The sequence below is a fragment of the Streptomyces sp. NPDC058284 genome, assembly GCF_042881135.1.
Classification (GTDB): Bacteria; Actinomycetota; Actinomycetes; order Streptomycetales; family Streptomycetaceae; genus Streptomyces.
The window spans coordinates 123,006-234,408 of the sequence record NZ_JBHVYE010000010.1 but is presented as its reverse complement, the minus strand read 5'-3'; the positions used below and the strand labels follow the sequence as shown (position 1 = coordinate 234,408).

The window sequence follows — 111,403 nt, the reverse complement described above, 5'->3', positions numbered from 1 at the left end:
GCGGCCGATGGCTGCTCCTCTTCCCCACTCGCATCATCCGCCCCTAGTCTGGGGAGTGAGCGCATAGCGACGAAGAGTCACCGGAAGGGGAAGCCGGTGCCCGTCATGTGCGGAAGGTTCAGGTGGGGTGTCATGGCTGAGAACCAGAGGCCGCTGAACGAGGTTCAGTTTCTGACCGTGGCGGAAGTCGCCTCGGTGATGCGAGTGTCCAAGATGACCGTGTACCGCTTGGTGCACAGCGGTCATCTGCCCGCCATCCGGGTCGGGAGGTCCTTCCGCGTACCGGAGCAGGCGGTTCACGAGTACCTCCGCGAGTCCTATGTGGGGGTCGAAGCAGGTTGAGCGAGGGGCCTCGCGGGCTCTCGCGGCAGGGGTCATGGCCCCTCGATTACGTCCCTCACGCGGGGGCGGGTAGGCTAGGCCGACGTAGGTCGTGTGGGCCCAGTCTGCTGCCCCGCACCGAGTGAAGAGAAGTGAGCGAGGGTAGTCGTGGGCTCTGTTATCAAGAAGCGGCGTAAGCGGATGGCCAAGAAGAAGCACCGCAAGCTGCTGAAGCGCACTCGCGTTCAGCGTCGCAACAAGAAGTAAGCGGCCGCTGCACAGCGAATTCCGAAGCCCTCCCGTCATCCGACGGGAGGGCTTCGGTGTTTTCGGCCGTCTCCGGGCCCACGGACATCACCCCGCAACGTCCACCCGATAGCGTGGTCGCAGCACAGCGGACGGTAGCGCGGTGAGGCTTTGGGGAAAGGCAGGCGCTGATCTTGGGCAAGGTCGTGCTCGTGACCGGAGTGGCCCGACAGCTGGGCGGGCGGTTCGTCCGGCGTATCCAGCGTGACCCGGACGTCGACCGGGTGGTCGCCGTCGACGCGGTCCCGCCAGAGCACCATCTCGGCGGCGCCGACTTCGTCCGGGCCGACATCCGCCAGCCCACCATCGCCCGCGTGCTCGCCGAGCACGGCGTGGACACGGTCGTCCACATGGACGTCACGGCGACCGCCCTGGGCCGGGGCGGCAGGGGCAGCCGCGGCTCGGTCAAGGAGACCAACGTCATCGGCACCATGCAGCTCCTCGGGGCCATCCAGAAGTCGCCGACGGTGCAGCGGCTCGTGGTGAAGTCGAGCACCAGTGTGTACGGCTCGGCGCCCAAGGATCCCGCGGTCTTCACGGAGAGCACCCCGCCCAAATCGCTGCCCAGCGGTGGCTTCGCCAAGGACGCCGTCGAGGTCGAGGGCTATGTGCGCGGCTTCGCGCGGCGCCGCCCGGACGTCGCGGTGTGCGTACTGCGCTTCGCCAACATCCTCGGGCCCGCCGCCGACTCCCCGCTCGCCGAGTACTTCTCGCTGCCGGTCCTGCCGACCGTGTTCGGCTACGACCCCCGCCTGCAGTTCGTCCACGAGGACGACGCGGTCGAGGTGCTGCGGCTCGGCTCGCACGAACCGGCGCGCGGCACGCTCAACAGCGGCACGTTCAACATCGCGGGCGAGGGGCAGCTGCTGCTCTCGCAGTGCTCGCGGCGGCTCGGCCGCCCCACCGTCCCGGTGTTCCTGCCGGCCGTCACCTGGGTCGGCTCGGCGCTGCGCACGCTCGGCATGACGGACTTCTCGCCCGAGCAGATCAGACTGCTCACGCACGGCAGGGTCGTGGCCATCCGGCAGATGCGCGAGACACTGGGGTTCAGGCCGAAGTACACGACGGCGGAGACCTTCGCGGACTTCGTACGCAGCCGGGGCCCCGGGCTGCTGCCGCCAAGTGCCCTCGCGGGGGCAGTCGACCGGATCGCCGCGCTGCCCCTCGCGGGCGGCCACCAGAGCGCCAACTGAGGAGAGCGTCAACGATGGCGGACGCCAAGGTCATTCCGTTCGACGACGACCGGTCGCGCGGCGGCGCACAGCGCGCGGCGCGCCGCAGGCCTGCGCCCCGGCGCCCGGGCGATCCCGTGGCCGGGGTGAAGGCGCTGCCCGGGCAGCAGGAGGGACCGCAGCCGGAAGGGCCGCGGGCCGAGGAGGCGCGGGCGACCGCCCCCGGGCCGGCCGGACGGGCCCCGGAGCCGCGCGGTGGCGGCTGGGACCGGCGCATCGCGGGCGGCCTTGCCTTTCTGCGGCGGCGGCTGACCGGCGAGTACGAGGTCGACGACTTCGGTTACGACGAGGAGCTCACCGACCAGGTCCTGATGTCGCTGCTCCGCCCGTTCTACGAGAAGTACTTCCGGGTGGAGGTGAAGGGCATCGAGAACATCCCCGCCGACGGCGGGGCGCTGATCGTCGCCAACCACTCCGGCACGCTGCCGCTGGACGGCCTGATGATGCAGGTCGCGGTGCACGACAACCACCCGCAGGGCCGGCATCTGCGGCTCCTCGCCGCCGACCTGGTCTTCATGCTGCCGGTCGTCAATGAGCTGGCCCGCAAGGCCGGGCACACCCTGGCCTGCGCCGAGGACGCCGAGCGGCTGCTCGGACGGGGTGAGCTGGTCGGTGTGATGCCGGAGGGCTTCAAGGGCATCGGCAAGCCGTTCAGCGAGCGCTACAAGCTGCAGCGGTTCGGCCGCGGCGGCTTCGTCTCGACGGCGCTGCGCACGGGCTCGCCGATCGTGCCGTGCTCGATCGTCGGGGCGGAGGAGATCTACCCGATGATCGGCAACGCGAAGACGCTGGCGCGGGTGCTCGGGATCCCGTACTTCCCGATCACGCCCACGTTCCCGTGGCTGGGGCCGCTGGGCGCGGTGCCGCTGCCGACGAAGTGGACGATCCAGTTCGGGGAGCCGATCCCGACGGACGGCTATCCGCCGGAGGCGGCGGAGGATCCGATGCTGATGTTCAACCTGACGGATCAGGTGCGGGAGCAGATCCAGCATTCGCTGTACAAGCTGCTTGTGCAGCGGCGGTCGGTGTTCTTCTAGGCCGTGTTCTTGTAGGCCGTGTTCTTGTAGGCCGTGTTCCCCCGGACCGTGTTCTTTCAGGCCGTGTTCTTTCAGACCATTCGGCCGCATGACTGATCGGGGGCGCTCTCCTCGCCAGGAGGGCGCCCCCGATCACGTACCGCCTGCGACTACTTCGCGTCCTCTCCCTTGACGCCCAGCTCCGGGAGCAGGCCGGGCAGGAGCGGGGGCAGGGTGACGTCGGGCTTGGCCGGGGACGCGTCCTGACCGGGCTTGCTCTTGCCCTTGCCCTTGCCGTCCGACGGGGTCGGGGACGTCTTCTCGGCCGGTGGGTCGAGGAGGCCGCCCGTGGTCCCGCCGAGGAGGCCGTCGTCCTTGCTGTGCGACGTGCTCGGCCTGGGCTTGCTGTCGTGGCTGGTGCCGCCGCTGTGCGAACCGCCACCGCCCGAGGGATGGGAGGGGCGCCGGTCGGAGTCGCCGGAGCCGCTGGGGCTCCGGGGCGTCCGGCCGGTCGCGCTGCCCCGCTCCGGGGGGTGGGGCAGCCTGGCGCGCAGCGGGTCGACCTCGTCGTCTATGGCGTCGAAGACGGAACTCACCTGCTGGCCCACGTCACCCAGCTGGACGGGGAGGCGGCCCTGGAGGTCGCTCCACGCCTCGCGGTGCGATCGGGAGAACGAGGACAGCGCCTGGATGGGGCCGAGGGAGCCGTCACGCTCGTAGGCCTCGAGGAGCAGGCGGCGGCCCTCGGTGGCATCGTGCCGCATGCCGGAGAGGGCGCGTCTGACCTCGCCGAGGGACTCGTGGTCGAGGGTGCCGGAGCGGCCCCGTTCCATGAGCCTGCGTGCCTCGCTGAGCCGGGTGGACGCGTGGTCGAGGTAGATCTGGCCGCGGTCGGTGTCGTCGTCGGCCAGGCCCAGTTTGAAGTCCTCCATGCCGCGTTTGAGGCCGTAGAGCGAGTCGCCGGGCAGCGCGTCGGAACTGGCGGCCGCAACTCCGCCGAACGCGCCCGCGGCGACGCCGACGGTGAGGCCGCCCGCCGCGATTCCCTTGGACAGACGGGAGCGCGGCCGCAGCTTCCGCAGGGCGCCCGCTCGGTGCGCGCCCTTGCGGGAGCGCTGCTCGGGCACCGATGGACTGTTGCCCTCGAGAAGCATGGCTTCCATCGCGGCCACGAGCTGGGCGCGCTGGACGACCTTGACCTCGGGGTCGAGGGCGGGTTTGGGCAGCGCGTCGAGACCTTCCGCCAGGGCCAGCAGGTGGCTCTGCTCGGTCGGTTCGGAACGGGCCGCGGTGGTTTCGGCGGACTCCACGGATGCGGCCGCGGGTGCGGATGTGGGCGCGGAGTCCTCGGACTGCTCGGCCGCCGGACCCTGGTCGGAATGCTCCTCCAGGGCCTGGGCGAAGGCGTTCGCCCGCCGGTGGGCCGATACGTTCGCGATCACTGGCGGCACCTCCTCTCGTCAAGACGGTCGACTCCCCAGGGGGTCCTGAGGGTTGCATGTCCTGACCATTTCCACACGATCGTGTGAGCGGAGCCGGGCAGGTAGCGACCACAGGGAGCCTGCATCCCGCACAACGAGCGTCGCGGCACTTGGGTTACGGACGAAAGATGATCGGACCGCGACAAGTCCGCAGCGGCCATCTGACCGCCACGGAAGGTGAGTTGGAGGTTACGGAGCATTACGGCGGCGGTGGTTTCCGTGGGTGGAGGGGTTGGGGGGCGGGCGGGGCTAGCGGACGTCGTCGGGCAGGAGGCGGGCGAGCGTGCGTACCGCGCGGTACTGGAGGGTTTTGATCGCGCCCTCGTTCTTGCCCATGACCCGCGCGGTCTCGGCGACGGAGAGGCCCTGGAGGAAGCGCAGGGTCACGCACTCCTGCTGCTGGGGGTTGAGGCGGCGGACGGCTTCGAGCAGCGCCGCGTTCGAGAGGGACTCCAGGACGGAGTCCTCGGGGCTGCGCTCGACCTCGTTGGCGTCGAGCATTTCACCGGTGGTCACTTCGAGGCGGAACCGGCTCGATTTGAAGTGATCCGCGACCAGGTTGCGGGCGATCGTGACCAGCCAGGCGCCGAAGTCGCGGCCCTGCCAGGTGAAGGTGCCGATGCGGCGCAGCGCGCGCAGGAAGGTCTCGCTGGTGAGGTCCTCGGCGGTCGCCTTGCCGCCCACGCGGTAGTAGATGTAGCGGTAGACCGTGTCGCTGTACTGGTCGTAGAGGCGGCCGAAGGCGTCGGACTCGCCGGCCTGGGCGCGCTCGACGAGTTCCATCATGCGGGCGCTGTCGCTGTCCGCGGCGGGACGGCGGGGGGTGGGGGCGGAGGTGGCGGCAGCGGCGCCGGAGCGGGACCGTCTGCTGACAGCCCGTCCGTCTCCCGACCGCCGCCCCTCAAGGACGGCACTGCGTGCCGGCACCTCTTCGATGCCGTTCGCCAGGGCGTAGCACGGCCCGGCGGGTGCGGGGACGGCGAGGGCGGGGACGGCGGGGACGGCGTACGCGGTGGGGACGAAGCCGCGCAAGCGGTCGATGACCGTTGCGCGCAGCGTAGCCAGGCCCGAGGCGTCAACCCCGACGTGTGGGTACACGGGACTCCCAGAGGCAGAGCTTCCATCACGTGCAGTACAGGACCGTTCACTCGTCGTAGCGACGTGCGGGGTCCCTTATGCGTCTGAGGAGAATAACGCTTCGTACAGGCAGCACTACACCCAGTTGCTAAAATCATCGATTACGTCGCTTCCGTAACCGACTGACGCCTGTTCAAGTACCGGAGAGTGACCGATTGTTGATCGAATCAGTTCACATTCCGTGTCGGGGTGAGGCGTGTTGTGGTCGAGTGCTACCGCCGTGACTGGCCGGAGCCGGGCCGGGGTAGGAGCGTCGGAATGCCGGGCCGGGCAGCGCGGGAACGCGCGTGCCCTGGCGGACGGGGTGTCAGTGACGGCGGCGGTGCAGGGCGATGGCCGCGGCGGCGCCGCCCGCGAGCGCGCCGACGCCCGCGGCGGCCGGGATGCCGACCTTCGCCGCCTTGCGGCCCGTGCGGTAGTCCCGCAGCCGCCACTCCCGCTCCCGCGCGTGCTTGCGCAGTTTGGCGTCGGGGTTGATCGCGTAGGGATGCCCGACGAGCGAAAGCATCGGGATGTCGTTGTGCGAGTCGCTGTACGCGGCGCAACGGGTGAGGTCCAGGCCCTCGGCGGCGGCCAGGGCGCGGACGGCCTCGGCCTTGGCGGGGCCGTGCAGGGGCTCGCCGACGAGCTTGCCGGTGTAGACGCCGCCGACGGACTCGGCGACGGTGCCGAGCGCGCCGGTCAGGCCGAGGCGGCGGGCGATGACCGTGGCGATCTCCACCGGGGCGGCGGTGACCAGCCAGACCTTCTGGCCCGCGTCGAGGTGGGCCTGGGCCAGGGCGCGGGTGCCCGGCCAGATGCGCTCCGCCATGTACTCGTCGTAGATCTCCTCGCCGATGGACATCAGCTCGGCGACGCGGTGGCCCTTGACGATGGAGAGGGCGCTGTCGCGGGCGTCCTGCATGTGCTCGGGGTCCTCGACCCCGGCGAGCCTGAACCACGCCTGCTGCCAGGCGAACCGGAACAGTTCCTGGCGCTCGAAGAACTTCCGCTTGTACAGGCCGCGGCCGAAGTGGAAGATCGCGGCGCCCTGCATCACGGTGTTGTCGAGGTCGAAGAAGGCGGCGGCCTTGACGTCGCCGACGACGGGGAACTCCGGTTCCTTCGGCTCCTCGCCGGCCGCGGTCCGCGCCGCCAGGCCTTCGAGCTCCTCCAGCTCCTGGGAGGACTTGCGGGCGGCCTCGGCGGAGGCCTCGCCTGCCAACACGCTCCGCGCCGTGGCGGAGCGCCTACGGGGGGTGAGCCATCCGAGAGCGGCCATGCCGTGAGCATAGCCAGTCGGTCCGGTGGTTCCGGAGTCGGGAGGATTCGGGCCTGTGAACTCTCCGCGTCCATGCCGTTAAGGGGTCCGCGCCGGTGGGGTGAGAATGGCGGCCATGAGCCCGATTTTTCGTCGTAGTGGCGGTCGTACGAAGAAGAAGCCGCAGGAGCGGCTTGTCACCCTGATCGGCAAGCCGGGGTGCCATCTGTGCGACGACGCACAGTCGGTGATCGAGAAGGTCTGCGGGGAGGTGGGCACGCCCTGGGAGAAGAAGGACATCACGCAGGACGAGGAGTTGCACCGGGCCTACTGGGAGCAGATCCCGGTGGTGCTCGTGGACGGGGAGCAGCACACCTTCTGGCGGGTGGACGAGAACCGGCTGCGGCGGGAATTGACCGGGTAGCTCCGGCACCTACTGACCGACCAGTCCAAAGGGTGCGCGATTTCGTTTACGCTTTGGGGCGGTTTTGGTCTCGGGGGCGATGATCGTGAGGAGTGTGTGCGGTTTTGCCCCCGGTAGATGAGCAACGACGCGGCCCGCGCGCCGGTTCCACGATGGTGCGCCGGGGGCGCGTGACCCCGGTCACGTTGGCCGGGCAAATCGGACACCATCTTTGTGCACGCGTTCACAAAGACATAGCCTGCATTCGACGGGGCGGTCTGGGGACGAGTGACCGCCTGCAGCCCCGCTCTACCCGCAGGAGCACCGTGGCAACTGGCCGAACTCACCGACCGGCGACCCGCAGCCGAGGGATTCCCGAGGCCACCGTCGCCAGGCTTCCGCTGTACCTCCGAGCCCTCACCGCACTGTCGGAGCGCTCGGTGCCCACGGTCTCCTCCGAGGAGCTCGCGGCCGCCGCGGGAGTCAACTCCGCGAAGCTGCGCAAGGACTTCTCGTACCTCGGCAGCTACGGAACGCGCGGCGTCGGCTACGACGTCGAGTACCTCGTCTACCAGATCTCCCGCGAACTCGGGCTGACCCAGGACTGGCCGGTCGTCATCGTCGGCATCGGCAACCTCGGCGCGGCCCTCGCCAACTACGGCGGGTTCGCCTCCCGAGGCTTCCGCGTCGCCGCGCTGATCGACGCCGACCCGGCCATGGCGGGCACGCCCGTCGCGGGCATGCCGGTGCAGCACAGCGACGACCTCGAGAAGATCATCGAGGAGAACGGCGTCTCGATCGGCGTCATCTCGACCCCGGCGGGCGCCGCCCAGCAGGTCTGCGAGCGGCTCGTCGCCGCCGGTGTGACCTCCATCCTGAACTTCGCTCCGACGGTCCTCTCCGTGCCGGACGGTGTCGACGTGCGCAAGGTCGACCTCTCCATCGAGCTGCAGATCCTCGCCTTCCACGAGCAGCGCAAGGCCGGTGAGGACGCGGCCACCGAGGGGCCCGTGCCGCCCGTCGCCGCCAAGCAGCAGCGGAAGGGACCCGACGGGGACGTACCCGCCGTGATGCCGGCATGAGTCTCCTGGTCGTGGGGCTGAGCCACCGCAGCGCCCCCGTGAGCGTCCTCGAGCGGGCCGCGCTGTCCGCCGACGCGCAGGCCAAGCTCCTGCAGGACACCCTCGCCGCCGAGCCCGCCACCGAGGCGTCCGTGCTCGCCACGTGCAACCGCATCGAGCTCTACGCCGACGTGGACAAGTTCCACGCGGGCGTCGCCGAGCTGTCCACCCTGCTCGCGCAGCACAGCGGCGTCGGCCTGGAGGAGCTCACCCCCTATCTGTACGTCCACTACGAGGACCGCGCCGTCCACCACCTCTTCTCGGTGGCCTGCGGGCTCGACTCGATGGTCGTCGGCGAGGGACAGATCCTCGGGCAGATCAAGGACGCCCTCGCGCGCTCCCAGGAGCTGCACACCGCGGGCAAGCTCCTCAACGACCTCTTCCAGCAGGCCCTGCGGGTCGGCAAGCGCGCGCACTCCGAGACCGGCATCGACCGGGCCGGGCAGTCGCTCGTGACCTTCGGCCTCGAACAGCTCGCCGGGCGCGAGCCGGTCGACGCCTGGGCGGCGGGCAAGCGCGCCGTGATCATCGGTGCCGGGTCCATGTCCTCGCTGGCCGCGGCGACGCTCGCGCGCGCCGGCATGGCGGAGATCGTGGTCGCCAACCGCACGCTGGAGCGTGCGGAGCGGCTCGCGGAGATCCTCGGCGAGTCCGCTGGTGACCGCGGCCTGCGCGCCCGCGCCGTTCCCATGGACGCCGTCGCGGAAGAACTGACACGTGCCGACGTCGCCGTCTCCTGCACCGGCGCGACCGGCCTGGTGCTGACCGCGGACGCCGTCGTCGCCGCCGTCGAGGGGCGCGTACCCGCCTCGGACGGCCGGACCGGCGAGGCGCCCCCGCAGGCCGGGAACGGCCCGGCGGACCAGGGCACCCGGACGGCCACCGTGGCCGACGAGGGCTGCCCGGTCGACCTGTCCGCGCCGCGCGGCTTCTCCGTCGCAGGTGAGGCGGCCGTCGCCGGAATGGACGCGGCGGCCCTGGAACAGCACGCGGCCTGGATGGACAACGCCCCGGCCGAGCGGCGCGAGGAGCAGGCCCCGGACCCGCGGGCCGAGGCCGAGGCGATCGCCGCGCTCGCGGCCGCCGCCCGCGTCACGGGCCGGCTCCCGGAGCGGCGCAACCCGGCGTCGTCGTCGGCCGGCGCTGCCCGCCCGGCCGTGCTCGCCCTCCTCGACCTCGCCATGCCCCGCGACATCGACGCCGCCGCGCACCGCGTCCCCGGCGTGCGGCTCGTCGACATCGAGTCGCTCGCGGAGGCCTCCGCCGACGCACCCATGGCCAACGACGTCGAGCAGGTGCGCGGCATCGTCTCCGACGAGGTCGCCGCGTTCGGCGCCGCGCAGCGGGCCGCGCACATCACGCCGACCGTGGTCGCCCTGCGCACCATGGCCGCCGATGTGGTGGCCGGTGAGATGGCGCGGCTCGAAGGACGGCTGCCCGGCCTGGAGGACAAGCAGCGCGCGGAGATCACCCAGACCGTGCGCCGCGTCGTCGACAAGCTGCTGCACGCGCCGACGGTGCGGGTCAAGCAGCTGGCGAGCGAGCCCGGCGGCGCCGGATACGCGGACGCGCTGCGCACCCTCTTCGACCTCGACCCGCAGACGGTCGCGGCGGTCAGCCGTGCTGACCACATGAACAACGAGAACGACGACCCGAATCGAGGCCGGGCATGAACGAGAAGGCCCTCAGGCTCGGGACCAGGCGCAGCAAACTGGCCATGGCCCAGTCCGGCCAGGTGGCCGCTGCCGTCACGGAACTCACGGGGCGACCCGTCGAGCTGGTGGAGATCACGACGTACGGCGACACCTCGCGCGAGCACCTCGCGCAGATCGGTGGCACCGGCGTCTTCGTCGCCGCCCTGCGCGAGGCCCTGTCCCGCGACGAGGTGGACTTCGCCGTCCACTCGCTCAAGGACCTGCCCACCGCGCAGCCCGCAGAGCTCACCCTCGCCGCGGTGCCCCCGCGCGAGGACCCGCGCGACGCGCTGATCGCACGCGACGGACGCACCTTCGCCGAGCTCCCCGACGGAGCTCGCGTCGGCACCGGCTCGCCGCGCCGCATGGCGCAGCTGAACGCCTACGCGCGCAGCCACGGCATGACCATCCAGACCGTGCCGATCCGCGGGAACGTCGACACCCGCATCGGATACGTGCACAAGGGGGAGCTCGACGCCGTCGTGCTCGCCGCCGCCGGACTCAACCGCGTCGGCAGGTCCGACGAGGTGACCGAGCTCCTGTCGGTCGACACCGTTCTGCCCGCCCCCGGCCAGGGGGCACTGGCGATCGAGTGTGCCGCGCACAACGCGTCACTCGCCGCCGCGCTCGCCGAGCTCGACGACCCGCTCACCCGGGCCGCCGTCACCGCCGAGCGGTCCCTGCTCGCCGCCCTGGAGGCCGGTTGCAGCGCACCTGTGGGTGCGCTGGCCGACGTCCTGGCCGACGGGCAGATTGTCAAGGAAATGCGCCTGCGAGGCGTCGTCGGTACGACCGACGGCTCGACGCTGGTGCAGCTGTCCACCACCGGTCCCGTGCCTGAGACGGAGACCCAAGCCATGGCGCTGGGCCGCGAACTCGCGGCCGAGATGCTCGCCAAGGGCGCGGCCGGTCTGATGGGGGAGCGAGCACTTTGAGCCCCACCTCGAACCTTCCCGGCCTTCCCGCACACGGGCACGTCACCTTTCTCGGTGCCGGACCCGGAGATCCGGGACTGCTGACCCTGCGCGCCGTCGAGGCGCTGGCCCGAGCGGATGTGCTGATCGCCGAGCCCGATGTGCTCGACGTCGTCCGCGTGCATGCCAGGGGAGGTGTGGACACACCCCGGCCGACAGCTGACGACACGTCAATGACCGCCGACGCGACGCCGTTCCGAGCTGCCGCCAATCTTGTCATGGAGGCCGCGAAGGGCGGCAGGCGGGTCGTGCGTGCGGTGAGCGGCGACCCGGGCCTCGACTCGTACGCGGCGGGCGAGATGCTCGCCTGCGCGGCCGAGGGCATCCCCTTCGAGGTCGTGCCGGGCGTCGCGGCGGCCGTCGGCGTGCCCGCGTACGCCGGTGTGCCGCTGCGCGACGCGCAGGGCGCGGACGTCCGCTTCGTCGACGCCCGTACCGCCTCCGACCGCTGCTGGAGCGAGGTCGGCGCGTCCGACGGGACCGTCGTCGTCTCGACGGCGCTCGACTCGGTGGCCGCGGCCGCCGGTGAGCTGGTGGCCGCGGGCCGCAAGCCGGACACCCCGATGACCCTGACCGTGGCCGGTACGACGACGCGCCAGCGCACCTGGACCGCGACGCTCGGCACCATCGCGCAGGTCCTCAAGCAGGCGAAGGTGCTGCCCTCGCCGGACGGGGGCCAGCCCGTCATAGCCGTGGTCGGCGAGCGTTCCTCCGCCGCGCAGCGCGACCAGCTGTCGTGGTTCGAGTCGAAGCCGCTCTTCGGGTGGCGCGTGCTCGTGCCGCGCACGAAGGAGCAGGCGGCCTCGCTCTCCGACCAGCTGCGCTCCTACGGCGCCGTGCCGCACGAGGTCCCGACCATCGCGGTGGAGCCGCCGCGCACGCCCCAGCAGATGGAGCGCGCGGTCAAGGGCCTGGTGACCGGGCGTTACGAGTGGATCGCCTTCACCTCCGTCAACGCCGTCAAGGCGGTGCGGGAGAAGTTCGAGGAGTACGGGCTCGACGCGCGTGCCTTCGCCGGGATCAAGGTCGCGGCCGTCGGTGAGCAGACCGCCAACGCGCTGATCGCCTTCGGTGTGAAGCCGGACCTGGTGCCGAGCGGTGAGCAGTCGGCCGCCGGGCTCCTGGAGGACTGGCCGCCGTACGACCCGGTCTTCGACCCGATCGACCGGGTGTTCCTGCCGCGGGCCGACATCGCCACGGAGACGCTGGTCGCCGGGCTCATCGACCTCGGGTGGGAGGTCGACGACGTGACCGCCTACCGGACGGTGCGGGCGTCGCCGCCGCCCGCGGACACGCGTGAGGCGATCAAGGGCGGCGGCTTTGACGCGGTGCTCTTCACGTCGTCCTCGACCGTGCGCAATCTCGTCGGGATCGCCGGGAAGCCGCACAACGTGACCGTGATCGCGTGTATCGGCCCCGCCACCGCGAAGACCGCGGAGGAGCACGGGCTGCGGGTGGACGTGATGGCTCCGGAGCCTTCGGTCCACAAGCTGGCGGAGGCGTTGGCGCAGTTCGGTACGGCGCGGCGTGCCGCCGCGCTGGAGGCGGGCGATCCTGTCACCCGGCCCAGCGAGCGTCGGCCGGGGTCCCGTCGGAGGCGTACGGCGCCCTGAGCGGTCCGGCACCGTTGATCACCGGCTTCGCCGAGTCCGTCCTCGAACGCCGGACGGGCTGAATTCCCCTGGTCCCGGCTGAGAACCTTCAGCCGGGACCAGAACCTTTCGTGAGGTGAGAGAGACAGTGACCAAGTACGGATCGTTCCCCGGGGCACGGCCCCGCAGGCTGCGGACCACCCCCGCCATGCGGCGCATGGTCGCCGAGACGCGGCTGCACCCGGCCGATCTGATCCTGCCCGCGTTCGTGCGCGAGGGGATCAGTGCTCCGGTGGAGATCGGGGCCATGCCCGGCGTCTTCCAGCACACCCGCGACAGCCTGAAGAAGGCCGCCGTCGACGCGCTGGAGGCCGGGGTCGCCGGGATCATGCTGTTCGGCGTGCCGGAGGAGTCGAAGAAGGACGCCGTGGGCACGCCGGGCACCGACCCGGACGGCATCCTCCAGGTGGCGCTCCGCGACGTGCGGGCCGAGGTCGGCGACGACCTCATCGTCATGTCGGACCTGTGCCTCGACGAGACGACCGATCACGGGCACTGCGGTGTCCTGGACGCCGAGGGCCGCGTCGACAACGACGCGACTCTTGAGCGGTACGCGGAGATGGCGCAGGTGCAGGCCGACGCGGGCGCCCATGTGGTGGGCCCCAGCGGCATGATGGACGGTCAGATCGGCGTCATCCGTGACGCGTTGGACCAGGTCGGCCACGAGGACGTGTCCATCCTCGCGTACACCGTGAAGTACTCCTCGGCCTTCTTCGGCCCCTTCCGCGAGGCCGTCGGCTCGTCCCTCAAGGGCGACCGCAAGACCTACCAGCAGGACCCCGCCAACACCCGGGAGTCCATGCGGGAGCTGGCGCTGGACCTCGAGGAGGGCGCCGACATGGTGATGGTGAAGCCGGCGGGCCCCTACCTCGACATCCTCGCGAGGGTCGCCGACGAGGTGGACGTGCCGGTGGCGGCGTACCAGATCAGCGGCGAGTACTCGATGATCGAGGCCGCCGCGGAGCGGGGCTGGATCGACCGGGACAAGGCGATCATGGAGTCCCTGACGGGGATCAAGCGCGCGGGCGCCAACATGATCCTGACGTACTGGGCGACCGAGGTCGCGCGACAGCTCTGAGGGGCCTGTGTCAGGACGAACCCTACCGGCCGCGGGCGGGCGCTTCGGCGCCTTGCCCGCGGCCGGGCCGGTTTGGGGGTTCAGGGGCGGGCGTCCATGACGTGCCCCTGTGCGTCGTCGGTGCCGCACGGCACCCCTTCGCCCTCACCAGCTCAGGGCGAGCTCCCGCGACGTCTGCCAGTAGGTGGTCGTGGCCGTGCTGTCCACGTACACGCCGGCCGCGGGCAGCTTGACCGCCTTCTCCCTGCCGACGCCGCCGTCCATCGCCCGGTTGGCGAACAGGACGCCGAGGCGGTGGGCGGTGTACCCGTCGCTTCCGCTGCCGTCGGCCGCCGAGGTCAGGACGCCCGCGTACGCCGACTCGCCGGGCTCCAGGGTGACCACGGCCTGCGGGACGGAGTCCCTGTTGACGGCGGTGGAGGACTGGGCGTCGTCGAAGCGGAGGTAGGGGGCGCCGTAGGCGTAGCAGGGGGTGGTGCCGGTGTTGGTGGCGGTGATCAGGAGATGGTTCGCGGGGCGGGCGACCTCGGTCACCTTCAGCTTGGTGGTGGCTCCCGAGCAGGTGACCGGATTCGCGGCCTCCGCGGTGCGCCGGTTGGCGGTGGGCTGCGACGCCGTGCTGTGGTTGGCAGCGGTCTGCGCCGTGAACGTCGCCGCACCCTCGTCGCGGGTGCCGGTGCCGTCCGCGCAGGCCGCGAGAGACAGGGTTCCAACGGTGATCGCGGCGGCGGCGAAGGCGCGGAGAGCGAGGTTGGGCCGGGTGTTCGTAACGGTACTGGTGCGGAACATGGCTGGTCCTTCGTGACGGGTGCCGTGAACGGCATGCTTGGATGACGAAAGCTTGTGCGGTACTTCGTCCCAGCCGCCACAAGCGCGGGGGAGTTGGGGACGCTGGAACGTTCGTACCGGCCCTGACCAGGGCGGACGACATCACCCTGGAACGATGGACTGGGATGGGGGAGGACGGAGATGGCGTCGCTCGCGGAGCTGCTGCGGGAGCTCAAGGAGCGGTCGGGGCACAGCTATGGAGTGCTGGCCAAGCGGCTTCACATGAGTACGTCGACGTTGCACCGGTACTGCAACGGGGACGCGGTGCCCACCGAGTTCGCGCCGGTGGAGCGGTTCGCCCGCCTCTGCAAGGCGACGCCGGAAGAGCTGGTGGAGGTCCACCGGCGGTGGATCCTGGCGGACGCGGACCGGGGGCGGAAGACGGAGCCGCCGACCGCTCGCAAGGCGGCGCGGGAGACCGGGTCCGGTGCTCCGGCAGAGCAGCCGTCGGGCCCGGAGCCGGAGCCGCCGTCGGACCCGGAGCCAGAGCAGCCGTCGGACCCGGAGCCGGAGCCGTCCGGGCCGGGTGACGCGCCCGGGTCCTCGCGCAGACGCCGGACCCTCGTCCTCGCGGCCGCCGTCGCCGCGGTCGTCGGGGTCGGCTCCGTCGCCCTCGCCATGAACGGCGACGAGGGCGGCGGGCACAAGCGGAACGCCGGGCCCGCCGCATCGTCGGGCCCGAGCGCGGCCTCGCCCGAATCCCCCGGCGAGGTCAGCGGCAAGGGCGAGGCCCAGGACAAGAGCAAGGGCGAGGGCGAGGGCAAAGGCAAGGACGGCGGCAAGGAGAAGCAGGGCGCCCCCTCCGCGACGCCGTCCCACAAGGGCAACGTGGCACCCGATTCCACCCGGGGCGACAAGGGGCCCGCGGCCGGCGGCGCGCAGGGTGACCTCGACGTGGTGACCACCCGCACCAAGCCGTACGCCTACGACGAGCCCTGCGGCAGGGACTTCCTGGTCAACCGCAAGCCGGGTGAGGTGCCGCAGCCGCCGGCCGCGCCGCAGGACACCCCCAGCTGGGTCGGCGACCTCGGCGCGGTCGCGTCCGGCGGCCAGTACATCGAGGTCACCGTGCAGGGCCTCAGCAGGGAAACCGTCGTCCTGGAAGGCATGGACGTCCGTGTGCAGAGCACCAGCGCGCCGCTGACCTGGAACAACTACCAGATGGCGACCGGCTGCGGCGGCGACGTGTTCACCAAGTCCTTCAACGTCGACCTCGACGACGCGGCGCCGCGCGTCACGACCAAGCGGGGCCAGCGTGACTTCCCGTACAAGGTCAGCGAGAGCGACCCCGAGGTCTTCTACATCAACGCCGACGTCGCGTCGCACGACGTCCGCTGGTACCTCGAACTGCGGTGGTCCAGCGGCAAACGGCACGGCGTGGCCCGCATCGACGACCAGGGCAAGCCGTTCCGCACCAGCGGTGCGTCGGGGCGCCCCACGTACGGCTGGCCCCCCGGCAACACGAAGTGGGAGAGGCAGTTGCAGGACGGCTGAGGGCGGGAGGGGGCGGTTGGCCTCGGAGTGGGGCGGCTGGGCCCGGAGCGGGGCGGTTGGCTCCGGAGCGGGACGGCGGGCCGTGGGCCGAAGTGAGTGTCTCCGGTACGGCCCTGCCCACCGCGCCCGCATCCCCGTCCGCATCCCCGTCCGCATCCCCCGTCCGCATCCCGGAATGGCCGGTGTAGGGGCCACCCACGTGCTTAGGGTGCGGGCAAGCCGAGCCGTCCGAGCCGTCCGAGGAGCCCCGCCGTGACCGTCACCGAGCCCGCACCCACCGCCGCCCCGGCCCCCGCCCCCATGCCGCCGTTCGCCACGCGCGCCGCCGCGGTCGGCGGTTCCCCGGTGCGGGACATCCTCGCGGTCACCGCGCGGCCCGAAGTCATCAACTTCGCGGGCGGGTTGCCCGCCCCCGACCTCTTCGACGGCGACGGCATCGCGGCCGCCTTCCGCGCCGTGCTCGCCGAGACGCCCGAGCGGGCGCTCCAGTACTCGACGACCGAGGGCGAACCCGCGCTGCGTACCGCCATAGCCGCACGGACGGCCGCCCGCGGACTGCCGACCGGCGCCGACGACGTACTCGTCACCACCGGATCGCAGCAGGCGCTCTCGCTGCTCGCCACCGCGCTGATCGAGCCCGGCGACACCGTCCTCGTCGAGAACCCCTGCTATCTGGCGGCACTTCAGGCCTTCGGCTTCGCGGGCGCGCGCGTCGTGCCCGTGCCCTGCGACGCGTCGGGCATCGACCCGACCGCCCTCGATGAACTCGTCGCCCTGCACCGCCCCAAGCTGCTCTACACCGTGCCCACCTTCCAGAACCCGACCGGCCGCACCCTGCCCACCCACCGGCGCGCGGCCGTCGCCCGGGTCGCCGAGGAGCGCGGCCTGTGGATCGTCGAGGACGACCCGTACGGCGAGCTGCGCTTCGAGGGTGAGCGCGCGCCGTGGATCGCCACGTACCCCGGTGCCGAGGACCGCACCGTCCTGCTCGGCAGCTTCTCCAAGGTCATGGCGCCCGGCCTGCGGATCGGCTGGCTGCGCGCGCCCGCCGCGCTGCTGCGCGCCTGCGCTGTCGCCAAGCAGGCCGCCGACCTGCACACCCCGACCGTCAACCAGCTCGCCGCCGCCCGCTACCTGACCGACCGGGACCTGGACGCGCACGTCGCCCGCGTCGCGGCGATCTACCGCGACCGCCGCGACGCGATGCTCGCGGGGCTCGGCGATGCGCTGCCGCGGGGCTCCAGCTGGATCCGGCCCGAGGGCGGCATGTTCGTGTGGGCGAAGCTCCCCGATGGCTACGACACGTCGGAACTGCTGCGGACCGTCATCGCGCACGACGTGGCCTACGTGCCGGGTGCGCCGTTCTTCGCCGGTGAGCCGGACCGGTCGACCCTGCGCATGTGCTTCGTGACGCAGTCGCCGAAGGAGATCGCGGAGGGGCTGCGGCGTCTCGCCCGTGGCCTTGGTGAAGACTGAACGAACTCACGGGATTTCGGAGGAAGTTGCCGACTCCCGAGCCTAGGGTGACCCCTGTTGAGCGTGCGTCCGCCCGGGGAGTGCGGACGCACCGGACAGAGGGGATCACCCATGCGCAGTTCAACCCTGCCCGCCAAGAGATTCCGGCGTGCCCTGACCGGCGTCGCGGTGGCCGGCGGCCTGCTCGCCGTCGCCGCCCCCGCGCAGGCAGCCACCTCCGCGCAGGCAGCCGCCCCCGCGCAGGCCGCCCCCGGTGACCCGGTCGCCGTCAGCTCGTACGCGTACACGAGCGCCGAGGGCGACTACATCGGTCAGGGCAAGTCGGGCACGTACAAGGATCCGCAGATCCCGGTGCGGATCAGCGGGACCGCGGAGTACCTGACGGTGTCGCTGCCCGACGCGGAGTGGAGCATCGTCATCGCGGCGCCGCGGGGCGAGAAGCTGCGCCCCGGCGTCTACCGGGGCGCAGAGCGTGCCGCGTTCCGCACCGGCCGCTCGCCCGGTCTCGACGTCAGCGGCGGCAGCCGGGGCTGCAACGAGGTGTACGGGCAGTTCTCGGTCAACCAGATCGAGACGGACGCGGAAGGCAAGGTCACCCTCCTGGACGCGGCGTTCACCCAGAACTGCGAGGATGCCGCGGCTCCTGCCCTCAAGGGCGCCGTCAAGTTCCGGGCCTACCCGCTCTCGTACCGCTTCCAGAGCGACCCCGGCGACTACATCGGCGGCGGCCGGACCGTCGGCTACACCGGCTCCACCAGCACCTTCAGGGCGAGCGGGGACGCCTCGGGGGTGCGGTACTCGGTCTCGGGGAAGCGCGACGAGTGGTGGGCCGACATCGGCGCGCCGAAGGGGCAGACCCTGGAGGTCGGCAAGACCTACCAGGCCAACCGGTTCGGCGACGACGGCCTCGCGGAACTCGACGTCTACGGCGACGGGCGTGGCTGCAACACCACGTCGGGGGAGTTCAAGGTCACCAAGCTCGCCCTCGACGAGACCGGCAAACTCAAGGCGTTCGCCGCGACGTTCAAGCAGCGCTGCGAAAGCGACGGCACGGCCGCGCTGAACGGCACGATTCACTACTACGCCTGACCGCCCCGTACCCCGTCAGGACCGCCCGGGCGCAAGAGACGCTCGGGCGGTCAAAGACAGGCTCTCCGGGGCGCTCGGGCGGTCAGAGGCGTCGCTCGGGCGGTCAGAGGCGCTCGGGCGTCCTGATGCCCAGCAGCTCCATGCCCTTGTGCAGCGTCCGCGCCGTGATGTCGCACAGGAACAGGCGGTTCTCGACCTGCGCCGGGGAGTCCGCCTTCAGGACCGGGCACTTGTCGTAGAACGAGGTGTACAGCGACGCCAGCTGGTACAGGTACGCGGCCAGCTTGTGCGGGGCGTACTCCGCGGCGGCCTCCGCGACCGTGTCGCCGAACGCGTCCGCGTGCAGGCCGAGCGCCCGCTCGGCCGGGGCGAGTGCGAGCTCGGGGTGCGCGACCGGCTTCGTCTCGCCCGCCTTGCGCAGGATCGACTGGATCCGGGCGTACGCGTACTGCAGGTAGACCGACGTGTCGCCGTTCAGGGACACCATCTGGTCGAGGTCGAATTTGTAGTCGCGGTTCGCCGACGTCGACAGGTCCGCGTACTTCACGGCGCCGATGCCGACCTGGAAGGCCCGCTCCTGGATCTCCTCCTCGGTGAGGTCCCGCGCCTTCTCCCGCACGACCTCGGCCGCGCGCTGCACCGCCTCGTCGAGCAGGTCCTCAAGGCGCACCGTCTCGCCCTCACGCGTCTTGAACGGCTTGCCGTCCGCGCCGAGCACCGTGCCGTAGCCCATGTTGTGGGCCGTGACCTCGTCGTTCAGCCAGCCCATCCGGCGGGCCGCCTCGAAGACCATCCTGAAGTGCAGCGACTGGCGCACGTCCACCACGTACAGCAGGGTCGTGGCGTGCAGGCCGAGGACGCGGTCACGGATCGCGGAGAGGTCGGACGCCGCGTAACCGAAGCCGCCGTCCGCCTTCTGCACGATCAGCGGGACCGGCTGGTCGTCCTTGCCGCGGATCTCGTCGAAGAAGACCACGAGCGCGCCCTCGGAGCGGACGGCGACGCCAGACTCCTCCAGGAGGCGGGCCGTCTCAGGCATCATGTCGTTGTACGCGGACTCGCCGACGATCTCCTCGTCGCGGACCTCCATGTCCAGCTTCTCGAAGACCGAGTAGAAGTAGACCTTCGACTCGTCGACGAAGCGCTGCCAGAGCTCCAGGGTCTCCTTGTCGCCGGACTGCAGGGCGACGACCCGCTTGCGGGCCCGCTCCTTGAACCCCTCATCCGTGTCGAAGACCGCCCGCGACGCCTTGTAGACGCGGTTCAGGTTGCTCATCGCCTGCTCGCCGTCGACCTCGTCGGCCGGGGCCAACTGGCCGGGGTTCTCGATCAGGTACTGGATGAGCATGCCGAACTGGGTGCCCCAGTCGCCGATGTGGTGGCGGCCGACCGTCTTCTCGCCCGTGAAGTCCAGCATGTGGCACAGCGCGTCGCCGATGACGGCGGAGCGCAGGTGGCCGACGTGCATCTCCTTCGCCACGTTCGGCTGGGCGTAGTCGATGACCGTCGTGCCCGCGGCCGGGTTCAGCGGCACGCCGAGCCGGTCGCCGTCGGCGGCGCGGGCCGCGAGGGTGTCCACGATGGCCTTGTCGGTGACCGTCACGTTCAGGAAGCCGGGGCCCGAGACCTCGACGTCGGCGAGCAGGTCGCCGCTCTCGATCCTGCCCACGACCTGCGCCGCCAGCTCCCGGGGGTTGCCCTTGAGCTTCTTGGCCAGCGCGAGGATGCCGTTGGCCTGGAAGTCCGCCCGCTCGCTACGTCGCAGCAGCGGGTCCGCGGCGCCGGCGTCCGGCAGGGCAGCCGAGAGGGCGTCCGCGAGGCGCTGGTGGACGGAGGCGGTGAGGGACGTGACCGGGGCCATGAGCTTCCGTTCTCGTAAGTGCTGGAAAATGAGGTGCGTCGTGGTGAGCGTCAAGTGTCCCATGAGCGGGGATACCACCTCCCCCTGATTTCCCCCCGATCAAACGCCGACCCCGGACCGGGCCCTTCCGTCTGGGACAATGGCCTACGCCAGCTTTCAGGAACCCCGAGGAAACAAGAGGACGTGCCGATCGTGGCTGCTCAGAGCACCGATACCGCCGACTGGGTCGCCCGCTACGCGGACGAGGTCATCGCCGAGTCGGAGCGCCGTGCCCCGGGCAAACCCGTAGTGGTCGCGTCCGGACTCTCCCCCTCCGGCCCGATCCACCTCGGCAACCTCCGCGAGGTCATGACCCCGCACCTGGTCGCCGACGAGATCCGCCGCCGCGGGTACGAGGTCCGCCACCTCATCTCCTGGGACGACTACGACCGCTACCGCAAGGTGCCGGCCGGGGTCCCCGGCATCGACGAGTCCTGGGCCGAGCACATCGGCAAGCCGCTGACCTCCGTCCCGGCCCCGGCCGGCTCCGCGTACCCGAACTGGGCCGAGCACTTCAAGGCCGCCATGGCCGAGGCGCTCGCCGAGCTCGGCGTGGAGTACGACGGGATCAGCCAGACCGAGCAGTACACGTCGGGCGTCTACCGCGAGCAGATCCTGCACGCGATGAAGCACCGCGGCGACATCGACGCGATCCTCGACCAGTACCGCACCAAGAAGGACTCCTCCAAGGGCGGCAAGGGCGGCGGTGCGAAGAAGCAGCAGCAGAAGCCCGTCGACGAGGCCGAGCTGGAGGCCGCCGAGGGCTCCGGTGCGGCGAGTGAGGACGACGGCAGCGGCGGCGCCAGCGGCTACTTTCCGTACAAGCCGTACTGCGGCCGGTGCGAGAAGGACCTGACGACCGTCGTCTCCTACGACGACGAGTCCACCGAGCTCGTCTACACCTGCACGGCGTGCGGGTTCGGCGAGAGCGTCCTGCTCAGCGAGTTCAACCGCGGCAAGCTGGTCTGGAAGGTCGACTGGCCGATGCGCTGGGCGTACGAGGGCGTCGTCTTCGAGCCGTCCGGCGTCGACCACTCGTCCCCCGGCTCGTCCTTCGTCGTCGGCGGCCAGATCGTGCGGCAGATCTTCGACGGCGTACAGCCCATCGGTCCCATGTACGCCTTCGTGGGCATCTCCGGTATGGCGAAGATGTCGTCCTCCAAGGGCGGTGTGCCGACCCCGGCCGACGCCCTGAAGATCATGGAGGCGCCGCTCCTTCGCTGGCTGTACGCGCGCCGCAGGCCCAACCAGTCCTTCAAGATCGCCTTCGACCAGGAGATCCAGCGGCTCTACGACGAGTGGGACAAGCTGGAGTCCAAGGTCGCCGAGGGATCGGCGCTGCCCGCCGACGTGGCCGCGCACTCCCGCGCCGTGCGCACCGCGGCCGGTGAGCTGCCGCGCACCCCGCGCCCGCTGCCGTACCGCACGCTGGCCTCCGTCGCCGACATCACCGCGGGCGCCGAGGACCAGACGCTCCGCATCCTGCGCGACCTCGACCCGGCCGACCCGATCACGTCCCTGGACGAGACCCGGCCGCGCCTCGACCGCGCCGAGAACTGGATCACCACCCAGGTCCCGGCCGAGGCCCGCACCATCGTCCGCGCCGAACCGGACGAGGAGCTCCTGTCCTCGCTCGACGAGGCGGGCCGCGAATCGCTGCGCCTGCTCCTGGACGGCCTCGACTCGCACTGGTCCCTGGACGGCCTGACCCACCTCGTGTACGGCGTGCCCAAGGTCCAGGCGGGCTTCTCCCCGGACGCCACGGCCAAGGAGCTGCCTGCGGAGATCAAGGGAGCGCAGCGCTCGTTCTTCGCGCTCCTGTACCGCCTCCTCGTCACCCGGGAGACCGGCCCGCGCCTGCCCACGCTGCTGCTGGCCGTGGGCGCGGACCGGGTGCGCAAGCTGCTGGGTTCGTAGCGTTCTCGGCGGTACGCGCAGGTGTACCTGTGATGTACCTGTAGGTGTACGCGGCCGGGGCCCCGTTCCGATGGGAACGGGGCCCCGGTGCGTTCCCGGGTGCATCCTTCGGACTACCGGGAATTCGACCGGAGGCAGGACGCGGGCCCGTCGCGGGGCGCCGAGCATGAACGTATGAGAGAAATCATCGCCATCGTGGGCTGGACGCGGGCCTGACCGGTCCAGGGCGGCCGGGCCGCCGCTACGCGATGTGGTCTTCCATCAGCTCGTTCTCCAGGCGGGCGATGAACTCGTCCATGTAGTGGTTCACCTCGCGCGCCTGGAGACGCAGGCCGTAGGCCGCCTCGACGTTGGCCGCGAAGGCGCCCGGAGTGGGCATGCCCTCACCCTCTATCGAGTGACGGAACACCTGGTACAGGTCGTCCTCGGAGGGGCCGGGGGCGGGCGCGGGGCCGTGCTCGGGCCGGGGCTCGGGCTCGGGCTGGGGCTGGGGCTGGAGGTCCTCCTGGAACTGCTGGTTCTGGGGACCTGCCTGGTTCCGCTGCTCCTGTTCCGCGTACCACTCGTCGTACGGGGCCACGGGCTCGTACGAGGCGTTGTGCGCCGCGAACCAGGGGCTCGCGTGGTTCGCCACGGGGAGGGTTTCCGCCTGGGGCGGCGGGACCGGGGCCGAGGCCGGGTCCTCGACGAACTCGGGCTCGGGGTCGGGGGCGGGCTCGGGTTCGGCGGCGGTGGGCGGTGCGGCCGTCAGCTGGGGCTGGTGGGGCTGGTTGGCCTCATGGGGGTTCTTCGGGCCGCCCGAGGACGTGGGGTTCGTCGTCGGGAGCGCCGGGGCCGGCGGAAGGAGCACCGGCTCGATGCCCGCCGCGGCGAGACCGGCGGGGGCGGTCTCCGCGAGCGGGACGCCGAAGCGGGCGAGACGCAGCGGCATCAGCGACTCGACCGGGGCCTTGCGGCGCCAGGCGCGGCCGAACCGGGCCTGCAGACGGGCCTGGTAGACCAGGCGCTCCTGTTCGAGCTTGATGACCTGCTCGTAACTGCGCAGCTCCCACAGCTTCATGCGGCGCCACAGCTTGAACGTGGGCACGGGGGACAGCAGCCAGCGGGTGAGGCGCACGCCCTCCATGTGCTTGTCGGCGGTGATGTCCGCGATCCGGCCCACCGCGTGCCGGGCGGCCTCGACCGCGACCACGAAGAGGACCGGGATCACCGCGTGCATGGCGACGCCGAGCGGATCGCCCCAGCTGGACGCCGCGTTGAAGAGGATCGTGCCCGCCGTGAGCAGCCACGCCGTCTGACGCAGCAGCGGGAAGGGGATGCGCAGCCAGGTCAGCAGGAGGTCGAGGGCGAGCAGGACGCAGATGCCCGCGTCGACGCCGATGGGGAAGACCGCCGAGAAGCTGCCGAAGCCCTTCTTCTCGGCGAGTTCGCGGACGGCCGCGTACGATCCCGCGAAACCGATTCCGGCGATGACGACCGCTCCGGCGACGACCACGCCGATGAGTATCCGGTGCGTGCGTGTCAGCTGCATCGCGGCCACCCGCGATCCCCTCCCTGTTCAAGGCCTGTGTCGGCTTGTTGCGAGCGACAGCCTGGCACACGCGTGCGAGGAGCCGTGGGCCGGTACGCCGGGAGCCCGGCCCCTCGCGGGCCGGGCTCCGTCAACTTGCCCGCCGGGGGCGCCTGTTGGCGCCGGACGCGGCGTGTGCCGTCAGGACTTGCCGGCGCCGTCCTTCGACTTGTCGTCGCCCTTCGGCGCGCTGCCCTTGGCGTCCTTGCCGTCCTTGCTGCTCTTGTCGTCCTTGGCGCCCTTGCTGTCACCGGACTTGGGCGCGTCGCTCTTCGACGGCTCGCCCGCGCCGGACGCCTTGCCGCCGCCCTTGTTGGCCGCGATGACCGCGTCCACGGCCTCCTTCGCCGCCTTCTGAGCGTCCTTCGACAGCTTGCCGGCGTCGGGGGCCTTGTCGCCCGCGAGGCCCGCGCCGTTGTAGTCGACGGTGATGACGGCGTTCTCCGTGCGCGTCACGAACGTCTGCTGCTTGAAGGTGTCCTTGTCCTTCTTCAGGTCGTACCGCACGAGCGTCGCCTGCTCGCCGACGCCCTGCACCGGCTCCGTCTTGACGCCCTTGGCGTCCTTGGTCGCCTTGGCGTCCTCGACCTGCTTGGCGAAGCTGTCCTGCGCGCGCTTCGCACCGCTGCCGAGGGAGGCGTCCGACTCGAACCGCAGCAGCGAGACGCGCAGCCAGCGGAACTGGGAACCGTTCACGCCGTTGTTGTCGAGGCTGTCCCAGGAGCAGCTGCCGCGCAGCGCCGTGTCGCTGGACGTGCCGGCCTTGCCCGACTTGTCCTTCGCCTTCGGCACCAGCTCGCCGAGCGTCTTCTCCGTCACGACGTCGCAGGGCTCGGGGAGCTTGGCGTACGCCGCCTTCTCCACGCTCGCCTTCTTGTCGTCGCCCTTGGCCGGCGCCGAGGCCTTCGCGCCCGAGTCCTTCTTGGCCCCGTCGGAACCGGAGCCGGAGTCGGAGTCGGAGGAGCAGCCGGCGACGAGGATCACCGGTACGGCGGCCGCGCAGACGAGGAGGCGGCTGCGGAGCTGTCGCTTTCGCTGTGCAGGTCGGTGCATGGTTCCTTCACTCTGTTCGTCTCGTGACGTCCAGATCGTCTCGTGACGTCGTCGGGTCCGAGGGGCCACGGTACGCGTACGGGGTGGCGGGCGACTCCGCTTCGGGGAGCCGGCCGGCCGTCCGTACCCGCTCGGGACGGCCGCTACTCGTCGAACTCGCCGGCCAGGCTGTCGGCCAGTTCCTGCGCTTTGTCCTGCATTTCCTTGCTGTCGGGGACGTCTGTGCGGCGGCCCGGCTGCTCGTCGTACTCGATGGTGACGATGACGTTCGACGTGCGGAACACCACAGTCACGGTGCGGTGACGGGAGGCGGATCCCGCGCTGGCGAGGGCGTCGTCGAGGAAGGCCTCGTCGCCGAGGTCGGTGAGGGAGCGGGGCTCCAGGCCGGGGGGCGGGGTGGCGGGGTGCGAGCCGGAGGCGTCCTGCGCGCCCTCGTCCTTCTCCTCGCCGCTCCCGGCGTCCTTGCCCTTGCCCTTGCCTTTGCCCTTGTCGTCGTCGCTCGTGCCCTTCTTGCCGCCCTGGGCCTTGTCGCCGGGCTCGTCCGTGGACTCGGCGTCCGGCCCTTCGCCGTCGCCCGGGGTCGAGGTCCCGGCGGGCCGGGACAGCCCCGCCTCCCGCAGCTTCGTCGCGTAGACCTCCGCGGCGCGGGCGTCGTCGCTGACCGTGCCGTCGAACGAGACGACCCGCTCGAAGTCGACGAGGAGGTGGTGGGAGGCGCCGGAGGACTCGATCTTCCAGTTGCAGCCCACGCGCCGGTCGGTGTCGTACGTCGCCGCGGGCGTGCCCTCGTACGCCTTCTCGCGCTGGTCGGCGTCCTCGATCTCCACGATGCCGGGCAGCATCGCGTCGAGGGCGCCGTGGCCGACCGCGCCGCAGGGCTCGGGGAGCGTGCGGTACTTGCCGGGCTGCGCCGGGGCTGCGGAGCTGCCGTTGTCGCCCGGTTTGGCGTCGTCGCCCCCGTCGTCGCCGGACCCGCCGGTGCAGCCGGTCAGGATCACCGCGAGCAGTGCGGCGACTCCCGGGACGATTCCCGGGACACGGGCCCTGCCGTTCCGCTGCACCGTGATGGCTCCTCTCACCTGGCTCTGCCTGGATATTGGGTTGCCGCTGGTGGGCGGCCGGTGGAGACAATGTGTATCGCACGCGCTGCCGTGGATGCCGGTCCGTCACCCCTTTCGTTGACCTTGGCTCCGGTATTTGCGCTTCTTGGCTTGTAGGCGATCACGGGGGAAAGAGGACGAAATGTCGTACGTAGAGGTTCCGGGCGCGAAGGTACCGATCCGGATGTGGACGGATCCGCGGTCGGTCGAGGACTCGGCGATGCAGCAGCTGCAGAACGTGGCGACGCTGCCGTGGATCAAGGGCCTGGCCGTCATGCCGGACGTCCACTACGGCAAGGGCGCGACGGTCGGCTCGGTGATCGCCATGCAGGGTGCGGTGTGCCCGGCGGCGGTCGGCGTCGATATCGGCTGCGGCATGTCGGCGGTCAGGACGTCGCTGACCGCGAACGATCTTCCGGGTGACCTTTCCCGCCTGCGGTCGAAGATCGAGCAGGCGATTCCGGTGGGGCGGGGCATGCACGATGACCCCGTCGGGCCGGGGCGCTTCCATGGGATGGCGACGGCCGGGTGGGACGATTTTTGGGGGCGGTTCGAGGGGATCGCGGAGGCGGTGAAGTTCCGCGAGGAGCGGGCGGTCAAGCAGATGGGAACGCTTGGAGCCGGCAACCACTTTGTTGAGCTTTGCGTGGATGTATCCGATTCGGTCTGGCTCATGCTCCACTCCGGCTCCCGCAACATCGGCAAGGAACTCGCCGACCACCACATGGGCGTAGCGCAGAAGCTCTCGCACAACCAGGGCCTGGTCGATCGCGACCTCGCGGTCTTCATCGCGGACACTCCGCAGATGGCGGCGTACCGCAATGACCTGTTCTGGGCCCAGGAGTACGCGAAGTACAACCGCGCGATCATGATGGCCCTCTTCAAGGACGTGATCCGCAAGGAGTTCAAGAAGGCCAAGCCGACGTTCGAGCAGGAGATCTCCTGCCACCACAACTACGTCAGCGAGGAACGCTACGACGGCGTGGAGCTGCTGGTCACCCGGAAGGGCGCGATCCGTGCCGGCAGCGGGGACTACGGCATCATCCCGGGCTCCATGGGCACCGGCTCGTACATCGTGAAGGGTCTCGGCAACGAGGCGTCCTTCAACTCGGCCTCGCACGGCGCGGGCCGGCGGATGAGCCGGGGCGCGGCCAAGCGCCGCTTCTCGACGAAGGACCTGGAGGAGCAGACGCGGGGCGTCGAGTGCCGCAAGGACTCGGGCGTCGTGGACGAGATCCCGGGCGCGTACAAGCCGATCGAGCAGGTCATCGACCAGCAGCGGGACCTCGTCCAGGTCGTCGCGAAGCTGAAGCAGGTCGTCTGCGTGAAGGGCTGACGCGCTACTTCGCGTGGGTGACCGCGTAGATCATGATGAACGCGACGATGTGGATGCCGAAGAGGAAGTACGCGAGGTACCACCACACCAGGCGTTCGTTCTTCTGCTCCTCGGCGAGGCGGCGGGTCTCGTGCTCGTGGGTGAGGCGTTCGAGCGGGTCGGGGGAGTCCGCGGAGTAGGCGGGTCCGCCCGGGTCGTCGCCGGGGAGCGTCATCGTCACGACTCCCTGTGGACCTTCGTGTTGGAGGCCTGGGCGCGCGGGCGGACCACCAGGAGGTCGATGTTGACGTGCGGCGGGCGGGTGATCGCCCAGGTGATCGTGTCCGCCACGTCGTCCGCGGTGAGCGGTTCGGCGACGCCCGCGTAGACCTTCGCGGCCTTGTCGGCGTCGCCGCCGAAGCGGGTCAGCGCGAACTCGTCCGTCTTGACCATGCCGGGGGCGACCTCGATGACGCGGACCGGGGTGCCGACGATCTCCAGGCGGAGGGTCTCGGCGAGGACGTGCTCGGCGTGCTTGGCGGCGACGTAACCGCCGCCTCCCTCGTACGTTCCGTGGCCCGCCGTGGAGGAGAGCACCACGATCGTGCCGTCGCCGCTCGCGGTGAGCGCGGGCAGCAGCGCCTGCGTGACGTTGAGCGTGCCGATGACGTTCGTCTCGTACATCTGGCGCCAGTCGGCCGGTTCGCTGGTCGCGACGGGGTCCGCGCCGAGCGCGCCGCCCGCGTTGTTCACCAGGACCGCGATCTCGCGGAAGGCGGTGGCGAACTCGTCCACGGCCGCGCGGTCGGTGACGTCGAGCGCGTACGCGACCGCGTCGTGCCCGGCGTCGGTGAGCTCGGCGGCGAGCGTCTCGATGCGGTCCTTGCGGCGCGCGGTGAGGACGACGCGGTAACCGGCGGCGGCGAGCCCGCGGGCGGTGGCGGCACCGATACCGCTGCTCGCGCCGGTGACGATCGCGATGCGGTGGGCGGCGGCGGTCATGGGCACTCCTCGGGTCGGGCGTGGGTGCGGCGGGTGGAGCCGGGGCGGCCGGGCCGCCGGGCTCCGTCCGGTCTCACGTCAGGATATGCGTGCGGGTCAGTCGCCCCGCGGGGCGTACATGATCACGGCCATACCGGCGAGGCAGACCAGGGCGCCGGCCACGTCCCACCGGTCGGGGCGGTAACCGTCCGCGACCACGCCCCAGGCGAGGGAGCCCGCGACGAAGACGCCGCCGTACGCGGCGAGGATGCGGCCGAACTCGGCGTCGGGCTGGAGCGTCGCCACGAAGCCGTAGACGCCGAGCGCGATGACACCCGCGCCGATCCAGGCCCAGCCCCGGTGCTCGCGCACGCCTTGCCAGACGAGCCAGGCGCCGCCGATCTCGAAGAGCGCGGCGAGTACGAAGAGGGCGGCGGAGCGGGCGATGAGCATGGTCGACAGGGTGGCATGCGGGGTGCGGGGTGGCATGCGGGGCGGCACGACGGCGCGGCTCGTGGGCCCCTCACTCCCCGCCCAAGGCGACCCGCCAGTCATTGCACGGGTGCCAATTACCCTTCGGGTACTCGATGGACGCCTCGCCCCGCAGCGTGAAACCGGCCCTGCGGCAGACGCCGTTCGACGCGGGGTGGTCCGTCGCAGGGAAGGCGTGGAGGTAGGCGTGGCGGCCCGTCGCCCTCGCCGCCTCGATCACCAGGCGTGCCGCGCCCGCCGCGACGCCCCGGCCCTGGAACTCGGGCAGCACGCCCCAGCCCGTCTCCCAGACCGTCCCGCCCTGCCAGGTCGTCTCCCAGTACCCGATCGAGCCCGCCGTCCGGCCGTCCAGCGTGATGCGGAACATCTGGCCCTTGCCGTCGCGGCCGTCGAGGGCGAGATAGCGGCGGTGGCGGTCCGCGAGCTTCCCCTCCGTCTCGGGGCCGCCCAAGTGATCCGTCATCTCGGGGGCGTTGAGGCGCAGGAGCAGCGCGCGGCCCTCGTCCTCCGGCCATGGTTCGAGCCGCATCGCCGATGGCTGAGGTGGCTGTGGTGGCTTGGTTGTTGATCGAGAGGGCTGAGACGGTCGCGGTGGCTGTGATCGCTCCATGAACGCACGGTAGAGGGAGGGTCTGACAACGGCCCGGTCACCGAGCCATCAACGCGGCCCGTACGCCGTCGGCGGCACACCCACCGTCGCCGTGAAGTCCCGTACGAGATGGGCCTGGTCGGCGTAGCCGAGGGTGGCCGCCAGACCGGCCCAGTCCACGTCGTCCCGCGACTCGGCCCGCTCCAGGGCCTCGTGGATGCGGTACCGCAGGATGATCCACTTCGGGCCCACGCCCACGTACGCGGCGAAGAGCCGTTGCAGTGCCCGCACCGACATGCCCTCCGCGCGCGCGAACGCGTCCACGCGCCGGATCGAGCGGTCCCGGCGGATCCGCTCGACGAGGCCCGTCGCGAGGTCGGCGTGCGGGTCCGGCGCGGGGCCGAGGCTCAGCAGGAAGGTGTCGAGTGCCGCCACGCGCGCGTGCTCGTCGTCGGGGGCGAGGATTGCCGCCGCGGTGTGCGCCGCGTCTTCGGGGGTGCGCGGGAAGACCTGTTCCAGCGGGAGCCCGCGGCCCGTCCAGGCCGACACCGGGCGGTCCGGCGCGAACGGGCGGAAGGCGCCAGGCCGGAACTGCACCCCGCACACCCGCCCGCGACCCTCCAGCTTCTTGCTGAAGAGGTCGAGTCCGACGCCCGCGACCTCTCCGAAGCGGTGCGCCGCGTACGACTGGAAGACCACGTTCACCGACGGGTGCGGCACCACGTGGGTGGCGTAGGGCTCGGGCTGGTCCCAGTCGATCAGCCAGTAGTGCTCCAGGTAGGGGCGCAGCGCCTCGGCGGGCGCGTGGCGGCGGAAGCGGACCTTGGCGAAGAGTCCGGCCGCGTCCACGATGCCCCGGGTGTCACGGCGCGGAGCGGAGGCGTCTGACATGGCTGGATCGTAGGTCCCGGGGTGCGTATCCGGGGTGCGCGGTCGTGGCGCGCCTGCCCGTGGGTGCCCGCGGAGTGTCGCGTTTCTTCAAGCCGCGGGCCCACCCGTCCTCGTACGGTCGCCCCATGGACACTTCACGCACCTCGGACATCGGGATCAGTGAGCTGCTCGCTCTGGCCGTCGAGCGCGCCGCACCCGTCGTCCGCGCCGTTCCGGACGATCGCCTCGGCGATCCCACCCCGTGCGCCGACTACGACGTGCGCGCGCTGGTCAACCACCTCTTCCACGTCGTGGTCCAGTTCCAGGAGCTGGCCGCCAAGCGGAACGCGGACTTCTCGGAGTCCCCCGACTACATCGGCGAGGGCGGCGAGGGCGGTGAGGGTGCCGCAGGCGGTGACTGGCGCGAGCGCCTTCTCGCCGAGGCGGAGAAGCTCGTCCGCGCCTGGGGCGAGCCCGGCGCCGAAGAGGGGACCACGGGAGCGATGGACATGCCGGCCGGGACCGTCGGCTGCATGGTCCTGCTCGATCTGACCGTGCACGCGTGGGACCTGGCCCGGGCCACGGGGCAGGAGTACCGGCCGGACGCCGGGAGCGGCGCGCTCGTCGCGCGGCTGCGGGAGGCGGTCGCCGGGCTCGGTCCCACCGCACGCAAGATGGGCGTCTTCGGTGAGCCGGTGACGGTGCCGGAGGCGGTGCCCGGCCAGGCCCGTGACTTCGAGTTGTTGCTCGCCGAGACGGGACGCGACCCACGCTGGGGCCGCGACTGAGGAGAAGGGGAGCGGAGGAAGGGAATGGGGGGAGGGGAGAGGGAAGGGGGAGCCAGCCGAAGACGGAGAGAGGCTGTCAGGGCCACACCAAGCAGTACGCCTGGTGCCCCGCATCGTGCAGCCGATGCGAGAAGTCCTGCCACTCGTGCAGGAGTTGGTAGACGTTGAACGCGTCGCGCGGGCCGCCGCGGTCCGGGACCGTGGACCATATGAACGCCGCGGCGCCCACCGACTCCTCGCCGACGCCGCGCAGCGGGTCGACGACGGTCATGGGGAGCTTCACCACGGCGTAGTCGGGGTGGAGGACGACCAGTTCCAGCGGGGGGACCTTGTGCAGGGGTATGCCCTCGATGCCGGTGAGGACCATCGCGGCCATCGTCTCCGGCTTGATCTTCGTGAACATGCCGCCCATGCCGAGCTCGTCGCCGCCGAGTTCCTCGGGCCGCATGGAGATGGGCACTCGGGCGGCGGTCGCGCCGTCCGGGGCGCCGAAGTATTTGTAGGTCACCCCCACCCCGCCACTCCTGCTGCTCACCCGGTCCCGCCGGAACCCGCCGGAGCCGCCGAGCGCCTGGTCGGGCGCTTGTGCCGGTTCCGCTTCCGCCTCGCGTCGGTGCTTGCCCCGCCGGGCACGCCGCGGGCCCAGGCCGTCGGTCCCCTCGCCCAGTCCGCCACCGCGATGCATATCTCCACCCGACTGCTTTGCCAGGGCGGCACGGCCCTGTCTTTTCTAGGCCTCGCGGCCCCCGCCACGCAACCCGATCATCGTGTCAGTGACCTCCCCCACGTTCACCCGCTAAAACGTGGAGTGAAACACCTGTCCGCAGGATGTCCGGACCCTCTGACACCATGGCTCGTGTGAGCTTCCCGTATAGCGCCCCAGTTTCGCAGACTCTTTTCGACCGTGCGGCGGCCGTGACGCCCGGCGGTGTGAACTCTCCCGTGCGCGCGTTCCGCGCTGTGGGTGGTACGCCCCGTTTCATGGTGTCCGGTACCGGTCCGTACCTGACTGACGCCGACGGCCGCGAGTACGTAGACCTCGTGTGCTCTTGGGGTCCGATGATCCTCGGGCACTCCCACCCCGAGGTGATCGCCGCCGTGCAGGAGGCCGTCGCCCGCGGCACCTCCTTCGGTACGCCGGGTGAGGGCGAGGTCGCGCTCGCCGAGGAGATCGTCGACCGCATCGACCCCGTCGAGCAGGTGCGGCTCGTCTCCAGCGGCACCGAGGCGACCATGTCCGCCATCCGTCTGGCGCGCGGCTTCACCGGCCGCGCCAAGGTGATCAAGTTCGCCGGGTGCTACCACGGCCACGTGGACGCGCTGCTCGCGTCGGCGGGCTCCGGCGTGGCGACGTTCGGGCTTCCCGACACGCCCGGCGTCACCGGCGCCCAGGCGGGCGACACCATCGTCGTGCCGTACAACGACCTCGAAGCGGTCCACGAGGCCTTCCACACGTACCCCGGTGAGATCGCCTGCGTGATCACCGAGGCGTCGCCCGGCAACATGGGCATCGTGCCGCCGCGCCCCGGCTTCAACGAGGGGCTCAAGAACGCCTGCGCCAAGAACGGCGCGCTCTACATCTCCGACGAGGTGATGACCGGCTTCCGTACGTCGAAGGCCGGCTGGTACGGCGTCGACGGCGTGACGCCCGACCTGATGACCTTCGGCAAGGTCATGGGCGGCGGCTTCCCCGCGGCGGCGTTCGGCGGCCGTGCCGACGTCATGGCGCACCTCGCCCCGGCGGGCCCCGTCTACCAGGCGGGCACGCTCTCCGGCAACCCGGTCGCGACGGCCGCGGGCATCGCCCAGCTGCGGCTCCTCGACGACGCGGCGTACGACAAGATCGACGTCGTGTCGGGGCAGCTGCGCGCCCTGGTCTCCGACGCGCTCACCAAGGAGGGCGTCGCCCACCGGGTGCAGAACGCGTCGAACATGTTCTCCGTGTTCTTCACCGACCGCGAGGTGCGCAACTACGAGGACGCGAAGGCGCAGGAGTCGTTCCGCTTCACCGCCTTCTTCCACTCGATGCTGGCGCAGGGCGTCTACCTGCCGCCGTCGGCGTTCGAGTCCTGGTTCGTGTCCACCGCCCACGACGAGCAGGCCGTCGAGCGCATCGCCGCCGCCCTGCCGGGTGCCGCGCGTGCGGCCGCGGAAGCGACGGAGGCCACCGCATGAGCGGCACGGCAGCGGGCGACGAGCTGACGGTCGTCCACTTGATGCGCCACGGCGAGGTGCACAACCCCGACGGGATCCTGTACGGGCGGCTGCCCGACTACCACCTCTCCGAGCTCGGCCGGCAGATGGCCGACCGCGTCGCCGAGCACCTCTCCCGGCGCGACGTCACGCATGTCGTGGCCTCGCCGCTCGACCGCGCCCAGGAGACGGCCACGCCGATCGCCAAGGCGCACGGCCTGGACCTGAACACCGACGAGCGGCTCATCGAGGCGGACAACGTCTTCCAGGGCAAGACCTTCGGGGTGGGCGACGGCGCGCTGAAGAACCCCGAGAACTGGAAGCACCTCGTCAACCCCTTCAAGCCGTCCTGGGGTGAGCCGTACATCGAGCAGGTCGTACGGATGATGGGCGCCCTTGAGGCGGCCAAGGACGCGGCCCGCGGCCACGAGGCGGTGTGCGTGAGCCACCAGCTGCCGATCTGGATCGTGCGCAGCTTCGTGGAGAAGCGGCGGCTGTGGCACGACCCGCGCAAGCGGCAGTGCACGCTGGCGTCGCTGACGACGTTCACTTATCGCGGCGACAAGATCGTTTCGGTGGGTTACAGCGAACCGGCCCGGGATCTCGTGCCCGCACATCTTCTCGCCGGCGCCAAGCCGGGGAAGGGCAAGAATAAGGGCAACGGCAAGGCATTCGGGGCCTGATAAAACGGCCCCTCGATCAACCGCGTGTAATCGCGCGGCAACTGTATGTCCTTCTCGGTAAATCGCCATAAATAAATGCGGCTTGGCCGGAACCATGGTGTTCGTCGCGCCCTCTAACTGGTTGTCCTCTTGCATGGCAGATACAGCAGGATCGGACCCAAGGGCGCGACGAATGGGGATGGAATGCGCGACATCAGCCGCAGGGGAATGCTCGGGATCGGAGCCGGCACGGCCGCCGCTTTCGGGCTCGCGGCGTGCGGCTCGGGCGGTGGAGGCGATTCCTCCGGGTCCGCGGGGAAAGCCGGTGAGGGCCGGGACGGCGCCGAGAAGCGGCCGGCCAAGCCGATCGGTGACGGCTCGACCGCCTATACCGGTAAGCAGCCCCGCCAGCCTGCCAAGCCCGTACCGCTGCAGCCCGGCGAGACGCCCCCGCAGTTCGTGATCTTCTCCTGGGACGGTGCGGGCGAGGTCGGGAACGGACTGTTCCCGCGTTTCCTGAAGCTCGCCGAGGACCACGACGCGCACATGACGTTCTTCCTCTCCGGGCTTTATCTGCTGCCGGAATCGAAGAAGCGCCTGTATCGGCCGCCGAACAACAAGGTGGGCGCCTCCGACATCGGTTATCTCACCGACGGTCACATCAAGGACACACTGAAGTACGTACGCCAGGCCTGGCTCGAGGGCCATGAAATCGGCACGCACTTCAACGGGCACTTCTGCGCCGGCACGGGAACGGTCGCCAACTGGACGTCCGCGCAATGGCAGGACGAGATCGACCAGGCCAAGTCCTTTGTGAAGAAGTGGCGTACGAACACCGGCTGGACCGATCTGCCGTCGTTGCCCTTCGACTACGACAAGGAACTCGTCGGCGGCCGCACGCCCTGTCTGCTCGGCCAGGAGAACCTGCTGCCGACCGCGAAGAAGCTCGGCTGGCGCTACGACGCGTCCTCGCCCGGCGGCCGCCAGAAGTGGCCGCAGAAGAAGATGGGCATCTGGGACCTGCCGCTGCAGGGCATCCCCTTCCCCGGGCACTCCTTCGAGGTCCTGTCGATGGACTACAACATCCTCGCCAACCAGTCGAAGAACTCCACGAAGGCGCCGCCGGCCAACTACCCGGGCTGGCGCAAGCAGGCCACCGAGGCCTACATAGCCGGCTTCAAGCGCGCCTACGAGTCCAACCGCGCGCCGTTCTTCATCGGCAACCACTTCGAGGAGTGGAACGGCGGCATCTACATGGATGCCGTCGAGGAGGCGCTGAAGCACATCGCGGGCAAGAAGGACGTCCGTCTGGTCTCCTTCCGCCAGTTCGTCGACTGGCTCGACGTGCAGGACCCGAAGGTGCTCGCCAAGCTCCAGGGCCTTGAGGTCGGCCAGCAGCCGGCCGGCGGCTGGAAGAGCCTCTGAGAGGGGCCCCCGGTCCGCTCTGAAGAGGGGACTTCGTTCGGTGGAGGGGGTGCGGAAGATCCACGAAATGGACATGCGAAACTTTTCACATGAGTGTCGCCTGCCGCGCCCCACACCGCACCGATAGCAGCAACCACCGCCGCAGCCGCGCCGCCCTGCTCGCCGCAGGTGCCGTCGTCGCCGCGCTGACACTGTCCGCTTGCGGCTCCGGCGGCACGTCGGGGGGTTCGGGCAACACCAACTTCGTCGCCGGGTCCGACGGCATCGCTACGGTCAAGAAGGCGGACCGCAAGGCGAACCCGTCGCTCGAAGGTGAGACCCTCGACGGCAAGAAGCTCGACATCGCCGAGGACTACAAGGGCAAGGTCGTCGTCATCAACGTCTGGGGATCCTGGTGCGCGCCGTGCCGGGCCGAGGCACCGAACTTCGTGAAGGTCGCCGAGGAGACGAAGTCCAAGGGCGTCGAGTTCGTCGGCATCAACACGCGTGACCCCGGGCGCGGCCCGGCGATCCAGTTCGAGAAGCAGCACGGGATTCCCTACCCGAGTCTGCACGACCCGATGGGCAAGCTGATGCTGCGCTTCCCCAAGGGCTCGCTCAACCCGAACGCCATCCCCTCCACGCTCGTCGTCGACCGGGACGGGAAGATCGCGGCCCGCGCGCAGCAGCCGCTGAACGAGGAGAAGCTGCGGAAGATGATCGACCCCGTGCTCGCGGAGAAGTGATGTCGACGCTCGCGGCCGTCAGCGGTACGAACCAGACCGTCATGAGCGGGGCCCTGCTCCTCGCGATCCCGGTCGCCCTGCTCGGCGGGCTGGTGTCCTTCTTCTCGCCGTGTGTCCTGCCGCTGGTGCCCGGCTATCTGTCGTACGTCACCGGGGTCGGCGGGCAGGACCTCGGGGAGGCGCGGCGCGGCCGGATGGCCGCCGGGGCCGGTCTCTTCGTGGCCGGCTTCACCGTCGTCTTCGTCTCCGCGACCGTCTTCTTCGGTGCCTTCGGGCGAACGCTCAAGGAGCACCAGAGCACCATCAACACGACGCTCGGCGTGGTGATGATCGTGCTCGGGCTCTTCTTCATGGGGCTCATGCCCTGGCTCACGCAGCGCGAGTTCCGCTTCCACAAGCGGCCGGCCGTGGGCCTGGCCGGCGCGCCGGTCGTGGGCGCTCTCTTCGCCGTCGGCTGGACGCCGTGCATCGGCCCGACCCTCGCCTCGGTCATGGCCCTCTCCCTCGACGGGGCCAACCCGCAGCGCGGCGCGATCCTCGGTGTCGCGTACTCTCTGGGGCTCGGTATTCCGTTCATCCTCGCGGCCGTCGCCTTCCGCAAGGCGCTCGGCGCCTTCGGCTGGGTGAAGCGGCACTACGCCTGGGTGATGCGCGTCGGCGGCATCATGATGATCGCGACCGGCCTGCTCCTCGTCACCGGTGTGTGGGACAGCATCGTGCAGGACATGCAGGTCTGGACCAGCAGCTACTCGGTGGGGATCTGATCCATGAGTAAGACCGAAGCTCCTGAAGGCAAGACCGAAACCCCTGACGAGCAGGGTGATTTCGGTGCCGCCGGTGCCAGTATGTCCACCGCCCCGCGGGACCGGGACCGGGAGGACACCGCCCCCAACCTGCCCCGGCTCGGCGTCATCGGCTGGATCCGCTGGTTCTGGCGGCAGCTGACCTCGATGCGGGTCGCCCTCATCCTGCTCCTGCTGCTCTCGCTCGGCGCGATCCCCGGCTCGCTGATCCCGCAGAACAACGTCGACGAGCTCAAGGTCCAGGACTTCATGGACCGGCACACCACGCTCGGCCCGGTCTACGACAAGCTGCAGCTCTTCGACGTCTACAGCTCGGTGTGGTTCTCCGCGATCTACATCCTGCTCTTCGTCTCCCTCATCGGCTGCATCGTGCCCCGCAGCTGGCAGTTCGTCGGCCAGCTGCGCGGGCGCCCGCCGGGTGCCCCCAGGAAGCTGACGCGGCTGCCCGCGTACACGACGTGGCGCACCGACGCCGAGCCCGAGCAGGTGCACGAGGCGGCGCTCGCGATGCTCAAGCAGCGCCGCTTCCGCGCGCACACGGCGGGCTCCGGCGCGGGCACCTCGGTCGCCGCCGAGAAGGGGTACCTGCGCGAGGCAGGCAACCTCATGTTCCACATCGCGCTGATCGTGATGCTGATCGCCTTCGCCGCCGGACAGCTCCTCAAGTCCGAGGGCGGCAAGCTGGTCATGGAGGGCGACGGGTTCGCCAACACCCTCAGCCAGTACGACGACTTCAAGTCCGGCAGCCTCTTCGACACCGAGGACCTGGCGCCGTTCAGCTTCAAGCTCGACAAGTTCGTCGGTACGTACGAGAAGTCCGGCCCCAACCGCGGCACGGCCCGCACCTACCGGGCGGACGTCACCTACTCCGAGGGCCCCGACGGCGCCGAGAAGAAGAAGTCGATCGAGGTCAACAAGCCGCTGGAGGTCGACGGCTCGAAGGTCTACCTCATCGGCCACGGCTTCGCCCCCGCCGTCACCGTCCGCGACGGCAAGGGCAAGGTCGTCTACCAGGCGTCCGTGCCGGTGCTGCCCATCGACCAGAACGGCACGGCCACCGGCGCCATCAAGGTCATGGACGGCTACCGCGACAAGAACGGCAGGCCGGACCAGCTCGGCTTCAACGCCTTCTTCGTGCCGACCTTCGCGGGTGTGGGCAAGGGGCAGATGTTCTCGCAGTTCCCCGCCGCCGAGTACCCCGTGCTCGCGCTCTCCGCGTACCACGGCAGCCTCGGTGTCGACGCCGGTGTCCCGCAGAACGTGTACCAGCTGGACACCCGCAAGATGACGAAGTTCAAGGACGCCGACGGCGAGTTGCTCAAGCAGCGGCTGCGCCCCGGCGAGACCATGAAGCTGCCGAACGGCGCCGGGTCCATCACCTTCGAGAAGAACCTCAAGGAGTGGGCGACCTTCCAGATCTCCCAGCAGCCCGGCACCGGCTGGGCGCTCGGCGGCGCGATCGCCGCCGTCGCCGGACTCGCGGGGTCGCTGTTCATCCAGCGCCGCCGTGTGTGGGTGCGGGCGGTCAGGGGCGCCGACGGCGTCACCGTCGTCGAGATGGCGGGCCTCGGCCGCAGCGAGTCCGCCAAGGTGCCCGAGGAGCTCGCCCAGCTCGCCGCCCAGCTGCACGACAAGGCGCCGACGGCGCCCGAGCCAGACCCGGACGCGGAAGCCGTTTCCGACGCCGACCCCGATGTTGTTCCTGCCGAAGGGGCTGAGAAGTGAATCTCGCCGCCACCCTGGCCGCCGAGCCCAACGAGAACCTCGCGCACATCAGCAACGTGCTGATCTACTCCGCGATGGCCGTCTACCTCCTGGCCTTCTTCGCGCACATGGCGGAGTGGCTCTTCGGCAGCCGCAGCAAGGTCGCCCGCACCGCGGCGGCGCTCACGCCGAGCAAGGCCGTACAGGCCGCCGCGCCCGCCGTCACCGTCAAGGCGAAGGAGGGCGGCACCGCGACGCTGGAGCGGCCCCAGGTCGTCACCCGGTCCGTGAGCGGCACGCGCGACGTGCCGGACGGCCCCGGCGCATCGGCGGGCGACGAGAAGGGCGACCTCTACGGCCGCATCGCCGTGTCGCTCACCGTCCTCGCCTTCCTCCTGGAGTTCGGCGGTGTGCTCACCCGCGCCCTGTCGGTGCAGCGGGCGCCGTGGGGCAACATGTACGAGTTCAGCATCACCTTCTCCACGGTCGCCGTCGCCGTGTACCTGGTGCTGCTCGCGCTGAAGAAGAACATCGCCTGGCTCGGCCTTCCGCTGGTCACGACGGTCCTGCTCGACCTCGGTCTCGCCGTCACCGTCCTGTACACCTCCAGCGACCAGCTGGTCCCCGCCCTGCACTCGTACTGGCTGTGGATCCACGTCTCCACCGCGATCTTCTGCGGCGCCGTCTTCTACGTCGGCGGCGTCGGCACGCTGCTCTACCTCTTCCGGGACAGCTACGAGACGAAGCTGGTGAACGGCGGGCAGCCCGGCAAGTTCGCCACCTCCGTCCTGGAGCGGCTGCCCTCGGCGGCCACGCTCGACAAGTTCTCGTACCGCCTGAACGCGGCGATCTTCCCGCTGTGGACGTTCACGATCATCGCGGGCGCGATCTGGGCGGGCGACGCGTGGGGCCGCTACTGGGGCTGGGACCCCAAGGAGGTCTGGTCCTTCATCACCTGGGTCGCCTACGCCTGCTACCTGCACGCCCGCGCGACGGCAGGCTGGAAGGGCCGCAAGGCCGCCTACCTGGCCCTGATCGCCTTCGGCTGCTGGCTGTTCAACTACTACGGAGTGAACATCTTCGTCACCGGCAAGCACTCGTACGCCGGAGTCTGACCGCGCGTACGCGGTTACTGCTCCACCGTGATCGCGTCCAGCCGGCCCCGCAGGTACGCGTGGGAGTCGATGCCCCGGACGTCCGTGCCCGGGTCGCACTCGTAGAAGTAGACGAGCGACATCAGCTCCTCCGCGGGCAGGGCGGCCGGTGGGGGCAGGACGCGGTGGCGGCCCGACTGCCAGCGGTTGCCGGTCCAGCGTGCCATCAGGTCGCCGATGTTGACCGTGAGGGCCGCCGGGTCGAACGGCGCGTCCTGCCAGCCGTCCTCGTCCGTGAAGACCTGGAGCCCGCCCCGCCCCGCCTCCCGGTCGAGGACCGTCACCGTACCGAAGTCGGTGTGCGGGCCCGCCGACCTACACCGCGTAGGGCCGCTTCGCCCGCTCGGGCAGGTGGAAGAAGGCACGGGCCGACGAGCGGATCGCCGCGCGCAGGTCCGGGTCGACGCCGTGCCCGGTGACCAGGAGGAACCCGGCCGTGCGCAGGGCCTCGTCGACGGTCCGTGCCGTCCGCGCGCGGGCCTCGGGGGCGCCGGAAAGCCACGGCCGCAGATCGACCGTCGGAATGCGGGATGCGCTGCTCATGCCTGTCATCGTGCCCGTGCGAGCCCGCGGTCAGCCCTCGTCGCCCTGGTCCCGCCGCTTCTTGTCCGGGTCCTCGTCCCGCAGGGACTTCAGGAACTCGGGATTGTCGTCGGGCGCCACCCACCGCGTGCTGCCCCCGCGGCCCCGTCCCGCGATGCCGCCGCCCGCGCCGGGCGCATGCCGCACCTTGCCCGTGACGAGCCAGGCGATGGGGCCGAGCAGCACTTCGCCGAAGAGCAGCACGATGATGACCCACACCACCTTGGGCAGGTGTCTGACTTCCTTCTCGGGGGTGTTCAGGACATCGATGAAGGCATAGATCCACACCGCCAGGACCAGCAGGAACGGCAGATACCTGAGCATGGTGGCGCGATCCCCCAAGCGGTGGCGGCGGGAGCTGTGCGTGCCCCCCGGTGACGGGGCCAGGGTAGCCGGTGCCGGATACTGGAACGCATGGCTTACGACGATCTTCGCTCCCTGCTCCGGGCACTGGACCGCGAGGGCGATCTCAAGCGCATCAAGGCCGAGGTCGACCCGTATCTGGAGGTCGGCGAGATCACCGACCGGGTCCAGAAGGCCGGCGGCCCCGCGCTCCTCTTCGAGAACGTCAAGGGCTCGGCGATGCCCCTCGCCATGAACGTGTACGGGACGGACCGCCGCCTGCTCAAGGCGCTCGGCCTGAAGTCGTACGGCGAGATCAGCGACAAGATCGGCGGTCTGCTCAAGCCGGAGCTGCCGCACGGGTTCGTCGGCGTGCGCGAGGCGTTCGGCAAGCTCGGCGCGATGACGCACGTACCGCCGAAGAAGGTCAAGTCGGAGAGCGCCCCCGTGCAGGAGGTGGTCCTCACCGGTGACGACGTGGACCTGGAGCAGCTGCCCGCGCTCTTCACCTGGCCCGAGGATGGCGGCTCCTTCTTCAACCTGGGTCTGACGCACACCAAGGACCCCGACACGGGCGTCCGCAACCTCGGCCTGTACCGGCTGCAGCGTCACGACAAGCGCACCATCGGCATGCACTGGCAGATCCACAAGGACAGCCGCAACCACTATCAGGTGGCCGCCCGCAGGGGCGAGAAGCTCCCCGTCGCCATCGCGTTCGGCTGCCCGCCCGCCGTGACGTACGCGTCCACGGCGCCGCTCCCCGGTGACATGGACGAGTACATGCTGGCCGGGTTCATCCAGGGCAAGCGCGTGGAGATGGTCGACTGCAAGACGGTCCCGCTCCAGGTGCCCGCGCACGCCGAGGTCGTCATCGAGGGCTGGCTGGAGCCGGGCGAGATGCTGCCCGAGGGCCCCTTCGGCGACCACACGGGCTTCTACACGCCGCAGGAACCGTTCCCCGCGCTGAAGATCGACTGCGTGACGATGCGGAAGCGGCCGCTGCTCCAGTCCATCGTGGTCGGCCGCCCGCCGACCGAGGACGGCCCGCTGGGCCGTGCCACGGAGCGCTTCTTCCTGCCCCTCCTCAAGGTGATCGTCCCGGACATCGTCGACTACCACCTGCCGGAGTCGGGCGGCTTCCACAACTGCGCGATCGTCTCGATCGACAAGAAGTACCCCAAGCACGCCCAGAAGGTCATGCACGCCATCTGGGGCGCCCACATGATGTCGCTGACCAAGCTGATCGTCGTCGTCGACAAGGACTGCGACGTCCATGACCTGCACGAGGTCTCCTGGCGCGCGCTCGGCAACACCGACTACGCCCGTGACCTGACCGTCGTCGAAGGCCCGGTCGACCACCTCGACCACGCCTCCTACCAGCAGTTCTGGGGCGGCAAGGCGGGCATCGACGCCACGAAGAAGCTGCCCGAGGAGGGCTACACCCGGGACGGGGGCTGGCCGGACATGGTCGAGTCCGACCCGGACACGGCGGCGAAGGTCGACCGTCGCTGGAAGGAGTACGGACTCTCGTGAGTTCAGCATCAGCCGCGCTCCCGCAGCCGGGACGCACCAAGGCCTTCCTGCGCCTCGTCATGATCGAGCACTCGGTGTTCGCGCTGCCCTTCGCCTACATCGCCGCGCTGACCGCGATGTTCCGCCTCGACGAGAACATCCACTGGGGGCGGCTGCTCCTGGTCACCGTCTGCATGGTGGGCCTGCGGACCTTCGCCATGGCCGCGAACCGGATCATCGACCGCGAGATCGACGCCCGCAACCCCCGCACCGCCCACCGCGAACTCGTCACGGGCGCGGTGACGGTGAAGTCCGCGTGGACCGGCGCGCTGATCGCGCTCGTCGTCTTCCTCGGCTCCGCGGCCCTGCTCAACCCGCTCTGCCTGGCGCTCGCCCCCGTCGCGGTGATCCCGATGGTGGTCTATCCGTACGGCAAGCGGTTCACGAACTTCCCGCAGGCCATCCTCGGCCTCGCCCAGGCGATCGGCCCGATCGGCGCCTGGCTCGCCGTCACCGGCGAGTGGTCCTGGCAGGCCGTGATCCTCGGCCTCGCGGTCGGCATCTGGATCGGCGGCTTCGACCTGATATACGCCTGTCAGGACGTGGAGACGGACCGCGAGGTCGGCGTGCTGTCGGTGCCCGCGCGCTTCGGCATCCCGGCGGCGATCCGCGGCGCCCGCGCCTGCCACTTCGTGACGACGGCGCTCCTCGTCTGGTACGCGGCGGCCACCGACGCCGGCGCGTTCTTCTGGCTCGGCCTCGCGGTCGTCGCCGGTGCCTTCGTCTACGAGCACTCGATCGTGAAGCCGCACGACCTGTCCCGCCTCAACCGCGCCTTCTTCCAGGTGAACGGTTTCATCGGGATAGCCCTGTTCGCCTGCGCGCTGCTCGATCTGCTCGTACGCGGACTCAGCGTCTGAAACACCGACGGATAGGCTGCAGAGCGTGAACCCAGGAGATACGCCGCGTAGGCCTTGGATCGTGGGGGTGTCGGGTGCCTCGGGCACTCCGTACGCCGCCGCTGTGCTGCGTGCGCTGCTCGCGGCGGGGGAGAGCGTGGACCTCGTCGTGTCCCGGGCGTCGCGACTGACGCTGCTGGATGAGACGGGTATCGCGTTCCGGGACGCGCACTGGCGGGACGATCTGCGGCAGTGGCTGGGGCGCGGCGCGGACGGCAAGCCGGGGGTGTTCGACGCGGACGTGTCCGACGTGCGGTACTGGGCCGCCGGTGACCTGGCGGCGGGGCCGTCCTCGGGCTCATACGCGACGAAGGGGATGCTGATCGTGCCGGCGTCCACGGCGTGCGTGGCCGGGGTGGCGCTCGGGCTCTCGAAGGACCTGCTGCAGCGGTCGGCGAGCGTGACGCTGAAGGAAGGCCGACGGCTCGTGGTCTGCGTACGCGAGACGCCGCTGAACGGGCAGACGCTGAAGCACTTGGTGAGCCTGGACGAGGCGGGCGCGATCGTGCTGCCCGCCTCTCCGGCGTTCTACGCGGGGGCGACGCACATCCAGGATCTGGTGGACTTCGTCGCCGGGCGGGTGCTCGACGCGGCACGGGTGCCGCACAGCCTGTACCGCCGGTGGGAGGGAGAGCTCGGTTCCGGATCCGGAGGTGGCTCTGGCTCCCGGGGGGATTAGCGCTTCTTGGCGGCGCGCTTCCTGAGCAGGCCGCCCTTCGGCGCGGAGGTGGGCTTGTGGGCACGCGAGCGGTTGGCCAGGTCCTGAAGCTCGCGCATCCGGGCGTAGGCCATCTCGATCGAGTACACGGGTGACTCACTCCTGAGTGATCGTCTGAAGGATCATCGCTGATCGGCTGAGTTCGAGAAAGATTTGCGGGGTGCAAACCCTGTTGCGCCTTAGATTCTACACATAGACTCGCGGTATCGCTGAATAATGAAAGGCATCGCACCTATGGACGCCGTGGACAGGCAGCTCATCCAGGCCCTGCGGGAGAACGGCCGCGCCTCGTACGCCGAACTCGGGCGGCTCGTCGGCCTCTCCGGGCCCAGCGTCACGGACCGGATCAACCGCCTCGAAGCGGCCGGTGTCATCACGGGTTACCGCGCCACCGTCGACTCCGCCTCGCTCGGACTCGGCGTCATCGCCCTCATCGGCATCTCGCTCTCCGACGCCGCCGACCACGAGGACGTGGCACGGCGCCTGAAGGACCTGCACGAGATCGAGGACTGCTGGTTCATCGCGGGCGACGACTCGTACATGCTCAAGGTCAGGGCCACGGACGTGGACGGCCTGGAGAAGACGATCCGCCGGCTCAGCGGCACGCGCGGCGTCTCCCGCACGCGGACGACGATCGTGCTCTCGACCAAGTGGGAGAACCGGGTCGGGGAGCTGCCGGAAGAGTCCTAGGCGTACGGTTGGCGGGAGTTTGTCGCAGGTCGCCGTCGGCGGGTCGCGGATCGTAGGTCGCTGGGAGAGGTAAGGGCGAGGTCATGGACGCAGGTCTCAAGCGCGAGCTGGAGCAGAAGGTCCGGGACGGCGAGCGGCTGTCCCGCGAGGACGGCATCGCGCTCTACGAGTCGGACGACCTGGCCTGGCTCGGCGGCCTCGCCCACGAGGTGCGTACGCGCAAGAACGGCGACGTCGTCCACTTCAACGTCAACCGTCACCTCAACATGACGAACGTGTGCACCGCGTCCTGCGCGTACTGCTCGTTCCAGCGCAAGCCGGGCGAGAAGGACGCGTACACGATGCGCATCGAGGAGGCCGTCCGCCTCGCCAAGGCGATGGAGGGCGAGAACCTCACCGAGCTGCACATCGTCAACGGCCTGCACCCGAACCTGCCGTGGCGCTACTACCCGCGTTCGCTGAGCGAGCTCAAGAAGGCGCTCCCGGACGTCTCCCTGAAGGCCTTCACCGCCACCGAGATCCACCACTTCGAGACGATCTCGGGGATGTCGGCGTCCGACATCCTCGACGAGCTGATCGAGGCCGGTCTTGAGTCCCTCACCGGCGGCGGCGCGGAGATCTTCGACTGGGAGGTCCGTCAGCACATCGTCGACCACCGCACCCATTGGGAGGACTGGTCGCGCATCCACCGCCTCGCGCACGAGAAGGGTCTCAAGACCCCGTGCACGATGCTGTACGGCCACATCGAGGAGCGCCGCCACCGCGTCGACCACGTCCTGCGCCTGCGTGAGCTCCAGGACGAGACCGGCGGCTTCCAGGTCTTCATCCCGCTGCGCTACCAGCACGACTTCGTCGACATGCAGGACGGCAAGGTCAGGAACCGCCTCCAGGCGCGGACCACGATGGCGTCCGGCGCCGAGGCTCTGAAGACCTTCGCGGTGTCGCGCCTGCTGTTCGACAACGTTCCGCACGTCAAGGTCTTCTGGGTCATGCACGGCCTCCAGACCACGCAGCTTGCCCTCCAGCACGGCGCCGACGACATGGACGGCTCGGTCGTCGAGTACAAGATCACGCACGACGCGGACAACTTCGGCACCCCGAACAAGCTGACCCGCGAGGACCTGCTCGACCTGATCCGCGAGGCGGGCTTCCGCCCGGTCGAGCGGAACACGCGCTACGAGGCGATCCGCGAGTACGAGGGTCCCGACCCGCTGCTGCGCGAGACGCCGCAGGCTATGCGGGTCTGAACCGCAGGCGGATGCGGGTCTGAACCGCAGGCGGATGCGGGTCTGAACCGCAGGCGGCTGCGGGGCTGAACCCCCTTGCCGGGGACGAGCCCTCTCATGCTTCACTGGAGAGGCTCGTCCAGCTCGGGCTCATTTCGGAACGGAAGAGTGGATTGACATGCTCCGCTACACGCTGATGCGCCTCGGGATCTTCGTGGGTTGCTTCTTGGTCGTCTGGGGCCTCGTCTACTCCGAGATCCTGCCGCGCGGCCTCGGCGACTCGAACCTGCTCTGGGTGCTGCTGCTCTCGCTGGTCGTCTCCGCGCCCATCAGCTTCGTGGCGCTGCGCAAGGAGCGCGACCGCGCCTCGGTCGAGGTCGTCGCCCGCGTGGACCGCGCCAAGGCCAACCTGGAGGCGAACCGCACCCAGGAGGACGAGGCGGACGACGCGGCACGCTCGCAGGCGAAGGGCTCCAACGGCTCGAAGGGTCGCGCGCAGGCGCAGGGCTCGTAGGCGGACGCGGGCGCGGACGGCTCGCGGGCGTCGCGGGCCTGCCTCGCAGGGCACGTCGCACACGTCGCACACTTCTGGGAACCCCGGTTCCGGAGCGCATCGCTCCGGAACCGGGGTTCTTTGTGTTGCCTCGTGCTGCTTGGGGTCGCTGTCATGGCGCTACCTCAAACAAGTCCTTTGATGTTCTCAAAGCTCAAGTGTTAACGTGTTCGACATGAAGACAGCAGCAGCGCACCACAACGCCATGAGCGTCCCGCTCGTGGCGCGCCTGCATGTCGATCTCTGCCGCTGCATGTCCGCGGCCTGTCACATCTGAACGTGACCCCCGATGCAGCGGCCCGCTGACCCTTCGCGGTCGCCGCTCCCGTACGTCCCCCTCCCCCTGACTTTCCTCACCGGAGTGTGTCCGTGTCCGCGAATTCCGCGACGCCCGCCGACCAGGCAGGCGAGCACCAGAATCCCCAGAACTCCGAGGTTCCCGAGACTCCCGGGCCGCCCGGGACGCCCAGGTCCGGATCCCGAATACCCGGGTTCCTCAAGATCCCCTTCTGGGCGCAGATCCTCGGCGGCCTGGTCCTGGGCGTCCTGCTCGGCTGGATCGCCCGCAACCAGGACGTCGACTGGCTCGTCACCACCCTCTCCAAGGTCGGCGACACCTTCATCGGGCTCCTGAAGCTGGCGGTCGCGCCGCTCGTCTTCTTCGCGATCCTGGTGTCGATCACCAACCTGCGGAAGGTCAACAACGCCGCCCGGCTGGCCACCCGCACGCTGCTCTGGTTCATGATCACGTCGCTGATCGCGGTCGCCATCGGCCTCACCATCGGCCTGATCACCAACCCCGGCTCCGGCACCGGCCTCACCCCGAAGGACGGCAAGGCCCCCGATCACGCGGGCTCCTGGATCGACTTCCTGACCGGGATCATCCCGACGGACGTCGTCACGCCCTTCACTGAGCTCAACGTCCTCCAGATCGTCTTCATGGCCGCCGTCGCCGGCGTCGCCGTACTGAAGATCGGCGACAAGGCGCAGCCGATCCTGGAGCTGAGCGAGTCGGTTCTCGCCCTCCTCCAGAAGGCCCTGTGGTGGGTCATCAAGCTCTCCCCGATCGGCACCATCGGCCTCATCGGCTTCGCCATCGCGGACTACGGCTGGGACCTCATCAGCAAGTACGCGACGTTCACCGCCGACATCTACATCGGCTGCGCCCTGGTCCTCTTCGGCGTCTACCCGCTGCTGCTCGCCACCGTCGCCAAGGTCAACCCGCTCCAGTTCTTCAAGGGCGCCTGGCCCGCCATCCAGCTGGCGTTCGTCTCCCGCTCCTCGGTCGGCACCATGCCGATCACCCAGAAGGTCACCGAGCGCCTCGGCGTCCCGAAGGAGTACACGTCCTTCGCCGTGCCGTTCGGCGCCACGACGAAGATGGACGGCTGCGCCGCCATCTACCCGGCCATCGCCGCGATCTTCGTCGCGCAGATCTTCGACGTGCACATGGGCATCAAGGAGTACCTGCTCATCGCCTTCGTCTCGGTCGTCGGTTCGGCCGCGACGGCGGGCCTGACGGGCGCCACGGTCATGCTGACCCTGACCCTGTCCACCCTCGGCCTGCCGATGGAGGGCGTCGGCCTGCTCCTCGCCATCGACCCGGTCCTCGACATGATGCGCACCGCGACGAACGTCGCGGGCCAGGCGCTGGTCCCCGTGATCGTCGCGGCCCGCGAGAACATCCTCGACCGGGAGGCGTACGAGAACGCGTCGGCGTCGCCGCTGGATGAGCTGGATGAGCTGGACGACGAGGCCGAGGGGACGCGGTCGATCCCGGCTTCCTCGGTGTCGCCCTCCTCTTCGGCGGAGAAGGTGCCTGCCGCGGTCTGAGTCGCGTCGTCACGTCGAAGCCCCGTCCCGGAGCGATTCCGGGGCGGGGCTTCGGTCGTTCCCGCCTCCGGGCTCGTTGACCGTACGCTGACGTGTGGACGGACAGTGTGGAGAGGCGGGGGCCGGGGTGGGCGAGAAGCGGCGGCAGAAACGGATGCCGCGGGCCGTGCGGGAGCAGCAGATGCTGGACGCGGCGGTACGGACGTTCGGGCAGCGGGGGTACCGGGCCGCGTCCATGGACGAGATCGCGGAGCTCGCCGGTGTTTCCAAGCCGCTCGTGTACCTGTATCTGAACTCCAAGGAAGAGCTCTTCAGCGCGTGCATCCGGCGGGAGGCCGCGGCGCTCGTCGCCGCGGTGCGGGAGGGCGCGAGCGGGGCCGCCGGTTCCGGCGAAAGCGCCGACCGCCAACTGTGGGACGGGCTGCGGGCGTTCTTCACGCACACCGCCGAGCAGCCCGAAGGGTGGGCCGTGCTGCACAGCCAGGCGCGGACGCAGGGCGAACCGTTCGCGGCCGAGGTCGCCGCCATGCGCGAGGAGATCGTCGCCTTCGTGACCTCCCTGATCGCAGAGGCGGCGCGGTCGGCGCACGGTGACCCGTCACTGCCGGAGCGCGAGGTCGCGGGGCTCGCGCAGGCGCTGGTGGGCGCTGCGGAGTCGCTGGCCGGGTGGGCCAACACGGAGGGGTCCGTCTCGGCGAAGGAGGCGGCGGCGACGCTCATGAACTTCGCGTGGTCGGGGCTGGGTGGCCTGATGGAGGGGCGGCGCTGGGCTCCCGCGTGAGGGCGCTGTGGGGGCGTTAGGCGGGGCTCGGCGGTTCGCTGGTTTCGCCGGTGAGGTGTGGTTTTCCGGTGCGGGGGTCGTGGAGTTCGAAGGTGTGGTCCCGGGCGGTGTACGTGACCGTGGACGGGAGCAGGACGGGGGCCTTGAACTCCGCCCTGACGCGGACGGCACCCTGCGCTCCGTTCTCCGCCAGGCAGCGGGCGAAGGTCCACATGCCGTGGGCGATGGGGCGCGGGAAGCCGAAGGGGCGGGCGGTGAGCGGGTGCAGGTGGATGGGGTTGCGGTCGCCGCTTACGGCGGCGTAGCGGCGGCCGAGGTCGGGGGCGAGGTGCCATTGCGTTCCGGCTGCGGGGGTGGGGGCTGGGGCTGGGGTTGGGGTTGGGGTGGGGCTTGGGGTGGGGCTCGGGGCTTGGGGTGGTGTCTTGTGGCGGGCCAGGTAGGTGCTGTCGGACTGCCAGAGGAGTTCGCCGCGGGTGGAGGTGACCTGGGTGGTGAGGGTCGCTTCTGTGCCGCGTCGGTGGGGGGTCAACTGCCTCGTTCCTACTGTGAGTTCCAGCTTCTCTGAGGGGTGCGGGGGGCGGTACTGGGTGATCTCTATGGAGGTGTGCACGAGGCCGAGGAGGGGGAGCGGGAAGTCGCGGGCGGTCATCAGGCGCATGGCCAGGGGGAACGCGAGGACGTGGGGGTAGGTGAGGGGCAGTTCTTCGGGGCTGGTGCCGGTGTTGGTGGGGAAGCCGAAGCCGCAGACCGTGTTGTACGCGGTGAGGTGGCGGGGGTCGGGGGTGCGGGTGGCGGTGAGACGGGTTCGGGGAGCGTGAGGGTGGGCGCCGGGGTGCTTGAGGGGTGAGAGGGCGGCGGCGCGGAGCAGGAGAAGGGGGAGGGGGAGCGGAGTTCGGGCTCGCATGGTCTTCCTTCGTGAGGTCGTGGTCGGGGACGTGGGTTTGTTGGCGGCTGCGCTGGGGTGGGGTTTCGTGCGGGTTCGCTGGGGCGAGGTGCGTCTGTGGGGCGGGGCCGCGGGGGTATGTGCGTACTCGCTATCCCTGCGTCACGCTGCCCGGACAATGGGGCTACAGGATGCTCGGTGCTCCGTTCGCACATACCCCCACGTCCCCTCCGGCCGGTTACGCGGCTGCGGCCCGGTGGGGGCTGGCCCCGTCCTGCCGTACGTTGCGGGGCAAACGCCCCTGCCCCTGCTCCCGCCCCTACCTCCGCCGTGCGTTGCGGGGCAAACGCCCCTGCCCCTGCTCCCGCCCCTACCTCCGCCGTGCGTTGCGGGGCAAACGGGTGGGTGGGTGGGATACATCCGCCGCGAAGCGGCGGGCCCGTTCGTACCCGCGGACGGGAGGCGGGGGAGGTCCCCACTCACTCCGCCGCGAAGCGGTGGGCCTGTTCGTGCCCGCAGACGGAAGGCGGGGGGAGATACCCACCCACTCGGACCCGTCTACGCGCCGAGGAGGCTCTGGCCGCAGACTCGGACCACCTGCGCGTTCACGCCGCCCTGCGCCAGCCATGACGTCGTTTCCGCCACGTCCACGGGGAGTCCGCCCTGTGCGAGGGAGTTCATGCGGCGGCCCGCCTCGCGGATGAGGAGAGGGACCGCCGCCGTCATCTTCGTCTCGATGAAGCCGGGCGCCACCGCGTTCACCGTCACCCCGTGCTCCGCGAGCGCCCGCGGCCCGAGGGAGTGGACCAGGCCGACGATGCCCGCCTTGCTCGCGGCGTAGTTCGTCTGGCCCGCGTTGCCCGCGATTCCCGCGATCGAGGCCGTGGCGACGATCCGGCCGCCGGGGGCGAAGACGCCCGCCTTGAGGAGCGCGTCCGTGGTCGTCAGGACGGCGCCGAGGTTGACGTCGAGGACCGGGGTCCAGCGGTCCCGCGCCATGTTGGCCAGCTTGCGGTCGCGGGTGATGCCCGCGTTGTGGACGAGGATGTCGAGGCGGCCGTCCGGCAGCGCCGCGGCTATGCGCTCGCCCGCGTCCGGCGCCGTGATGTCGAGCGGGAGCGCCGAGCCGCCCAGGCGGTCAGCGGCGCGGGCCAGGTCCTGCCGGGACGAGGGAACGTCGAGGAGTACGACCTCGGCGCCGTCGCGCGTCAGGACCTCCGCGACCGCCGCGCCGATGCCGCGTGCCGCGCCCGTCACCAGGGCGGTGCGGCCCGCGAGGGGGCGCTCCCAGTCGGCGGGGGCGGCCAGCGTCTCGGTGGGGCCTGTCTCGATGACCTGGCCGGTGACGTAGGCGGACTTGGGGGAGAGCAGGAAGCGCAGGGTCGGCTCGGCGGTGGCGATCGGGCCCGTGACGCGGACGAGGTTGGCGGTGCGGCCCCGGTTGAGCTCCTTGGCGAGGGAACGTACGAACCCTTCCAACGCCTGCTGGGCCGCGGCCTGGTGGTGGTCGGCCGGGTCCGGCGGGGAGCCGATGATCACGACGCGGCCGTTGTCCGCCACCGTGCGCACCACGGGGTGCAGGGCCGCGTGCACCTCGCAGAGGGTCCGGATGTCGGCCACTGCCGTGGCGTCGAGGACAACTGCAGTGGGACGCACGGGCGTTGGGGCGATGGTGTGGCCCGCCGAGGTGAGGAGGGTGGGCAGGTCGGCCGTGTACGAGGACTCGCCCGCGGTGAGCAGGAGCAACTCGCCGCCCAGGGACGGGCGTTCCGGCGACCAGCGGCGCAGCCGGGCCGGCTGGGGCAGGCCGAGGCGACGGGTCAGGAAGCGGCCGGGCGCGGTGGCGGTGAAGGTCAGGTAGCGGTCGGCCATTGTCCAACTCCCAGCTCGGTCGTAAATTTACTTCCGAGTAAGGTTACTCAAGGGTCAGGAGCTGGTCGAGACATGAGTCTTCCCGCTGTGCGCCGCGTCGCCGTACTCGGCGGCACCCGCATTCCATTCGCCCGGTCCGACGGGCCGTACGCGACCTCCTCGAATCAGGACATGCTGACCGCCGCCCTCGACGGGCTGGTTCAGCGGTACGGCCTCCAAGGGCAGGGAGTGGTGGGGGAGTTCGCCGCCGGTGCCGTGCTCAAGCACAGCCGGGACTTCAACCTGGCCCGTGAGGTCGTGCTCGGGTCCGCCCTCGATTCCCGTACGCCCGCCTACGACCTCCAGCAGGCGTGCGGCACCGGGCTCCAGGCCGTCGTCGCCGTCGCCAACAAGGTGATGCTCGGGCAGATCGAGTCGGGGATCGCCGGAGGGTCCGACACCGCGAGCGACGCCCCTCTCGGGGTCAACGACGAGCTGCGGCGGGCCCTGCTCGCGGCGCGGCGGGCCACGTCCGTGGGCGGGCGGCTGCGCACGCTGGGGCGGATGCGGCCCCGGCACCTCGTACCGGACATCCCGCGCAACGCGGAGCCGCGTACCGGCCTCTCCATGGGCGAGCACGCGGCGGTGACCGCGCGGAAGTGGGGCATCACGCGTGAGGCGCAGGACGAGCTGGCGGCGCTCAGTCACCAGCGGCTGGCGGCCGCGTACGAGCGGGGGTTCCTGGACGATCTCGTCGTGCCGTTCCGCGGGCTCGCGCGGGACCAGAACCTGCGGCCCGGGTCGACCGTGGAGAAGCTCGCCCGGCTGCGGCCCGTGTTCGGGACCGGGGTGCCCGGCGCGACCATGACCGCGGGCAATTCCACTCCGCTGACGGACGGCGCCGCCGTCGCTCTGCTCGGCAGTGAGGAGTGGGCCCGGAGCCGGGGGCTCGAACCGCTCGCGTACCTCGCCGCCTGCGAGAGCGCGGCGGTCGACTTCGTCCACGGGGATGTCGCCGGGGGCGACGACGGGCTGCTGATGGCGCCCGCGTACGCCGTGCCCCGGATGCTGGAGCGGGCCGGTCTCGGGCTCGGCGACTTCGATTTCGTGGAGGTGCACGAGGCGTTCGCCTCGCAGGTCCTCGCCACGCTCGCCGCCTGGGAGAAGCGTGGGCTCGGCGCCGTGGACCGGGCGCGGCTGAACGTCGCGGGATCGTCGCTCGCCACCGGTCACCCGTTCGCGGCCACCGGGGCGCGGATCGTCGCCACCCTCGCCAAGCTCCTCGCCGAGCGGGGACGCCCGGGGCGGGGTCTCATCTCCATCTGTGCGGCGGGCGGGCAAGGGGTCACCGCGATTCTGGAGAGGTAGGCGCCCGCCCCGAGGTTGCAGGTGTTACGCAGCGTAGTGGGCGTGTACTTACGGGTGCCCTGCGCTGAACGGGCGAGGCCCGGCGGGCCCGCTTAGGGTGAGCGAGGGGCAACAGGCTGGGAGGTTGCCGTGCGTGGAGCTTGTGCAATCGCCGGTGTCACCGTGCTGGTCGTCGCGGGAGCGGGAGCGGGAGCGGGAGCGGGCGCGGGCGTGCCGGGCGTGCCGGGCGTGCCGGGCGTGGCCTGGGCCGCCGCCGCTGACGGTGGTGGGCGGCCGGATCTGTCGCGCTACTACACGCAGAAGATCAAGTGGTCCGCGTGCAAGGGCGACACCGAGACCATGGCGGAGGCCGCGGGCGGAACCAAGGACCTGCGGTGCGGGCACATGACCGTCCCGGTCGACTACGCCAAGCCCGCCGCCGGAACCGTCGACATCGCGATGATCCGGCTGAAGTCCAGCACGAGCGGCAAGCCCCGCGGGTCCCTGGTGCTGAACTTCGGCGGGCCCGGCGGACCCGGTGTCTCCGCGCTCGCCGGTGCGCAGAAGGAGTTCGGCTTCCTGAGCAAGGACTATGACATCGTCTCCTTCGACCCGCGCGGCGTCGGCCTGAGCGATCCGGTCAGCTGTGGCGACGCCGGGGGGAATCCCGATCCGACCACGGAGGGGGCGGGCGACGCGGCCGCCGTGCTGCGCAAGCTGCGCAAGGTCGCCAAGGAGTGCGAGGAGCGGTCCGGGCCGGTCCTTCCGCACATGGGGACCGTCAACGTCTCCCGTGACCTGGACGTCATGCGGCAGGCCCTCGGCGACAAGAAGCTGAACTACCTGGGGTTCTCCTACGGGACGCGGATCGGCGCCGTCTACGCCGCGCAGTTCCCCGGGAAGGTCGGGCGGATGACGCTCGACGGCGTGGACACGCTGACCGAGCCCGTCGCCGCACAGTCCCTCGCGACCGCCGAAGGGCGCCAGACCGCCCTCGACCACTTCCTCACCTGGTGCACCGGGAACGCCGGCTGTGTCTTCGGCACCGACTCCCGTGCGGCACGGGACAGCATCGTGAAGATCATCAAGGACCTGGACAGGATGCCGCTCCAGTCCATGGAGGGCCAGCGGTTCACCGGCCAGAACGTCGTCGGCGTCCTCACCCAGGCGCTGTACAGCAGGCAGGCCTGGCCCGCGCTCTCGCAGGCGCTCGGGGCGCTGCTCGCCGACGGGGACCCGCGGGCGCTGATGCGGATGAGCAGCGGGCTGCCGGGCGGGGTGGAGCCGGGGCAGGTGCCGGGACCGGGGGTGAAACCGGGGCCGGTGGTGGTACCGCGGCCTGTGGTGCCCGGCCATGGCGGGCCGGACGTGCCCATGGACAACGCGTCCGCCGCCCTCATGGCCGTGAACTGCGCCGACGATCCCGACCGGCCCGACGCCGCGCACATAGAGAAGGAGGTCGGCAGGCTCCAGAAGGAGTTCGAGGAGGCCTCGCCGGTCTTCGGCAAGTCGATGCTGATGCCGGTGCTGCTGTGCTTCGGGCGGCCCGCGGGGACGGACTACATCCGCAAGGAGGTACGGGACGTGAAGTCGCCCGAGTTGCTGCTCGTCGGCACGCGGGGCGACCCGGCCACGCCGTACCGGTGGACGGAGGAGACGGCGCGGCGGCTCGGACCGCAGGCCGTCGTCCTGGACAACAAGGGCGACGGGCACACCGGCTACCTCGGGTCCCAGTGCGTGCGGGACAAGGTGGACGGGTTCCTGCTGTACGGGGAGACGCCCAGGACCGGGAGTTCCTGCGCGGCGGAGTGAGGGGCCGGATACTGGGCTGGGGCGGGCCGGGCCCTAGGGTCTGTGTTTCGGATCAGGCCGGACTTGGGTGGCCTTGCCTTGGGTGGGGCTCGAGCGGGGTCTGGTGCGTGCATCTGCAAGGCGGAGGAGGGCGGCAACGCGGAGCGTTGGCAACCGACGACAACGCCGCAGATGTGCGTGCCAGGCCCCGCGACCCCGGACAGATCCGAACGACAGGCCCTAGCGGGGCGGGGCCAGGCGGAGCATCGCCGCCTCGTCGGGGGTGTCCGGCGTGGCCTGGTAGACCACCAGGCGCTGGTCGCCCGAGCGCGCCAGCTTCATCACCTCGTACGTGAGGGTCATCGGGCCGACCTTGGGGTGTTCGAACGTCTTGGTGCCGCCGCCGCGCTCGCAGACGTCGTACTGCTCCCAGATGCGGGCGAAATCGGGTGACTTCAGGAGGAGTTCGCCGACCAGGCTCGTCAGCTGCGGGGAGTCGGTGTCGGTGCCGCCGATCGCGCGCAGGTGGGAGACCGACCTGGAGACCGTGTCCTCCCAGGGCCGGTACAGGACGCGGCCCATGGGGTGCAGGAAGAGGTAGCGCACGACGTTGCGCTGCTCGTCGGGCCAGTCCCACAGGCCGGGCAGCAGGGCCTTGCCGGGGGCGTTGGCGGCCAGCATGTAGCTGTGCCTGCTCACCACGTACGCGGGCAGCGGGGCGAGCCCGTCCAGCATGCGGAGCACTGACTCGCGGACCGTGTGGTCTGCCGTGGGATGCGGTTCCGTGAGGCGGCCCGAGGCCAGTTCGGCCAGGTCGCGCAGCCGGTCGTGGGCGTCGCCCGTCAGGCGCAGGGCGCGTGCGAGGGCGTCGATGACGGCGGGCGAGGGGTTCGCCTCGCGGCCCCGCTCCAGACGCGTGTAGTAGTCCACGCTCACACCGGCCAGCGTGGCCAGCTCCTCGCGGCGCAGGCCCGGCGTGCGGCGCAGACCCGTGCCCGCAGGGAGGCCCGCCTCGGCCGGGGTCACCCTGGCGCGGCGGGCGCGGAGGTACCGGCCCAGCTCGGTACCGGTGGCGGCCGCGGGCGTGGGTGCCGATGCCGGTGCGGGTGCGGCCGTCGGGGCCGCCGGGCTCGCTGTGCTTTCCGTCATCCGGCCATTGTCCCTGGTGGGTCTCCGGCGTGGGGGGCCGTGTCAGGGCCAGGAACGCGGGACCCTGGTGAGGTGCGGCCTGCCACGGGGGGCTGCCGCCCTGGAGAGTGGGGGTTGTGCGGGTGGCCCGGCCACCGTGACCCAGGGGGTGCGATGTCACCGGGCCGCGGTGCGGTGGCCGGTGCCGTCCGCCGTTCGTTGCCGTCCGCCGTTTGTCGCCGTCCGCCGTCTGCCGTTTGTTGCGGCCGGCCGTTCGTGCCGTCCTTCCTCGTCGCTCCGCGACGGCTGTGCTTCGCCGCTCCGCGGCGGCTTCCCACCCGCCCACCCGTTGCTCCGCGACTCGTGAGCCCCGTCACCGTAGGAGTTCCATGTCCGCCGGCGTTCTCTCCGCCCCCTCCGTCCGGGCCCCCCGCCCCCCAGCTCCCGGCGCCCCGCGCCCCCGCACCTCCTCTTCCCCCGCCCTCGCCCTCCTCGCCGCGCTCCTCGGCTTCACCGTCATCACCATCGACGTCACCGCCGTGAACATCGCGCTGCCCGACATCCGCGCCGACCTGCACGGCGGCATGGCGGGGCTGCAGTGGACCGTGGACGCGTACACCCTCATGTTCGCCGCCCTGATGCTGTCCGCGGGTGCGCTCGCCGACCGGGCGGGGGCGCGGCGCGCGTACGTCTGGGGCGTGGCGCTCTTCACCGCCGCCTCGCTGGCCTGCGCCCTGGCGCCCGGCATCGGTGCGCTGATCGCGGCCCGCGTCGCCCAGGGCGCGGGCGCGGCCATCGTGATGCCCGCCTCGCTCGCGCTGATCCGGCAGGCCTACGACGACGCCCGTCGCCGCGCCCGCGCCATCGCGCTGTGGACGGTGGGCGGTTCCGCGGCCGTCGCGGTGGGCCCGGTCCTCGGCGGGGTGCTCACGGAGAGCGCCGGGTGGCGTTCCGTCTTCCTCCTCAACCTGCCGGTCGGCGCGCTGATCCTCGTACTCCTCGCCCGTACCGCCCGCTCCCCCCGCCGTCCCGCGCCCCTCGACCTCGCCGGGCAGGCGACCGCCGTCCTCACCCTCGCCGGGCTCGCGTTCGCGGTCATCGAGGGCGGGCACCTGGGGTGGACGAGCGTGCCCGTACTCGCCGCCTTCGCCGTGGCCCTCGGCTCCGGATTCGCCTTCTGCATCGCCGAGAAGCGGCACGCCGCGCCCATGGTCCCGCTCGGCCTGCTGCGGCAGCGCCAGGTCGGTGTCGCCCTCGCGGTCGGCTTCGCGGTCAACGCCGGGTTCTACGGCGTGACCTTCCTCCTCGGCCTCTACTACCAGCAGCTGCGCGGCATGTCGGGCGTCGCGGCGGGCCTGATGTTCGTGCCGCTCGCCGCGTTCATCACGGGGACCAACCTCGTCTCGCCCCGTGCCGCCGAGCGGTTCGGGCGGCGCCGGGTCATCGTGCTCGGCCAGGCGATTCTTGCCCTGGCCATGTTCGTCCTCGTACCGCTGAACGCGGATACGCCGTTGTGGCTCGTCCTTCTCCTGGTCGTTCCGACGGGGCTCGGCGGCGCGTTCTGCGTACCCGCGTTGACGGCGCAGCTGATGGACAGTGTCCCCGGTGAGCGCGCCGGTACGGCTTCGGGGCTCCTCAACTCCCTTCGCCAGACGGGTGGCGCGATGTCCGTGGCCCTCTTCGGCGCCTTGCTCGCCGGTGGCGGTGACTCCGGCTTCTCCGTCGCGGGGATGCGTACGGGGCTCGTGGCCGTGGGCGCGGTTCTGTGCGTCACCACGGCGTTGGCGGCGTGGCTGCTTCCCCGGGACTGAGTGACGTGTCGGGACGTGTCAGGACGAGTCAGGATGTGGCGTACGTGAGGAAGTGGGACCAGGGGGTGGGGCTGACGGAGAAGGTCGGCCCCTCGGGGTTCTTGGAGTCGCGTAGGTGGATGGAGTGGGGGCAGGTGGCGAGCTCTACGCATTCGCCGCCCTCGCCTGTGCTGTAGCTCGACTTCCGCCAGTGGTAAGCGACTTCGAGGCACTCGCCGCCTCCGCCGCTGCTGTAGCTGGACTTGAACCAGTTCAGTTGCTCGGTGCTCATTGGTCTCCCAGCATCTTCTCGATCAGAGCCGGCGAATCACGAGACGTGAGCGCCTCTGCTTGCAGGATCCGATAGCGAACGGCCAGTACACGGACTTCTTCCGGAGCGGTGATCAACCGCGGGTACGTGTGGATCTCCATGCGTCGAGGACCGGACCCCCGGCAAGACGGTCTGGGCCGAACTTCCTTACCGGTCAAGGGAAATTCCGGCGGGAACCAGACTGGCCCCGTGATCAGGGCGCGGGCGACAATGCGGATCAATGGGCGGGCCACATCGTGGGCCCGCCGGACCCACCGGGGGAAGAGGGACGCATGCTCATCGTTTCCGTACTGGTCGTGGCCGCCGTGGTGATCGGCGCCTGCCTGCTCGTGCTGCGGCGCCGAGGCGGCTCAGGGGAGCGCGGCGCGCTGGAGCGTGGCGCGGCCGGGCAGGGGCTCGCGCAGGGGCTGGGCGGGGCGAACGCCAGCAAGCAGAACATGGGCGGCGCGGGGAACTGACACCCGGGCGCACCAGAACCCGACCATCAGCAGGCAGAGGGCCCGGGTAAAACAAGAGGCAGGGAGAACTCTCCCTGCCACTTACAACGTATAGCGCACTGGGGGGCTTGCGGCAAGACCCCCGGGGTGGCGCAAAATCGTCGGCCTAGCTCACAACGGCAGACGACCGCCCCGGAGGCATCGCGATGAACGAGCAGTACGTGCGGGATCTTCGAGAGGTCGATGAGACGCAGCTCGCGGCCGTCGGCGGCAAGGGTGCCCACCTGGGCGCGCTGTCACGGATCGACGGCGTCGACGTGCCGGCCGGATTCTGCGTGACGACGGACGCGTTCCGGCGGATCGTCGCGGAGGCGCCGTCGCTCGACGCTCTCCTTGAGGAGTTGTCGCGGGTCGACCCGGACGACCGCGAGGCGCTCCGCACGCTCGCCGCCGGGATCCGCGAGGTCATCGAGGGCACCGCCCTTCCGGCCGACCTCGCGGCGGCGATCACCCATGAACTCGACCGGCTCGGCGAGCAGTCCCCCTGCGCCGTCCGGTCCAGCGCGACGGCGGAGGACCTGCCGACGGCCTCCTTCGCCGGGCAGCAGGACACGTACCTGAACGTCGTGGGGCGGGCGGCGGTCCTCCGGCACGTCAGCCGGTGCTGGGCCTCGCTGTTCACCGAGCGGGCCGTGGTCTACCGCCGCCGGAACGGCATCGATCACCGTACGGTCCAGATGGCCGTGGTCGTGCAGCGCATGGTCTTCCCGGACGCGTCCGGCATCCTGTTCACGGCCGACCCCGTCACCGGCAACCGCAAGGTCGCCACCGTGGACGCGGGCTTCGGCCTCGGCGAGGCCCTGGTCTCCGGCCTGGTGAACCCGGACGTCTTCAAGGTGCGGGACGGCCGGGTCGTCGAGAGGACGATCGCCGCCAAGCAGCGTGCCGTACAGGCCCTGCCGGGCGGCGGTACGCGGGAAGTGGAGATCGCCCCGGAGCGGCAGCGGCAGCCGACGCTCACGGATGAGCAGGTCGTGCGGCTCGTGGAGCTCGGGCGGCGGATCGAGGCGGACTTCGGCGGCCCGCAGGACATCGAATGGTGCCTGGACGGCGACGACTTCCGGATCGTGCAGAGCAGGCCGATCACGACGCTGTTTCCCATTCCCGCGCCCGCCGCTGACAGCGAGGGCGAGGGAAACCGCGTCTACCTCTCCGTCGGGCACCAGCAGATGATGACCGACGCCATGAAGCCCCTGGGGCTCTCCGTGTGGCAGCTGACGGCCATGGCGCCGATGATCGACGCCGGCGGGCGGCTGTTCGTCGACGCCACCGCGCGGCTCACCTCACCCGCGACCCGCGCCCCCTTCCTCGACATGGTGGGCAGAGGTGATCCGCTGACCAGGGACGCGCTGGAAACCGTCCTCGACCGCGACGACTTCGTACCCACGGAGCCGTCAGTGACGTCAGCGCCGCCCTCCCCGGTGCCCGGCGGCGCCCCAGCCCCGGAACCCATCCCGACGGACCCCGCCCTCGTCACCGAACTGATCCGCCGCAGCGAGGCGTCCCTCGCCGCACTGGAGCGTGACATCCGCGCGAAGGCGGGGCCGGAGCTGTTCGACTTCCTGCCGGAGGCGTTCGCGGAGCACAAGCGCGTGCTGAGCGATCCGCTGAGCATGCAGGCGATCATGGCGGGAATGGAGGCCACGTGGTGGCTCAACGACAAGCTGGGGGAGTGGCTGGGCGAGAAGAACGCGGCCGACACGCTCACCCTGTCCGCCCCCGACAACATCACGTCGGAGATGGGTCTCGCGCTGCTCGACGTCGCGGATGTGATCCGTCCGCATCCTGAGGCAGTGGCGTTCCTGCAAGATGTCCGGGGCGCGGACTTCCTGGACGACCTGGCGAAACTCCCGGGCGGAGCCGAAGCGCGCGACGCCATCGAGGCCTACCTCGACCGGTACGGCATGCGCTGCGTCGCCGAGATCGACCTCACGCGACCCCGCTGGAGCGAGCGTCCCGACACGCTCGTGCCCGTACTCCTCGACAACGTCAGGCTCTTCGAGCCGGGCGCCGCCGCGCGCCGCTTCGAGGAGGGGCGGCAGAAGGCGCAGGAGAAGGAGCGGGACGTACTGGCACGCCTGCGCGCCCTGCCGGACGGGGAGCGGAAGGCCGACGAGACCAAGGCGATGATCGACCGGGTCCGCACCTTCATCGGCTACCGGGAGTACCCGAAGTACGCCATCATCTGCCGCCTCTTCGTCTACAAGCGGGCCCTGCTCGCGGAGGCCGAGCGCCTCGTGCGGGACGGCGTGCTCGCCGAGGCGGAGGATGCCTTCCACCTCACGTTCCAGGAACTCCACGACGCCGTACGGTCGAAGCGGGTGGACGCCGGGCTCATCCAGCGGCGCAAGGACGCGTTCCGGTCCTACCTGGCGCTCACGCCGCCCCGGGTGCTCACCTCGGACGGCGAGGCCATCAGCGGCGCGTACCGGCGTGACGACGCGCCGGACGGTGCCCTGGTCGGTCTGCCGGTCTCCGCCGGGATCGTCGAGGGCAGGGCCCGCGTCATCCTCGACATGGCCGAGGCCGACCTCGAAGCGGGCGACATCCTGGTCACGACCTTCACCGACCCCAGCTGGTCGCCGCTGTTCGTCGGCATCGCGGGCCTGGTGACGGAGGTGGGCGGCCTGATGACCCATGGCGCGGTCATCGCCCGGGAGTACGGCTTGCCGGCCGTCGTGGGCGTGGAGGGGGCCACCCGCCGCATCCAGGACGGGCAGCGGATCCGCGTGCACGGGGTCGACGGGTACGTCGAGATCCTGCCGTGACCGGACACCACCCGGTCTCCCGCGTGCCACGGATTCACCCCGCGCGCTCAGGTCACCGGGTGGAAACCTTGTGGACGGTGGTGTCGTCGGGGTTCAGCCGCCGACCGTCCGCGGACAGCACTTCCAGCGGGCGCAGGCGCTGTTCCCGGCGGCGGTCGACCAACTGTGAGTGGGGTTCGTCGGGGGCGAAGAAGTGCTGTTCGCCCCACTGCCGCAGGGCCACGATGACGGGGAAGAGCGCCTTGCCTTTCGGAGTCAGTACGTACTCGCGGTAGGCGCTGCCGTCCGAGGCGGGGACGGATGCGAGGACACCGCCGTCGACCAGCGTGCGCAGCCGCGTGGCGAGGATGTTCTTCGCCACGCCGAGGCTGCGCTGGAACTCCCCGAAGCGCCGGCTTCCGTCGAAGGCGTCCCGCACGATCAGCAGCGACCACCAGTCGCCGATCGCGTCCACCGAGCGGGCGACGGGACACTCGCTGTCGTCGAAGCGCGTTCTGGTCACCATGGCGTTCCTCTCCCATAACGGTTGCAACATGCTACCAAAAGTAGTTACCGTCATGTCGGTAGCAAGATGAAACCAGGTGTGCGGGGGAGTGCTGATGCCGGGCGAAGGCGATGCTGTGACACGGCCGACCGAGGCCCGGAGCGGGGAGGGTCCCGCGTTCGTCCTGTCCCGTGGTGTCGTCGTACTGTTCGCCGTCGCCTGCGGGGCCGCGGTGGCCAACGTCTACTTCTCCCAGCCGCTCCTGGTGACCATGGGCCATGACCTCGCCATGAGCCCGGGGCTCGTCGGCAGCGTGGTCACGCTCACACAGGTCGGATACGGGGTGGGACTCTTCTTCCTCGTGCCGCTGGGCGACGTGGCGGACCGCAGACGGCTCGTCGTGGCCCAACTGCTGCTGCTCGTGGTGGCCCTGGCCGTGGTGGCCACCGCTCACGCGGCAGTGGCCCTGCTCGCGGGCATGGCCGCGGTGGGACTGCTCGCGGTCGTCACGCAGACCCTGGTGGCCTTCGCCGCGTCACTGGCTCCAGCCGCCGAGCGCGGACGCGTCGTCGGCCTTGTCACCAGCGGCGTGGTCACCGGAATCCTGCTCGCCCGCACCGCGTCCGGCCTCCTCGCCGACCTCGCGGGCTGGCGCTCCGTCTACCTCGCCTCGGCGTCGCTCACCGCCCTGCTCGCCCTGGTCCTGTACCGGACGCTGCCGCGCCACGGGGAGGCCGAGCGGACCGCCCTGCGCTACGGCCGGCTGCTCCGCTCCACGATCACCCTGTTCGCACGGGACCGACTGCTGAGGCTCCGGGCCCTGTTCGGTCTGCTGATCTTCGCCGCCTTCAGCACCCTGTGGAGCAGCATCGCGCTACCCCTCAGCGAGGCCCCGTACTCCATGTCCCACAGCGCGATCGGGGCACTGGGGCTGATCGGTGCCGCCGGCGCCCTCGCCGCGACGGTGGCAGGCCGCCTCAACGACCGCGGACTCTCCCGGCGGACCACCGGCATCGCCCTGGCGCTGCTCGCCGCCTCGTGGCTGCCCCTGTCCCTCACCCGCGACTCGCTCTGGGCCCTGGTCGTCGGCGTGATCCTGCTCGACCTCGCCGTCCAGGCGGTCCATGTCACCAACCAGACCCTGATCTACGCCCGGCACCCGGCCGCGGGCAGCCGGCTGATCGGCGGATACATGGTCTTCTACTCGATCGGCAGCGCCACCGGCGCCCTCGCCGCGACCTCCCTCTACACGCTGTTCGGCTGGGGCGCCGTATGCGCGCTTGGCGCCGCGTTCAGCTGCCTCGGGCTCGCGCTGTGGGCCTGGGGGGACCGCACCTGACCTCTCTCAGCGGGGCCCGGCCACCGTGAAGGCCACCTCGTGGACGGAGTTGCGGGCGCCGGGGGGTGGCTGCACGCGGCCCGCCGCGTCCGTCGCGCGGGAGCGGACCGTGTGCGGGCCCGACGGGAACGTACGGCGCAGTGAGAAGCCCTGCCAGGCCGGCTCGGCGCCCAGGGCGTCGAGCGTGGCCGGTTCCCAGGGGCCGCCGTCGACGGAGAGGTCGAGACGGACGACCTCGGTCGTGGACCAGGTGCGGCCCCTGATCGTCAGCGAGCCGTGCCGCAGCTCCGTACCGTCCGCCGGGGAGAGGATCTTGCTGTTGACGTCCACCTCGCGCACCGGCCGCGCCTCGCCGCCGCCCCGCGGGGTCCGCGTGTAGAGCGTCGTGGTGAACATGTGCCGCGGACGTTCGTCGGTCAGCACGATCCGGGTCAGCCACTTCACCGAGTTCGTGCCGAACATGCGAGGGACGACGGCCCGCAGCGGAAACCCGTGCCGGGGGCGCAGCGGCTCGCCGTTCATGCCGTGGGCGAGGAGCACGTCGCGGTGCGCGGTCTCCAGGGGGAGATCCTTCACGTACGTGAGATCGTCCTCGCCCCCGTAGGAGCCCGCGTCCGCGCCCTCGAAGACCACGTGCCGGGCGGCGGGCAGGGGGGCCGCGCGGTCCAGGAGCGTGGCCAGGGGGAGACCCGTCCACTCGATGTTCGTCACCGCGCGCGTCGGGGTGTCGGGTCGCAGCGGGCTGCCGAAGCACTCGTGCACGGCGGTCAGTTGAGAGGCGGGGAGCGCGAGGAGTGCGGCGAGATCCAGACGCAGGGGGCGCTCTACCAGGCCTTCCACCGTCAGCGTCCACGCGGCCGGGTCGATCTTCGGCAGGCCCAGATGGGCACGGACGAAGACGTTGTCCACGGGGGTGACGAAGTCGGGGCCGGGCGCGGGGTCGGCGAGCGAGGGGTCGCCCGGCGGGGGTGTGAGTATGGGCGTGGTCGGCATGATGAGACATCCCCCCGGTTCTCGAAGCACCGCAGGGCGGGCTCAGGAATCCCTGCGAACCTCAAGATCCTAGGGGGATGAATCGACGCTGCCCACTCATTTCCCGACCCCGCCGGGGTCCCGGGCTCAGCAGTTGCCCCGCGCCCGCTTCCCCGCGAACCGGTCCGCCAGCCACTGCGCCGCGAACGGCGACTGCGTGATCACACCGCCGACGTGCTCGGCGGCCGGCACCGTGTGCCACTCCACGTTCGCGCCCCTCGCGCACCAGTCCTCGCGGACCTGCCTGCCCACGCCGTACGGAATGAGCTCGTCCGCGAGCGCGTGGTACTGGTACACGGGCGCGTCCGGCTTGACCGTGCCGACCCGCGACTCGTTCAGGCGCCGCTGCCAGTCGGGCTGGTCCAGGGGGTTCCTCGTCGTCATCGACGCTATGGTCTTGAAGGAGCCGAGCACCGAGCCGTCCGCGACGCAGCTGTTCTTCATCGCGCCGACGAGGCCCCTGCCCAGCGGGTTGAGGTAGGAGTCGAGGTCCAGCTCGGGGAAGGCCGCGTTCTGGCCGATCGCCGCCATGAAGATCAGGCCCGAGCCGTACGAGCCGTCGTTGAACTTCGCGACCTTCAGCAGGTCGCCCGGGATGCCGCCGGTCGCCGTGCCCTTGACGTGGAGGTCGGGCGCGTACGAGCCGTGCAGTTCGGCCGCCCACGACGAGGCCTGGCCGCCCTGTGAGTAGCCCATGATGCCGACCGGCGTGTCCTCGTCCAGGCCCGCGTCGGGCAGCCGGATCGCGGCCCGTGCGGCGTCGAGCACGGCCTGGCCCTCGGCGCGGCCCACCGTGTAGGTGTGGTCGCCGGGGGTGCCGAGGCCCTCGTAGTCGGTGACGGCCACCGCCCAGCCGCGCAGGGTGAGTTGCTGGATGAGGTTGGCCTCCACGGTGGTGCCCAGCGGGAAGCCGGCGCTGGGCGCGCAGCGGTCGGCGACGCCGACGGTCCCGACGGCGTACGTGATCAGGGGGCGCGGGCCCTTCCTGCCGTCCTGCGGCACGATGACCGTGCCGGAGACGGTGTTCGGCTCGCCCTTGGCCGTGGTCGAGCGGTAGTGGATCTTCCAGGCTCTGGTGTTGGTGGGCTGGCCCGGCAGGGGGTGGAAGCTGCTCGGCTCGGCGCTCACGACGTCTCCGGGGGATGCGGCGGAACCGGAGACTGAGGGAGCGGCGCTTTCGCGGTCGTCCGCGTGCGCCGCGGTGAGCGGGATGACGGCCGACAGGCCGAGCGCGGCCACCGCGGCCCACGCTCTGACGCCGGTACGTGTGTGCATGCGGCTCTCCCAACTGTCCTTGAGGGACGGGGGTGTCCGGCAACGACCGTACTGACCTGCGAGTAAGTTCCGGCTGACCGGGACGCTCACCTTCGTTGACCCCGGCTCGCAGGTGTTCAGGGCGGCGCCCCGGCGCTACGTTCACAGAGGGGGAGCCGCGGGCTCCGGCACGACACGAGCGGACGCGAGCGGGACTCCGCCACCCGACTCCGAATGGAGGACCGCCATGCCGGAAGAGATCAGCCGGCCGCAGCCCGCCCGCCTCGCGCAGGCGCTCGCCTGCTTCCACGAGGCCCGCGAACTGACGGACCCCGAGGAGTCGCCGGGCGTCTACGGCATCATCCTGCACGACATCGCCGACACCTACCGCGACGCCCACGAGTACAAGGAGGCCGCCGAGCACTTCCGCCAGGCCGTCACGTACAAGCAGCGGGCCGACAACCCGGGCGACCTCGCCACCACGATGACCGCCCTCGCGAACACCCTCGTCTCGATGGGCGAGCGGGCCGAGGCGCGGGACGTCCTCGAACGGCTCGCCGCCGAGGCCCCCAAGATCGTGGACACCGAGCGGCGAGCCGCGGTCCTGCACAACATGGCGCTCACCTACGAGGAGCTCGGCCACCTGGGGGTCGAGGGTGCCTTCGCGCACGGTGTGGCCGCCTGCCAGGCCGTGCTCGCGCTCGTCGACGGGGAGAGCGACCCCGGTTGGTACGCCTCCGTCCTCAAGGACATGGGCGACGCCTACGACGCACAGGAGATGCTGACGCAGGCGCACGTCGCCTACGAGGAGGCCGTGCGGTACACGCGGCGCATCGAGGGCAACTCCACCTCGCTGATCACGGTGCTGATCGCGCTGGGCCGCACCAGCAGGCGCCTCGGCAAGCGGGAGGGCGAGGCGGCGGTGCCGGGCGACGGCGCGGTGCTCAACGGGAAGGTGTTCGAGGATGCGGGGGTTCAGCCGTTCGGCGAGGAGGCGTCCGGCGTGCCATCCGGCTCCGGAGCGGCATCCGGCCCTGGCGCGTCACTCGATGCCGACGTTTCGCCCGATGCCGATGCCGATGCCTCGCCCGATTCCGGCGCGTCACCGGCCTCCGACGGTACGGCCTCCGACGGCGCGGCGGACGGTGAGGAATCGTAGGAGGTGGAATCGTAGGAGGTGGACGGGGGCGCTCCCGTCCCCGTCCGGTACGCGCCCGGCGTCGTCCCCGTCCACCGCCGGAACGCCCGGTGGAAGGCCGTGTCCTCGGAGAAGCCGAGCCGCGCGGCGAGCTCCGCGATCGGCTCACGGCCCTCCGCGAGCCCCGCGATCGCCGCGTCCCGCCGCACCGCGTCCTTCAGCCGCTGGTACGACGTCGACTCCTGGGCGAGACGGCGGCGCAGCGTCGCCGGGCTCACCGCGAGCCGCGCCGCGATCTCGCCGAGTGAGGGCAGCCGCGGCGAGGTGCGCAGCGCGCGGGCGAGGACGCGGCGCACCTGCTCGGCGACGGTCGTGCCGTACTCGCGCCGGGTGAGCAGCTCGAAGGGCGCCTTGCGCAGCATCTCGTCCAGCGCGTCCTCGTCCCTGATCAGCGGCGCGTCCAGCCAGTGCGCGTCGAACCCCGCGCCGGTGCGCTCGGCGCCGAACCGCACGGCGCAGCCGAAGAGCAGCTCGTACTCGTCCTTGTGCGGCGGCGGCGGATGCCCGAACTCGGCCCAGCGCAGCGGGATGCGGCGGCCGATCAGCCAGCTGCACAGCCGGTGCCAGATGATGACGAGGCACTCGGCGAGGAAATAGTCCTGGTCGAGGTCGTTGCGGACGCCGAACACCGCCTCGCCGCCGCGCCGTTCCAGGGTGAGGTCGGGGCCGCCGGGGAAGAGGCCGTAGAAGGTGGTGCCCCGCTCGACGGCGGCGCCGAGGTCGCGGCAGCCCAGGGAGGCCTGGCACATCATCGCGAACGTGCCCGGCCTGCTGACGGCGGAGCCGAGACCGAGGAACTCGTCCTGCGTGACCCGGTACAACTCCCTGAAGAGACGCGCGAACTGGGGCGCGGTGACCCGGGCCCGGTCGTCGCCGAGGAGCAGCGGCGGGATCTGCGCCCCCCGCAGCAGCGGCACGGTGTCCACGCCGCGCCGCTCGGCGCCGCGCAGCACGGCCCGCACATGGTGCACGGTGATCGTCCGCCTGGCCATGTCACGACGTTAGCGCCGGTGGGGCCGGTCCAGAACACCGCGTGAGCGACGGGGTCAGCGGTGCTGACGTTTTCCGTCATCCCGGCGGCCGGACGTGCTCCTTAGCGTCGTACGTATGCAGCAGACGCGGAAAGAACCGCCGACGGCCCGTGTGCCCGCCCCTGCCGGCCGGCCCGCCCCTGCCGAATTGCCTCCCACCCTCGCCCTGCTGACCGAGTGGGCGGCGCGGCGCCACGGTGAGCTGCCCGCCCTGCGCTTCCGGCGCGACGGGGCGTGGGCCGAGCTGTCGTACGACGGGCTCAGGGACGCCGTACGCCGGGTGGGCCGCACCCTGCTCGCGCTGGGTGTCCGTCCCGGCGACCGGGTGGCGGTCCTCGCCGAGACCCGGCCGGAGTGGACCCGCACGCACTTCGGCGTCCTCGCGGCGGGGGCGGTGGTGGTGCCGGTCTATCCGACGGCGGGCGATGCGGAGGTCGCCTGGGTGGTGGGGGACTCGGGCGCGTCGGTGGTGATCTGCGAGGACGAGGCGCAGGCGGCGAAGATCGAGCGGCTGCGGGGGCGGCTGCCGGGCGTGCGGCACGTGATCCTGATGACGGGCGAGCCGCGGGAACTCGGCTCGCTGGAAGCCCTTTTGGAGCGCGCCGAGGCCCGGCGCGGCAGTGATCCGGCCACCATCATCTACACCTCGGGCACGACAGGACCGCCCAAGGGCTGCCTGCTCACGCACGGCAACCTGCTGGCCGTGCAGGCCGCCACCGTGCGGCTGGTCGACGGCGGCCCCGGCGACTCGACGTACCTCTACCTCCCGCTCGCCCATCTCCTCGCCCAGCTCATCGAGTTCGGGGCGCTCATCGGCGGCGCCACGCTCACCTTCTTCGGCGGGCGCGTGGAGGACATCGTCGGCGAACTGGCCGAGGCGTCCCCCACACATCTGCCGTCCGTGCCCCGGCTCTTCGAGAAGGTGCGGTCGGTGGTGCTGTCCCTCGCCGAGGCGCGGGAGGGCGGACGCGAACGGTTCGAGGAAGCCATCCGCATCGGCGTCCTCGCCGCCGACGGAGCGCTGCCCGACGAGCTCAGGGACGCGTACGAGGCCGCCGACAAGACCCTCTACAGCCTGGTCCGGCAGGCGCTCGGCGGGCGCGTCCGGTGGGCGCTGACCGGCGGCGCCCCCATCGCGCCCGACACCGTCGACTTCCTGCGGGCCTGCGGCATCGCGTTCTACGAGGGGTACGGGATGACGGAGTCGGCGGGCGTCCTCACCCTCAACCACCCGGGCGCCGTGCGGTACGGGACCGTCGGCCGGGCCGTGGACGGCGTCGAGCTGCGCATCGCCGACGACGGCGAGATCCTCGCCAGGGGCGCCATGATCTTCGCCGGGTACCACAACGACCCACGGGCCACCCGGGCCGCGCTCGACGAGGAGGGCTGGCTGCACACGGGCGACCTGGGCGAGCTCGACGAGGACGGCTTCCTCACGATCACGGGCCGCAAGAAGGACCTCATCATCACGTCCGGCGGCAAGAACCTCACCCCCTCCCTGAGCGAACTGGCCATTGAGGCCTCGCGGTTCGTCTCCCACGCCGTGATGGTCGGCGACCGCCGCCCCTACCCGGTCGCACTCGTCACGCTCGACACGGAGGAGGTGGCCGGGTGGGCGGCGCGGGAAGGGCTGACGCCGGACGGACCGCTCGCCCGCGACCCCCGCGTCCGGGCGCTGGTCCAGGAGGCCGTGGACGCCGCCAACGCCACGGTCTCGCGCCCCGCCCGCATCCGCGCGTTCGCCGTCGTCGAGGAGGACTTCACGGTGGCGGACGGCCTGCTCACGCCGAGCCTGAAGGTGCGCAGGAAGGCGGTGACGGAGCGGTACGCGGGGGTGGTGGAGGAGCTGTACGCGGGGGTGGTGGAGGAGCTGTACGCGGGGGGCGGGGAGGGGGCGCCGGGGCCGGCGGGCGGGGCTGCCACAGCCCAGCCGGCCTCACCTCTGTCTAGCTCAGCCCCGCCAGACGCAGCAGCGCCGTAGTCGCGGCCGCGCCCACCACGACCACGGCGAACGGTGCCTTGCGCCAGGCCAGCACCCCGCCCGCGAGGACCCCGGCGGGCCTGGCCCATCCCGCGAAGTCGTGCCCTTCGGTGAGCGCGCCGGTGGCCAGCAGCGCGACGAGCAGCACCGTGGCGCCGACGGTCAGCAACTCCTGCACTCGGGCCGGGAGTTCGACGCGGCCGTGCAGGACGGGTCCGGCGAGACGGAAGGCGTACGTTCCCGCGGCGAGGGCCAGGACGCAGGCGAGCGTGGCGTTCATGAGGCGCTCCTCGACGAGGTGGGGCCGGGACGGGGGCGGGGGCGGTGGGGTCCGCGGCGCGCCGCCAGCAGGCCGAGGAGGGCGAGCAGGACCGGCACTCCGGCGGGCAGCAGCGGCGCGGCGGCGACCGCGACGACGGCGCCGACGGCCGAGGCGCGCCGGGCCGCGCTGTCACCGCGCAGCGCGGGCAGCACCAGCGCGAGCAGCACCGCGGGGAACGCGGCGTCGAGCCCGAACCGGTCGGTGTCGCCGAGGGCGGACCCGGCGAGCGCGCCCGCGAGCACGCTGAGGTTCCACGCGGCGAACAGGCCGACACCGGATATCCAGAAGGCGGCCTTGCGCCGGGCGGCGCCCCGCTGGGCGAGGACGAACGCGGCGGTCTCGTCCGTGACGAGGTGCGCGCCGATCAGCCGGGCGGGCCAGGACCGGCCGAGGTCGTCGGCGAGGGCCAGGCTGAAGGCGGCCGTACGGGTGTTGAGCAGCAGCCCGGTCGCGGCGGCGGCCACCGGCCCGCCGCCCGCGGTAAGGATGCCGACGGCACTGAACTGGGCGGAGCCCGCGTACACGAGCAGCGACATGAGCACCGGCACCCACACGGGCAGCCCGCCCGCGACGGCGATGGCGCCGAAGGAGACGCCGACGACAGCGTCGGCGAGCCAGACGAGCGCGATGTCACGCAGGACGCCGGGTGGCAGGTCGGAGAAGCGGACGAGGCCCCCGGGCCTCTGGTCGTCCGTTCGGTAGGACGGGTCATCTGTTCGGTGTGACGAACGCATGGGTCGTAGGATGGGCGGAGTGGGTCGCGTTCGTCAACCCGAACGATCGGCCCGCTATACCGAACGCAACGGGGAGAGGGCTGGGAGAGAACTGATGACCGACGGGTCCCGCATGCCGCGCGAATGGGTGGCCGCGGCGCTGCGCCGCGAGCGCACCAAGGCCGGACTCTCCCTCTCCGAGCTGGCCAAACGCGCCGGTGTCGCGAAGTCCACGCTGTCCCAGCTGGAGGCCGCGTCCGGCAACCCCGGCATCGAGACGCTCTGGGCGCTGGCTGTCGCGCTCGGCGTGCCGTTCAGCGTCCTCGTGGAGTCGCCCGCGCCCGCGGTGACGGTGATCCGCGCGGGCGAGGGCCCGACCATGCTCGCCGAGAACTCCTCGTACGCGGGCACACTGCTCTCGGCGGGCCCGACCGGCGTACGGCGCGACATCTACCACGGCGCCCTGGAGCCGGGCGCACCCCGCGAGTCCGAGCCCCACATTCCCGGCTCGGTGGAGCACCTGATCATCAGCACGGGCGGCCTCCTGGCGGGCCCGCAGGGCGAGACGGTGGAGCTGGCCCCCGGCGACTACATGTCGTACCGGGGCGACGTCCCCCACTCGTACGAGGCCCTGGAACCGCACACGACGTTCGTCATGATCATGCAGCACGTCTAGTGGGCCAGGGGCGCGGGGAACCGCGCGGCCGGCAAAAGGCAGGAGCCCCGCAGCCTCCGCAACCGCGGAGGAGCAGGGCTCCTTGGGTACTGCTGTCAATCTCCGGATCTGGTCACCGGAGCAACCACACGCCCCACTCGCGTGGGGCGCCCGATTACATCGGGGTGACGTTCTCCGCCTGCGGGCCCTTCGGACCCTGCGTCACGTCGAAGGAAACGGCCTGGTTCTCCTCAAGGGAGCGGAAGCCGTTCGCGTTGATCGCGGAGTAGTGGACGAAGACGTCCGGGCCGCCGCCTTCCTGGGCAATGAATCCAAAGCCCTTTTCAGCGTTGAACCACTTCACGGTTCCGGTAGCCATAAGCCCTCCTTGGGCCAAAGGGTTGCCCTGCTCCAGAACCAGCGATTGTTTAAACAACTGCATAAGTCTGAAAACGACGAGAGCCTACGGAGTTACATGCTCCGCAGGCTCTGTACTGCAAGGGAAACCAAACTGCAACTTGCGGCGAGCTTAGCACGCAGGCAGGGGAATGCAATAGGGGGCAAGATCACGTCACCCGCAGGTTTGATCAGGCCTCCGACGGGGTTGACGACGCGGTTCCCGGCGGGGTCGGCGGCAGGCGCGTCGGCGCCCCGGCCCGCGCGCCGCACCGTCCGGGGGCTAGCCTCCCCGATGTGGACAATTCTCCCCTGGACGCCTCCGCGGGGGCAGGCGCCGAACAGCGACACGGCTCCCGCCGCACCCCCCGGCCGCGCGTCGGTCACATCCAGTTCCTGAACTGCCTGCCCCTGTACTGGGGGCTCGCGCGGACCGGGACGCTCCTCGACTTCGAGCTGACCAAGGACACCCCCGAGAAGCTCAGCGAGCAGCTGGTCAGGGGCGAACTCGACATCGCGCCCGTCACGCTCGTCGAGTTCCTGAAGAACGCCGACGACCTCGTCGCCTTCCCCGACCTCGCGGTCGGCTGCGACGGCCCCGTCATGTCCTGCGTGATCGTCTCGCAGGTGCCGCTGGACCGGCTGGACGGCGCCAGGGTCGCGCTCGGCTCGACCTCGCGCACCTCCGTACAGCTGGCGCAGCTGCTCCTCGCCGAGCGGTACGGCGTACAGCCCGACTACTACACGTGCCCGCCGGACCTGGGGCTGATGATGCGGGAGGCGGACGCCGCCGTACTCATCGGCGACGCGGCGCTCCGCGCGAACCTCATCGACGGGCCGCGGCTCGGCCTGGACGTGTACGACCTCGGCCAGATGTGGAAGGACTGGACGGGCCTGCCGTTCGTCTTCGCCGTCTGGGCGGCGCGACGCGACTACGCGGCGCGGGAACCGGAGGTCGTGCGCGAGGTGCACAAGGCGTTCCTCCACTCCCGCGACCTCTCCCTGGAGGAGGTCATGAAGGTGGCCGAGCAGGCCGCGCGCTGGGAGTCCTTCGACGCAGGAGTCCTGGAGCGGTACTTCACGACGCTCGACTTCCGCTTCGGCGGCGAGCAGCTGGCGGGCGTCACCGAGTTCGCCCGCCGGGTCGGCCCGACGGCGGGCTTCCCCGCGGACGTGGAAGTGTCGCTCCTGCGGCCGTGACCGGTCCGGCAATTCGCCTGGCGATATCGGGGGCGCCGCCCGGCATCCACATGCCCTTTCACGGCCGCCCCGGGATATCACTGCCGTCGTAATAGTTCATTGCGTCCGGATTGAGCACAGCCGACACTCGGGCATCACCACGGTGAACGAATGGCCGGATAGCGGGAGGGGGAAAGAAGTCCGGATTCACCGGCAAGGTATGGATCTGCGCGATCTGCGAAATCTGTGAACCGGGCGGGTGCGCCCCTCACCCGCTCCCTCACCCCCTCTCCCGCTCACTTCCGCACTACGCTGATCGCGGTGCTCAGAGCCTGTCTTTGAACCCCCGTCGTCCGCGCGAAGCGCGGGCGCAGCGGTGTTCGGTGCGTGCGATCGGAGTGCGGAGTTCCAGGTCATGTGGCGGAGCCACCTGTCCTGGGGCTCCGTGCGCCGAGGGCGCGTGCCGGGCGTCGAGGCGCAGACGGGGGTTCAAAGAGAGGCTCTGAGGAACGAGAGGTGTCCGGCGGCACGCCTGGGGGAGGCCAAGGTCATGCATCCGCTTCAAGCCGACGAGCCCACCGTGATCGGGCCCTACCGGCTGCTCGGCCGGCTCGGCTCGGGCGGCATGGGCCGGGTCTACCTCGGCCGCAGCGAGGGCGGCCGTACCGTCGCCGTCAAAATCGTCCACCCGCACTTCGCGCTCGACGAGGAGTTCCGCGCCCGCTTCCGCCGCGAGGTCGACGCGGCGCGCCGGGTCGGCGGCGACTGGACGGCGCCCGTCCTGGACGCGGACCCGGACGCGCCCGTGCCGTGGGTCGCCACCGGGTACGCGGCCGGGCCCTCGCTGACGGACGCGGTACGGGAAGGCGCACCGCTGCCCGAGCACTCCGTACGGGTCCTGGGCGCGGGCCTCGCCGAGGCGCTGGCGCACGTGCACGGCCTCGGGCTCGTCCACCGCGACGTGAAGCCCTCGAACGTCCTGCTCACCCTGGACGGGCCGCGCCTCATCGACTTCGGCATCGCGCGGGCCACGGACGGCACGGCGTCGCTCACCTCCACCGGCGCGTCCATCGGCTCGCCCGGCTACATGGCGCCCGAGCAGATCCTCGGCACGGGCGTCACGGGCGCCGCGGACGTCTTCTCGCTGGGCGCGGTCCTGGTGTACGGGGCAACGGGGGAGTCGCCCTTCCCCGGTGACTCGTCGGCGGCCCTGCTCTACAAGGTCGTCCACGAGCAGCCGGAACTTGGTTCGCTGACCGGCGACTTGAGGGAACTCGCGGCGGCCTGCCTCGCCAAGGACGCGGCGGCGCGGCCCGCTCCGGAGGAGATCGCCCGCCGTCTCGCGCCCGAAGGCGCGGCCCGGCTCGTGGCGGCCGGGTGGCTGCCGGGGCAGGTGGTGGAACGGGTGAGCCGGAGCGCGGTGCGGTTGCTGGATCTGGATACGGGGGCGGGGCCGGGTCCGGGCACGGGGGCGGCTTCGGGCACGGGGGCGGCTTCGGGCTCTGGGCCGGTCTCCGGAACAGGACCGGTCTCCGGAACAGGGCCGGTCTCCGGATCGAGGCAGGCTTCGGTGAACGCTCCCTCCGGGCCCGTGGCGTTCGACACCCCGGCCGTGCAGGGCTCGTTCGGGCCGCCGGACCCGTCGTACCCCCCGACGTTCCATCCGCCGTACGACCCCTCGCCCGGGAGGTACGCCGATCAGGCACCCCCCGTACCGCCGACCGCGCCCCCGCACGCGCCCTCCGTGCCGGGCCCCCGGACCGACACCCCGGCGGAAACCCGGCCGCCCGGCAGGTTCTCCGTCTCCGTCGCCGCGACCTCCGTGCCGGACGGCGCGAGCGGCCGGGGGCGCAAGGTGAGTTGCACGGTGGCGCTCGCCGTGGCGGGTGCGATGGCCGCCGTCACCGTCGGCTCGGTCTTCGTCTTCGGGATGCTGCCGGACAGCAGCCACGACGACGCGTCACAGGACCAGGACGGGCAGCCCCCGGCGGCGACCGCGCCCAGCACTCCGGGTGACACCGCGGGCAGCGGCCGGGTCCCCGGCGCGTACCTCGGCACCTGGCGCGGCAAGGCCGACGCGAACGCAGGCACGGTGCCCCTCGGCACGTTCACGGTCACCCTGCGGCAGGCGAAGCCGGGGCAACGCCTCGGCACGGTCGTGCAGAAGGACCCGATCGGCAACACCTGCACGGACGTCCTGACCCTGAAGTCGGCCACGAAGAGCGAGCTCGTGGCGACGGGCAAGGGCGCGGAGGGCAACGGCGGCCAGTGCTCGCAGTCGTCCCACACGGTCTACCTGCGGCCGGACGGCAAGAACCTCACCTACACCTCGGACGATCCCGGGGCGGGGGACCCGAAGGCGCGGCTGGCACCGGTGGAGTGAGGCGCGCGCGGCGCCCGGCTCCCGCATTCCCGCCCGGCGACTACAACGGAGTGGTGAGCGTGGCCAGTTCGCCCGTGCCCAGGTGCAGCATGCCCTTGCCGGGGGTGACCGGCCCGCCGACCACGCTGCGCGAGATCCTGAGCCCGATCAGATCGCCGCTCGAACTGTCCTGCGGGGAGAGCAGGATGCCGCGGCGGCCCTTCTTCGCGTCGACCTGCCAGCCCGAGAAGCCGCTGCAGACGTCCTCCTCGTCACCGGCGAGGACCAGCGCGAGCCCCTGCTCGTTGCCGCGCTGGATGATCCGCTTGAACTGGCTCGCCGCGTCCGCGTCCTCCAGCGTCTCCGCGTCGTCGATCAGTACGACGACCGGGTCCTCCGGCGACGCGTCCGCCTCGTCGATGAGCTCCTCGAACTCGTCCTCGTCGATGTCGTCCCCGGTGAACACCTTCAGCACGCCCTCGGTGCCTTCGAGGTCACGCAGCGGGGACTGGCGCGGGGCGGCGACGACGAGACGTACACCCTGCGCGCGGAAGGAGCGCGCCATGTTCATCAGGACCGTCGAGCGCCCCGACTTGGCCGGGCCCGCGATGACGAAGGCGGGCACGCCCTGCGCCAGGTCGGGGCCGTGCCCCATGACCTCGTCGCCGCCGATGCCCACGAGCGCCCACAGCTTGGAGCGCGAGGCGTCCGGGTCGCGCAGCTCCCACGCCTCCTCGAAGGAGATGCGGCTCGGCAGCGTGTCGACGCGGAACGGGCGGCGCCGGCGCGGCACGTCGGCGTCGCGGACCGCGGCACGCTCGCCGATCGCGGCGATGGCGGCGGCCTGCCCCTGACCCGTGGAGTCCTCCGAGAGCAGCGCGAACTGCGTCTCCGTGCCGCTCTCGTTCTTGAAGGCGCGGCCCGGCGCGATCTCCTCGGGGACCTTGCGGGCCGGGATGCCGAGCATCGAGAAGTCGGAGCGGTCGGCGAGGCGCAGCCCGTACTTGTCCTCGGTGAGGGAGGAGATGCGGCCCACCAGGAGTTGCCGGTCACCCGTCATGATCATGTGGATGCCGACGCTCGCGCCCTCCCGCATGATCGTGGTGATCTCGTCGGTCAGCGAGCCGTGGTCGATCTCGCCGAGCGTGGGCAGCCAGCCCTCCCAGCGGTCGAGCAGGACGACGAGGTGCGGGAGGCGCTCGTCCTCGGCGGCGTCGGCCCGCTGCTCGCCGATGTCCGCGTACCCCTTGTCGGCAAGAAGGTCCTGGCGGCGCGTGAGTTCGCCCTTGAGGCGGTTGATGAGGCGCACCACGCGCTCGGTCTGGTTGCGGCCGACGACGGCGCCGCAGTGCGGCAGCCGGGTCAGCGCGTTGAGTGCGCCGTTGCCGCAGTCGATGCCGTACATGTGGACGTCGGCGCAGGAGTGCGTGCGCGCCAGCGAGCCCGCGATGGTCCGCAGGACCTGCGAGCGGCCGGAGCGCGGCGCGCCGCCGATCATCAGGTGGCCGAAGCTCGCGAAGTCCACGACGACCGGGCGGCGTGCCTGGTCGGCGGGGAGGTCCTCGACGCCGTACGCGGCGGGCGCGAGCGCGCCGGGCGCGGTGCGGGGCGCGGGCACCGGGATCTCGTCGAGCAGCACGGTCTCGCCGAGCGCGGGCAGCCACGGGCTGTGCTGGGCGGGGATGCCCAGCGTCCGGTTGGCCTCGATGATCTCGTCGACCAGGACCTTCAGGTCGGTGATCTCCTCCTCCTCGCGGGCCTCGGCCTTCGGCTTCGCCAGCGAGGCGCGGCCGAGCGTGGACCAGTCCAGGGCGTCGGCCCAGGGCGCGAGCACGGCCGGGTCGGCGGCGCCGGGGCGACGGCCACCGACGCGTCCGGACTGGAACGGTACGAGGGAGGCGTGCCCGAGCCGCACGTAGGCGCGTCCCGGGGTGTTCTTGGAGATGTGCCCGGCCTCGGGGGAGTCGATGACGTCGCTGGACTCGCCGCCGTCGGTGACGCGCAGCGCGATGCGGAGGTTGGTGTTGGCGCGGATCTCGGGGGAGACGACGCCGGAGGGCCGCTGGGTGGCGAGCAGCAGGTGGATGCCGAGCGAACGGCCCCGCTGGGCGATGTTGACGAGGCCCGTCACGAAGTCGGGCAGGTCGCGGACCATGGAGGCGAACTCGTCGATGACGATGAGGAGTCGGGGCACCGGTGGGTGCGAGGGGTCGCGCCGCACCAGGTCCTGGTAGTCCTCGATGTCCTTGGCGTCGGCGTCGGCGAGGATGTGCTCGCGCCGCTTCAGCTCGGCGCCGAGCGACTCCAGGGCGCGCTCGACGAGGTGCGCGTCGAGGTCGGTGACCATGCCGACGGTGTGCGGCAGCTTCACACAGTCCTTGAAGGCCGACCCACCCTTGTAGTCCACGAGTACAAAGGTCATGTTCTCGGGCGTATTGGCGACGGCGAGCGCGGCCACGATGGTCTGCAGCAGCTCCGACTTGCCGGAACCGGTCGTACCCGCGATCAGACCGTGCGGGCCGTCCTTGCGCATGTCGATGCCGAACGGACCGTCGTACGACTCACCGATGACGGCCATCGTCGACTGGCCGCCCGCCTGCCACCTGGCGGTGATCGCGCCGGACGTCGGCGGCTCCAGCTGCAGCACGTCGAGCAGCCGGCTCGACCCGGGCAGCGCGGAGTCCTCGGTCTCCCCGCTGATGTCGCGCAGCGGGGAGACGGCCCGCGCGAGGCGCAGGCACCAGGCGGAGGTCACGAAGTCGGGCCGTACGTCAGTGATCCGCTCGGCGCCGCTCATCTCGACGCGGAGCCGCAGCTCGCGCGGGGCGCCGGCCCGGTGGGGGTCGGGCGCGGTGGTGTGCCAGGCCTGGAAGGAGGGGAAGCCGCCGGGGGCGTGCCCCGGGTGCGCGGGCGGGGTCGGTGCCCCGTGGGGGACCGGCATCCCGTGGGACATCGGCCCCCCGTGGGAGGCCGGCATTCCGTGGGAAGCCGCTCCGCCCGCGTACGCGTGGGGGTCCGGCTTCGGTTCGGCGACCACGAAGGCCAGGCACTCGCCGGGCAGGAACCGTTCCTCGGTGTCGAGGCAGAGCGCGTACATGTTGACCGCGGGGCCCTCGCGCAGCAGCCGCACCACGCCCGGCAGGGAGCGCAGCCGGCGCGATCCGTCCCACACCACGACGATGTCGGGGTCGGAGAAGTTGGCGCCCTGGCTCTTGTTCTCCTCCACGGCCTTCACGCGCGCGTCGAGGATCTGGGTCAGCTCACCGATGCGGGCGCCGACGGTCTCCGCGTCGGTGCCGATGAGGACGTTGACGTCCTGGCCGCCGGAGGGGCGGGCGTGCGGCAGCCACCGCACCCAGTCCCAGCTGTCCCGGGAGGTGTTCTCGGTCAGCACGTAGAACTGTACGTCCATCGGGCTGTGCAGGGTCGCGGTCTGCGCCACGGCCCAGCGGCCGAGCGCCGTGGCGGAATCGTCGGGTCCGGCTATCCCGATGACCCCGAGCCCCTTCAGCGGCAGCGCGACGGGCGCGTCCTCTATCTTCCACGTCACCTGCCGCCGGTGGTCGTCCTTCTCCGGGTCGTCGAGCACGACCTCGGAGGGCAGCTGCCCCGTACCGAAGCGGAGCAGCAGATGGTCGGCGTCGGTCCGCCGCCGCTCCCAGAGCCGGGTGCGGGGCCCGGTGCCCATCGCGAGCACGGTCGCGGGGTCGGGGACGGCGTGCCGCCGGTCGAGCCGCTCGGCGATCAGCGCGTCCTGCGCGTCCTTCTCGATCCGCGCCTTGGTCTCCTTGTACTCCTTGACCTGCTTCGCATGGGACTTGCGCCCGTGCTTCTTGTCCATGAAGTAGTTGCCGAACAGCATGATGGGGCTCAGCCCCGCCATGATCAGGTAGTACCAGCGGTTGAAGATCATCGCCGCGATGACGGCGCCGACCAGCGGGAACAGCGCCATCAGCCAGGGCAGCGGCCGGGCCTCGTACTCCCGGGGCGGGGTGGGCAGCCGGAAGGCGGTCTGCCGCTCGGGCGGGCGCAGCCGCGGGGGCCGGTTGTAGTCGAGCCCCGCGCCGTCCTCGGACCACTTGAGGGCGGCGTCCGGGGGCGTGTACCTGACGAGTTCGAGGAGGGTGTTGCCGAGGGCGATCTGCGCGCCGAGGGGCCAGACGACGGTGTCGAGCCGCCCCTTGCCCCGGGCCTTGGCCCGCGCCTCCCGCTGCTCCTTCCGCTCCCTCCGCTCCTGCTTCTCCCTCTTCTCCCGCGCCTTCCTCTCCTTCTTGGACTCGCCTTCGGGCGGGGCGGGCGCGAAGTACTCGGGCTCCTCCTTCTCCTCACCGAAGGGATCGCCGTCGAGGGTGACGCCCTCCTTGTCCTTCGCGTCCCCGTGGAGGGTGGCCTGGCAGGTGCCGTCGGTTGCAACTGACAACGTCAGGGCGCGGGCGGGCAACTCCGGATCGTCGATACGGATGTACGAGGCGGGCCCGCTGCCGATGTCGTACCGCCCGATGCCGAGCCGGTGCACGGAACCGGCCGCGGGCCCGCTCACGACGCGCAGCTCGACCAGGCCCGAGGGCTCGCCCGGCAGGCACCCGGCGGGGTCGTCGAGACTGACGACGGCGCCTTCGCGCAGCGGCGAGGTGCTGACGGTGGCGCCGGGGTCGACGGCGTACCCGTCGACGTAGATCACCGGGGCACCGCCGCCCGGCACGTGCCGCCCCTGCCCGATCGGGATGACCTGAGCCCCGCTGTGGCCGACCTGGCGGGCCAGTTCCACCGCGATGTCCTGCACGGTGGACTCGGGATCGGCGTCGAGAACCACGTCGGCGGCGCCCCCGCCGAACGGATCGACGACGGTCAGAGTCAGGCGCACGATCGTCCTCCCCGGAGCTGAACAATGCGCCTGACGATATCCGCTCCCCCCTTCCCACGGGCAACGGCCTGCACGCGGACTCCTCGCGCACCGGTGTGCGGTACTCCCCGAAACGGCGCCCGCCCTCCGCCCGTCCTCCCCTCAAACCCCACGCCCCGCTTCGCAGTCGCTCATAGCAGAGCTGTGACTGAACCGGGCTGTGATCCCATCTGCCCCACCCGTAAGCTGCTGGCGCAAGAGCGGAAAATCGCACCATCCGCGTAATGGGAGCCACGGGGGTTGGCCCTGCGGCGAGTTGATTAGGAGAGAGCCTCATGGCCAAGGACCTTGATGTCACATATCAGGACATGCGAGACGCGGCCAAGCACGTGGTCAAGGAGAAGGACAAGCTCCACGAGAAGCTCGACGGTCTGAAGAAGTACATCAAGCACCTCGTCGAGACGGGCTTCGTCACCAAGAGCGCCTCGAAGGCGTTCGACGAGAACTTCGACGAGTTCGTCGAGGGCGCGAAGAAGACCATCGACGGTCTGGACGGCATGGGCGACTACCTGACCAACGCCGCGGACAAGTACGAGCAGATCGACGACGAGCTGGGGAAGGCTGCGCGCAAGTAGCGGACTCGGCATGAGCGGTCCGGGGCGGCGGATGCATCCGCCGCCCCTACCTCGGTTCACGGTCAGATGGTGGCCTGACGCGGGTCAGCGGTTGACGGACTGCACTTCCTTGACCTTGACGCCCTGTTCGAAAGTGGGCAGGCCGGGCAGAGTCGGCTTCTGGGGAGCGCCGTCGGGGTCCGCCGAGTCGGTCCAGGTCACCTTCCAGATGACCTGGGCCCGCAGCGGGTAGGAACCGTCGCCCGAGGATTTCTTGAAGGCGATGTTGCAATGCGCCTTGGAAGTGTCCACGCGATAACCCGACTTGTCTTGGTGAGGTCGTATTCGCAGGACTTGGGATCCGCGAACTCCGTGCCCGCGTCGACGCGAAGGGCGACAGGGGTCGCGACCGTCGTGGCGGCCAGATTCACGCCGAGGTGGTTGAAGCGGGCCGTCACCCAGAACCGATCAAGCGGCGCGTCGAACCTGACGTGTGTGGGCAGGTTCACGACCTGGTTGTCGGCACCCGGTCGCACGGTGACCGGTCTCCAACGGTGCGACGTTACCCACGGGGCTGGTGGTTCTTCAGGGGAGGTATCGGATAAAGCCGTCATGGCTCGGCGGAATGTCACCGTGTTGTGCCGCAAAGACACGGGGAGGCCGGCGGCCTCGGGGGGCGAAAGGTCACCGGTCCTCGAGGCGTACCGGGAATCACCGAGCTGTACTTCTACTTCACCGAAGACGGCCCGTGGCCGAGCCGCCCGCCCCCCTCACACCCACCGCAGCGACCGAGCCATCGCCTCGCACAGTCTGCCCATGGGGCTGTTGATGCCGCTCAGTGGCACGGTGAACGCGAGCAGCAGGTAGCCCGCCTTGCCCGGCATGTGGACGAAGAGGTCCAGGGCCGTCGCCGTGGCGGCGCGGACGGTTTGGCCGGCGGGGAGGTCGATGACGGTCACCTCGGTGCCGCTGCCTCTGCGGTCGGAGAGGGAGCGCGCCCAGTCGTCCGGAGTGGCGTACAGGTCGCCCGGCATCGCGAGCAGTGACACCAGCAAGGTCGCCGGCGTCGCGGCCGCAGTGGCTGACGTGGCTGACTCCGTTCTGAGGAACAGCTCCAGGGACCCTTGCGAGACCCCGCTCTCTGCGGTGTTGCGCAGGGTGGTCCAGAGTCCCTGCCGTGCCTCCGCGGACATGTGCCGCCCGGCGGCCTGCTGGTCGACGAACGTCTTCAGTTGCGGCCGCCAGCGGTCGAGCGTGAGATCGACGCGGAACCAGTCGCGGGGGACCAGAAGCCGGTAGTCCTCGGGAGGTTCGTCGCTCGGGGGCGGCGGGGCGGTCTCGGTGGTCACCCGTCGATCTCCAGCAGCCTGCCGCGGGTGTCCATGGGACGGCCCTCGGTGTCGAACAGCGTCAGGCTCTTCGCGATGCCGGCGAACATGGAGGAGAAGACGTCCCAGCCCTCCTGGGTCGGGGTGGTCATCTCCAGGACGACCGCGGTGCCGTTGGAGAGCGGCACCTGGACGTTGATGAAGGACGTCCAGAACGGCTCGTCCTGCCCGGAGGGGGCGATGGCCGCCTCGATGACCGCTTTGCGCGTGCCGACCCAGGAGACGGCCGGGCCGCAGGGCAGCTCGATCTCGGCCACCTCGCCCTGGCCGAGACCGCGCAGGGCAAGCGCGGTGTTGTGGACCGGACTGACCCGGGTCTCCTCGGCCAGGTCGACGAGCGAGAGGTTCACGTTCGCGGTGCAGCGCACGCCGTCGACCTCGGTGATGACGAACCCCGCGTACTGCACGCCTGCTTCGACCAGCTCGTCGTAGGAGGCGACGCACATGGCGGCCCACCGGTACTGCATGTCCGGGGTGCCCTTGGGCATGATCTCCTCGGCCAGCCGGATGAGCCGGTCGGCGAGGTCGTCGATGGAGTCGGCCTCGGTGGGGAGTTCGAAGAACCCTTCCGGCATGACCCAGCGGACGTTGATCACTTCCCCCTCGGCGGCGGCGACCGACGCGGCCCGGGAGGACGAGGACGGCCCGCCGTCCGATATCACCACGCTCATCAGAACCTGTTCCTGTCCGGCAGTTCCAGCTCGTCGGCGTCCGCGTGGAAATTGGCGGCGAAGGGATACGGCCCGTAGTGGGGGTAGAAGGCAGGGACGTCACCGCCGTTCTCGGCGGCGATGTGCGCGACCTTGCGATAGGCCGCCGCCCTGGCCCGGACCTTCTGCCGGGGGCGGTTTCCCCACTGGCGGATCAGCGTCGTGACGAAATACAGCACGAGCCCGGCGAGGATGACTCCGGCCGCCACGTAGAAGAGCTTCTGGTTGCGAGCGGATTCCCAGTACTGGACGTACGCGCCCCAGTAGGCGAAGAGGCCGAAGAGGATCGGCACTGCGGACCACGCCAACTTCTTCCCGGCGCTGTTCAGTTGGGCCTCGTCGATGTGGCGGAGGCGCAGCATCTTCAGGACCGCTTCGTCGTCGAAGAAGTCGAAGTGCAGCCTGCGCCCCTCGGCCTCGGCGGCTTCCCGGGCGGCCGGCACCGCGGCGAAGACATCGCCGGGAATCATCTTCCTGATGATGCCTTCCCGCGCCCGGTACTCCCACGGCCCGGGTTCGCGATTGCTGTCTTCCTCATCCGGCATGTGAATCGTGCTCCTTTACTGACGGCTCAGTGGGCGAGTACTGACGGCTCAGTGGGCGAGCGCGGCGTGGAACGGCTTGGGTGATGGCTTGGGTGACGGTGTGGGTGACGGCTGGGGCGAGGGGCGCGGTGTGGGCGGTACGGTGCCCTGCGGCTTCGGCGCCGGATCGCCCGGGTCCCCGGTGGCCGCACCGTCCTTGCCGGTGAAGATCTTGTACAGCGCGCTGCCGAGACTTCCGGTCTTGATGCCCGCGGTGATCCGCTCGCCGTCCAGGGCGGGCTTGCCCGCCTTCTTGAGGAGGGCGTTGACCCCTTTCACCGCGATTCCGTTGAAGAACTTGTCCGTGACGCCGGCCGCGGCGCCCGAGCCGCTGAACCGCAGCCCGCGCAGCTTGGACAGGCCCTTGAGGCCCTTCAACGCACCGAATCCCTTGAGCGCCCCGAGTCCGGGCATGACTCCCAGGGCGTCGAGACCCAGCTTCAACAGGTTGAGTTTCCCGCCCCGCGCGGTCATGTCGTAGGCGTGCCCGGCCAGCGCGGCGGCACTGGTGATGACGGCGAGGGCGGTGAAGACGGGCAACAGCACCTGGAGTGGCGGCACGAAGGCACATATGACGGCCAGGATGGAGAAGATGGCCGACAGATTGGAGAACCGGTCGGCCCAGTCGGCCAGCCAGTTCATGAATCCGCCGGGATCCCGGACGCCGTCGTGATGAATGATGTTCTTGATGTGTTTCGCCGCGGCCTTGGCGGCGTCGTCACGGATCTCTTTGGCGCGATCGATCTCGCCCCGGCATTCGCCCAACTTGCTCAGCGCCGCCGACCGCTTCTTCGCCTGCCGCTCACGCTCGGTGTCGGACATGTCCGACGGCGGTTTCGTCCCGGCCGGCTTGAGCGGCGTATTCGTGTCCCCGAGGTCGCCCTCCACCTCGCGAAAGTCCTTCAGCGCCTTGTCCGCGATCTTCTGGGCGCGGTGGAGTTCGCTGGCGTACTCCTTGGACTCGCCGCCGTCGACGACCTTGGTGCCGAGCGCCTTGGCCGCCTCGTCATAGCGCTCGAACGACCGCTTCAGACGTCCGGAGGTCCCGTCGGCGATCTCGTGGAACGCGCGCCCCGCCTCGCTGTCCCAGCTCTCCACGGACGCCAGGGCCTCGATGTTCCTGGCCTGCTTGTCGATCTCGTCGGCCATGTTCCGCAGCTTCTTGCCCAGCCGCGCGACCTCGTACGGATCACCGGGTACGGGGTCCTCGCTGCACAGGGGTTCCCAGTCGCTCGGGCGCGCAGTCACTTCTTCCCCTTCTTCGCGTCCTTGCGGGCCTTGCGGAGGGCCTCGGCGAGTTCGTGGTCCACCTTCTCGTACGTGTCGGCCGCCGTGTCCGTGAACTTGGCCAGCTGCTCGATGTCCTTCATCAATTTCTTGCGCGTCTTCTTCCAGGTTTCCGAGAAATCGTCGAAGACGTTACGGAGCTTGTCACTGCCGAGTGCGTCGTCGAATCCGTCCGCGGGATTGCTGTTGTTCTTGAACTCCCGGTGGATCCTGAACAACGATTCCGAGCATTCCCTGATCACGTCCAGATCGGCGCGTGTTCTCCCACTCATCTGTCTCCCCCGTGCAAGTGATTCGGTTGGCCGCGGAACGACGCTCGTGCCCAGTGAAGGGACGACGTCAGTGTCTTCCCGGCGTACGAGTGTGCTCTGGCAGGTGCACTGGTAGGTGCTCCGGCAGGTCGACGATAACCGCATGGTTGAAGCCGCCACCAGTTCCGAAAACGGGTCAAGCGGCATGATCCGGACGGAAGGTGGCCGCGCTGTTACGCGAACTCCACGAGTCGTGCGGGACCGTTATCGACGACGGGGCCGAATCGTGTGCCTTGCCAGCCAGGACGCGTGGACGCGTGGACGCGTGACGCATGGACGCGTGGACGCATGGAGATGCCAATCGTCCGTGACCGGGGGCACGGAATTGGGGCTGGGTGCCGGGCGCCGAGTACTGAGTACCGGGCGCCGGGCGCCAGGCGTCCGCCTGCCATCGGTCAACGGTTGATCGACTGCACCTCTTCGACCGTGATGTCCTGCGTCACCTCGATCGTGCCGTCCGGCATGCCGACCGGATCGGCCTGGCCCGTCCCCGTCCAGCTGATCTCCCAGGTGAGGGCGGCCTTGAGCGGGAGAGCCCGGCCTCCGCTCGAGCGGTGGTAGACGATGCCGCAGGGAGGAGTCTCCTTCGCCTTTCCCTTCGCGTACGGCTCACCGATCCTGTCGCCGACGATGGGGCACTCCCCGGAGGCGGGGAGCATGGTGGCGTCCTCGGTGCCGGGGTCGAGCGTGAGCGACTTGGGCTTGGCGGTCGTAGTCGCCTCGATGTGGAAGCCGGGGACGTTGATCTCCGCCGTGGCCTTCACGTCACCGAAGTCCGCCTTGTCGAGCCAGGCCCAGGTGGGCAGGTTCACCTTCGTGGTGCCGTCGGGTGCGAGGCTGACCTTGGTCTTCGGCAGCTCCATGCGCTGGTAGGCGAGGGCGGCGAGCATTTCCGGCTTGATGGCTTGCTCGTACCGGGGCGGCGGGGCCTCCCCCTTGTCGACCCAGAAGGGGATGTCGCTGCACGAGGTCCGCTTGAGGTAGTCCGGCTCGTCGGGGTTCTCGACGGCGGCCCAGAACATCCCCTCGCCGTCCTTGTCGACGTTGTAGTCCTTGTAGCCGGGGGTGTCGCTCCAGCCGTAGTCGTCCTCGTAGTGGCGCTGCAGCTGATTGATGGCCGCGCCCGCGTGCCCGCCCATGCCGGGCGAGTTCGCGGCCTCCTTGAGCTCCTTGGACATCTTCTCCTTGAACTGCTTGGCGCCGTACATCGGGGCGTACCAGCAGGGTGGGGGCGCCCAGTTGACGTCGGTCGAGGAGACGTTTCCCCTGCTGCGGCCCTTGGCCACGGCTCCGGAGTACTGGACCTTCGCGGCGGCGTAGATGCCGGTGGCGTCGCTTCCGCCTTGTTGTTCAGCGCTCCTTCCGTTGCCGTTGCTGGAGGGTTCCGCGGCATAGGCCGGTGCTGCGAGGCCGACGGTTGTGACGGCGAGAGTCAGGACCGCCGCGCCGGCTGCGAGGGGTGTGAGGCGTGGTCTGTTCACCGGCACTTCTCCGCCTTCGTCTCGACGAACACCTTGGAGGTCTGCCACAGGCCCTGACCCGTGGGGAACTTGGACATCACGATCTTGAAGTAGTCGAAGTCCTCGATGCTGGGCTTGCTCTTCAGGACCTTCCCGGACTTGATCTTTTTGCCGTAGAACTTGCTCGAATCCACGCAGAACGCGACCTCCACCGCTTTGCCGTTGGGGGCGGAGCGCGTGGTGGCCCGGTAGTGGCGCCGGGTGCCGGTGGCCGTCCAGCCGCCCTTGACCCTGTCGTCGATCTGGACCTTCGCGTAATGCAGGCCGTCACCGGTGGAGTACGCAGCCACCGCCGCCTCCTTCGAGGTGCGCTTGTCGACACCCCGGTAGATGGCGCGAACGTAATTGGCGGCGTCATCCATGGCCGCCGCCTCGTCCTTGTCCTTGGGCCTGTCCCAGTCGAAGACCAGCTTCATGTCCTTGGGCAGGGACAGGTCCACACCGTCCGGCTTCTCCTCGTCCGACGCCGCGGCCGGGTCGGCCGACTTCTTCGGCTTCTCAGAGCCCTGGTCCGCTCCGGCGATCTTGTCGTCGCCCTTGGACATCTCGTCGTCCCCACCACCGCAGGCTGTCAGCAGCAAGGCTGCGGTCGCGGCGAGCGCGGCGGTGACGGGCATGGTGCGGCGGTTCACAGTCGACTCCCGGTGGGGCGTAGTTGTCTCCGACGGGCAGACGCTATCCACGCGGTTGTTGATTCCGCCAGGCTCAATAGCGGGACAAGTCACCTGATGCGAGGGGACTGTCACCTGGTCGTGACGCCGGGCCCGGTCGGTGGAGGCTCCGACTGGCGGAAACGGGGCGGGGGACCGGGCGTATCGCCGATCCCCCCGTTCTCGTTGCCCCTGGTGGCGGCGGGAGGCCGCGACACGGCAGTGGGGGAGGACGGGACCGATGGGCGAGTACGCGAAGATCGACGACTTGGACGTCATCCGGGAGATGGGCGTCGGCCTCGGCCGGATCAAGGACGCGTTCGACGGCCTCGGGAAACTGAAGGGGCAGTACGAGGACGACTTCGGTGAGCACGACCTGTCCTGGCAGTTCGGGGACTTCGTCGAAAACTGGGAGAGCCACCGAGAGGAACTCGGGGACGAGATCGAGCGGCTGGGCGAGATCGCGAAGGCGGCGGCGAAGACGTACGAGAGCGTCGACGGCGAACTGGCCGGAGCACTCCGCGAGGCCGACAAGACCGTCAAGAAGAAGTCCTGATGGCCGGCGCGCGCCCCAAAGACTGGCAGCCGCTGGCGGACCAGGACCCGGTCCCCGGCGATCCCGACCGCCTGGAGCAGCTCGGCCGCAAACTACGCGGGACCGCCGACGAGTTGAAACGCCAGGTCCGTCACCTGAAAGCGGCGTCCGAGGCCGACTCCTGGGACAGCGACGCCGGCAAAGAGTTCCGCGAGAAGGCGAAGAAGTGCCGGGGCCGCCTGGAGGCCGCGCACAAGCGGTACGAGACGGTGGCCGACGCGGTCGGCGACCGCCTCGTGGACCACGGCTCGGACTACGAATCCAACGCGACGGCCCCGCCCGGGAACTACGCCACCGAACTCCACCGGGCCCAGCGGATGGCGGAGATCGCCCGACAGGAGGCGCGGGACGCCGAGGCCGAGAAGAGTGCTGCCCGGAAAGGGCTGGATGTCCTGTCCGGGAAGGAGAAGGGGGCCGGGAAAGGGGGCAGAGAGGACCTGGAGAACAAGGCGCAGGCCGCCGGAAAGTCCTTGGAGGCGGCCCGGGGGAAATTGCGGAAGGCTCAGGAAATCCGCGACGCGGCCGCCCGCCGGGCCCGTGAGGCGATCGACGAAGTCATTTCGGGTGACGCCCTCAAGGACGGCTTCTGGGACGACTTCGCGGACTTCGTGGAGGGGGCTTCGAGCTGGAGCGAAGACATCTCCAAGTACGCGGGCCTCGCCGCTCTGGCCGTCGGCTGGATCCCCGTCGTCGGCCAAGGCCTCGCAGGGCTACTGGGCGGCATTTCCATGGTGGCCACGCTGGTCAATATCGCCTGCACGGCGATTCAGGTGGCCATGGGCGACGCGTCCTGGACCAAGCTCGCCACGGCGGCGGTGGGCCTGCTGATGATGGGGGCGGGCAAGGCGATGTCCAAGGTCAGTGGTCGGTATGCGGAGGGGGTGTTGAAGCGTATGAGGGCTGCCAAGGGCGGCAGGCAGACCCCGCGGCAGGGCAAGCGAAACCGCCAGAAGTTCAACCGAGATGTCGCCCACGTCGCAGGTCTTCAGAAGGGTGACATCTCGAATTCCATCCGGGAGCCGGTCACTGAGGTCTTCAAGGGGTCCACTTGGTCGGACGCTTTCAAGGGTGGCTACCGCGAATCGGCACAAGTGCTTCGGGACCGCGGAAATGGGAGCGTCATCAAGGGAGGGTTCAAGTCGTTGTCCCTCTCGGATGCTTCTGTGGCGTCAGACCTCAAGGAAATGAAACACCTGGGAAAGGGTATGAGTGACGGTTTCGCGGTCAACAAAATGTCGAGTCGTGTGACAGCGCTGAACGTAGCCGGTAGCGGGATCACCGCTGGTGGTCTTCTCCTGGACGAGGTGAGCTGATGGAGCGAGCGCAGAACGAGGCGACGGGGAGTGGTCCCGCCCCTGAGGAGGACTACATCGTCGACTTTGACTTCGATGACGGCTGGCTCCCCCTGACACTCCACGAAGGCACTCGTGCAGAGGCCCGACGGATGGCCTCAGGCCTTGTGGAGCAGTTCAATCCCCTGCAGCTCGGCGTTAGTAAGGCCTCGCTGCAGGATGAGCTGGAGCAGCTGGCGCTGGGGGCGTTCGAGTCCGGCCCGGTCCTGACAACAGTCGCCTACACGGAGGGCGGCATCCTGCTCGCGGATCTGTCGGTCTTCGTATACGGAGAGGACGATGTCCGGCGGCCCGCCCCAGAGGAGTACCTGCCTCGGTTGGTGAAGTGGTCTTACGCCGAAGTGAAAGGTGATGCACAGGTCTCCGACGTCCACCTGCCTATCGGCCCTGCCGTCCGGGTGCAGGCGGTACTGGCCGAGAAACGGCGCTTTGGCTGGGGTAAGAAGCTGAGCGAAGCGCTCCGGTACGGAGTCTGGCCCGACGGCCAGGAAGAGATCCTGGTGGTCGAGGCCCGGTGGCTGAACTTCGAGCGTACGGACGAGTTGACGAGCCTCGTCGACAGCCTCATGCCCACCATGCGCCTCCTCCCCGTCCCCCCGTAGCCCACCACGGACAACGCCCCCGCCGCCCCCACCGAAAGCTGACATGCCCCTCCGCACCGAGTGGGACTCTCCTCCCGGCAACTACACGATCTTCGTTCCCGCCGGCTGGTTCCAACTGCACCTCGACCCCGGCGAACGCGACCGCGGCATCATCGCGCTGGCCGACCGCCAGTTCGCGGGTGTCGACAACGCACCCGTGCTCAAGGAACGCCTGATGCGGGACCTGCAGAAGCAGGCGAAGAAGGCGCACCGTGAGGGAGGCGTCGAGCTGTACATCTCGCTGTTGACGGTCGAGGGCCTGCCTCTGGCCTCATCGCTGCTCGTGAGCGTGCTCCCGGACGGCTGGCCGGGCTGCCGTACGGCACACGACCTGGCCCGCCGACTGGGCGAGACCGGACGCCTCGCGGAGGTCCGGCGACTGGACGCGGCGGGCGACGCCGTGCGGACCGAGAAGACCGAGGCAGCCGACCCCGCGCGTCAGATGGGCAACACCCTCGCGACGACGACCGTGGCGTACCACGTGCCCGTCCCGGCGAGTAGGAAATGGTTGACCCTGACCTTCTCCACTCCTATGGAAGGCCTTGCCCAGCACATGGTGGGGCTCTTCGACACCGTGGCAGGAACACTTCACTGGGAGTAGGAAACGCCCGCAGCACGTGCGCTGCTTCGCTCCTCCGCAGCTCCTTGCCGCCCGGCCACACCCCGGGAGGAGCGCCGATCATCACAACCCCACCACCGGCACCCCTCACCAAAATGCGAGCGCCCCTGCCCCCAAGTGACCATGATGGCCCGATGCCCGACGACATTCCCCAGAGCCGAAACCAAGCCCCCGCCCACGAACCGACCCCCACCCCCCACAGAACCCAACCCCCACACTCCGCCGCCGACGAACGCGCCTCCCTCACCGCGTTCCTCCAGTACCAGCGCGAGACCCTCGCCATGAAGTGCGCCGGGCTGACCGCCGAGCAGCTCAAGGAACGGGCCGTGCCGCCCTCCGACATGTCGCTGCTGGGGCTGGTCCGGCACCTCGCCGAGGTCGAGCGGAGCTGGTTCCGCAACGTCCTGAACCGCGAGGCGGCCAGGGCCAACTGGCAGGGCCGGGTCCCCGGCGAGCACGCCGACTTCGACGTGGCGGACGCCGACCCCGACGAGGCGTTCGAGATATGGCACACGGAGTGCGACCGCTCCCGCGCCATCGTGGGCGCCCTGGACTCCCTCGACGCCACCGTCGACTTCCGCGACGACACGTACTCGCTCCGCTACATCCTCACGCACATGATCGAGGAGTACGCCCGCCACAACGGCCACGCCGACCTGCTCAGGGAGCGGATCGACGGAGCCACCGGGGAGTAGCCCGCGTGGGCAGCCCCGCAGGGCGGCCCCCGTAGGCTGGCGCTCGCATACCAGTCGGACCGGGGACGGGGAGAGTGCCAGCCATGGCCCGCTACACACCACCGCAGACCATCGCGCGCGGCGGATTCAGCATCAAGGTGCCGGAGACGTGGTGGGAGTTCGACGTGCGCCCCGAGTCGCGCGACGCCGCCATCCGGCAGATGATCAACGACCGCGTCCGCGCGCGTCCTGAGCTGGCCCCGCACCGGGACACCTTCGAGGCGTTCCTGCGCAAGGCGGCGAAGGACGCCTGGCAGTCCGGCGCGCTGTACTGCGGCTGCATGGCGGAGAGCTTCGGCGGCGACACGCCGGTCACGGGCTCGGTCACCGTCTCCCTGGTCGGCGCCCGCACCCCGGACGGCGACCTGCTGCCCACCGACCCCGAGCGCATCGTCGCCCAGCTCGGCGTGCGCGAAGCCAGGCGTGAGGGTGACGCGTGGCGGAAGGTGACGACGGTCGACATCCCGGGCGTCGGCCTCGCGGCCCGCACCCATGGCATCGAGGACATCTCCGTGGACGGCGACGAGCGCACGATCCGCGTCGTCCTGATGCAGACGTTCATCCCGGTCCCGGGCGAGAAGGGAAAGGTCGCGCTCGTCTCGGGCAGCAGCCAGATCCTGGACCTGGCGGACTCCTTCTTCGACATTTTCGACGCGGTGACTTCTACGTTCCGCTTTGCGGCGTAGCGGGGACAGCTTTCCCTGATCAGAGGGCTGCCAGTGACTTCACTTCCGCATACGGTCACTGAAGTGAGTCCTGGATCTGGAGAAGGATCCGACGCCGATGTGCGGGCGGTGGGCAATCCGGAACACGGTGTGCCGAAAGCCCCATGTTCGTCCTGTCCGCATGTGCTCGACCAATTCGGAATCACGGCGGTGACCTGGAGATGACTGAAGAATCCCCCGGGCGTTGGTCCGTGGAGTCCGACCGCGTACTGCGGGCGGCCGGCTGGCACCCCGGGCGTACCGTGCCCACGGCCGAGTGGGAGAGAGTCCTGCACGAACACGGCGGCTTCGAGATTCACGAGGCGGCGCGGCTCTTCCTTGCCGAATTTGGAGGCCTGGCATGCGAAGAGCGGGGCCCGGGCAGGACGATGGCCCGCATGGGCTTCCGGCTCGACCCCCTCGCGGCCGAATGGGACGACGAGATCTTCGACGTGCTCAGCGAGGAAGCGGGCGCGTATCTGTATCCCGTCGGCGAGGCCGACCGCCGCAACAGCTATCTGGGCATCGCGCCGGACGGCAAGGTCCATATCGGCATGGACAGTGTCACGCTGCTCGCCGATACCGGCGACGAGGCACTGGAGAAACTCATCGAGGGTATCCGCTGAACCGGGTCATTCGGGAAGGGCGGCCCGGGGCCCGGTTGTCCGTCCCGGGCCGCCCGCCCGAATCACCCTGCTGTCAGCGGCGGTTCAACGCCCGCTTGACCTTCTTGCCCGACGGCGACTCGTCCAGCGTCTTCCACAGCTTCGACGAGCTCAGGGACGTGTAGACGCCGGGTGCGCCCTGCGCCCCGCAGCCGTCGCCGTAGGAGACGACGCCGATCAGGATCGGGGCCTCGCGGCCGGGGACCTTGCGGAAGATGGGGCCGCCGCTGTCGCCCTGGCAGGAGTCCTTGTTCTCCACGCCGGCGCAGAAGTTGACCTTCGCGTCGTACTCCTTGTAGCTCGTGCGGCATTCCGCGTGGGAGAGGATCGGGACCTTCACCTGGCGGAGCCGGTCGGGGCTGTGGGTCAGGTCCGTGTCCGTGTTGCCCCAGCCCGCGACCGTCGCCTTCTGGCCCGGGCGGATCAGCGCGTCGGTGCCCTGGGTGGGCAGCTGCACCGCGGAGATGCCGCGGACCGGCTTCGCCAGCTGGAGGAAGGCCACGTCGTACGCCTCCTGGCCCTTGAGGTAGCGCGGGTGCACGACCACGCCGCCCTTGGCGATGTCGCGTATCTGGCCCTGCTTGGCGGAGAGGACGGTACGGCCCACCGCTACTTGGAGGCTCTTCGGCCTGACCGGCTTGCCCGCGTCGTCGACCAGGCAGTGCGCCGCCGTCACGACCGTGTCCGGCGTGACCAGGCTCGCGCCGCAGAACTGACGGTCCCGCACGCTGCCCGGGCCCTTCGACAGGACCGCCGTCATGAAGGGGTACGCGTCGTTCGGGACCTCGGTGCCGCCGATGATCGCGTGCGCGGCGGGGGCGGAGGTGGCGACCATGGCGAGGGCGGCGGTCGTCGCGGCGAGGCCCGCGGCCGCGGAGGCCTTGCGCGTGCGTGTGGGGGTTCTCTTGACACTCATGGGGGGGTTGCTTCTCTTTCGTACGACAGGAATTGCTGAACGGCGCAGTGGATTCGCACTGCGCCGTTCCGCAGTGCTTGCTCTGCATTACTGCTCTGTACGCGCGAAAGGTCCGGACCAGAATGCGTCAACAGGGCCGACCGGTACGGCACTTGGTCAGCCGTTCAACAAACTCGCACGGTTCCCCTCGCGCTGAAAAGGGAGAGGGGGATGGGGCGGGGGAGGTTCATTCCGCCGGCCATGCGGCCCGAGTTGCGTGGGTTGTGGGGAGGGGTGGGGCGTGTTCGGTGGGGGCGTGAGGCTCGGCGGACGGGAACCGGTCAGTCCCCCCGCCGCGTCCTTCTGGAGGCTGACGGATCATGGTGCAGGGCACCCGGCGCTCCGTTCGCGTACGCACACGATCCTCACCCCCCGAGGGCCAGGAACGGCATCGGAACCGGAGGGCGTGGATTGCGCGTGGATAACGATGGGGCGTGTGAGCTTCGCGATCTTTAACGCGCCTTGAGGGGCTTATGTGCTGCTGATACGGTGCGATGACTTGACACTGGGTCCGGGACTGAATGGGGCGGGGACTCAATACCTCGCCCGGGACGGGCAAGAGAGTCGCGAGTGTCACGAATGAACAAAATTGACCGAATCTTCTTGGGTGTGCGGGGAGCAGTTGCGTGAAGATCCAGGAGCGTACGGGGGCGGGCAGCAGCCGCTCCGCCGCGCCGGTTCAGCCGACGGTCGGTGAGCGCCTTCCCGCGCCGCCTCGCGAGCGCAAACCGGCACTTGCCGCACTTGCCGTGCTCCTCATCCTCGTCGGCGCGCTCGGCGCCACCGTGCTCGTGCTGCGCGCCGGTGACCGCATCGAGGTCGTGCGGGTGACCGCGCCCATCGCGGCGGGCGAGTCGCCCGCCGAGGGGGAGAACATCGACCACGTGATGGTCGCCGAGGGCAGCGGGATCAACTACGTGAAGTGGGAGCAGCGCGGCGCCCTCGAGAAGCTGAAGGCCAAGAGCGCCATCCCCGCGGGCGCCGTCGCCGTCGGAGAGATGTTCGCCAAGAAGACCGGCCTGCCCGCGGGCAAGGCCTCCGTCGGACTCTCCCTCAAGGAGGGCCAGTACCCCTCCGACCTGAAGGTCGGCGACACCGTCGCCGCCTACCCCGTCGTCTCCGGCACCTCCACCCGCAGGGGGTCGGGCGGCAGCAGCGGCTCCGCCTCCGGCGACCCGCTGGTCGCCGCCGCCAAGGTGAACACCATCGCGGACAAGAGCGACGCGACCATCAGCACCGGCAACCAGAGCATCACGCTCCTCGTCCCGCAGGAGGAGGTCGCCGCCCTGGCCAGCGCCGCTTCCGAGGGCAAGGTCGTTGTCGCCCGCGTCTCCGACAACAACAACTAGAGGCGAGTACAAGAGACATGGCGCTCATCGCTCTCGCCGCCGACAAGGGCTCCCCCGGCGTCACCACCGCCGCCGTCGCGCTCGCCGCCGTCTGGCCGCGCCGCGTGCTGGTCGCGGAGACCGACCCCGCGGGCGGCGACCTGGTCTACCGCAGCGCCGCCGCGCACGGCGGCCCGCTCAACCCCAACACCGGCATGCTCTCCATCGCGGCCACCGCGCGCCGCGGGCTCGTGCCCGACCAACTCTGGGACCACACCCAGCCGTTGAGCGGCGGGCTCGAAGTACTCGTCGGACTCGGCATCGCCGAGCAGGCCGCCGGGCTCGCCGGGATCTGGCCGACGCTCGGCCGCGCCTTCGCCCAGCTCGCCGACTCACCCAACGCGCCCGCCGACGTCATAGCGGACTGCGGCCGGATCAGCGGCGACACCCCGGCCGTCGAGCTGTTCGGGCACGCGGCGCTCGTGCTGCTCGTCTCGCGCACCGAGCCCGAGGCCATCGCCCGCGTCCGGGACCGCGCCGCGGCCCTCGCGGCCAAACTGCACGGCGGTGCGCGCGGCGCCGCCTCGCTGGCCCAGCCCCTCATCGGCGTACTCCTGATCGCGGACCCGGCGACGTCCGCGAAACTCGTCCACCAGGTCAACGACATGCTGATGGCCGCGCAGACCGGTGCCCGCGTCGTCGGCACCCTCGCCGACGACCCAGCCGGCGCCGACCAGCTGGCCGGGCGCAAGCGCGGACGGCTCGACAAGTCGCTGCTCATCCGCTCCGCGCGCAAGGTCACCGTCGACCTGTACCAGCAGTACGGCGCCGCCTGGACCAACCCCGTCGCGCAGCATCCCGGGGCGGGCCGATGAGCACGCCCGTCGATCACCAGCTGGTGAAGCGGTTCCGGCAGGACGCCGGTGACCGCATCGCCGAGCAGCGCCGCCTCGACCAGGTCTCCGGCGTCACCCCGATGTCGGGTGAGGACGAGCGGCACTACGCCCGCGCCGTCATCGCGCAGATCCTGGAGGAGTACGCGCGCGCGGAGATCAACGCCGGGCGCACCCCCCTCGACGCGGAGACCGAGGAGCAGTACGCGGCCGCCGTGCACGCCGCGCTCTTCGGCGTCGGACGGCTGCAGCCGCTGCTCGACGACCCCGAGGTCGAGAACATCGACATCAACGGCTGCGATCAGGTCTTCGTCGGATATGCCGACGGCCGCGAGGCCAAGGCCGACCCGGTCGCCGAGACGGACGAGGAACTCGTCGAGCTCATCCAGGTGCTCGGCGCGTACTCGGGCCTGTCCTCGCGTCCCTTCGACTCCGCCAACCCGCAGCTCGACCTGCGGCTGCCCGACGGTTCACGTCTGTCGGCGGTCATGGACGTCACGCGCCGCCCCGCGCTCTCCATCCGCCGCGCCCGCATGGGCAAGGTCTTCATGTCGGACCTGGTGGGGAACGGGACCCTGACCCCCGAGATCGGGCACTTCCTCGCCTGCGCCGTCCGCGCCCGCAAGAACATCATGATCGCGGGCGCGACCAACGCGGGGAAGACGACGCTCCTTCGCGCCCTCGCCAACGAGATTCCGCCGCACGAGCGTCTGGTGACCGTCGAGCGTGCCCTGGAGCTCGGCCTCGACCAGTTCGCCGACCTGCATCCGAACGTCGTCGCGTTCGAGGAGCGGCTGCCCAACTCCGAGGGCCAGGGCGAGATCTCGATGGCGGAGCTGGTGCGCCGCTCGCTGCGCATGAACCCCTCGCGCGTCATCGTCGGTGAGGTGCTCGGCGACGAGATCGTGACGATGCTGAACGCGATGTCGCAGGGCAACGACGGCTCGCTCTCCACGATCCACGCCAACAGCTCCAGCGAGGTATTCAACCGCATTTCCACCTACGCCCTCCAGGCCAGCGAACGCCTCCCCATCGAGGCGAGCCAGATGCTGGTGGCGGGCGCGGTCAACTTCGTCGTCTTCATCCAGCGGCGCAACAACTACCAGTCCGGCGGCAAGCTCCAGCGCATGGTGACCTCGGTCCGCGAGGTCAACGGCGTCGACGGCCGCGTCCTGTCCAGCGAGGTCTTCGCGGAGGCGCCGGACGGCCGTGTCGTCGCGCACGCGCCGATCGCCTGCATGGACGACCTGGCCGCGTTCGGCTACCGCCCCGCCGGGCAATGGGGGTGAGCACGACATGAACACACTTGGTACCGGTACTGGTACGGGCGTCGGCGCACCGGACGCCGGCGCGCTCGCCGCGGGCGGCCTCGACTCCATGGGCGGCGTCTTCTCGCTGCCCGTCCTGTACGCACTGGGCTGCGGTGTGGCCGCGGGCGGCGGTCTCGCGCTGCTCGCCGTGGCGATCCGCGGCCTGCCCGCCAAGCCCGCGCACGAGAAGCACAGGGCGAGCGAGCGCGCGAGCGAACTGATCCGCTTCGTCGGCCGGCGCGGCTCGGCGGCCATCGGCGTCGGCCTCGTCGTCCTGCTCCTCACCCGCTGGGCGGTCGCGGGCCTCGCCTCCGGCATCCTCGTCTTCTTCTGGGACAAGCTCTTCGGCGGCGCCGCCGAGGAACGGGCGCAGATGAAGCGCGTCGAGGCCCTCGCCGCCTGGACGGAATCGCTGCGCGACACCATCGCGGGCGCGGTCGGCCTCGAACAGGCGATCCCGGCCTCGGCCCGCGCGGCCGCCCCGGTGCTCCGCCCCCACCTCGACGCCCTGGTGGACCGCCTGCGCGCCCGCACCCCGCTCCCCGAGGCCCTGCAGATCCTCGCCGACGAGATCGACGACGCCTCGGCGGACATCATCGTCGCGGCACTCATCCTCAACGCCAAGCTGCGCGGCCCCGGCCTGCGCCAGGTCCTCGGCGCGCTCGCCAAGTCCGCGCGCGAGGAGGTCGACATGCGCCAGCGCGTCATGGCACAGCGCGCATCCACCCGCCGCTCGGTGCAGATCGTGGTGGCGGTCTCCGTGGCCTTCGTCCTCGGCCTGTCCGTCTTCAACCGCGAGTTCGTCGAGCCGTACGGCACGCCCGTCGGCCAACTCGTCCTCGCCATGGTCTGCGCCCTGTTCGCGCTCGGCTTCTGGTGGCTGCGGAAGCTGTCGACGGTGGAGACGCCGGACCGCTTCCTGGTCAGGGACGAGCCGGGCGTGCAGTTCGTACGTCCCCGTGGCCCCGGCGGCGCGCCGGCGGCCGGGGACCCGGCGCAGGCACCGCAATTCGGGCGGCCGGGCTCGGCCCAGCAGGGCCTGCCCGGCTACACCAACCCGTCCGAGGGGGTACGTCGATGAACCTGACCATGCCGGTACTGATCGGCGCGGTCCTCGGCCTCGGCATCTTCGCCCTCGTACGCGCCCTGATGCCGTCCAAGCGCAGCGCCGTCGCGACGGTCGCGCGCATCGACGCGATGCGGGCGCGCGGCGCGGCGTACGAGTCGCACCGGGCGACGTCGGACACGGAGAAGCCGGGGCGCATCGGGTCGCTGCGGTCCCGGGTGGGCGCGCGGGTCTCCGAGTTCTACCTCCAGCAGGGGTGGGAGCAGCGCTCGCTCAGGGCCGACCTGGCGGTGCTCGACCGCAGCTGGGAGAAGTTCCTCGCGACGAAGGTGCTGCTGGCCGCGGCCGGCCTGTTCTTCGGCCCGTTCCTCTTCGTCATCATCTACCAGCTCGGCTTCGGCAGGAGCCCGATCATCCCGGTCTGGCTCGCGCTGATGTTCGGCGCGCTCTTCTTCTTCCTGCCCGACCTGGAAGTACGCAGGGACGCGGCGGATAAGCGGCGCGACCTGCGCCGTGTCATCGGCGCCTATCTGGACCTGGTGTCGATGAGCCTCGCGGGCGGCCGAGGCCTGCCCGAGGCGCTCATGGCGGCGGCGGAGGTCTCCGACGGATGGGCGACGCAACGCATCCGAAGCGCGCTGGCCGACGCCCGCATCACCGGCGTCAGCCAGTGGCAGGCACTCGGCTCGCTCGGCGAGGAACTGGGCGTGGAAGAGCTGAAGGACCTGTCGGCGTCCCTGGCGCTGGTGGCGGACGACGGCGCGAAGGTGCGCGAGTCGCTGGCCTCCCGCGCGGAGACGATGCGGCACCGCGAACTGTCCGAGATCGAGGGCAGTGCGGGCGAGAAGTCCCAGTCGATGCTGGTCGCGCAGTTGCTGCTGTGCGCGGGCTTCCTGGTCTTCCTCATCTTCCCGGCGGCGATGCGCGTGTTCCAGGTCTAGCGACCCCACGACGACGGTGCCGGCGACAACGGGGCCCGGTACCCATCCCCCCACCAAACCGAGAGGACAACTCATCATGAACGGACGGAACTTCAGCCACCCGGCTGTCGACTTCCTCGTGACCTTCCTGAAGGGCCGCGTCGAGCGCGCCCGCTCCGGCGAGCTCGACCGTGGCGCGTCCGCGGTGGAGTGGGTCATCATCTCGGCGGTCGTCGTGGCGATCGTGGGGGTCGTGGCAGCGGTGATCAACGCCGCGCTGAAGGGCGGCGCGGAGAAGGTCAGCGACTGCATCGAGGGCGCGGAGGCGAGCGGCACCTGCTGAGCCGGCTTGGGTGCGGCTGACGAGGACGACCGGCTGTCGGTGACCGGCTGCTGGCGACTGGCTGTCGGCGACCGGCTTTTGACGACATCGTGAAAGGTGACGGGGTGAGGGGACTGCGCGGACTGCGTGGGTTCGTACGCCGCAGGGTGGAGGCCGCCTCCACCCGCGGCGAGTCCGGCATGACCGCGATCGAGTTCGTGCTGCTCACCCCGGTGCTCTTCTTCATGATCTTCGCGACGGTGCAGTTCGCGCTGTACTTCTTCGCGGACCATGTCGCCCAGGCCGCCGCCCAGGCGGGCGCCCGCAAGGCGCGGGCCACCGCCGACGAGAACGCGGGCGGCTGGCGGGGCGAGGCGCGTGACGTGGCCGACGCGTACATCCGCCAACTCGGCCCGAAGCTGGTGCTCGGCCCGGACGTGAAGACGATCCAGCCTGAGCAGAACACGGTCGGCGTGGAGATCGAGGCGCGGGTCCCCGCGGTGTTCCCGGGCCTCGACCTGACCGTGCACGCACGGTCGTCGGGGCCGGTGGAACGGTTCGTGGAGGAGAACGGCTGATGCGTCGGTACGTAGGGGGCGGGGCCGGGGGCGGGGAGCCCGGGGCCGACACCGGCAGACGGGCGCGAACGCCCCGTGCGGCGGCCATGTCCCGCCGCGCGTCCCTCTCCCGTCTCCGTCTCCGTCTCCGCGGGCACGACGACCGGGGACTGTCCACCGTCGAAGTGGTGATCCTCGCCCCGGTGATGATCCTCTTCATCCTCGTCCTCGTGGCCTTCGGCCAGCTCGTCGACGGCCGCGGCGCCATCGACGGGGCGGCGCGGGACGCGGCGCGAGCGGGTTCGATCCAGAAGGAGCACGGCACGGCGATGTCCGAGGCGCGCAAGGCCGCGCGGGCGGACCTGGCCGACGTCTGCTCGGGCCCGGTCTCGGTGGTCCAGAAGAGCGACGGCTTCGACGAGAAGGTCGACCCGTTCTTCACGGTCGAGGTCAGCTGCGAGGTGCGGGGCCTGGCCATGCTCGGCCTCGACATCAAGACGACCCTCGAGGCGTCCTTCAGCTCGCCCCTGGACCCGTACCGGAGGTCGGCGTGACGCGGCGCGCTTCCGTGCGCGATTGGCTCGTACGCGATTGGCTCGTACGCGATTGGCTCGTACGCGATTGGCTCGCGTCCCGCCGCGCGCGCCTCGACGACCGGGGCTCGGGCGCCGGTGCGGTCATCATCTTCGCCCTCGTCTTCCTCGCGCTCTCGGCGTTCGTCATCGACGGCGGGCTCTCCATCTCCAAGCGGGAGCGCGCCGCGGACATCGCGGAGCAGGCCGCGCGCTACGCCGCGCAGGACCTGGAACTCGAGGACATCTACGACGGCGCGAAGGGCGCGCCCATCAACTTCGAGAACTGCGGCGCCCGGGTCAAGGACTTCGTCGCGGAAGCCGGGCTCAAGGGCGCCGACATCACCAACACGCACTGCGTGACCGCGAACCCGCAGCGCGTCGAGGTCGAGGTCCAGATGACGTACAGCCCGGTGTTCACGGGGCTGTTCTACGGCGGCGACGTGACGGTGAGGGGGAGGGCCACGGCGGAGAACGAGGTGGGGTGAGGGGGCCCGTGCCCGTCCGCCACCCTGCCCGCGCCCCCGACTACTTGCCCCCCTTCCCGCCGTCCTTGCCCCCGCCCTTCTCGTTGACCTTCACCGCGTCGTTCACCTTCTTGGTGAGGTCGTCCTCCAGCTTCTTGAACTCGCGTACGACCGCGTCGGAGAGGGCCGCGAGCTGGTCAAGCTGCTGGCCGATGTCCTCGCGGCCGTCCTCCCAGTTGGACTCGAAGTCGTCCAGCGCGTCGTAGACGCGGCTGTCGCCCAGGTCGTCCTCGTAGGACTCGAAGGTCTTCTTCGTGCGGTTCATGCGGTCCTTGATGGAACGCAGTCGACTGCCGTAGTCCTCCAGGTCGGTGAGTGGGATGGAGAGGTCGCTCTTGCCTTTGGCGCCCATGGTGTTTTCGTGCCCCCCTCGGCAACTCCTGCTGCCCACGCGGTCGCAGCCCAGCGTGCTCAGTGCCACACGCCGGGATCAAGTTCGGCTGCCATGAAATCATCCCCGTGCGTGAGAACCACCGGTGTCCGGCTCTGTTTGACCAGCGGCCCCTTCCGTACCATCACACCGATAGGCTCACCCGGCTCCCTCTTCCCATCCACTCCTTCCCACAGGACACCAGGACACCCGCCATGGCGCGCACCACTTCACGCTCGACGAGCCCGCCGAACCCGCAGGCCCCGCGGAACCGTACGCCGCAGCCGTTGCCGCGGCGCCGGCGCAGTCTCGGGGACTTCGTCAAGGCCTTCTTCGCCTTCGTCGCGCTGGCCGTGCTCCTCGTCGGTGTGCCCGGAGCCCTCGTCGTCTTCGTGGGCTGGCCGTTGCCGGGTGGCGCGCCCTCGCTGAGCTGGCTGCAGCAGGAGATCACCGTCAGCACGTTCATCAATGTGCTGACTGTCGTCGTCTGGTTCGCCTGGGCGCAGTTCACCGCCTGTGTGCTCGTCGAGATAAAGGCCGCGCTCTCCGGCGTCGGGATTCCGGGCCGGGTGCCGGGGGCCGGCGGCAGCCAGATGCTCGCGCGTCAGCTCGTCGCCGCCGTGCTGCTCGTCGGCGCGACCGCAGCCAGCTTCGCGCCGGGGCTCTCGCAGTTCGGGCAGTCGTTGGAGGGGAACCAGAAGCCCGCGTCCGCGGCGTCCGCCCAGCAGACGCCCGGCCTCTTCGGGCAGGAGCAGCAGCAGGCCGCGATGGCCGCCGACGCGCTGGCCGTGCAGGCCGACCAGGCCGCCGCGCACGCCGGTGGTGGCAGCGGCGCCAAAGCCGGGGACACGAAGTACTACCGGATCCAGCCCCCCGAGGGGCGCCACCACGACTCCCTGTGGGAGGTCGCGGAACGCCACCTGGGCGACGGCCGCCGGTACAAGGAGATCTACCAGCTCAACAAGGACCGTGAGCAGCCCGACGGTTCGAAGCTCTCCGAGGCCAGCCTGATCCGGCCCGGCTGGATCATGGAGATGCCCGCGGACGCGCACGGCGGCGAGCTCGTCGAGATGCCCGACGAGGCGCCCAAGGTCTCCGAGGACGTCAAGGAGCAGATCTCCGACTACTCCAAGACCGGGCAGGGTCAGGGGCAGGCCGGGGGCGAGCAGGGGAGCGGCGCCCACGGCGGTGGCAGCTCCGTCGACCACGACACCGCGCACATCGTCCTGCCCGAACAGCGCCCCGGCGCCCCCGAGAAGCCCGCCATGCCGCAGGCCCCGGACGCCCAGGCCCCCACCACCCCGGACGCCCCCGCCGCCGAAACCCCCGCCGCCACCGGCAGCGAATCCGACGGCTTCGACTTCGGGCTCCCCGAGGCGCTCCTCGGCGCGCCCCTCCTCGCCGCCGGGCTGCTCGGCGCGCTCGGCCGCCGGCGCCGGCACGCCCTGTGGCAGTCGGCCATGGGCGCCGTCGGCGGACGCGGCGGCATGCAGCCGCCGACGCCGTCCGGGGCCGCCGCCGACGTGCAGGACGCGCTCCTCGTGGGCGCCGACCCCGAGGGCGTACGCCTGCTCGATCTGTCGCTGCGCGGGCTCGCCGCGTCGCTCGCCGAGGAGAACCGCGCCCTGCCGACCGTGTACGCGGCCTGGCTGAGCAACGGCGACCTGCACCTGCAGCTGGCCCAGCCCGCCGGACGACCGCCCGCGCCCTGGCAGTTGGGGCAGGACCAGACGTTCTGGATGCTGTCGCGCGCCGACGCCGAGCGGTACGGGGACGTGGACACCGCCGCGCCCTACCCCGGCCTCGTCAGCCTGGGCACCCTGGACGACTCGCGGCTGCTCCTCAACCTGGAGGCCGTGCCGGGCATCGTCTCGCTGAGCGGCAGCGCGGCCGACCGCGCCGCCGTCTTCGCCTCGGTCGCCGCCGAACTCGCCACCAACGGCTGGTCGGACCGGATGACCATCACCCTCGTCGGCTTCGGCCAGGACCTCACCCCGCTCGCGCCCAACCGGCTGCGGCACCTGGAGGACGTCGAGGCGCTCATCGAGACCATGGAGGCCGAGACGCGGCAGCGGCGCGGCGCGCTCGGCGCCGCCGGGCACGACTCCGTGCTCACCGGTCGCACCGGGCCCGCCCAGCACACCCGTTGGGCCCCGCACCTCGTGCTGCTCGCCGCCGAACCGAGCGCGGATGACGCCGTCAAGCTCGCGGAACTCGCGGCCGATGCCGGGCGGTTGGGCATCGGATACCTGGTCGGCACTGAGTCGGGCGACCTGCCCGGCGCCGCCTGGGAGATGGAGATCACCCGGGACGGCAAGCTGCTCGCGCCGCTGCTCGGACTCGAACTGGCCGCGCAGTCGCTGCCCGAGGCCCAGCAGCGGGCCGTCGTCCAGCTGTTCACGGAGGCCGACCCGGAGGGCTCCGGCAGCCCCACGGGCCCCGACGACGGCCCCGCGGGCGCCGCTCCGCCGTTCCTCGTCGACGTCACCGAGCAGGGCAGGCCCGCGGTCTACGCCCGCCTCGTCGGTACGTACGAGATCATCGGCCTCGAAGCCCCGGACGGTGAGCGCAGCGCGCTGCTGCACGAGGCGCTGGCCCTGCTGCTCCTGCACCGCGAGGGGGTGCACCCCCGGGTGCTCGCCTCCGCGCTCTGGCCGCGCGGCGTCACCGACGACGTGCGCGACGCGCTCATCGACCGGCTGCGCGAGTGGCTCGGCACCGACCCCGACGGCTCGCCCCGGCTCCGCGTCGACCGGACCGGGCGGCTCACGCTCGCCAAGTCCGTCGTGTCCGACCTGGACGTGCTGCGCTCGCTCTACCACGAGGCCACGCAGGGGCGCGGCGCGGGCAACCGCGCGGTGCGCGGGCGGATGCTCACCGACGCGCTGGTCCTGGTGCGCGGCCCGCTGCTCGCCGACCGGACCCGGGGGCGGTACGGCTGGCTCACGCACGAGATCATCGACGCCCAGCTGCCGCTGCTCGTCGCCGACATCGGCCTCGCGCTCTCCGAGTTCCACCTGGAGAAGGGGCGGGCGGAGAAGGCCATCGAGGCGCTGAACGCGGCGCTCGGCTCCGCGCCGGGCGACGAGCGGCTCTGGAACGAGCTGCTCCGCGCCACGCACGCGACGGAGGACCCGGCGCGGCTCCAGCAGGTCGCCGCGGACCTCGTCGCGCGGAGCGGGGCGCGGGGTCTGCCGCCCAGGACCGAGGCGCTGCTGGACGAGCTGCTGCCGACGTGGCGGACGGGGCTGACGGCGACGGGGTGATGTCGGGTGCGGGTCGGGTGGGGCGGTGACGGTACGGCTCGCACGACCCGACCCGTACGACCCGTACGACCCGTACGACCCGTACGACCCGTACGAGCCGCCGTCCCACCGGTCCCATTGCTCCCGCGGATCCCGCTGGTCCCGTAGATTCCACCGGCACCCCCCCCGACCACCACCAGGGAGACGGAGTTCCTTGGAGCTGACCCTCGTCATCGGCGGCGCCCTCTGGGGCGCCCTCGCCGGGCTCTTCGTGCCGCGCGCGGCCTACCGGCTGTCCGTGCCGCCCGAGGAGGAGTGGCGCGGCGAGAGCCCCGCGGGGCAGCCCCTCACCTCGTGGGTCGGGCTCGCGCGGGGCCCGCGGGGCGAGTGGTACGGCCCCGGGACGGCGGGCGTCGCGCTCACCACCGCCGTCGTCTGCGCCGCCATCGCCGCGACCACCGGCACCCGGCCCGAACTGGGCGCCTGGCTCCTGCTCGCGCCCTTCGGCGTGCTGCTCGCCGTCGTGGACTTCACCGTGCACCGGCTGCCGGACGTGCTCACACTGCCGCTCGCGGGGGCCGCGCTCGGCCTGCTCGGGGCCGTCACGCTCCTGCCGGAGCAGGGCGGCTCCTGGTCAGGGGCGCTCTACGGGGCGCTCGCGCTGGCGGGCGCGTACTTCGTGCTCTTCCTGATCAACCCCAACGGCATGGGCTTCGGTGACGTGAAGCTGGCGCTCGCCCTGGGGGCCGTGCTCGGCTGGTACGGGTGGGGCGTGCTGCTGCTCGGGACCTTCGCCGGGTTCCTGCTGGCCGCGCTGTACGGGGCGGGTCTCGTCATCGCCCGCCGTGCCGGACGGAAGACGGCGATTCCGTTCGGCCCGTTCCTGATCTCGGGGGCATTCGTGGGGCTGCTCATCGGCGGCTACGCGGCTTGAGCCCACGCCGGACGTGCTGCTCGAGCCCACGTCGGGCGGCCGATGACGCTGGCGTACGCTGGCTTGCAGCCCGTCCACAACCCTTACGAAAGGGACGCCCCGGTGACCGAGAAGGCCGACCTTCAGTCCGTCCTCGACCGTGCCGCCGCAGGTGGGCGGATCACCCCCGAAGAGGCGCTCGACCTCTACCGCGACGCCCCGCTGCACGCGCTCGGCGCCGCCGCCGACGCCATCCGCCGCCGGCGGTACGCGGGTACGGAGCACATCGCGACGTACATCATCGAGCGCAACATCAACTACACGAACGTCTGCGTGACGGCGTGCAAGTTCTGCGCCTTCTACGCCGCCCCGAAGGACACCAAGAAGGGCTGGAGCCGCGACCTCGACGACATCCTGCGCCGCTGCGCGGAGACCGTCGAGCTGGGCGGCACCCAGATCATGTTCCAGGGCGGCCACCACCCGGACTACGGCGTCGAGTACTACGAGAAGCACTTCTCCGCGATCAAGAAGGACTTCCCCCAGCTGGTCATCCACTCCCTCGGCGCCTCCGAGGTTGAGCACATGGCCCGCATCTCGAAGGTGTCGGTGGAGGAGGCGATCCAGCGCATCAACGCGGCGGGTCTCGACTCCTTCGCGGGCGCCGGCGCGGAGCTGCTCCCCGAGCGCCCCCGCAAGGCCATCGCCCCGCTCAAGGAGTCGGGGGAGCGCTGGCTGGAGATCATGGAGACGGCCCACAACCTCGGCGTCGAGTCCACCTCCACGATGCTCATGGGCACCGGCGAGACCAACGCCGAGCGCATCGAGCACCTGCGCATGATCCGCGACGTGCAGGACCGGACGGGAGGCTTCCGGGCCTTCATCCCGTACACGTACCAGCCCGAGAACAACCACCTCAAGGGCCGCACCCAGGCGACGATCTTCGAGTACATCCGCATGATCGCCATCGCGCGGATCTTCCTCGACAACGTCGCCCACATCCAGGGCTCCTGGCTGACCACCGGCAAGGAGGCGGGCCAGCTCACGCTGCACTACGGCGCGGACGACCTCGGCTCGGTGATGCTGGAGGAGAACGTCGTCTCGTCGGCCGGTGCCAAGCACCGCTCGAACCTCCGCGAGATGATCGAGATGATCCGCACGGCGGACCGCGTCCCGGCGCAGCGCGCCACCACGTACGAGCACCTCGTCGTGCACGACGACCCGGCGAACGACCCGGTCGACGACCGCGTGGCCTCGCACATCTCGTCCACGGCGATCGAGGGCGGCACGGCCCACCCGGAGCTGAAGCTCCTCGCCACGAACTGAGCGCGCCTTGCTGACACTTCACGCCGCCGAACGCTCGCCCGAGGCGGCTGTCCTGGTCGACGGGGCGAGCGTCGCCGCCGTCGGCCCGTACGAGGAGCTGGCCGAGGCCCACCCCTCGGCCCGCGTCCGACGCTGGCCCGGCATCCTCACGCCGGGCCTGCTCAACCCCTACGGTCCCGAGCTCCTGGAGGCCACCTACCACCCGGATCCCCGCGAGGCGGACCGCCTGGGCACGGCCCCCATCACCGGCGACCGGGCGGCGGCCCTCTTCCGCACGGACCCGTCCCGCCTCGGCGCGAGCGCACGACGCGGCGTCCAGCGCCTGCTGGCCCACGGCACGGTGGCGGTGGCCGGTGAACTCCGCGCCCGCCCGGTCCTGGACGCGGTCCGCCGCGCCCCCCTGGCGGTAGGCGCCCGCCCACCCCGCCTCCCGGGCCCACCCTCCCTCACCCCGGCCCCGTTGATCCTTCTCCCGCCCCTGACGCCGGGAGCCCCGGCCCGCTTCGCGATCTTCGACGTCGAGGACCGCGCCGAGCTGGTGCGACGAGGCCCGAACACCTGCGTGGCAACGGTGATCGCGGGCCGTTTGGTGTACAGGGCCCGCTAGGGGGGCGTGAGGACGCCCCCTAAGGGGCGCGGGGCCGACCGCTCAAGGGGCGCGGGGAACTGCGCGAGCAACCAGGTCGGACCCGCGGACGCCCAAGGTCCTCGCCCACCCCAGGACGGCCCGCCGCGGGCGAGAGAGCGCGCCGCAGGCGGAGGAGGCCGACGCCAAGAGGGAAGACCGGCCTGCCACAATGGCAGGGTGACCCGAGCCACCCTGGACAAGCAGCCGCACGAAGTCGCCACGATGTTCGACGACGTCGCAGAACGCTACGACCTCACCAACGACGTGCTCTCCCTCGGCCAGGCCCGCCTCTGGCGCAAGGAGGTCGCGAAGGCAGTCGACGCCCGCCCCGCGCAGAAGGTCCTGGACCTCGCCGCAGGCACGGCGACCTCCTCCCAGCCGTTCGCCCAGGCCGGCGCCTACGTCGTGCCCTGCGACTTCTCCCTCGGCATGCTGCGCGTCGGCAAGCAGCGCCACCCCTGGATGCCGTTCACGGCGGGCGACGGGACGAAACTGCCGTTCAAGGACGACACCTTCGACGCGGTCACCATCTCCTTCGGGCTGCGCAACATCCAGGACACGGACACCGCGCTGCGCGAGCTGTACCGCGTGACGAAGCCCGGCGGCCGGGTCGTGATCTGCGAGTTCTCGCACGCGACATGGGGCCCGTTCCGCACGGTCTACGAGGAGTACCTGATGCGCGCGCTGCCCCCGGTCGCCCGCGCCGTCTCCTCGAACCCGGACGCGTACGTCTATCTCGCCGAGTCGATCCGCAGCTGGCCCGACCAGCCCGCGCTCGCCGCACGGCTGACGGACGCCGGCTGGTCGAAGGTGGCCTGGCGCAACCTCACGGGCGGCGTCGTGGCGCTGCACCGAGGCTTCAAGCAGGCCTGAGCGCACGTAACGCTTCAGTCGAGAACGAGGAACCCCCCGTCAGGGGGAACCGGCCACCGGGCAAGATGTGTCCGTTGTAACGACCCGGCCGCAACCTTATGTGGTTCTTATGGGTCGGTCCTGTTGCTGGTGAACTTCTGGACTGACGGAGCGATTCGATGGCGTCGTACTGCCCACACTGCGGGGCTCCCGCTCCTGAAGAGGCCCGCTTCTGTATGAAGTGCGGCAAGGAGCGTCTGCCGGACGCCTCGGAGCCCACGAAACCCTCGGAGCCCACGAAACCCTCGGAGCCCACGAAACCCTTGGAGTCCGCGAAACCCTCGGAACCGTCGGACCCGGCCCCGCCGAAGACTCCGCCCACCCCCGCCGCGGCGCCCGCTTCACCGCCCCCGCCGCCCACCCACACGCCCGCGCCCACCCTCGCGCCCCCGCACGCCCCCGCCCCCGCGGCCCCCTCACCGGTGGCAGCCTTCATCGGGCGTACGTTCCGCGGGGACTGGGCCGGGTCCGTGCAGGCCGCGCTGTGGCCGCTCGTGCTGCTGCTGACCGGCGCCGCCGCGCTGGCCGTCCCGAGGTACGGGCAGGGTGACGACGCGGCCGTCGGCTTCATGGACCGTATGCGGGTCTCCCTCGCGATGCTGCTCCAATCGGTCGGCGGCGGCTTCGAGTTGTCGGGCCGCGAGGAGCGGCCGGGCTTCGACGGAACGGAGGGCCTGGGCGGCAGCGACGGCCTGGGCGGAACCGGCGGCCTTGGCGGAACCGACGGCCTCGGCCTGGGCGGCTCGGACGCTTCGAGCACCTCGGGGTCCGCTGCCGAAGGCGCGGCATCCCTGCACCTCGTCCCGCTCACCGTGACCGCGCTGTGGATCCTGGCCCTCTTCATCGGCGTACGCGTGCTGCGCAACCGCATGGTGCGGCGGGGCGCGCTCGCCCAGGGCGGAGGCACCGCGGGGCTCGAAGCCGCGGCCCGCGTCGCGCTGTTGGTGACGGCGGGCGTCCTCGCGCTCGCCCTCTTCGCGCAGCCGGAGCTGGAGGGGATCGAGCTGTCCTCGTCCCCGGTTCTCGCCGCGCTGGGCGCGCTGCTGCTCGGACTGGCCGTGTCCTGCGCGGTGTTGCTCCGCCCCGGCCTCACCCACTGGCTGGCGGCGCGTCCCGGCGCGCACTCCGTCCTGCGCGCCACCGGCGCCGCGCTGCGCGCCCTCGCCGTCGTCATCGCGCTCTGCTCCGTCGTCGCCTTCATCAGCCTCACCCAGATCGACGACCTGGGCGACCTCACCGACCTCGACAACTCGAACGTCTCACCGCTCCTGGTCGCACTGCTCGTCCTGCCGAACCTCGCGGTCACGGCGCTCGGCATCGGCTGGGGCGCCGGCGCGGAGGCTTCGGTGAGCGGCAGCAGCTCGATGTACGGGAGTGGGCACGAGACCAAGTCCTTCGGCCTTTCCGAACTGGGCGACGTCACCAACGACTGGGCGGTCGTGGGCGCGTTGGCCCTCGGTCTGGTCTGCGCGCTGGCCCTCGGCGTGTTCGCCGCGCGGCGCTGCGCGGGCCGCGGCGAGGCGCTGCTGGCAGCCGCCGTCTTCTTCGGACTCGTGCTGCTGCTCGCCGGTTTCAGCGGCCTCCAGGTCGATCTCTCCGGCCAGGCGGCGGGCGGGGGTTCGGGCCTCGGCGGCTCCGGAGGCAGTGGGCACGGCAGCGTGGAGCTGGGGATCAACATCCCCGAGACGCTGCTGTTCGGGCTGCTGTGGATCTTCCCGGCCGCGCTGCTCGGGCCGTACCTGCTGCAGATGGTGGGCCAGGGGAGTGCGGTGGCCGCCACGCCGGCGTACGCGCCGCCCGGTACGCCGCCGATGCCGATGCCGATGCCGGGCACGCCTGCCGGCCCCTCCACCGGCGAACCCGTCGGCACGACTCCCGCGCCTCCCGCGGTATCTCCGACCGCCGACGCCCCCGCCGGAGCCTCCGCCGAATCGCCCGCCGAATCGCCCGAGGAACCCGCCGCACCCGGCGACGCCGTCCCCGCCGCGTACCTCCCCACCCAGACGGCGCTCGGCGTCTCCGCCCCACCGGCGCCCGGCCCTCCCGGCACGCCCCCGACAGGGACCCCCACGCCCCCGTACGCCCACCCGCACCCCCAACCCCAACCCCAACCCCAATCCCAACCCCAGGGCGCCCACGCCTTCCAGCTCGGGCAGCAGCCCCCCGGGGACAAGCCCCGTGGCCGGGCCGGGATCTGGATCGCCACCCTCTCCGTGGCCTTCGTCATCGGCGGTGGGGCGACGGCCGGGATCCTGCTCTGGCAGGACAACAGTGATGACAAGACGGACGGCGCGGGCAAGGACGACAGGCCCTCGGTCAGCCGGTCCGAGGCGCCGAGCGGTGCCCCGAGCAGCGGCCCGAGCGGTGCTCCCACCGCGGCGGCCTCGCCGACCCCGGAGGCGAGCGACAGCACGGATCCCGGCACGACCGGCGAGTCGGAGGTCCCCGCCGGGTCCGAGCGGGTGACCGACCAGGAGGGCTTCTCCTTCGCGGTGCCCGAGGGCTGGACCCGTCAGCCGGTGAACCCCGAGCGTCCCGGCCAGATCACCTACGCGGGGCCGACCGGACGTGAGGAGTTCCTCGTCGGCGTCGTGACGGACGCGCGCTACACCTCGTACGAGAACTTCACGAACATCGAGAAGCACACCAGAGCGGCCCCCGACAAGTCGGACTACGAGCGCATCCGGCTCGAGACCAACACCTTCCAGGGGCAGGACGGCGCGATCTGGGAGTACACGTACACCGACGAGGCGAACCGCACGATCCACGCGATCGACCAGAGCTACATCGCCCAGGACGGTACGGAGTACGCGATCCAGCTGTCCTGGCGCGAGGACTTCTGGCCCGCGGGCGAGGGCGCGAAGACGCACAGGATCGCGCTGGACACCTGGCGGCTGATGGACTGACGGACACACGGACTGACGGGTCACCGGGGCGGGGGGGGGCCGGCCGGGCCCCGCCCCCGCCCGGCCCCCACCGCCCCCCCCCCCCCACCGCCGACTCCGGCGCCATCCCACGGCGCGCGGACGACCGG

At 70.9% G+C, this 111,403-nt stretch carries 102 protein-coding genes and 3 pseudogenes; 66 read left to right on the top strand and 39 right to left on the bottom strand.

Translation table 11 applies throughout. The features are described 5' to 3' along the window. The first annotated feature begins 132 nt into the window (after positions 1-132). The 4 genes from ACFVYR_RS17130 to ACFVYR_RS17115 all read left to right on the top strand — a co-directional run bounded on the left by ACFVYR_RS17130 (position 133) and on the right by ACFVYR_RS17115 (position 2,896). Positions 133-342 carry a helix-turn-helix domain-containing protein gene (locus tag ACFVYR_RS17130; RefSeq protein WP_062770509.1) on the top strand — a complete coding sequence of 70 codons (210 nt, stop codon included), beginning with the start codon at positions 133-135 and terminating at the stop codon, positions 340-342. A 147-nt stretch (positions 343-489) separates the two neighbouring features. Then, positions 490-588 (top strand): 30S ribosomal protein bS22, encoded by a 99-nt coding sequence (locus ACFVYR_RS17125; protein WP_003948845.1) that lies wholly within the window; start codon positions 490-492, stop codon positions 586-588. 173 nt (positions 589-761) lie between these two features. Continuing rightward, the gene (locus tag ACFVYR_RS17120; protein WP_384260444.1) at positions 762-1,820 is read left to right on the top strand and encodes an NAD-dependent epimerase/dehydratase family protein; all 1,059 of its coding nucleotides are present in this window, start codon (positions 762-764) and stop codon (positions 1,818-1,820) included. A gap of 14 nt (positions 1,821-1,834) precedes the next feature. Then, positions 1,835-2,896 (top strand): lysophospholipid acyltransferase family protein, encoded by a 1,062-nt coding sequence (locus ACFVYR_RS17115; protein ID WP_384260447.1) that lies wholly within the window; start codon positions 1,835-1,837, stop codon positions 2,894-2,896. Between the two features lie 149 nt (positions 2,897-3,045). Here the strand turns inward: ACFVYR_RS17115 and ACFVYR_RS17110 are convergent, their stop codons facing one another. The 3 genes from ACFVYR_RS17110 to ACFVYR_RS17100 form a co-directional block, all read right to left on the bottom strand. Beyond that, entirely contained in the window at positions 3,046-4,317 is a 1,272-nt protein-coding gene (locus tag ACFVYR_RS17110; RefSeq protein ID WP_384260450.1) for a DUF5667 domain-containing protein, read from the bottom strand. A 288-nt stretch (positions 4,318-4,605) separates the two neighbouring features. Then, the gene (locus ACFVYR_RS17105; RefSeq protein ID WP_384260452.1) at positions 4,606-5,454 is read right to left on the bottom strand and encodes an ECF subfamily RNA polymerase sigma factor, BldN family; all 849 of its coding nucleotides are present in this window, start codon (positions 5,452-5,454) and stop codon (positions 4,606-4,608) included. Between the two features lie 346 nt (positions 5,455-5,800). Next, positions 5,801-6,754, bottom strand: a complete 954-nt coding sequence (locus ACFVYR_RS17100) for an HAD family hydrolase (RefSeq protein ID WP_384260455.1) — start codon at positions 6,752-6,754, stop codon at positions 5,801-5,803. 106 nt (positions 6,755-6,860) lie between these two features. Here ACFVYR_RS17100 and ACFVYR_RS17095 point away from each other — a divergent pair, with 106 nt between their 5' ends. The 6 genes from ACFVYR_RS17095 to hemB all read left to right on the top strand — a co-directional run bounded on the left by ACFVYR_RS17095 (position 6,861) and on the right by hemB (position 13,655). Further along, positions 6,861-7,157: a glutaredoxin family protein gene (locus tag ACFVYR_RS17095; protein WP_384260458.1), complete on the top strand. Its 297-nt coding sequence runs from the start codon at positions 6,861-6,863 to the stop codon at positions 7,155-7,157. Between the two features lie 305 nt (positions 7,158-7,462). Then, on the top strand, positions 7,463-8,218 hold the full coding sequence (locus ACFVYR_RS17090) for a redox-sensing transcriptional repressor Rex (RefSeq protein WP_384260460.1): 756 nt from the start codon (positions 7,463-7,465) through the stop codon (positions 8,216-8,218). Further along, positions 8,215-9,930, top strand: a complete 1,716-nt coding sequence (locus tag ACFVYR_RS17085) for a glutamyl-tRNA reductase (protein ID WP_384260463.1) — start codon at positions 8,215-8,217, stop codon at positions 9,928-9,930. The genes ACFVYR_RS17090 and ACFVYR_RS17085 overlap by 4 nt, the downstream gene beginning before the upstream one ends. Next, positions 9,927-10,886 carry a hydroxymethylbilane synthase gene (hemC, locus tag ACFVYR_RS17080; protein ID WP_384260465.1) on the top strand — a complete coding sequence of 320 codons (960 nt, stop codon included), beginning with the start codon at positions 9,927-9,929 and terminating at the stop codon, positions 10,884-10,886. Before ACFVYR_RS17085 ends, hemC begins: the two co-directional genes overlap by 4 nt. Further along, positions 10,883-12,538, top strand: coding sequence for a uroporphyrinogen-III synthase (locus ACFVYR_RS17075; protein ID WP_384260468.1), 1,656 nt, complete (start codon positions 10,883-10,885; stop codon positions 12,536-12,538). Before hemC ends, ACFVYR_RS17075 begins: the two co-directional genes overlap by 4 nt. Positions 12,539-12,665: 127 nt before the next feature. After that, complete coding sequence (hemB, locus tag ACFVYR_RS17070; RefSeq protein ID WP_384260470.1) at positions 12,666-13,655, top strand: porphobilinogen synthase; 990 nt, start codon at positions 12,666-12,668, stop codon at positions 13,653-13,655. Positions 13,656-13,799: 144 nt separating this feature from the next. Here the strand turns inward: hemB and ACFVYR_RS17065 are convergent, their stop codons facing one another. Beyond that, complete coding sequence (locus ACFVYR_RS17065; RefSeq protein WP_384260473.1) at positions 13,800-14,444, bottom strand: DUF4232 domain-containing protein; 645 nt, start codon at positions 14,442-14,444, stop codon at positions 13,800-13,802. A gap of 180 nt (positions 14,445-14,624) precedes the next feature. On the opposite strand from ACFVYR_RS17065, the gene ACFVYR_RS17060 reads away from it, so the two are divergent. The 3 genes from ACFVYR_RS17060 to ACFVYR_RS17050 all read left to right on the top strand — a co-directional run bounded on the left by ACFVYR_RS17060 (position 14,625) and on the right by ACFVYR_RS17050 (position 18,542). Then, positions 14,625-15,977, top strand: a complete 1,353-nt coding sequence (locus ACFVYR_RS17060) for a helix-turn-helix domain-containing protein (RefSeq protein WP_384260475.1) — start codon at positions 14,625-14,627, stop codon at positions 15,975-15,977. Positions 15,978-16,229: 252 nt separating this feature from the next. Then, positions 16,230-17,453 carry a PLP-dependent aminotransferase family protein gene (locus ACFVYR_RS17055; protein ID WP_384260477.1) on the top strand — a complete coding sequence of 408 codons (1,224 nt, stop codon included), beginning with the start codon at positions 16,230-16,232 and terminating at the stop codon, positions 17,451-17,453. A 111-nt stretch (positions 17,454-17,564) separates the two neighbouring features. Further along, on the top strand, positions 17,565-18,542 hold the full coding sequence (locus ACFVYR_RS17050) for a hypothetical protein (RefSeq protein ID WP_384260479.1): 978 nt from the start codon (positions 17,565-17,567) through the stop codon (positions 18,540-18,542). A 103-nt stretch (positions 18,543-18,645) separates the two neighbouring features. Here ACFVYR_RS17050 and argS read toward each other — a convergent pair whose 3' ends face one another. After that, positions 18,646-20,403: an arginine--tRNA ligase gene (argS, locus tag ACFVYR_RS17045; RefSeq protein ID WP_384260557.1), complete on the bottom strand. Its 1,758-nt coding sequence runs from the start codon at positions 20,401-20,403 to the stop codon at positions 18,646-18,648. Between the two features lie 183 nt (positions 20,404-20,586). Between argS and lysS the strand changes: the two genes are divergently transcribed. Further along, positions 20,587-22,359, top strand: a complete 1,773-nt coding sequence (lysS, locus tag ACFVYR_RS17040) for a lysine--tRNA ligase (RefSeq protein ID WP_384260482.1) — start codon at positions 20,587-20,589, stop codon at positions 22,357-22,359. Positions 22,360-22,600: 241 nt separating this feature from the next. Here lysS and ACFVYR_RS17035 read toward each other — a convergent pair whose 3' ends face one another. From ACFVYR_RS17035 to ACFVYR_RS17025, 3 genes are all read right to left on the bottom strand, one after another. After that, complete coding sequence (locus ACFVYR_RS17035; protein ID WP_384260484.1) at positions 22,601-23,890, bottom strand: DUF2637 domain-containing protein; 1,290 nt, start codon at positions 23,888-23,890, stop codon at positions 22,601-22,603. 180 nt (positions 23,891-24,070) lie between these two features. Beyond that, positions 24,071-24,982 (bottom strand): DUF3558 domain-containing protein, encoded by a 912-nt coding sequence (locus tag ACFVYR_RS17030; RefSeq protein ID WP_384260487.1) that lies wholly within the window; start codon positions 24,980-24,982, stop codon positions 24,071-24,073. A gap of 143 nt (positions 24,983-25,125) precedes the next feature. Continuing rightward, positions 25,126-26,043 (bottom strand): DUF3558 domain-containing protein, encoded by a 918-nt coding sequence (locus ACFVYR_RS17025; RefSeq protein ID WP_384260489.1) that lies wholly within the window; start codon positions 26,041-26,043, stop codon positions 25,126-25,128. A 181-nt stretch (positions 26,044-26,224) separates the two neighbouring features. On the opposite strand from ACFVYR_RS17025, the gene ACFVYR_RS17020 reads away from it, so the two are divergent. Further along, entirely contained in the window at positions 26,225-27,418 is a 1,194-nt protein-coding gene (locus ACFVYR_RS17020) for an RtcB family protein (protein WP_384260492.1), read from the top strand. Between the two features lie 4 nt (positions 27,419-27,422). Here the strand turns inward: ACFVYR_RS17020 and ACFVYR_RS17015 are convergent, their stop codons facing one another. From ACFVYR_RS17015 to ACFVYR_RS16995, 5 genes are all read right to left on the bottom strand, one after another. Further along, entirely contained in the window at positions 27,423-27,632 is a 210-nt protein-coding gene (locus ACFVYR_RS17015) for a hypothetical protein (protein ID WP_384260560.1), read from the bottom strand. Positions 27,633-27,634: 2 nt separating this feature from the next. Beyond that, positions 27,635-28,399 (bottom strand): SDR family NAD(P)-dependent oxidoreductase, encoded by a 765-nt coding sequence (locus ACFVYR_RS17010; RefSeq protein WP_384260494.1) that lies wholly within the window; start codon positions 28,397-28,399, stop codon positions 27,635-27,637. 96 nt (positions 28,400-28,495) lie between these two features. After that, complete coding sequence (locus ACFVYR_RS17005; RefSeq protein WP_384260496.1) at positions 28,496-28,831, bottom strand: YnfA family protein; 336 nt, start codon at positions 28,829-28,831, stop codon at positions 28,496-28,498. A gap of 70 nt (positions 28,832-28,901) precedes the next feature. After that, entirely contained in the window at positions 28,902-29,399 is a 498-nt protein-coding gene (locus ACFVYR_RS17000; protein WP_384260499.1) for a GNAT family N-acetyltransferase, read from the bottom strand. A 129-nt stretch (positions 29,400-29,528) separates the two neighbouring features. Next, a complete protein-coding gene (locus tag ACFVYR_RS16995) occupies positions 29,529-30,350 on the bottom strand; it encodes a DUF6597 domain-containing transcriptional factor (protein ID WP_384260501.1) in 822 nt (273 codons plus the stop codon). Between the two features lie 125 nt (positions 30,351-30,475). On the opposite strand from ACFVYR_RS16995, the gene ACFVYR_RS16990 reads away from it, so the two are divergent. Further along, positions 30,476-31,117, top strand: coding sequence for a TIGR03086 family metal-binding protein (locus ACFVYR_RS16990; protein WP_384260503.1), 642 nt, complete (start codon positions 30,476-30,478; stop codon positions 31,115-31,117). Between the two features lie 76 nt (positions 31,118-31,193). On the opposite strand, the gene ACFVYR_RS16985 is transcribed toward ACFVYR_RS16990, so the two are convergent. After that, positions 31,194-31,802 carry a hypothetical protein gene (locus tag ACFVYR_RS16985; RefSeq protein ID WP_384260506.1) on the bottom strand — a complete coding sequence of 203 codons (609 nt, stop codon included), beginning with the start codon at positions 31,800-31,802 and terminating at the stop codon, positions 31,194-31,196. A gap of 164 nt (positions 31,803-31,966) precedes the next feature. Between ACFVYR_RS16985 and hemL the strand changes: the two genes are divergently transcribed. The 7 genes from hemL to ccsB all read left to right on the top strand — a co-directional run bounded on the left by hemL (position 31,967) and on the right by ccsB (position 39,744). Next, positions 31,967-33,292: a glutamate-1-semialdehyde 2,1-aminomutase gene (hemL, locus tag ACFVYR_RS16980; RefSeq protein WP_384260508.1), complete on the top strand. Its 1,326-nt coding sequence runs from the start codon at positions 31,967-31,969 to the stop codon at positions 33,290-33,292. Continuing rightward, a complete protein-coding gene (locus tag ACFVYR_RS16975) occupies positions 33,289-33,993 on the top strand; it encodes a histidine phosphatase family protein (protein ID WP_384260511.1) in 705 nt (234 codons plus the stop codon). The genes hemL and ACFVYR_RS16975 overlap by 4 nt, the downstream gene beginning before the upstream one ends. 183 nt (positions 33,994-34,176) lie before the next feature. Beyond that, a complete protein-coding gene (locus ACFVYR_RS16970) occupies positions 34,177-35,397 on the top strand; it encodes a hypothetical protein (RefSeq protein WP_384260513.1) in 1,221 nt (406 codons plus the stop codon). 89 nt (positions 35,398-35,486) lie between these two features. Beyond that, positions 35,487-36,122, top strand: coding sequence for a TlpA family protein disulfide reductase (locus ACFVYR_RS16965; RefSeq protein ID WP_384260515.1), 636 nt, complete (start codon positions 35,487-35,489; stop codon positions 36,120-36,122). Next, positions 36,122-36,886 carry a cytochrome c biogenesis CcdA family protein gene (locus ACFVYR_RS16960; protein WP_384260518.1) on the top strand — a complete coding sequence of 255 codons (765 nt, stop codon included), beginning with the start codon at positions 36,122-36,124 and terminating at the stop codon, positions 36,884-36,886. Before ACFVYR_RS16965 ends, ACFVYR_RS16960 begins: the two co-directional genes overlap by 1 nt. 3 nt (positions 36,887-36,889) lie before the next feature. Beyond that, positions 36,890-38,650, top strand: a complete 1,761-nt coding sequence (locus ACFVYR_RS16955) for a cytochrome c biogenesis protein ResB (RefSeq protein WP_384260520.1) — start codon at positions 36,890-36,892, stop codon at positions 38,648-38,650. Further along, the gene (gene ccsB, locus ACFVYR_RS16950; RefSeq protein WP_384260522.1) at positions 38,647-39,744 is read left to right on the top strand and encodes a c-type cytochrome biogenesis protein CcsB; all 1,098 of its coding nucleotides are present in this window, start codon (positions 38,647-38,649) and stop codon (positions 39,742-39,744) included. The genes ACFVYR_RS16955 and ccsB overlap by 4 nt, the downstream gene beginning before the upstream one ends. 14 nt (positions 39,745-39,758) lie before the next feature. Here the strand turns inward: ccsB and ACFVYR_RS16945 are convergent. Both ACFVYR_RS16945 and ACFVYR_RS16940 read right to left on the bottom strand, forming a co-directional pair. Continuing rightward, positions 39,759-40,326, bottom strand: a pseudogene (locus tag ACFVYR_RS16945) (2-oxoglutarate and iron-dependent oxygenase domain-containing protein). A gap of 30 nt (positions 40,327-40,356) precedes the next feature. Then, on the bottom strand, positions 40,357-40,689 hold the full coding sequence (locus ACFVYR_RS16940; protein ID WP_384260525.1) for a PLD nuclease N-terminal domain-containing protein: 333 nt from the start codon (positions 40,687-40,689) through the stop codon (positions 40,357-40,359). A 90-nt stretch (positions 40,690-40,779) separates the two neighbouring features. Here ACFVYR_RS16940 and ACFVYR_RS16935 point away from each other — a divergent pair, with 90 nt between their 5' ends. Genes ACFVYR_RS16935 through ACFVYR_RS16925 form a run of 3 tightly spaced genes read left to right on the top strand, consistent with a single transcriptional unit; the run spans position 40,780 to position 43,857 of the window. Beyond that, entirely contained in the window at positions 40,780-42,240 is a 1,461-nt protein-coding gene (locus ACFVYR_RS16935; RefSeq protein ID WP_384260527.1) for a menaquinone biosynthesis decarboxylase, read from the top strand. Next, positions 42,237-43,139 (top strand): menaquinone biosynthesis prenyltransferase MqnP, encoded by a 903-nt coding sequence (gene mqnP, locus ACFVYR_RS16930; protein WP_384260531.1) that lies wholly within the window; start codon positions 42,237-42,239, stop codon positions 43,137-43,139. Before ACFVYR_RS16935 ends, mqnP begins: the two co-directional genes overlap by 4 nt. A gap of 25 nt (positions 43,140-43,164) precedes the next feature. Then, positions 43,165-43,857, top strand: coding sequence for a UbiX family flavin prenyltransferase (locus tag ACFVYR_RS16925; protein WP_384260534.1), 693 nt, complete (start codon positions 43,165-43,167; stop codon positions 43,855-43,857). On the opposite strand, the gene ACFVYR_RS16920 is transcribed toward ACFVYR_RS16925, so the two are convergent. Next, a complete protein-coding gene (locus ACFVYR_RS16920; protein WP_384260569.1) occupies positions 43,854-43,985 on the bottom strand; it encodes a hypothetical protein in 132 nt (43 codons plus the stop codon). The genes ACFVYR_RS16925 and ACFVYR_RS16920 overlap by 4 nt on opposite strands. Before the next feature lie 145 nt (positions 43,986-44,130). Here ACFVYR_RS16920 and ACFVYR_RS16915 point away from each other — a divergent pair, with 145 nt between their 5' ends. The 5 genes from ACFVYR_RS16915 to ACFVYR_RS16895 all read left to right on the top strand — a co-directional run bounded on the left by ACFVYR_RS16915 (position 44,131) and on the right by ACFVYR_RS16895 (position 48,979). After that, the gene (locus tag ACFVYR_RS16915; RefSeq protein ID WP_384260563.1) at positions 44,131-44,586 is read left to right on the top strand and encodes an Lrp/AsnC family transcriptional regulator; all 456 of its coding nucleotides are present in this window, start codon (positions 44,131-44,133) and stop codon (positions 44,584-44,586) included. A gap of 83 nt (positions 44,587-44,669) precedes the next feature. Continuing rightward, positions 44,670-45,833 (top strand): aminofutalosine synthase MqnE, encoded by a 1,164-nt coding sequence (gene mqnE, locus ACFVYR_RS16910; protein WP_384260537.1) that lies wholly within the window; start codon positions 44,670-44,672, stop codon positions 45,831-45,833. Positions 45,834-45,990: 157 nt separating this feature from the next. Further along, on the top strand, positions 45,991-46,326 hold the full coding sequence (locus ACFVYR_RS16905) for a DUF4229 domain-containing protein (protein WP_384260540.1): 336 nt from the start codon (positions 45,991-45,993) through the stop codon (positions 46,324-46,326). 408 nt (positions 46,327-46,734) lie between these two features. Further along, the gene (locus ACFVYR_RS16900) at positions 46,735-48,198 is read left to right on the top strand and encodes a dicarboxylate/amino acid:cation symporter (RefSeq protein ID WP_384260542.1); all 1,464 of its coding nucleotides are present in this window, start codon (positions 46,735-46,737) and stop codon (positions 48,196-48,198) included. Between the two features lie 154 nt (positions 48,199-48,352). Next, positions 48,353-48,979 carry a TetR/AcrR family transcriptional regulator gene (locus ACFVYR_RS16895; RefSeq protein ID WP_384260566.1) on the top strand — a complete coding sequence of 209 codons (627 nt, stop codon included), beginning with the start codon at positions 48,353-48,355 and terminating at the stop codon, positions 48,977-48,979. A 16-nt stretch (positions 48,980-48,995) separates the two neighbouring features. Here ACFVYR_RS16895 and ACFVYR_RS16890 read toward each other — a convergent pair whose 3' ends face one another. After that, positions 48,996-49,883, bottom strand: coding sequence for a MaoC family dehydratase (locus tag ACFVYR_RS16890; protein WP_384260545.1), 888 nt, complete (start codon positions 49,881-49,883; stop codon positions 48,996-48,998). 537 nt (positions 49,884-50,420) lie between these two features. After that, on the bottom strand, positions 50,421-51,734 hold the full coding sequence (locus ACFVYR_RS16885; RefSeq protein ID WP_384260548.1) for a 3-oxoacyl-ACP reductase: 1,314 nt from the start codon (positions 51,732-51,734) through the stop codon (positions 50,421-50,423). A gap of 72 nt (positions 51,735-51,806) precedes the next feature. On the opposite strand from ACFVYR_RS16885, the gene ACFVYR_RS16880 reads away from it, so the two are divergent. Continuing rightward, positions 51,807-53,081, top strand: a complete 1,275-nt coding sequence (locus tag ACFVYR_RS16880; protein ID WP_384260551.1) for an acetyl-CoA C-acetyltransferase — start codon at positions 51,807-51,809, stop codon at positions 53,079-53,081. A 129-nt stretch (positions 53,082-53,210) separates the two neighbouring features. Further along, on the top strand, positions 53,211-54,872 hold the full coding sequence (locus tag ACFVYR_RS16875) for an alpha/beta hydrolase (RefSeq protein ID WP_384260554.1): 1,662 nt from the start codon (positions 53,211-53,213) through the stop codon (positions 54,870-54,872). Positions 54,873-55,091: 219 nt separating this feature from the next. On the opposite strand, the gene ACFVYR_RS16870 is transcribed toward ACFVYR_RS16875, so the two are convergent. Further along, positions 55,092-56,000 carry a helix-turn-helix transcriptional regulator gene (locus ACFVYR_RS16870; RefSeq protein WP_384250739.1) on the bottom strand — a complete coding sequence of 303 codons (909 nt, stop codon included), beginning with the start codon at positions 55,998-56,000 and terminating at the stop codon, positions 55,092-55,094. 368 nt (positions 56,001-56,368) lie between these two features. Between ACFVYR_RS16870 and ACFVYR_RS16865 the strand changes: the two genes are divergently transcribed. Beyond that, complete coding sequence (locus ACFVYR_RS16865) at positions 56,369-57,790, top strand: MFS transporter (RefSeq protein WP_384250736.1); 1,422 nt, start codon at positions 56,369-56,371, stop codon at positions 57,788-57,790. Positions 57,791-57,818: 28 nt separating this feature from the next. On the opposite strand, the gene ACFVYR_RS16860 is transcribed toward ACFVYR_RS16865, so the two are convergent. Beyond that, the gene (locus ACFVYR_RS16860) at positions 57,819-58,061 is read right to left on the bottom strand and encodes a DUF397 domain-containing protein (RefSeq protein WP_384250733.1); all 243 of its coding nucleotides are present in this window, start codon (positions 58,059-58,061) and stop codon (positions 57,819-57,821) included. A gap of 311 nt (positions 58,062-58,372) precedes the next feature. Between ACFVYR_RS16860 and ACFVYR_RS16855 the strand changes: the two genes are divergently transcribed. Together ACFVYR_RS16855 and rph are read left to right on the top strand one after the other, a co-directional pair. After that, positions 58,373-58,558, top strand: coding sequence for a hypothetical protein (locus ACFVYR_RS16855; RefSeq protein WP_384250730.1), 186 nt, complete (start codon positions 58,373-58,375; stop codon positions 58,556-58,558). Between the two features lie 185 nt (positions 58,559-58,743). Next, a complete protein-coding gene (rph, locus tag ACFVYR_RS16850) occupies positions 58,744-61,365 on the top strand; it encodes a rifamycin-inactivating phosphotransferase (RefSeq protein WP_384250727.1) in 2,622 nt (873 codons plus the stop codon). Positions 61,366-61,417: 52 nt separating this feature from the next. Here the strand turns inward: rph and ACFVYR_RS16845 are convergent, their stop codons facing one another. Next, positions 61,418-61,870 carry a winged helix-turn-helix transcriptional regulator gene (locus ACFVYR_RS16845; protein WP_384250725.1) on the bottom strand — a complete coding sequence of 151 codons (453 nt, stop codon included), beginning with the start codon at positions 61,868-61,870 and terminating at the stop codon, positions 61,418-61,420. Between the two features lie 94 nt (positions 61,871-61,964). Between ACFVYR_RS16845 and ACFVYR_RS16840 the strand changes: the two genes are divergently transcribed. Further along, positions 61,965-63,188, top strand: coding sequence for an MFS transporter (locus ACFVYR_RS16840; protein WP_384250722.1), 1,224 nt, complete (start codon positions 61,965-61,967; stop codon positions 63,186-63,188). 6 nt (positions 63,189-63,194) lie between these two features. On the opposite strand, the gene ACFVYR_RS16835 is transcribed toward ACFVYR_RS16840, so the two are convergent. Next, a complete protein-coding gene (locus tag ACFVYR_RS16835; RefSeq protein ID WP_384250719.1) occupies positions 63,195-64,181 on the bottom strand; it encodes a molybdopterin-dependent oxidoreductase in 987 nt (328 codons plus the stop codon). Positions 64,182-64,307: 126 nt separating this feature from the next. After that, on the bottom strand, positions 64,308-65,495 hold the full coding sequence (locus ACFVYR_RS16830; protein WP_384250716.1) for a lipase family protein: 1,188 nt from the start codon (positions 65,493-65,495) through the stop codon (positions 64,308-64,310). Between the two features lie 226 nt (positions 65,496-65,721). Here ACFVYR_RS16830 and ACFVYR_RS16825 point away from each other — a divergent pair. Further along, a pseudogene (locus tag ACFVYR_RS16825) lies at positions 65,722-66,036 on the top strand (tetratricopeptide repeat protein); the annotation flags it as partial. Between the two features lie 413 nt (positions 66,037-66,449). Here the strand turns inward: ACFVYR_RS16825 and ACFVYR_RS16820 are convergent. Continuing rightward, positions 66,450-67,664, bottom strand: coding sequence for an AraC family transcriptional regulator ligand-binding domain-containing protein (locus tag ACFVYR_RS16820; protein ID WP_384250713.1), 1,215 nt, complete (start codon positions 67,662-67,664; stop codon positions 66,450-66,452). 115 nt (positions 67,665-67,779) lie between these two features. Between ACFVYR_RS16820 and ACFVYR_RS16815 the strand changes: the two genes are divergently transcribed. Then, positions 67,780-69,684: an AMP-dependent synthetase/ligase gene (locus tag ACFVYR_RS16815; RefSeq protein ID WP_384250710.1), complete on the top strand. Its 1,905-nt coding sequence runs from the start codon at positions 67,780-67,782 to the stop codon at positions 69,682-69,684. On the opposite strand, the gene ACFVYR_RS16810 is transcribed toward ACFVYR_RS16815, so the two are convergent. Next, a complete protein-coding gene (locus tag ACFVYR_RS16810; protein WP_384250707.1) occupies positions 69,650-69,964 on the bottom strand; it encodes an AzlD domain-containing protein in 315 nt (104 codons plus the stop codon). The two genes, ACFVYR_RS16815 and ACFVYR_RS16810, sit on opposite strands and share 35 nt — an antisense overlap. Then, positions 69,961-70,740, bottom strand: a complete 780-nt coding sequence (locus ACFVYR_RS16805; RefSeq protein WP_384250704.1) for an AzlC family ABC transporter permease — start codon at positions 70,738-70,740, stop codon at positions 69,961-69,963. The genes ACFVYR_RS16810 and ACFVYR_RS16805 overlap by 4 nt, the downstream gene beginning before the upstream one ends. A gap of 94 nt (positions 70,741-70,834) precedes the next feature. On the opposite strand from ACFVYR_RS16805, the gene ACFVYR_RS16800 reads away from it, so the two are divergent. Beyond that, entirely contained in the window at positions 70,835-71,395 is a 561-nt protein-coding gene (locus tag ACFVYR_RS16800; protein ID WP_384250701.1) for a helix-turn-helix domain-containing protein, read from the top strand. Positions 71,396-71,549: 154 nt separating this feature from the next. Here the strand turns inward: ACFVYR_RS16800 and ACFVYR_RS16795 are convergent, their stop codons facing one another. Beyond that, complete coding sequence (locus tag ACFVYR_RS16795) at positions 71,550-71,753, bottom strand: cold-shock protein (RefSeq protein WP_006138897.1); 204 nt, start codon at positions 71,751-71,753, stop codon at positions 71,550-71,552. 329 nt (positions 71,754-72,082) lie between these two features. Here ACFVYR_RS16795 and ACFVYR_RS16790 point away from each other — a divergent pair, with 329 nt between their 5' ends. Both ACFVYR_RS16790 and ACFVYR_RS16785 read left to right on the top strand, forming a co-directional pair. Continuing rightward, positions 72,083-72,970, top strand: coding sequence for a menaquinone biosynthetic enzyme MqnA/MqnD family protein (locus ACFVYR_RS16790; RefSeq protein ID WP_384250784.1), 888 nt, complete (start codon positions 72,083-72,085; stop codon positions 72,968-72,970). A gap of 529 nt (positions 72,971-73,499) precedes the next feature. Then, positions 73,500-75,332, top strand: a complete 1,833-nt coding sequence (locus ACFVYR_RS16785) for a protein kinase (RefSeq protein ID WP_384250698.1) — start codon at positions 73,500-73,502, stop codon at positions 75,330-75,332. 40 nt (positions 75,333-75,372) lie between these two features. Here ACFVYR_RS16785 and ACFVYR_RS16780 read toward each other — a convergent pair whose 3' ends face one another. Continuing rightward, positions 75,373-80,175: an FtsK/SpoIIIE domain-containing protein gene (locus tag ACFVYR_RS16780; protein ID WP_384250695.1), complete on the bottom strand. Its 4,803-nt coding sequence runs from the start codon at positions 80,173-80,175 to the stop codon at positions 75,373-75,375. A 314-nt stretch (positions 80,176-80,489) separates the two neighbouring features. On the opposite strand from ACFVYR_RS16780, the gene ACFVYR_RS16775 reads away from it, so the two are divergent. Then, positions 80,490-80,789, top strand: coding sequence for a WXG100 family type VII secretion target (locus ACFVYR_RS16775; protein WP_384250691.1), 300 nt, complete (start codon positions 80,490-80,492; stop codon positions 80,787-80,789). A gap of 84 nt (positions 80,790-80,873) precedes the next feature. Here the strand turns inward: ACFVYR_RS16775 and ACFVYR_RS16770 are convergent, their stop codons facing one another. The 8 genes from ACFVYR_RS16770 to ACFVYR_RS16735 form a co-directional block, all read right to left on the bottom strand. Next, the gene (locus ACFVYR_RS16770) at positions 80,874-81,080 is read right to left on the bottom strand and encodes a hypothetical protein (protein WP_384250688.1); all 207 of its coding nucleotides are present in this window, start codon (positions 81,078-81,080) and stop codon (positions 80,874-80,876) included. Between the two features lie 458 nt (positions 81,081-81,538). Next, a complete protein-coding gene (locus tag ACFVYR_RS16765) occupies positions 81,539-82,117 on the bottom strand; it encodes a hypothetical protein (protein WP_384250685.1) in 579 nt (192 codons plus the stop codon). Further along, positions 82,114-82,827: a hypothetical protein gene (locus ACFVYR_RS16760; RefSeq protein WP_384250683.1), complete on the bottom strand. Its 714-nt coding sequence runs from the start codon at positions 82,825-82,827 to the stop codon at positions 82,114-82,116. Before ACFVYR_RS16760 ends, ACFVYR_RS16765 begins: the two co-directional genes overlap by 4 nt. After that, positions 82,827-83,411, bottom strand: a complete 585-nt coding sequence (locus ACFVYR_RS16755; RefSeq protein WP_384250680.1) for a hypothetical protein — start codon at positions 83,409-83,411, stop codon at positions 82,827-82,829. Before ACFVYR_RS16755 ends, ACFVYR_RS16760 begins: the two co-directional genes overlap by 1 nt. A 48-nt stretch (positions 83,412-83,459) precedes the next feature. Beyond that, entirely contained in the window at positions 83,460-84,698 is a 1,239-nt protein-coding gene (locus tag ACFVYR_RS16750; RefSeq protein ID WP_384250678.1) for a hypothetical protein, read from the bottom strand. Next, positions 84,695-85,009 (bottom strand): hypothetical protein, encoded by a 315-nt coding sequence (locus ACFVYR_RS16745; RefSeq protein WP_384250676.1) that lies wholly within the window; start codon positions 85,007-85,009, stop codon positions 84,695-84,697. Before ACFVYR_RS16745 ends, ACFVYR_RS16750 begins: the two co-directional genes overlap by 4 nt. Before the next feature lie 434 nt (positions 85,010-85,443). Then, the gene (locus ACFVYR_RS16740; protein WP_384250673.1) at positions 85,444-86,529 is read right to left on the bottom strand and encodes a hypothetical protein; all 1,086 of its coding nucleotides are present in this window, start codon (positions 86,527-86,529) and stop codon (positions 85,444-85,446) included. Further along, the gene (locus ACFVYR_RS16735) at positions 86,526-87,200 is read right to left on the bottom strand and encodes a hypothetical protein (protein WP_384250671.1); all 675 of its coding nucleotides are present in this window, start codon (positions 87,198-87,200) and stop codon (positions 86,526-86,528) included. The genes ACFVYR_RS16740 and ACFVYR_RS16735 overlap by 4 nt, the downstream gene beginning before the upstream one ends. 259 nt (positions 87,201-87,459) lie before the next feature. On the opposite strand from ACFVYR_RS16735, the gene ACFVYR_RS16730 reads away from it, so the two are divergent. The 7 genes from ACFVYR_RS16730 to ACFVYR_RS16700 all read left to right on the top strand — a co-directional run bounded on the left by ACFVYR_RS16730 (position 87,460) and on the right by ACFVYR_RS16700 (position 92,489). After that, entirely contained in the window at positions 87,460-87,774 is a 315-nt protein-coding gene (locus ACFVYR_RS16730) for a hypothetical protein (RefSeq protein ID WP_384250669.1), read from the top strand. Continuing rightward, entirely contained in the window at positions 87,774-89,126 is a 1,353-nt protein-coding gene (locus tag ACFVYR_RS16725; RefSeq protein ID WP_384250666.1) for a hypothetical protein, read from the top strand. The genes ACFVYR_RS16730 and ACFVYR_RS16725 overlap by 1 nt, the downstream gene beginning before the upstream one ends. Continuing rightward, the gene (locus ACFVYR_RS16720) at positions 89,126-89,767 is read left to right on the top strand and encodes a hypothetical protein (protein ID WP_384250664.1); all 642 of its coding nucleotides are present in this window, start codon (positions 89,126-89,128) and stop codon (positions 89,765-89,767) included. The genes ACFVYR_RS16725 and ACFVYR_RS16720 overlap by 1 nt, the downstream gene beginning before the upstream one ends. A 43-nt stretch (positions 89,768-89,810) precedes the next feature. Continuing rightward, entirely contained in the window at positions 89,811-90,407 is a 597-nt protein-coding gene (locus tag ACFVYR_RS16715; RefSeq protein ID WP_384250662.1) for a hypothetical protein, read from the top strand. Between the two features lie 152 nt (positions 90,408-90,559). Continuing rightward, entirely contained in the window at positions 90,560-91,120 is a 561-nt protein-coding gene (locus tag ACFVYR_RS16710; RefSeq protein WP_384250660.1) for a DinB family protein, read from the top strand. Between the two features lie 83 nt (positions 91,121-91,203). Then, positions 91,204-91,845, top strand: coding sequence for a hypothetical protein (locus ACFVYR_RS16705; protein ID WP_384250658.1), 642 nt, complete (start codon positions 91,204-91,206; stop codon positions 91,843-91,845). A 200-nt stretch (positions 91,846-92,045) separates the two neighbouring features. Beyond that, positions 92,046-92,489, top strand: coding sequence for an SUKH-3 domain-containing protein (locus ACFVYR_RS16700; RefSeq protein ID WP_384250655.1), 444 nt, complete (start codon positions 92,046-92,048; stop codon positions 92,487-92,489). A 73-nt stretch (positions 92,490-92,562) separates the two neighbouring features. Here the strand turns inward: ACFVYR_RS16700 and ACFVYR_RS16695 are convergent, their stop codons facing one another. Continuing rightward, positions 92,563-93,444, bottom strand: coding sequence for a S1 family peptidase (locus ACFVYR_RS16695; RefSeq protein ID WP_384250653.1), 882 nt, complete (start codon positions 93,442-93,444; stop codon positions 92,563-92,565). Positions 93,445-94,109: 665 nt separating this feature from the next. Between ACFVYR_RS16695 and ACFVYR_RS16690 the strand changes: the two genes are divergently transcribed. The 9 genes from ACFVYR_RS16690 to ACFVYR_RS16650 all read left to right on the top strand — a co-directional run bounded on the left by ACFVYR_RS16690 (position 94,110) and on the right by ACFVYR_RS16650 (position 100,939). After that, positions 94,110-94,832, top strand: coding sequence for a hypothetical protein (locus ACFVYR_RS16690; RefSeq protein ID WP_384250651.1), 723 nt, complete (start codon positions 94,110-94,112; stop codon positions 94,830-94,832). 17 nt (positions 94,833-94,849) lie between these two features. Beyond that, on the top strand, positions 94,850-95,686 hold the full coding sequence (locus tag ACFVYR_RS16685; RefSeq protein WP_384250648.1) for a hypothetical protein: 837 nt from the start codon (positions 94,850-94,852) through the stop codon (positions 95,684-95,686). Then, positions 95,683-96,993: a CpaF family protein gene (locus ACFVYR_RS16680; RefSeq protein ID WP_384250646.1), complete on the top strand. Its 1,311-nt coding sequence runs from the start codon at positions 95,683-95,685 to the stop codon at positions 96,991-96,993. The genes ACFVYR_RS16685 and ACFVYR_RS16680 overlap by 4 nt, the downstream gene beginning before the upstream one ends. An 88-nt stretch (positions 96,994-97,081) precedes the next feature. Continuing rightward, positions 97,082-98,095 (top strand): type II secretion system F family protein, encoded by a 1,014-nt coding sequence (locus ACFVYR_RS16675; RefSeq protein WP_384250782.1) that lies wholly within the window; start codon positions 97,082-97,084, stop codon positions 98,093-98,095. Further along, on the top strand, positions 98,092-99,021 hold the full coding sequence (locus ACFVYR_RS16670) for a type II secretion system F family protein (RefSeq protein WP_384250643.1): 930 nt from the start codon (positions 98,092-98,094) through the stop codon (positions 99,019-99,021). Before ACFVYR_RS16675 ends, ACFVYR_RS16670 begins: the two co-directional genes overlap by 4 nt. Before the next feature lie 76 nt (positions 99,022-99,097). Then, complete coding sequence (locus tag ACFVYR_RS16665) at positions 99,098-99,343, top strand: hypothetical protein (protein WP_384250641.1); 246 nt, start codon at positions 99,098-99,100, stop codon at positions 99,341-99,343. Between the two features lie 179 nt (positions 99,344-99,522). Beyond that, positions 99,523-99,900, top strand: a complete 378-nt coding sequence (locus ACFVYR_RS16660; protein ID WP_384250780.1) for a TadE family protein — start codon at positions 99,523-99,525, stop codon at positions 99,898-99,900. 86 nt (positions 99,901-99,986) lie between these two features. Beyond that, on the top strand, positions 99,987-100,433 hold the full coding sequence (locus ACFVYR_RS16655; protein WP_384250777.1) for a TadE/TadG family type IV pilus assembly protein: 447 nt from the start codon (positions 99,987-99,989) through the stop codon (positions 100,431-100,433). A 14-nt stretch (positions 100,434-100,447) separates the two neighbouring features. Beyond that, a complete protein-coding gene (locus ACFVYR_RS16650) occupies positions 100,448-100,939 on the top strand; it encodes a TadE/TadG family type IV pilus assembly protein (RefSeq protein ID WP_384250775.1) in 492 nt (163 codons plus the stop codon). Between the two features lie 40 nt (positions 100,940-100,979). Here the strand turns inward: ACFVYR_RS16650 and ACFVYR_RS16645 are convergent, their stop codons facing one another. Further along, complete coding sequence (locus tag ACFVYR_RS16645) at positions 100,980-101,330, bottom strand: hypothetical protein (protein WP_384250638.1); 351 nt, start codon at positions 101,328-101,330, stop codon at positions 100,980-100,982. A 233-nt stretch (positions 101,331-101,563) separates the two neighbouring features. On the opposite strand from ACFVYR_RS16645, the gene ACFVYR_RS16640 reads away from it, so the two are divergent. From ACFVYR_RS16640 to ACFVYR_RS16610, 7 genes and pseudogenes are all read left to right on the top strand, one after another. Continuing rightward, the gene (locus ACFVYR_RS16640) at positions 101,564-104,614 is read left to right on the top strand and encodes a BTAD domain-containing putative transcriptional regulator (protein ID WP_384250635.1); all 3,051 of its coding nucleotides are present in this window, start codon (positions 101,564-101,566) and stop codon (positions 104,612-104,614) included. A 193-nt stretch (positions 104,615-104,807) separates the two neighbouring features. After that, positions 104,808-105,527, top strand: a complete 720-nt coding sequence (locus tag ACFVYR_RS16635; protein WP_384250633.1) for a prepilin peptidase — start codon at positions 104,808-104,810, stop codon at positions 105,525-105,527. Positions 105,528-105,629: 102 nt separating this feature from the next. After that, positions 105,630-106,829, top strand: coding sequence for a cyclic dehypoxanthinyl futalosine synthase (mqnC, locus tag ACFVYR_RS16630; RefSeq protein WP_384250630.1), 1,200 nt, complete (start codon positions 105,630-105,632; stop codon positions 106,827-106,829). Between the two features lie 7 nt (positions 106,830-106,836). After that, positions 106,837-107,436 (top strand): hypothetical protein, encoded by a 600-nt coding sequence (locus ACFVYR_RS16625; protein ID WP_384250628.1) that lies wholly within the window; start codon positions 106,837-106,839, stop codon positions 107,434-107,436. A 198-nt stretch (positions 107,437-107,634) separates the two neighbouring features. After that, entirely contained in the window at positions 107,635-108,330 is a 696-nt protein-coding gene (locus tag ACFVYR_RS16620) for a demethylmenaquinone methyltransferase (RefSeq protein ID WP_384250626.1), read from the top strand. A gap of 158 nt (positions 108,331-108,488) precedes the next feature. Next, positions 108,489-108,557: pseudogene (locus ACFVYR_RS16615) on the top strand (zinc-ribbon domain-containing protein); the annotation flags it as partial. Between the two features lie 234 nt (positions 108,558-108,791). Then, complete coding sequence (locus ACFVYR_RS16610) at positions 108,792-111,275, top strand: hypothetical protein (RefSeq protein WP_384250786.1); 2,484 nt, start codon at positions 108,792-108,794, stop codon at positions 111,273-111,275. Positions 111,276-111,403 lie beyond the last annotated feature (128 nt).

What these genes read in the sequence shown, in the direction of transcription:
- ACFVYR_RS17130 (WP_062770509.1), top strand. Translation starts at nt 133, where the DNA reads ATGGCTGAGAACCAGAGGCCGCTGAACGAGGTTCAGTTTCTGACCGTG.
- ACFVYR_RS17115 (WP_384260447.1), top strand. Translation starts at nt 1,835, where the DNA reads ATGGCGGACGCCAAGGTCATTCCGTTCGACGACGACCGGTCGCGCGGC.
- ACFVYR_RS17100 (WP_384260455.1), bottom strand. Translation starts at nt 6,754, where the DNA reads ATGGCCGCTCTCGGATGGCTCACCCCCCGTAGGCGCTCCGCCACGGCG.
- ACFVYR_RS17095 (WP_384260458.1), top strand. Translation starts at nt 6,861, where the DNA reads ATGGCGGCCATGAGCCCGATTTTTCGTCGTAGTGGCGGTCGTACGAAG.
- ACFVYR_RS17085 (WP_384260463.1), top strand. Translation starts at nt 8,215, where the DNA reads ATGAGTCTCCTGGTCGTGGGGCTGAGCCACCGCAGCGCCCCCGTGAGC.
- hemC (WP_384260465.1), top strand. Translation starts at nt 9,927, where the DNA reads ATGAACGAGAAGGCCCTCAGGCTCGGGACCAGGCGCAGCAAACTGGCC.
- ACFVYR_RS17065 (WP_384260473.1), bottom strand. Translation starts at nt 14,444, where the DNA reads ATGTTCCGCACCAGTACCGTTACGAACACCCGGCCCAACCTCGCTCTC.
- ACFVYR_RS17060 (WP_384260475.1), top strand. Translation starts at nt 14,625, where the DNA reads ATGGCGTCGCTCGCGGAGCTGCTGCGGGAGCTCAAGGAGCGGTCGGGG.
- ACFVYR_RS17050 (WP_384260479.1), top strand. Translation starts at nt 17,565, where the DNA reads ATGCGCAGTTCAACCCTGCCCGCCAAGAGATTCCGGCGTGCCCTGACC.
- argS (WP_384260557.1), bottom strand. Translation starts at nt 20,403, where the DNA reads ATGGCCCCGGTCACGTCCCTCACCGCCTCCGTCCACCAGCGCCTCGCG.
- ACFVYR_RS17035 (WP_384260484.1), bottom strand. Translation starts at nt 23,890, where the DNA reads ATGCAGCTGACACGCACGCACCGGATACTCATCGGCGTGGTCGTCGCC.
- ACFVYR_RS17030 (WP_384260487.1), bottom strand. Translation starts at nt 24,982, where the DNA reads ATGCACCGACCTGCACAGCGAAAGCGACAGCTCCGCAGCCGCCTCCTC.
- ACFVYR_RS17020 (WP_384260492.1), top strand. Translation starts at nt 26,225, where the DNA reads ATGTCGTACGTAGAGGTTCCGGGCGCGAAGGTACCGATCCGGATGTGG.
- ACFVYR_RS17015 (WP_384260560.1), bottom strand. Translation starts at nt 27,632, where the DNA reads ATGACGCTCCCCGGCGACGACCCGGGCGGACCCGCCTACTCCGCGGAC.
- ACFVYR_RS17010 (WP_384260494.1), bottom strand. Translation starts at nt 28,399, where the DNA reads ATGACCGCCGCCGCCCACCGCATCGCGATCGTCACCGGCGCGAGCAGC.
- ACFVYR_RS17005 (WP_384260496.1), bottom strand. Translation starts at nt 28,831, where the DNA reads ATGCTCATCGCCCGCTCCGCCGCCCTCTTCGTACTCGCCGCGCTCTTC.
- ACFVYR_RS17000 (WP_384260499.1), bottom strand. Translation starts at nt 29,399, where the DNA reads ATGCGGCTCGAACCATGGCCGGAGGACGAGGGCCGCGCGCTGCTCCTG.
- ACFVYR_RS16995 (WP_384260501.1), bottom strand. Translation starts at nt 30,350, where the DNA reads ATGTCAGACGCCTCCGCTCCGCGCCGTGACACCCGGGGCATCGTGGAC.
- ACFVYR_RS16990 (WP_384260503.1), top strand. Translation starts at nt 30,476, where the DNA reads ATGGACACTTCACGCACCTCGGACATCGGGATCAGTGAGCTGCTCGCT.
- ACFVYR_RS16985 (WP_384260506.1), bottom strand. Translation starts at nt 31,802, where the DNA reads ATGCATCGCGGTGGCGGACTGGGCGAGGGGACCGACGGCCTGGGCCCG.
- hemL (WP_384260508.1), top strand. Translation starts at nt 31,967, where the DNA reads ATGGCTCGTGTGAGCTTCCCGTATAGCGCCCCAGTTTCGCAGACTCTT.
- ACFVYR_RS16975 (WP_384260511.1), top strand. Translation starts at nt 33,289, where the DNA reads ATGAGCGGCACGGCAGCGGGCGACGAGCTGACGGTCGTCCACTTGATG.
- ACFVYR_RS16970 (WP_384260513.1), top strand. Translation starts at nt 34,177, where the DNA reads ATGCGCGACATCAGCCGCAGGGGAATGCTCGGGATCGGAGCCGGCACG.
- ACFVYR_RS16965 (WP_384260515.1), top strand. Translation starts at nt 35,487, where the DNA reads ATGAGTGTCGCCTGCCGCGCCCCACACCGCACCGATAGCAGCAACCAC.
- ACFVYR_RS16960 (WP_384260518.1), top strand. Translation starts at nt 36,122, where the DNA reads ATGTCGACGCTCGCGGCCGTCAGCGGTACGAACCAGACCGTCATGAGC.
- ACFVYR_RS16955 (WP_384260520.1), top strand. Translation starts at nt 36,890, where the DNA reads ATGAGTAAGACCGAAGCTCCTGAAGGCAAGACCGAAACCCCTGACGAG.
- ACFVYR_RS16940 (WP_384260525.1), bottom strand. Translation starts at nt 40,689, where the DNA reads ATGCTCAGGTATCTGCCGTTCCTGCTGGTCCTGGCGGTGTGGATCTAT.
- ACFVYR_RS16935 (WP_384260527.1), top strand. Translation starts at nt 40,780, where the DNA reads ATGGCTTACGACGATCTTCGCTCCCTGCTCCGGGCACTGGACCGCGAG.
- ACFVYR_RS16915 (WP_384260563.1), top strand. Translation starts at nt 44,131, where the DNA reads ATGGACGCCGTGGACAGGCAGCTCATCCAGGCCCTGCGGGAGAACGGC.
- mqnE (WP_384260537.1), top strand. Translation starts at nt 44,670, where the DNA reads ATGGACGCAGGTCTCAAGCGCGAGCTGGAGCAGAAGGTCCGGGACGGC.
- ACFVYR_RS16905 (WP_384260540.1), top strand. Translation starts at nt 45,991, where the DNA reads ATGCTCCGCTACACGCTGATGCGCCTCGGGATCTTCGTGGGTTGCTTC.
- ACFVYR_RS16895 (WP_384260566.1), top strand. Translation starts at nt 48,353, where the DNA reads ATGCCGCGGGCCGTGCGGGAGCAGCAGATGCTGGACGCGGCGGTACGG.
- ACFVYR_RS16890 (WP_384260545.1), bottom strand. Translation starts at nt 49,883, where the DNA reads ATGCGAGCCCGAACTCCGCTCCCCCTCCCCCTTCTCCTGCTCCGCGCC.
- ACFVYR_RS16885 (WP_384260548.1), bottom strand. Translation starts at nt 51,734, where the DNA reads ATGGCCGACCGCTACCTGACCTTCACCGCCACCGCGCCCGGCCGCTTC.
- ACFVYR_RS16880 (WP_384260551.1), top strand. Translation starts at nt 51,807, where the DNA reads ATGAGTCTTCCCGCTGTGCGCCGCGTCGCCGTACTCGGCGGCACCCGC.
- ACFVYR_RS16870 (WP_384250739.1), bottom strand. Translation starts at nt 56,000, where the DNA reads ATGACGGAAAGCACAGCGAGCCCGGCGGCCCCGACGGCCGCACCCGCA.
- ACFVYR_RS16865 (WP_384250736.1), top strand. Translation starts at nt 56,369, where the DNA reads ATGTCCGCCGGCGTTCTCTCCGCCCCCTCCGTCCGGGCCCCCCGCCCC.
- ACFVYR_RS16860 (WP_384250733.1), bottom strand. Translation starts at nt 58,061, where the DNA reads ATGAGCACCGAGCAACTGAACTGGTTCAAGTCCAGCTACAGCAGCGGC.
- ACFVYR_RS16855 (WP_384250730.1), top strand. Translation starts at nt 58,373, where the DNA reads ATGCTCATCGTTTCCGTACTGGTCGTGGCCGCCGTGGTGATCGGCGCC.
- rph (WP_384250727.1), top strand. Translation starts at nt 58,744, where the DNA reads ATGAACGAGCAGTACGTGCGGGATCTTCGAGAGGTCGATGAGACGCAG.
- ACFVYR_RS16845 (WP_384250725.1), bottom strand. Translation starts at nt 61,870, where the DNA reads ATGGTGACCAGAACGCGCTTCGACGACAGCGAGTGTCCCGTCGCCCGC.
- ACFVYR_RS16840 (WP_384250722.1), top strand. Translation starts at nt 61,965, where the DNA reads ATGCCGGGCGAAGGCGATGCTGTGACACGGCCGACCGAGGCCCGGAGC.
- ACFVYR_RS16835 (WP_384250719.1), bottom strand. Translation starts at nt 64,181, where the DNA reads ATGCCGACCACGCCCATACTCACACCCCCGCCGGGCGACCCCTCGCTC.
- ACFVYR_RS16830 (WP_384250716.1), bottom strand. Translation starts at nt 65,495, where the DNA reads ATGCACACACGTACCGGCGTCAGAGCGTGGGCCGCGGTGGCCGCGCTC.
- ACFVYR_RS16820 (WP_384250713.1), bottom strand. Translation starts at nt 67,664, where the DNA reads ATGGCCAGGCGGACGATCACCGTGCACCATGTGCGGGCCGTGCTGCGC.
- ACFVYR_RS16815 (WP_384250710.1), top strand. Translation starts at nt 67,780, where the DNA reads ATGCAGCAGACGCGGAAAGAACCGCCGACGGCCCGTGTGCCCGCCCCT.
- ACFVYR_RS16810 (WP_384250707.1), bottom strand. Translation starts at nt 69,964, where the DNA reads ATGAACGCCACGCTCGCCTGCGTCCTGGCCCTCGCCGCGGGAACGTAC.
- ACFVYR_RS16805 (WP_384250704.1), bottom strand. Translation starts at nt 70,740, where the DNA reads ATGCGTTCGTCACACCGAACAGATGACCCGTCCTACCGAACGGACGAC.
- ACFVYR_RS16800 (WP_384250701.1), top strand. Translation starts at nt 70,835, where the DNA reads ATGACCGACGGGTCCCGCATGCCGCGCGAATGGGTGGCCGCGGCGCTG.
- ACFVYR_RS16795 (WP_006138897.1), bottom strand. Translation starts at nt 71,753, where the DNA reads ATGGCTACCGGAACCGTGAAGTGGTTCAACGCTGAAAAGGGCTTTGGA.
- ACFVYR_RS16785 (WP_384250698.1), top strand. Translation starts at nt 73,500, where the DNA reads ATGCATCCGCTTCAAGCCGACGAGCCCACCGTGATCGGGCCCTACCGG.
- ACFVYR_RS16775 (WP_384250691.1), top strand. Translation starts at nt 80,490, where the DNA reads ATGGCCAAGGACCTTGATGTCACATATCAGGACATGCGAGACGCGGCC.
- ACFVYR_RS16760 (WP_384250683.1), bottom strand. Translation starts at nt 82,827, where the DNA reads ATGAGCGTGGTGATATCGGACGGCGGGCCGTCCTCGTCCTCCCGGGCC.
- ACFVYR_RS16755 (WP_384250680.1), bottom strand. Translation starts at nt 83,411, where the DNA reads ATGCCGGATGAGGAAGACAGCAATCGCGAACCCGGGCCGTGGGAGTAC.
- ACFVYR_RS16745 (WP_384250676.1), bottom strand. Translation starts at nt 85,009, where the DNA reads ATGAGTGGGAGAACACGCGCCGATCTGGACGTGATCAGGGAATGCTCG.
- ACFVYR_RS16730 (WP_384250669.1), top strand. Translation starts at nt 87,460, where the DNA reads ATGGGCGAGTACGCGAAGATCGACGACTTGGACGTCATCCGGGAGATG.
- ACFVYR_RS16725 (WP_384250666.1), top strand. Translation starts at nt 87,774, where the DNA reads ATGGCCGGCGCGCGCCCCAAAGACTGGCAGCCGCTGGCGGACCAGGAC.
- ACFVYR_RS16720 (WP_384250664.1), top strand. Translation starts at nt 89,126, where the DNA reads ATGGAGCGAGCGCAGAACGAGGCGACGGGGAGTGGTCCCGCCCCTGAG.
- ACFVYR_RS16715 (WP_384250662.1), top strand. Translation starts at nt 89,811, where the DNA reads ATGCCCCTCCGCACCGAGTGGGACTCTCCTCCCGGCAACTACACGATC.
- ACFVYR_RS16710 (WP_384250660.1), top strand. Translation starts at nt 90,560, where the DNA reads ATGCCCGACGACATTCCCCAGAGCCGAAACCAAGCCCCCGCCCACGAA.
- ACFVYR_RS16705 (WP_384250658.1), top strand. Translation starts at nt 91,204, where the DNA reads ATGGCCCGCTACACACCACCGCAGACCATCGCGCGCGGCGGATTCAGC.
- ACFVYR_RS16700 (WP_384250655.1), top strand. Translation starts at nt 92,046, where the DNA reads ATGACTGAAGAATCCCCCGGGCGTTGGTCCGTGGAGTCCGACCGCGTA.
- ACFVYR_RS16695 (WP_384250653.1), bottom strand. Translation starts at nt 93,444, where the DNA reads ATGAGTGTCAAGAGAACCCCCACACGCACGCGCAAGGCCTCCGCGGCC.
- ACFVYR_RS16685 (WP_384250648.1), top strand. Translation starts at nt 94,850, where the DNA reads ATGGCGCTCATCGCTCTCGCCGCCGACAAGGGCTCCCCCGGCGTCACC.
- ACFVYR_RS16680 (WP_384250646.1), top strand. Translation starts at nt 95,683, where the DNA reads ATGAGCACGCCCGTCGATCACCAGCTGGTGAAGCGGTTCCGGCAGGAC.
- ACFVYR_RS16675 (WP_384250782.1), top strand. Translation starts at nt 97,082, where the DNA reads ATGGGCGGCGTCTTCTCGCTGCCCGTCCTGTACGCACTGGGCTGCGGT.
- ACFVYR_RS16670 (WP_384250643.1), top strand. Translation starts at nt 98,092, where the DNA reads ATGAACCTGACCATGCCGGTACTGATCGGCGCGGTCCTCGGCCTCGGC.
- ACFVYR_RS16665 (WP_384250641.1), top strand. Translation starts at nt 99,098, where the DNA reads ATGAACGGACGGAACTTCAGCCACCCGGCTGTCGACTTCCTCGTGACC.
- ACFVYR_RS16660 (WP_384250780.1), top strand. Translation starts at nt 99,523, where the DNA reads ATGACCGCGATCGAGTTCGTGCTGCTCACCCCGGTGCTCTTCTTCATG.
- ACFVYR_RS16655 (WP_384250777.1), top strand. Translation starts at nt 99,987, where the DNA reads ATGTCCCGCCGCGCGTCCCTCTCCCGTCTCCGTCTCCGTCTCCGCGGG.
- ACFVYR_RS16645 (WP_384250638.1), bottom strand. Translation starts at nt 101,330, where the DNA reads ATGGGCGCCAAAGGCAAGAGCGACCTCTCCATCCCACTCACCGACCTG.
- ACFVYR_RS16640 (WP_384250635.1), top strand. Translation starts at nt 101,564, where the DNA reads ATGGCGCGCACCACTTCACGCTCGACGAGCCCGCCGAACCCGCAGGCC.